This is a genomic window from Streptomyces piniterrae (genome assembly GCF_005048155.1).
Lineage (GTDB): Bacteria > Actinomycetota > Actinomycetes > Streptomycetales > Streptomycetaceae > Streptomyces > Streptomyces piniterrae.
The window spans coordinates 55,765-141,314 of the sequence record NZ_SUMB01000018.1; the positions used below are offsets into that span (position 1 = coordinate 55,765).

Annotated in this window: 78 protein-coding genes, 3 tRNA genes and 1 pseudogene (1 of these 82 running past the window's edge); 28 read left to right on the plus strand and 54 right to left on the minus strand. The window is 71.6% G+C overall.

Annotated features, from left to right (window positions below; translation table 11 throughout):
- Both FCH28_RS35875 and FCH28_RS35880 read left to right on the plus strand, forming a co-directional pair.
- A tRNA-Val gene (locus FCH28_RS35875) sits at window positions 1-50 on the plus strand; it begins 22 nt to the left of the window's first position.
- A 50-nt stretch (window positions 51-100) separates the two neighbouring features.
- Window positions 101-172: transfer RNA gene (locus FCH28_RS35880), tRNA-Val, on the plus strand.
- Window positions 173-271: 99 nt separating this feature from the next.
- Here the strand turns inward: FCH28_RS35880 and FCH28_RS35885 are convergent.
- The 3 genes from FCH28_RS35885 to FCH28_RS35895 all read right to left on the minus strand — a co-directional run bounded on the left by FCH28_RS35885 (window position 272) and on the right by FCH28_RS35895 (window position 2,129).
- Complete coding sequence (locus FCH28_RS35885) at window positions 272-550, minus strand: TFIIB-type zinc ribbon-containing protein (RefSeq protein ID WP_136744606.1); 279 nt, start codon at window positions 548-550, stop codon at window positions 272-274.
- Window positions 551-623: 73 nt separating this feature from the next.
- Window positions 624-1,640, minus strand: coding sequence for a phosphotransferase family protein (locus FCH28_RS35890; protein WP_136744607.1), 1,017 nt, complete (start codon window positions 1,638-1,640; stop codon window positions 624-626).
- A 279-nt stretch (window positions 1,641-1,919) separates the two neighbouring features.
- On the minus strand, window positions 1,920-2,129 hold the full coding sequence (locus tag FCH28_RS35895) for a hypothetical protein (RefSeq protein ID WP_136744608.1): 210 nt from the start codon (window positions 2,127-2,129) through the stop codon (window positions 1,920-1,922).
- A gap of 635 nt (window positions 2,130-2,764) precedes the next feature.
- Between FCH28_RS35895 and FCH28_RS35900 the strand changes: the two genes are divergently transcribed.
- Window positions 2,765-4,090, plus strand: a complete 1,326-nt coding sequence (locus tag FCH28_RS35900; protein ID WP_136744609.1) for a serine/threonine-protein kinase — start codon at window positions 2,765-2,767, stop codon at window positions 4,088-4,090.
- 257 nt (window positions 4,091-4,347) lie between these two features.
- On the opposite strand, the gene FCH28_RS35905 is transcribed toward FCH28_RS35900, so the two are convergent.
- From FCH28_RS35905 to FCH28_RS35945, 9 genes are all read right to left on the minus strand, one after another.
- Window positions 4,348-5,163, minus strand: a complete 816-nt coding sequence (locus FCH28_RS35905; RefSeq protein WP_136744610.1) for a TrmH family RNA methyltransferase — start codon at window positions 5,161-5,163, stop codon at window positions 4,348-4,350.
- A 192-nt stretch (window positions 5,164-5,355) separates the two neighbouring features.
- The gene (gene cobA, locus FCH28_RS35910) at window positions 5,356-6,588 is read right to left on the minus strand and encodes a uroporphyrinogen-III C-methyltransferase (RefSeq protein ID WP_136744611.1); all 1,233 of its coding nucleotides are present in this window, start codon (window positions 6,586-6,588) and stop codon (window positions 5,356-5,358) included.
- A 193-nt stretch (window positions 6,589-6,781) separates the two neighbouring features.
- Window positions 6,782-10,873 carry a nicotinate-nucleotide--dimethylbenzimidazole phosphoribosyltransferase gene (gene cobT / locus FCH28_RS35915; RefSeq protein ID WP_136744612.1) on the minus strand — a complete coding sequence of 1,364 codons (4,092 nt, stop codon included), beginning with the start codon at window positions 10,871-10,873 and terminating at the stop codon, window positions 6,782-6,784.
- A gap of 236 nt (window positions 10,874-11,109) precedes the next feature.
- Window positions 11,110-12,339, minus strand: coding sequence for a precorrin-6y C5,15-methyltransferase (decarboxylating) subunit CbiE (cbiE, locus tag FCH28_RS35920; RefSeq protein ID WP_136744613.1), 1,230 nt, complete (start codon window positions 12,337-12,339; stop codon window positions 11,110-11,112).
- Between the two features lie 151 nt (window positions 12,340-12,490).
- Window positions 12,491-13,126, minus strand: coding sequence for a GNAT family N-acetyltransferase (locus FCH28_RS35925; RefSeq protein WP_136744614.1), 636 nt, complete (start codon window positions 13,124-13,126; stop codon window positions 12,491-12,493).
- A 219-nt stretch (window positions 13,127-13,345) separates the two neighbouring features.
- Complete coding sequence (locus FCH28_RS35930) at window positions 13,346-14,224, minus strand: MetQ/NlpA family ABC transporter substrate-binding protein (protein WP_246103489.1); 879 nt, start codon at window positions 14,222-14,224, stop codon at window positions 13,346-13,348.
- Between the two features lie 74 nt (window positions 14,225-14,298).
- Window positions 14,299-15,036 (minus strand): methionine ABC transporter permease, encoded by a 738-nt coding sequence (locus tag FCH28_RS35935; protein WP_136744615.1) that lies wholly within the window; start codon window positions 15,034-15,036, stop codon window positions 14,299-14,301.
- The gene (locus FCH28_RS35940) at window positions 15,033-16,100 is read right to left on the minus strand and encodes a methionine ABC transporter ATP-binding protein (protein ID WP_136744616.1); all 1,068 of its coding nucleotides are present in this window, start codon (window positions 16,098-16,100) and stop codon (window positions 15,033-15,035) included. Before FCH28_RS35940 ends, FCH28_RS35935 begins: the two co-directional genes overlap by 4 nt.
- Window positions 16,101-16,473: 373 nt before the next feature.
- Window positions 16,474-17,121 carry an HAD family hydrolase gene (locus FCH28_RS35945; RefSeq protein ID WP_136744617.1) on the minus strand — a complete coding sequence of 216 codons (648 nt, stop codon included), beginning with the start codon at window positions 17,119-17,121 and terminating at the stop codon, window positions 16,474-16,476.
- A 117-nt stretch (window positions 17,122-17,238) separates the two neighbouring features.
- On the opposite strand from FCH28_RS35945, the gene FCH28_RS35950 reads away from it, so the two are divergent.
- Both FCH28_RS35950 and FCH28_RS35955 read left to right on the plus strand, forming a co-directional pair.
- Window positions 17,239-17,607, plus strand: coding sequence for a hypothetical protein (locus tag FCH28_RS35950; RefSeq protein WP_136744618.1), 369 nt, complete (start codon window positions 17,239-17,241; stop codon window positions 17,605-17,607).
- Window positions 17,600-18,046 carry a hypothetical protein gene (locus FCH28_RS35955; protein ID WP_136744619.1) on the plus strand — a complete coding sequence of 149 codons (447 nt, stop codon included), beginning with the start codon at window positions 17,600-17,602 and terminating at the stop codon, window positions 18,044-18,046. Before FCH28_RS35950 ends, FCH28_RS35955 begins: the two co-directional genes overlap by 8 nt.
- Before the next feature lie 69 nt (window positions 18,047-18,115).
- Here the strand turns inward: FCH28_RS35955 and FCH28_RS35960 are convergent, their stop codons facing one another.
- Together FCH28_RS35960 and FCH28_RS35965 are read right to left on the minus strand one after the other, a co-directional pair.
- A complete protein-coding gene (locus FCH28_RS35960) occupies window positions 18,116-18,649 on the minus strand; it encodes a GNAT family N-acetyltransferase (protein WP_136744620.1) in 534 nt (177 codons plus the stop codon).
- Window positions 18,650-18,852: 203 nt separating this feature from the next.
- The gene (locus tag FCH28_RS35965; protein ID WP_136744621.1) at window positions 18,853-20,007 is read right to left on the minus strand and encodes a glycerophosphodiester phosphodiesterase; all 1,155 of its coding nucleotides are present in this window, start codon (window positions 20,005-20,007) and stop codon (window positions 18,853-18,855) included.
- Between the two features lie 368 nt (window positions 20,008-20,375).
- On the opposite strand from FCH28_RS35965, the gene FCH28_RS35970 reads away from it, so the two are divergent.
- On the plus strand, window positions 20,376-21,044 hold the full coding sequence (locus tag FCH28_RS35970; protein WP_136744680.1) for a lysophospholipid acyltransferase family protein: 669 nt from the start codon (window positions 20,376-20,378) through the stop codon (window positions 21,042-21,044).
- Between the two features lie 66 nt (window positions 21,045-21,110).
- Here FCH28_RS35970 and FCH28_RS35975 read toward each other — a convergent pair whose 3' ends face one another.
- The 6 genes from FCH28_RS35975 to FCH28_RS36000 form a co-directional block, all read right to left on the minus strand.
- Window positions 21,111-23,081 carry a bifunctional metallophosphatase/5'-nucleotidase gene (locus tag FCH28_RS35975; RefSeq protein ID WP_136744622.1) on the minus strand — a complete coding sequence of 657 codons (1,971 nt, stop codon included), beginning with the start codon at window positions 23,079-23,081 and terminating at the stop codon, window positions 21,111-21,113.
- 300 nt (window positions 23,082-23,381) lie between these two features.
- Complete coding sequence (locus FCH28_RS35980; RefSeq protein WP_136744681.1) at window positions 23,382-24,968, minus strand: MFS transporter; 1,587 nt, start codon at window positions 24,966-24,968, stop codon at window positions 23,382-23,384.
- A 14-nt stretch (window positions 24,969-24,982) separates the two neighbouring features.
- Window positions 24,983-25,534: a TetR/AcrR family transcriptional regulator gene (locus tag FCH28_RS35985; RefSeq protein WP_136744623.1), complete on the minus strand. Its 552-nt coding sequence runs from the start codon at window positions 25,532-25,534 to the stop codon at window positions 24,983-24,985.
- A gap of 123 nt (window positions 25,535-25,657) precedes the next feature.
- The gene (gene argH, locus FCH28_RS35990; RefSeq protein ID WP_136744624.1) at window positions 25,658-27,094 is read right to left on the minus strand and encodes an argininosuccinate lyase; all 1,437 of its coding nucleotides are present in this window, start codon (window positions 27,092-27,094) and stop codon (window positions 25,658-25,660) included.
- A gap of 87 nt (window positions 27,095-27,181) precedes the next feature.
- On the minus strand, window positions 27,182-28,375 hold the full coding sequence (locus FCH28_RS35995) for an argininosuccinate synthase (RefSeq protein WP_136744625.1): 1,194 nt from the start codon (window positions 28,373-28,375) through the stop codon (window positions 27,182-27,184).
- A 117-nt stretch (window positions 28,376-28,492) separates the two neighbouring features.
- A complete protein-coding gene (locus tag FCH28_RS36000) occupies window positions 28,493-28,879 on the minus strand; it encodes a DUF488 domain-containing protein (RefSeq protein ID WP_136744626.1) in 387 nt (128 codons plus the stop codon).
- A 243-nt stretch (window positions 28,880-29,122) separates the two neighbouring features.
- Here FCH28_RS36000 and FCH28_RS36005 point away from each other — a divergent pair.
- A tRNA-Pro gene (locus FCH28_RS36005) sits at window positions 29,123-29,196 on the plus strand.
- 102 nt (window positions 29,197-29,298) lie between these two features.
- Here FCH28_RS36005 and FCH28_RS36010 read toward each other — a convergent pair.
- Entirely contained in the window at window positions 29,299-29,928 is a 630-nt protein-coding gene (locus FCH28_RS36010) for a Pycsar system effector family protein (RefSeq protein ID WP_222852481.1), read from the minus strand.
- A gap of 58 nt (window positions 29,929-29,986) precedes the next feature.
- Here FCH28_RS36010 and FCH28_RS36015 point away from each other — a divergent pair, with 58 nt between their 5' ends.
- The 7 genes from FCH28_RS36015 to FCH28_RS36045 all read left to right on the plus strand — a co-directional run bounded on the left by FCH28_RS36015 (window position 29,987) and on the right by FCH28_RS36045 (window position 38,672).
- Complete coding sequence (locus FCH28_RS36015; protein ID WP_187364006.1) at window positions 29,987-30,697, plus strand: Crp/Fnr family transcriptional regulator; 711 nt, start codon at window positions 29,987-29,989, stop codon at window positions 30,695-30,697.
- 143 nt (window positions 30,698-30,840) lie between these two features.
- Window positions 30,841-31,722: a hypothetical protein gene (locus FCH28_RS36020; RefSeq protein WP_136744627.1), complete on the plus strand. Its 882-nt coding sequence runs from the start codon at window positions 30,841-30,843 to the stop codon at window positions 31,720-31,722.
- Window positions 31,719-33,911 (plus strand): hypothetical protein, encoded by a 2,193-nt coding sequence (locus FCH28_RS36025; RefSeq protein WP_136744628.1) that lies wholly within the window; start codon window positions 31,719-31,721, stop codon window positions 33,909-33,911. Before FCH28_RS36020 ends, FCH28_RS36025 begins: the two co-directional genes overlap by 4 nt.
- Complete coding sequence (locus tag FCH28_RS36030; protein ID WP_136744629.1) at window positions 33,908-35,107, plus strand: hypothetical protein; 1,200 nt, start codon at window positions 33,908-33,910, stop codon at window positions 35,105-35,107. Before FCH28_RS36025 ends, FCH28_RS36030 begins: the two co-directional genes overlap by 4 nt.
- Window positions 35,104-36,516 (plus strand): protein phosphatase 2C domain-containing protein, encoded by a 1,413-nt coding sequence (locus FCH28_RS36035; RefSeq protein WP_136744630.1) that lies wholly within the window; start codon window positions 35,104-35,106, stop codon window positions 36,514-36,516. The genes FCH28_RS36030 and FCH28_RS36035 overlap by 4 nt, the downstream gene beginning before the upstream one ends.
- Window positions 36,513-37,892, plus strand: a complete 1,380-nt coding sequence (locus tag FCH28_RS38430; protein WP_169314341.1) for a hypothetical protein — start codon at window positions 36,513-36,515, stop codon at window positions 37,890-37,892. Before FCH28_RS36035 ends, FCH28_RS38430 begins: the two co-directional genes overlap by 4 nt.
- An 81-nt stretch (window positions 37,893-37,973) precedes the next feature.
- A complete protein-coding gene (locus tag FCH28_RS36045; RefSeq protein ID WP_136744631.1) occupies window positions 37,974-38,672 on the plus strand; it encodes a vWA domain-containing protein in 699 nt (232 codons plus the stop codon).
- Between the two features lie 66 nt (window positions 38,673-38,738).
- Here the strand turns inward: FCH28_RS36045 and FCH28_RS36050 are convergent, their stop codons facing one another.
- The 5 genes from FCH28_RS36050 to argC all read right to left on the minus strand — a co-directional run bounded on the left by FCH28_RS36050 (window position 38,739) and on the right by argC (window position 43,769).
- Window positions 38,739-39,281 carry an arginine repressor gene (locus tag FCH28_RS36050; RefSeq protein ID WP_136744632.1) on the minus strand — a complete coding sequence of 181 codons (543 nt, stop codon included), beginning with the start codon at window positions 39,279-39,281 and terminating at the stop codon, window positions 38,739-38,741.
- A gap of 7 nt (window positions 39,282-39,288) precedes the next feature.
- The gene (locus FCH28_RS36055; RefSeq protein ID WP_136744633.1) at window positions 39,289-40,533 is read right to left on the minus strand and encodes an acetylornithine transaminase; all 1,245 of its coding nucleotides are present in this window, start codon (window positions 40,531-40,533) and stop codon (window positions 39,289-39,291) included.
- Window positions 40,530-41,471 (minus strand): acetylglutamate kinase, encoded by a 942-nt coding sequence (argB, locus tag FCH28_RS36060; protein WP_136744634.1) that lies wholly within the window; start codon window positions 41,469-41,471, stop codon window positions 40,530-40,532. Before argB ends, FCH28_RS36055 begins: the two co-directional genes overlap by 4 nt.
- A gap of 73 nt (window positions 41,472-41,544) precedes the next feature.
- Window positions 41,545-42,744 (minus strand): bifunctional glutamate N-acetyltransferase/amino-acid acetyltransferase ArgJ, encoded by a 1,200-nt coding sequence (gene argJ / locus FCH28_RS36065; protein ID WP_136744635.1) that lies wholly within the window; start codon window positions 42,742-42,744, stop codon window positions 41,545-41,547.
- Complete coding sequence (gene argC / locus FCH28_RS36070; protein ID WP_136744636.1) at window positions 42,741-43,769, minus strand: N-acetyl-gamma-glutamyl-phosphate reductase; 1,029 nt, start codon at window positions 43,767-43,769, stop codon at window positions 42,741-42,743. Before argC ends, argJ begins: the two co-directional genes overlap by 4 nt.
- Before the next feature lie 101 nt (window positions 43,770-43,870).
- Here argC and FCH28_RS36075 point away from each other — a divergent pair, with 101 nt between their 5' ends.
- Window positions 43,871-44,092 carry a hypothetical protein gene (locus FCH28_RS36075; RefSeq protein ID WP_136744637.1) on the plus strand — a complete coding sequence of 74 codons (222 nt, stop codon included), beginning with the start codon at window positions 43,871-43,873 and terminating at the stop codon, window positions 44,090-44,092.
- 93 nt (window positions 44,093-44,185) lie between these two features.
- Here FCH28_RS36075 and FCH28_RS36080 read toward each other — a convergent pair whose 3' ends face one another.
- Together FCH28_RS36080 and FCH28_RS36085 are read right to left on the minus strand one after the other, a co-directional pair.
- A complete protein-coding gene (locus tag FCH28_RS36080) occupies window positions 44,186-44,377 on the minus strand; it encodes a DUF1059 domain-containing protein (RefSeq protein ID WP_136744638.1) in 192 nt (63 codons plus the stop codon).
- A 183-nt stretch (window positions 44,378-44,560) separates the two neighbouring features.
- Window positions 44,561-45,106: a PadR family transcriptional regulator gene (locus FCH28_RS36085; RefSeq protein ID WP_169314342.1), complete on the minus strand. Its 546-nt coding sequence runs from the start codon at window positions 45,104-45,106 to the stop codon at window positions 44,561-44,563.
- Window positions 45,107-45,210: 104 nt separating this feature from the next.
- Between FCH28_RS36085 and FCH28_RS36090 the strand changes: the two genes are divergently transcribed.
- A complete protein-coding gene (locus FCH28_RS36090; RefSeq protein ID WP_136744640.1) occupies window positions 45,211-46,218 on the plus strand; it encodes an alpha/beta hydrolase in 1,008 nt (335 codons plus the stop codon).
- A gap of 131 nt (window positions 46,219-46,349) precedes the next feature.
- On the opposite strand, the gene FCH28_RS36095 is transcribed toward FCH28_RS36090, so the two are convergent.
- The 5 genes from FCH28_RS36095 to FCH28_RS36115 all read right to left on the minus strand — a co-directional run bounded on the left by FCH28_RS36095 (window position 46,350) and on the right by FCH28_RS36115 (window position 50,585).
- The gene (locus FCH28_RS36095) at window positions 46,350-46,706 is read right to left on the minus strand and encodes an integrase (RefSeq protein WP_136744641.1); all 357 of its coding nucleotides are present in this window, start codon (window positions 46,704-46,706) and stop codon (window positions 46,350-46,352) included.
- A gap of 150 nt (window positions 46,707-46,856) precedes the next feature.
- A complete protein-coding gene (locus FCH28_RS36100; protein WP_136744642.1) occupies window positions 46,857-47,654 on the minus strand; it encodes a hypothetical protein in 798 nt (265 codons plus the stop codon).
- Window positions 47,655-47,749: 95 nt separating this feature from the next.
- Window positions 47,750-48,319 (minus strand): histidine phosphatase family protein, encoded by a 570-nt coding sequence (locus FCH28_RS36105; RefSeq protein ID WP_136744643.1) that lies wholly within the window; start codon window positions 48,317-48,319, stop codon window positions 47,750-47,752.
- Between the two features lie 98 nt (window positions 48,320-48,417).
- Complete coding sequence (locus FCH28_RS36110) at window positions 48,418-48,870, minus strand: GNAT family N-acetyltransferase (RefSeq protein WP_136744644.1); 453 nt, start codon at window positions 48,868-48,870, stop codon at window positions 48,418-48,420.
- Window positions 48,871-49,112: 242 nt separating this feature from the next.
- Entirely contained in the window at window positions 49,113-50,585 is a 1,473-nt protein-coding gene (locus tag FCH28_RS36115; protein ID WP_136744645.1) for an aminotransferase-like domain-containing protein, read from the minus strand.
- On the opposite strand from FCH28_RS36115, the gene FCH28_RS36120 reads away from it, so the two are divergent.
- Window positions 50,584-51,621 (plus strand): DMT family transporter, encoded by a 1,038-nt coding sequence (locus tag FCH28_RS36120; RefSeq protein ID WP_136744646.1) that lies wholly within the window; start codon window positions 50,584-50,586, stop codon window positions 51,619-51,621. The genes FCH28_RS36115 and FCH28_RS36120 overlap by 2 nt on opposite strands.
- A 215-nt stretch (window positions 51,622-51,836) precedes the next feature.
- A complete protein-coding gene (locus FCH28_RS36125) occupies window positions 51,837-52,043 on the plus strand; it encodes a DUF1918 domain-containing protein (RefSeq protein ID WP_136744647.1) in 207 nt (68 codons plus the stop codon).
- 119 nt (window positions 52,044-52,162) lie between these two features.
- On the opposite strand, the gene FCH28_RS36130 is transcribed toward FCH28_RS36125, so the two are convergent.
- Entirely contained in the window at window positions 52,163-53,449 is a 1,287-nt protein-coding gene (locus tag FCH28_RS36130) for a glycoside hydrolase family 10-like protein (protein WP_136744648.1), read from the minus strand.
- A gap of 173 nt (window positions 53,450-53,622) precedes the next feature.
- On the opposite strand from FCH28_RS36130, the gene FCH28_RS36135 reads away from it, so the two are divergent.
- Complete coding sequence (locus tag FCH28_RS36135) at window positions 53,623-54,480, plus strand: 3-hydroxybutyryl-CoA dehydrogenase (protein ID WP_136744684.1); 858 nt, start codon at window positions 53,623-53,625, stop codon at window positions 54,478-54,480.
- A gap of 509 nt (window positions 54,481-54,989) precedes the next feature.
- Here the strand turns inward: FCH28_RS36135 and soxR are convergent.
- The gene (soxR, locus tag FCH28_RS36140; protein ID WP_136744649.1) at window positions 54,990-55,430 is read right to left on the minus strand and encodes a redox-sensitive transcriptional activator SoxR; all 441 of its coding nucleotides are present in this window, start codon (window positions 55,428-55,430) and stop codon (window positions 54,990-54,992) included.
- A 139-nt stretch (window positions 55,431-55,569) separates the two neighbouring features.
- On the opposite strand from soxR, the gene FCH28_RS36145 reads away from it, so the two are divergent.
- Together FCH28_RS36145 and FCH28_RS36150 are read left to right on the plus strand one after the other, a co-directional pair.
- On the plus strand, window positions 55,570-56,967 hold the full coding sequence (locus tag FCH28_RS36145; RefSeq protein ID WP_169314343.1) for an MFS transporter: 1,398 nt from the start codon (window positions 55,570-55,572) through the stop codon (window positions 56,965-56,967).
- Window positions 56,968-57,324: 357 nt separating this feature from the next.
- Window positions 57,325-58,929 (plus strand): carboxylesterase/lipase family protein, encoded by a 1,605-nt coding sequence (locus FCH28_RS36150; RefSeq protein WP_136744651.1) that lies wholly within the window; start codon window positions 57,325-57,327, stop codon window positions 58,927-58,929.
- A gap of 85 nt (window positions 58,930-59,014) precedes the next feature.
- Here FCH28_RS36150 and FCH28_RS39595 read toward each other — a convergent pair whose 3' ends face one another.
- Genes FCH28_RS39595 through FCH28_RS36170 form a run of 5 tightly spaced genes read right to left on the minus strand, consistent with a single transcriptional unit; the run spans window position 59,015 to window position 64,761 of the window.
- A complete protein-coding gene (locus tag FCH28_RS39595) occupies window positions 59,015-59,932 on the minus strand; it encodes a TauD/TfdA family dioxygenase (protein ID WP_169314344.1) in 918 nt (305 codons plus the stop codon).
- Window positions 59,933-59,975: 43 nt separating this feature from the next.
- Window positions 59,976-61,574: an AMP-binding protein gene (locus FCH28_RS39600; RefSeq protein ID WP_169314345.1), complete on the minus strand. Its 1,599-nt coding sequence runs from the start codon at window positions 61,572-61,574 to the stop codon at window positions 59,976-59,978.
- On the minus strand, window positions 61,561-62,199 hold the full coding sequence (locus tag FCH28_RS36160; protein ID WP_136744652.1) for a thermostable hemolysin: 639 nt from the start codon (window positions 62,197-62,199) through the stop codon (window positions 61,561-61,563). Before FCH28_RS36160 ends, FCH28_RS39600 begins: the two co-directional genes overlap by 14 nt.
- Before the next feature lie 16 nt (window positions 62,200-62,215).
- Entirely contained in the window at window positions 62,216-63,598 is a 1,383-nt protein-coding gene (locus tag FCH28_RS36165) for an aspartate aminotransferase family protein (RefSeq protein WP_136744653.1), read from the minus strand.
- The gene (locus tag FCH28_RS36170; protein ID WP_169314346.1) at window positions 63,595-64,761 is read right to left on the minus strand and encodes an aminotransferase class III-fold pyridoxal phosphate-dependent enzyme; all 1,167 of its coding nucleotides are present in this window, start codon (window positions 64,759-64,761) and stop codon (window positions 63,595-63,597) included. Before FCH28_RS36170 ends, FCH28_RS36165 begins: the two co-directional genes overlap by 4 nt.
- Window positions 64,762-66,153: 1,392 nt before the next feature.
- On the opposite strand from FCH28_RS36170, the gene FCH28_RS36175 reads away from it, so the two are divergent.
- The 6 genes and pseudogenes from FCH28_RS36175 to FCH28_RS36200 all read left to right on the plus strand — a co-directional run bounded on the left by FCH28_RS36175 (window position 66,154) and on the right by FCH28_RS36200 (window position 69,552).
- Complete coding sequence (locus FCH28_RS36175) at window positions 66,154-66,633, plus strand: helix-turn-helix domain-containing protein (protein ID WP_136744655.1); 480 nt, start codon at window positions 66,154-66,156, stop codon at window positions 66,631-66,633.
- Window positions 66,634-66,881: 248 nt separating this feature from the next.
- A complete protein-coding gene (locus tag FCH28_RS36180; protein ID WP_136744656.1) occupies window positions 66,882-67,247 on the plus strand; it encodes a hypothetical protein in 366 nt (121 codons plus the stop codon).
- Complete coding sequence (locus FCH28_RS36185) at window positions 67,232-68,371, plus strand: MAB_1171c family putative transporter (RefSeq protein WP_136744657.1); 1,140 nt, start codon at window positions 67,232-67,234, stop codon at window positions 68,369-68,371. The genes FCH28_RS36180 and FCH28_RS36185 overlap by 16 nt, the downstream gene beginning before the upstream one ends.
- 18 nt (window positions 68,372-68,389) lie before the next feature.
- A complete protein-coding gene (locus FCH28_RS36190; RefSeq protein ID WP_136744658.1) occupies window positions 68,390-68,713 on the plus strand; it encodes an MTH1187 family thiamine-binding protein in 324 nt (107 codons plus the stop codon).
- Between the two features lie 92 nt (window positions 68,714-68,805).
- A pseudogene (locus tag FCH28_RS36195) lies at window positions 68,806-68,925 on the plus strand (3-hydroxyacyl-CoA dehydrogenase family protein); the annotation flags it as partial.
- A 369-nt stretch (window positions 68,926-69,294) separates the two neighbouring features.
- Window positions 69,295-69,552: a hypothetical protein gene (locus FCH28_RS36200; RefSeq protein ID WP_136744659.1), complete on the plus strand. Its 258-nt coding sequence runs from the start codon at window positions 69,295-69,297 to the stop codon at window positions 69,550-69,552.
- Between the two features lie 30 nt (window positions 69,553-69,582).
- Here the strand turns inward: FCH28_RS36200 and FCH28_RS36205 are convergent, their stop codons facing one another.
- The 10 genes from FCH28_RS36205 to infC form a co-directional block, all read right to left on the minus strand.
- The gene (locus FCH28_RS36205) at window positions 69,583-70,113 is read right to left on the minus strand and encodes an NUDIX domain-containing protein (RefSeq protein WP_136744660.1); all 531 of its coding nucleotides are present in this window, start codon (window positions 70,111-70,113) and stop codon (window positions 69,583-69,585) included.
- A 48-nt stretch (window positions 70,114-70,161) separates the two neighbouring features.
- Window positions 70,162-71,499 carry an NsdA family TPR-like regulatory protein gene (locus tag FCH28_RS36210; RefSeq protein WP_136744661.1) on the minus strand — a complete coding sequence of 446 codons (1,338 nt, stop codon included), beginning with the start codon at window positions 71,497-71,499 and terminating at the stop codon, window positions 70,162-70,164.
- Window positions 71,500-71,698: 199 nt separating this feature from the next.
- The gene (locus FCH28_RS36215) at window positions 71,699-72,955 is read right to left on the minus strand and encodes a PP2C family protein-serine/threonine phosphatase (RefSeq protein WP_136744662.1); all 1,257 of its coding nucleotides are present in this window, start codon (window positions 72,953-72,955) and stop codon (window positions 71,699-71,701) included.
- Between the two features lie 289 nt (window positions 72,956-73,244).
- On the minus strand, window positions 73,245-75,770 hold the full coding sequence (gene pheT, locus FCH28_RS36220; RefSeq protein ID WP_136744663.1) for a phenylalanine--tRNA ligase subunit beta: 2,526 nt from the start codon (window positions 75,768-75,770) through the stop codon (window positions 73,245-73,247).
- Complete coding sequence (pheS, locus tag FCH28_RS36225) at window positions 75,770-76,894, minus strand: phenylalanine--tRNA ligase subunit alpha (RefSeq protein WP_136744664.1); 1,125 nt, start codon at window positions 76,892-76,894, stop codon at window positions 75,770-75,772. The genes pheT and pheS overlap by 1 nt, the downstream gene beginning before the upstream one ends.
- A 191-nt stretch (window positions 76,895-77,085) precedes the next feature.
- Window positions 77,086-78,267: a sensor histidine kinase gene (locus FCH28_RS36230; protein ID WP_136744665.1), complete on the minus strand. Its 1,182-nt coding sequence runs from the start codon at window positions 78,265-78,267 to the stop codon at window positions 77,086-77,088.
- Window positions 78,268-78,349: 82 nt separating this feature from the next.
- Entirely contained in the window at window positions 78,350-79,204 is an 855-nt protein-coding gene (locus tag FCH28_RS36235; protein ID WP_136744666.1) for a TrmH family RNA methyltransferase, read from the minus strand.
- Between the two features lie 105 nt (window positions 79,205-79,309).
- On the minus strand, window positions 79,310-79,693 hold the full coding sequence (gene rplT / locus FCH28_RS36240; RefSeq protein WP_052857680.1) for a 50S ribosomal protein L20: 384 nt from the start codon (window positions 79,691-79,693) through the stop codon (window positions 79,310-79,312).
- 103 nt (window positions 79,694-79,796) lie between these two features.
- The gene (gene rpmI, locus FCH28_RS36245) at window positions 79,797-79,991 is read right to left on the minus strand and encodes a 50S ribosomal protein L35 (RefSeq protein ID WP_136744667.1); all 195 of its coding nucleotides are present in this window, start codon (window positions 79,989-79,991) and stop codon (window positions 79,797-79,799) included.
- A 122-nt stretch (window positions 79,992-80,113) separates the two neighbouring features.
- Window positions 80,114-80,827: a translation initiation factor IF-3 gene (infC, locus tag FCH28_RS36250; RefSeq protein ID WP_187364007.1), complete on the minus strand. Its 714-nt coding sequence runs from the start codon at window positions 80,825-80,827 to the stop codon at window positions 80,114-80,116.
- 330 nt (window positions 80,828-81,157) lie between these two features.
- On the opposite strand from infC, the gene FCH28_RS36255 reads away from it, so the two are divergent.
- Complete coding sequence (locus FCH28_RS36255) at window positions 81,158-81,559, plus strand: DUF1844 domain-containing protein (protein WP_136744668.1); 402 nt, start codon at window positions 81,158-81,160, stop codon at window positions 81,557-81,559.
- A gap of 69 nt (window positions 81,560-81,628) precedes the next feature.
- On the opposite strand, the gene FCH28_RS36260 is transcribed toward FCH28_RS36255, so the two are convergent.
- The 4 genes from FCH28_RS36260 to FCH28_RS36275 all read right to left on the minus strand — a co-directional run.
- Window positions 81,629-82,405 (minus strand): MIP family channel protein, encoded by a 777-nt coding sequence (locus tag FCH28_RS36260; protein WP_136744669.1) that lies wholly within the window; start codon window positions 82,403-82,405, stop codon window positions 81,629-81,631.
- Window positions 82,406-82,516: 111 nt separating this feature from the next.
- Entirely contained in the window at window positions 82,517-83,251 is a 735-nt protein-coding gene (locus tag FCH28_RS36265) for an SseB family protein (RefSeq protein ID WP_136744670.1), read from the minus strand.
- A gap of 30 nt (window positions 83,252-83,281) precedes the next feature.
- The gene (gene mycP / locus FCH28_RS36270; protein WP_136744671.1) at window positions 83,282-84,454 is read right to left on the minus strand and encodes a type VII secretion-associated serine protease mycosin; all 1,173 of its coding nucleotides are present in this window, start codon (window positions 84,452-84,454) and stop codon (window positions 83,282-83,284) included.
- On the minus strand, window positions 84,451-85,550 hold a 1,100-nt coding region (locus FCH28_RS36275), incomplete at its 5' end, for a hypothetical protein (RefSeq protein ID WP_246103491.1). The genes FCH28_RS36275 and mycP, both read right to left, overlap by 4 nt.

The following is an 85,550-nucleotide window of genomic DNA, read 5'->3' on the forward strand; positions in this document are numbered from 1 at the left end:
GCGCTTCCCTGACACGGAAGAGGTCACTGGTTCAATCCCAGTATCGCGCACGCAGCACCACGGAGATCGTTGAGTTCCGCTCATCGGGTTCGTGACCCGAGGACGATTAGCTCAGCGGGAGAGCGCTTCCCTGACACGGAAGAGGTCACTGGTTCAATCCCAGTATCGTCCACACCTGAGGCCGAGGGCCGGAGCACATCGCTCCGACCCTCGGTCGTTTGCGTCCGGGTCTGTTCGTCCGGGTTGTTCGGGTCGTCCGGTTCTGCCCAGGTCAGGACGAGAAGAGCATGTGGCCGAAGCTGCGGTGATGGCCGTGGTGCCCATGGTGACCGTGGTGGCCCTGGTGCGGGGCGCCCCAGGCGGGAGCGGCGGGGTAGGCCTGCGGGGCGGGCGGCGGCGGGGCCTGCTGCGTCCACTGCGCCTCGAGGCGGGTCAGCGACTCCAGCTCGCCGTAGTCCAGGAAGATCCCCCGGCAGCCGGCGCACTGCTCGATCTGCACGCCATTGCGGTTGTATGTCTGCATCGGTGCATGACACTTGGGGCACTGCATCGTCGGCTCAACTCCTGTAATCCGTCGCTGCTCACTGCGGCACCGCCGGAACATCCGCCCGGCGATGAGGTGTTCACCCTACGTCGGAGGCGCCGGGCGCCAACTGCTGCGGCAGGGAAGTCATCCGGGCGCAGGCGTCGACGACGGCCGACTCGACCTCGTCCAGCGGGCGGGACGCGGCGTGGGCCTTGGCGACGGCCAGCGCGGCGGTCTGCACGGTCAGGGTGCGCGCGGGGATCTCCAGGTCGGGCCAGGGGTCGCCGTCGGGGGGCACGGCCGGGCCGCCGGCGGCGCGGTAGGCGGCCAGGAAGCGGGACCAGATGTCCGGGGCGAGCAGGCCGGTGGCGAACCAGGCGGCGGGGCGGGCCAGGTCCCAGGCGGGGTTGCCCAGGCCCAGGTCGTCGATGTCTATCAGCAGCCAGCGGCCGTCGGCGGGTGGGTGCCGGACGAGCTGGCCGAGGTGGAGGTCGCCGTGGCAGAGGTGGGCGCTGTGCGGCGGCGGGGCGGCGCCGCGGGCCCAGGGCGGCAGCGCGGCCCAGGCGCGCTCGATGGCGTCGGCGGCCGCGGAGAGGGGGCCGGGGCCCGGTCGCGGTGGGTGCGTCGTACGGGCGGTGCGCAGGCGGGTCAGGGCGCGGGCGGCCTTGGCGGGGCCGCGCATCGGCGGGACGGGCCCTGCCAGTTGGCGGGGGTCGACGGAGTGGAGCCGGGCGAGCAGGCGGGCGGCGTCCTCCCAGGGGGCGGCGTCCGGGTCGTCCGGCGATACGGGGCTGCCGTACGGCCAGCGGGTCAGCGGGCGGCCGTCCTCGGCGAGGGTGAGATGGCCGTCGGGGGCGGTGAGGGGAAGCGGGGGCAGCAGGATGCCGTGCAGCAGGGGGTGGGCGGCGACGGCCAGCCGGGCGGCCAGGTCGCGCGGGTCGCAGTCGGGGGCGTGGGCCTTGGCGACGGTGCGGCCGCTGCGGACGAGGGTGCCGTCGGGGCGGTCGGCGAGCACTTCGGGGGCGGTGCCGGACACCGGCCCGCTTTCCGGTGCGCCGCCCGGTACGGGGGCCGCCGACAGGGCCGCCAGTCGGCCGAGCAGTGGTGCGGTCATCGTCCCCCCGAGTCGTACGAGCCGTGCGCGCGCCGGACGTGGCCTCTCGGCGTTCCGGGCGCCACGAGTGGTGCGGGCGGCGCTCCTGCGGGCCGCCAGGCCTGGGATCGTACGCGCGGGGCGGGCGGGCCGTCTGCCGCGGCGGCCCGGGAAAGCTCGATGGCCGGGCATCTCCCCAGATGCCCGGCCACTCGTGCCGTCCGCCGCACCCCCGTCCCCACGGGGTATTCGGCCGGAGGTCCCCGTCCCGGGCCGCTCTCCCGAGGCCGGGGCCGCCTTTCAGCGCCCCAGCATTCCGGCCACGGACGACGCCTGTGTGATGACGGCTTCCCAGCCGCCGAAGACCACGGCCAGGAGGATCGCCAGCGGCAGCACCATGGCCACCGCGACCAGGGGATGGCGGGTACTGGAGGACTGGTGACCGCCCAGCGCCGAGGCCGCTCCGTGCCCCTGCGCCCGACGGGCCGTCCGCCCGGAGGTCTCCGCCATCGTCCCGCTCCTGTCGTGATCTGGGGCGGCGGGCGTCTGACCTCGGGGGACGAGTGCTGCGCCCGCCGCTTGAACACCACATTAGGCTCGGCTCGGCGGCCGGGCGTCATGCCGTCGTACCGATTGACGGGCCTCCGGGAGGATGACGCGAGGAGCGCCGGCGTACTCCTCTGGGTGGAGAGCCGGGGACCGGGACCTGGGGACATCCCCGAAAGGACGGGCCCGTACGAGGCGCGCGCCCTCCCCCCTTCGGCTACTGCCGGCCCCCTCCCAGGTGATCTCGCTCACTTCGGCCACTCCCCCGCGCACCGCCCTCCCGGCCCCCCGTCCCGCACCGCCCGCCACCCCCGCCTACGCCCCGGCCGCTTCCCCGGCATCCACGACCAACCAGCCCGGATCACCTTTCATCCCGTCAATCTTCCTTCTGGGATGGATCATTGGCCTCCCCCGCGAGAACTCCGCCCGCACGGCGGCCGATTCCCGTCCGCTCTTCGAGGGTGCCACCCGCCACTGACAATCCACTCGCCGACGCATGCGCGGCCTATCAGCACAGCGAGCCGTCAATCCGTAAGCTGTGCCACGTCAGACGGTTGGCAGCGGAGTGGGGCCTTGCCCACCGCAGGTAGGGGACGGACATGGCGATGATGCGGCTCCGGCGCGAGGACCCGCGTGTCGTCGGGTCCTTCCGGCTGCACCGCCGGCTCGGCGCCGGCGGGATGGGCGTGGTCTATCTCGGCTCGGACAAGCGCGGGCAGCGGGTGGCCCTGAAGGTGATCCGGCCGGATCTGGCGGAGGATCAGGAATTCCGTTCGCGGTTCGCCCGCGAGGTGTCGGCGGCCCGGCGGATCCGCGGCGGCTGTACGGCCCGGCTGGTCGCGGCCGATCTCGACGCGGACCGCCCGTGGTTCGCCACCCAGTACGTTCCCGGCCCCTCGTTGCACGACAAGGTCAACGACGAGGGGCCGTTGTCGCCGGCGCAGGTCGCCTCCATCGGTGCCGCGCTCTCCGAAGGGCTGCTGGCCGTCCATGACGCGGGCGTCGTCCACCGCGACCTGAAGCCGTCGAACATCCTGCTGTCCCCCAAGGGGCCGCGGATCATCGACTTCGGTATCGCCTGGGCCACCGGCGCCAGCACGCTGACGCATGTCGGTACGGCCGTCGGCTCGCCGGGCTTTCTCGCGCCGGAGCAGGTGCGCGGGGCCGCGGTGACGCCGGCGACGGACATCTTCGCGCTGGGCGCCACCCTGGCCTACACCTGCACCGCGGACTCGCCCTTCGGGCAGGGCAGTTCGGAGGTCATGCTCTACCGGGTGGTGCACGAGGAGGCGCAGCTGGCCGGAGTGCCGGACGCGCTGGCACCGCTGCTCGCGTCGTGTCTGGCCAAGGATCCGGCGGACCGCCCGAGCACCCTGTCGCTGTCCTTGCGGCTCAAGGAGATCGCGGCCCGTGAGGCGCACGGTCTGTCCGGCGGACCACTGGAGAACGGCGCGGACACCGGGGCCGGTTGGCGGCGCGGGGAGCGCCGTCCGGCGGACCGGCCGACCGGGCAGCGGGCCGAGGAGTACGCGCGGCAGCGCACCGAGCGCCGGCCTACGGGAACTCCGGTGCCGCGCCCTCAGCCGGCCCGGCCCTCGTCGTCCCGGGAGGCGACGTCACGGGCGGGCGGCCCCGCGTCGGCGCCGGGCACGAACTCACGGGCCGGCGGGCGCACTTCGCGGCGGGTCCCGGCGGCGCGGCCCGCCGGGCGGAACGGTTCACGCGCGCCGGTGCGTACGACGTCGGGCGGGCGCCGCCCCGGTCCCGACCGCCGGCTGCTGCGGCAGCGGGTCATCGTGTTCGTGGTGGTGACGCTGCTGGTGGCGCTGGGCATCGCGGCGGCCCAGGGCTGCCAGGGGCCGGCACGCGGGCTGGGCGCGGGACCGGCCGCGGTCGCGGCGTACGGGGGCGAGAGCGGGGCTTAGGGGGCGGGGCTTCGGGGGCGGGCTGGGGGGCCTTGGTGGACGGACCCCTAGGGGTCGTTCGAACAGATCCCCTAGGGGATGCGAGGACCCCCTGCGGGTCCACAACGTGGTGGGGCGAGGGGGTATTCCCGCCCGGGGGATCATTCCAGGGTGGGGGAATCATTCCCTGCCGGGGCATCTTCCCGGATCACGGCGGTAGGACCCGGGCCCGGCCATGATCCGCCGGCCACGACCCGTCGGACAGGCCGTGGTCGGGCTCAGGCGGGACGGCCCGCCGTTACGGCGTAGAAGGCGACCGCGGCGGCCGCGCCGACGTTGAGGGAGTCCACGCCGTGTGCCATCGGGATGCGGACCCATTCGTCGGCGGCCCGCAGTGCCCCGGTGGTCAGGCCGTCGCCCTCCGCGCCGAGCATCAGGGCGGCGCGCTCCAGGGTGTGCGGTGCGGCCTCGTCGATGGCGGTGGCCTGCTCGGCGGGGGTCAGGGCGAGCAGTCTGAAGCCCGCTTCCCGTACGGCCACCAGGTCCCTGGGCCAGCTCGCCAGGCGGGCGTACGGCACGGAGAACACCGCGCCCATGGAGACCTTCACCGAGCGGCGGTAGAGCGGATCGGCGCAGTCCGGGGAGAGCAGCACCGCGTCCATGCCGAGGGCCGCGGCGCTGCGGAAGATCGCCCCGATGTTGGTGTGGTCGTTGACCGCTTCCATGACGACGATGCGGCGGGCGGTGCCGAGCAGTTCGGTGACGTCCGGCAGCGGTTTGCGCTGCATGGAGGCCAGTGCGCCGCGGTGTACGTGATAGCCGGTCACCTTCTCGGCGAGGGCTGGGCTGACGGCGTAGACCGGTGCCGGGATCTCGTCGATGACATCGCGCATGACGTCGACCCACTTGGCCGAGAGCAGCATGGAGCGCATCTCGTATCCGGCGTGCCGGGCGCGCCGGATGACTTTCTCGCCCTCGGCGATGAAGAGCCCTTCGGCGGGCTCGCGGCGGCGCCGCAGCTCGACGTCGGTGAGGCCGGTGTAGTCGCTGAGGCGCGGGTCGTCCGGGTCATCGACGGTGATGATTTCTGCCACGGGGAGATAGTGCCTTGTCGGTGTCGAGGTTCCAATGCCGGGGCGGGAGCCGGTGCCGTATCGGGGGTTCCCATAGCAGGGTGGGTCCCATGGCGGGACGGGTCCCGTGCCGGGGCCGGGTCCGGTGCGGGTCGGGGCCTGGATGCGGGGGCGGGAGGCCCCGACGCCGCGTACGGGCCCTTTAGGACGGGCCTAGCCGTTCGTGGGGGCGGTGCCGACGCCGACGACGTCGCCGATGACGATGACCGCCGGGGGGCGGACGCCCTCGGCCCGTACGGTTTCGCCGAGGGTCGCCAGGGTGGCGTCGACGCGGCGCTGGGCCGCGGTGGTGCCTTCCTGGATGACGGCGGCGGGGGTGTCGGCGGGGCGGCCGTGCTCGATGAGCTTGGCGGCGATGGCGGCGCTGTTCTCGACGCCCATCAGGACGACGAGGGTGCCGCGCAGCTTGGCGAGGGACGGCCAGTCGACCAGGGAGCGCTCGTCGTCGGGGGCGACATGGCCGCTGACCACGGTGAACTCGTGGGCGACGCCACGGTGGGTGACGGGGATGCCGGCGGCGCCGGGGACGGAGATGGTGCTGGAGATGCCGGGAACGATGGTGCAGGGGATGCCGGCCTCGGCGAGCGCCTGTGCCTCTTCCATCCCGCGGCCGAAGACGAACGGGTCGCCGCCCTTGAGGCGGACCACGGCCTTACCCGCCTTGGCGTGCTCGATCAGCGCGTTGTTGATGGCTTCCTGGGCCATGAAGCGGCCGTAGGGGATCTTCGCGGCGTCGATGACCTCGACGTGCGGCGGGAGTTCGGCGAGCAGGTCGCGGGGGCCGAGCCGGTCGGCGATGACCACGTCGGCCTCGGCGAGCAGCCGGCGGCCGCGGACGGTGATCAGGTCGGGGTCGCCGGGGCCGCCGCCCACCAGGGACACGCCCTTGGCCCTGCTGCGGTGGTGCGGGGCGGCGATGCTGCCGTCGCGCAGGCCCTCGACGATGGCGTCGCGTACGGCGGCGGAGCGGCGCGGGTCGCGGCCGGTGAGCACGGCGACGGTGACGCCCTCGCTGTGGCCGGTGGCCGGGGTCCAGGCGGTGGCGGCCTCGGCGTCGTCGGAGCGTACGCACCACACCCGGCGGTCCTCGGCCTCCTGGGACGCGGCGGCGTTGGCTTCCGGGTCGTCGGTGGAGATCAGCGCGTACCAGGCGCCGTCGAGGTCGCCCGGCTGGTAGCGGCGGCGCTCCCAGCGGATCTCGCCGGTGTCGGCCATCGCCTCGACGGAGGGGGTGGCGGACGGGGAGATCAGCAGGACGTCGGCGCCGGCCGCGATGAGCGCGGGAAGCCGGCGCTGGGCGACCTGGCCCGCGCCGAGGACGACCACGCGGCGGCCGGACAGCCGCAGTCCGACGGGGTAGGCGGCGGGTTCGGCGTGCTCAGCCATGGTGGTACGGCTCCTTGTGCGGGTGGTGCGATGTCGGCGACAAGCTCAACCGCTGCGGCTCTGGAGCGGCTGGTGAAGTGGTACGGCCGGGACCCGTGATGCGGGGTTCATGGCCCCGACCCACAGCCTATGGGGCTGCGGGCCGGTGGTCATGCGGGGAGAGCCAGGTCAAGGCAGTCCCCGGTCGGCTCCGTCAGCTCTTCTCCGTCACTCCGGCGGAGTCGAAGGTGGCGACCTCGTGCATGGCGCGGGCGGCGCTCTGCACCACGGGGAGCGCGAGCAGCGCGCCGGTGCCCTCGCCGAGGCGCAGATCGAGGTCGACCAGCGGGCGCAGGCCCAGCTTGGTCAGTGCCGCGACATGGCCGGGCTCCGCGCTGCGGTGTCCTGCGATGCAGGCGGCCAGCGCCTCGGGGGCGATGGCGCGGGCCACCAGGGCGGCGGCGCCGGCGCTGACGCCGTCGAGGATGACCGGGGTGCGCAGTGAGGCGCCGCCGAGGATCAGGCCGACGAGCGCGGCGTGCTCCAGTCCGCCGACCGCGGCGAGCACGCCGACGGGGTCGGCCGGATCGGGCTGGTGGAGTTCCAGGGCGCGGCGCACGACATCGACCTTGCGGGCGTGCGTCTCGTCGTTGATGCCGGTGCCGCGGCCGGTGACCTCGGTCGGGTCGGCGCCGGTGTAGACGGCGATCAGGGCGGCCGAGGTGGTGGTGTTGGCGATCCCCATCTCGCCGGTGAGCAGCACCTTGTTACCGGCCGCGACCAGGTCACGGGCGGTTTCGATGCCGACCTCGATCGCCTTGAGCACGTCCTCCTGGGTCATCGCCGGGCCGGCGGTGAAGTCGTCGGTGCCGGCGCGTACCTTGCGCGGCAGCAGTCCCGGGGTGGCCGGGAGGTCGCCCGCCACGCCGACGTCCACGACGCAGACCTCGGCGCCGACCTGGTTGGCGAAGGCGTTGCAGACCGCGCCGCCGCCCAGGAAGTTGGCGACCATCTGGCCGGTGACCTCCTGGGGCCACGGGGTCACGCCCTGGGCGTGCACGCCGTGGTCGCCCGCGAAGATCGCGACGGCGGCCGGCTCCGGGATCGGCGGCGGGCACTTGCGGGACAGCCCGGACAGCTGCGCGGAGATGATCTCCAGCATGCCCAGGGCCCCGGCGGGCTTGGTCATCCGCTTCTGCCGCTCCCAGGCCTCGCCGAGCGCCTTGGCGTCCAGCGGACGGATGCCCTGGAGGGTCTCCTGGAGCAGGTCGTGCGGGTCCTCGCCGGGCAGCGCGCGGCGGCCGTAGGTCTCCTCGTGGACGACCCAGGACAGCGGACGGCGCTTGGACCAGCCGGCCTGCAGCAGCTCGGGCTCGTCGGGGAACTCGTCGACGTAGCCGACGCAGAGGTACGCCACGACCTCCAGGTGCTCGGGCAGGCCCAGCTCGCGGACCATTTCCCGCTCGTCGAAGAAGCTGACCCAGCCGACGCCCAGGCCCTCGGCGCGCGCGGCGAGCCAGAGGTTCTCGACCGCCAGCGCGGAGGAGTACGGGGCCATCTGGGGCTGGGTGTGGCGGCCGAGGGTGTGCCGGCCGCCGCGGGTGGAGTCGGCGGTGACGACGATGTTCACCGGCGTGTCGAGGATCGCCTCGATCTTCAGCTCGCGGAACTGCTTGGCGCGCGCCTTGGGCAGCGACTTGGCGTACGCCTCGCGCTGCTGCATGGCGAGCTGGTGCATCTTCTCGCGGGTCTCGGCCGAGCGGATGACGACGAAGTCCCACGGCTGGGAGTGGCCGACGCTGGGTGCGGTGTGCGCCGCCTCCAGGACGCGCAGCAGCACGTCGTTGGGGATGGGGTCGCCACGGAAGCCGTTGCGGATGTCGCGGCGCTCGCGCATCACACGGTGCACGGCGGCGCGCTCGGAGTCGTCGTATCCGGCGGCCGGGGCCTGCACCGGGATGCCGTCGGTGTGCGTGCCGTCGTCCGCCATCGGGCCGTCCTGGTGGGGCGCGGCCTCGGGGACGGGCTGGTCCGCGGCCTGGGGCTGGTGGTCTTCGCCGGTCGCGGCGGCTGCGTCGCCGTCGTGACCCTCGTGGCCCTCGCCGAGCTGGACGAGTTCGGCGCCGTCCTGGTGGGGTGCCGCTTCGGAGGCGGCGTCGTCCATGGAGGTGTCGTCGGCGGGGGCGGCGGGCGTCTCGGGCTGGTCGCCTTCGGCGGTCGGCTGCTCCTGGGCGGTGTCGTCCGAGGGCTGCTCGGTGCCCTCGGCCTCGGCCGGGGCGGGCACCTGCTGCGGTGCGGCGGCCGCTTCGGGGGCGACGGGCTCCGCGCTCTCGGCGGCCTGGGCGGTCTCGTCCGCTGCACCCGCGGGGAGGGGCTCGGCGGGGGCGTCGTCCGTGGTGGGGACGGTGCCGTCGGGTGCCACGTCCGCCGCGACGGGCGCGTCCTGGGGGGCGTCCGCCTCGTGGGTGTCGTGGGCGACAGGCGGTACGGGCTGCTGCTCGGCCGGGGTGTCCTGGTCCTGAGGAGCGGCCTCCGGGTTCGGGGCCTCGCCGTGCGCGACGGGCTGCGGCTGCCCGGCGTCGGGCAGCGGCGCCTCGGGCTGCTCTATGACGGCCTGTGCCTCGGCCGCGCCGGTCTTTGCCGGGGGCATCGCGATGGGGCCCTGGGGTGCGGCGGGCATCGGGATGGCCGCGCCCGCCGGGGCGCCCCCGGCGGCCTGGGCCACCGGCGGCTGCTGTCCTTCGACGGCCGCCACGGGCTGGGCGGGGGCGACGGTCTCGGCGCCGGCCCGGGGAGCGTCGGCGGGACCGGGCTGCGCCGGCTCGGCCGACGGAACGGCCTCGCCGACGGCCCCGACGACCTGCGGCGTCTGGTCCACGGTGGCCTGCTGCGGCTGCGCTTCCGCCGGAGCCTCGGCCGGCACCGCCGGATCCACCAGAGCCTGGGCGTCGGCAGGCTGCGCCGCCGCCTCGGCCTCGACGACGGCCTGGCCCGGGTCCGCGAGCTGCTGCGCCTCGGCGGGCGCCGCCGGCTGTTCGGCGGGGGCGGCGGCGTCCGGCGCCTCCTGAACCGCTTCCGGCGCGTCCGTGACCACGGCCTGTGGTGCCGCAACGGCCGCGGCGGCACCGGCGTCCGCGACGACGGCCACGCCCTCCGGCGCCTCCGGAGCGCCCGGGACCGGCACCGGCATCGGCTGCCCGGCGAGCGGCTGGGCGTCCTGCGGCACCTGCGGGACGGCCTCGCCGGCGGGGACGGCAGCCGCCTCCGCGGGCACTCCCGTCATCGCACCGGGGTCGACCGTTTCTGCGTGGGGAGCCGCCACCGCCTGCGCGGAGGCCTCGCCCCACGGCGGCACCTGCGACGGGATCTCGCCGAGCTGCGGGCCCGGCAGCGGGCCCTGGCCCGTGGCGCCGTAGGACTGCTCGGCGTACACCTGGCCGCCGTAGGTCTGCTCGCCGTACGGCGGCGCGGCGGGGGGCTGCTCGGCGTACGCCACGTCGGTGAAGTTCTGCTCGGGGTACGGCTGCTGAGCGGGCGCCGGCTGCGCGTCGAGCGGCTGGGCCTGGGCCGGCTGTGCTTCGACCGCCTGCGCCTGGGGGGGCTGGGGCTCGGCGGGCGGCGCGGCCACCGGCTGTTCGGCCGGGGCGGCCTGGGCTGTTGCGGGGCCCTCGGCCGGGGCGTCGAAGTACTCGGGTCCGCCGGCGTGCCGTGCGGGGGTCTGCGGGGGCGTGCCGGCCGGCCCGCGGTCGGCGAGCGAGCGGACCACGCCGCCGGTCGTGTCGGGCATGGGCGGGCCCATGTGCAGCGGACGGCGGGCGGGCCCGCCCGCCTGCTGCTGGGGTGCCGCGGGGTGCGGTGACGTGGGCTGCGGGATGCGGACGGCGCTGAGGTCGACCGCGCCGGAGTCCCGGCCGCCGCTCTCGTGGTCGCCGGCCTGCGCGGGCATCGGCTCGAACCCGGCGGTGCCGGGGGCGGCGTAGGGCGCGCCCTGTTCCGCCGCGCCCTGCTGTCGCTGCTGCTGGGCCGGGATCTGATGGTGGGTCTCGTGCGGCTGCGGGAGCGGCTGCTGGGGCTGCTGCTCGCTCCAGGCGCCCTGGGCGCCCGGCATCAGCAGCAGGTCGTCGTCCTCGGCGGCGCCGTCCGCCGGGTCGAGGTAGGGGTACGCGTCCGGAGCGGGGGGCGGGCCCGGCTGCTCCATCGGTCCGGCGTCGGCAGGGGAGGGAACGGCCGCCGGCTGCGGCTGCCCGGGATGTCCGCCTGCGTTCTCCGGCTGTCCCTCGCCCGGGACCTGGCCGGTGTCGGTCATGCGTACCCCTCGCCCATTGGTAGTGCTCCTTCCAACCGCTCGTGCGACGCGCTCGACCGGGGCGCGCCGACGCCCCGATAGCTAGAACGAGCGAGCACGCCTCGCGGCACGTCCGCTCTCCAGAGCTTCATTTTCGACCAAAACCACGGCATTTTCCGGATATTGGCGTACTAACCCGAGCGCGGAACGGCGGCGCAACGATCCGCCAGCCTACCCTCCGCGGGTTGCCGACCTGGTCAGGGGTGAGGAACGCGATAGCCACTGAGGAGAAAGACGACGGAACGTTCGCGTTCGACCCAGACCGAGGTGTCCAGGTCGACGGACTGGAGCAGCGCGCACTCGACTTCGTAGCCGCCGTCGGCCAGCGCCCTGCCCACCGCTTCGGCCTCGTCGCGGGTGGCGGCATGGGTGACGATCCGTTCCGGGCGGCGGGCCGCGACGGCGGTGACCACCGCCGCTCCCCCGTCGCCGATGCGCACCACGTCCGGCTCCGGCAGGTCTTCCAGGATCTGCGGCGCCCGCCCGTGCACGACCTGGAGTTGGACGCCGTGGCGGCGGGCGACCGCGACGGTGCGCCGGCAGGCTTCGGCGTCCGCGTCCACCGCGATGACCGCGGCGCCGAACCGCGCGGCCTCCACGGCGGCGGCGCCGCTGCCGCAGCCGATGTCCCAGACCAGGTCGCCCACCCGCGGCCCGAGGCGGGCCAGTTGGGCCGTCCGCAGCTGGACGGATTCGCCCTCGGTCGGGACGCCGCCGTAGGCGTGGGCCGGAAGTCCCCAGCCGCGCGGGCCGGTCGGGTGGCCCACCTCATGGGCGGCGATCCAGCCGGACCCCTGCGACTGGGCGATCGCGGCGCCGCCGGGCGAACCGCCCACGACAATCACGACATTGGGGTCGCGCCAGACATGGTCGGCGGCCTTGTCGGATGTGAGTACTGTCACCTCTTCCCGGTCGGTGCCGAGTTCCTCGCAGATGACGAAGGTGCGGTGGACGCCGCGCAGCATCAGGGCGAGTTCGGTGGGGCCCGCGCCGGGCGAGGTGAGGACGGCGACCTTGGTGTGGGCGCGGCAGACGTTCACCGCGCGGCGCAGATCGCGGCTGTGGGCGACGACGATCTGGGCGTCGTCCCAGGGCATGCCGGCCCGTGCGAAGGCGGCCGCGACGGCGGAGACGGCCGGCACCACTTCCACTTCGAGGCCGAATTCGGGGGCCCGGAGGGTGCGTACGACGCCGAAGAAGCCCGGGTCGCCGTCGGCGAGGACGACCGCGGTGCCGCGGTGCTGGGCGATGCGGCGGGCGGCGAGGGAGAGGCTGCCGAGCCGGACGCGTTCGGCGTGCGGCGGGATCTCGGGGAGCGCGAGGTGGTGGGCGGCGCCGGCCACGAGCGTCGCGGCGCCCAGTGCGGAGCGGGCGGCGGCGGTCAGCGGCGAGCCGTCCCATCCGATCACCGTCACCCGGTCGGCCATGCTCGTCAGTCTCCTGGGGCTGCTGTGGATACGCGGGCGGGGCGGTGGCTCCGCGGCGCTGTGGCGGGGGGTCCGCGCTGGTCGCGGAGGTGCACGCAGGCCGAGACTACCTCGGGGGGCGGGGCCTGGGAGCGGGCGTGAAGGAGTGGGATCAGTTCCACTCGGGGTAGCTGAAGCCGTTGGCGTCGGCCAGCCGGCCGGGGACCCCGTCGAGGTCCTCGGGCAGCAGGCTCCACACGATCAGATCGGTACGGATGTCCGTCCAGCCGCCGTCCTCGGTGCGGCTGCGGGCTATCCAGGCATTGCGCAGTACGCCCTCGCTGATGCAGCCGATCTTCTGGGCGACCTGCTGGGAGGCGGTGTTGTCGGCGGCGGTGCGCAGCTCGATACGTTCGAACTTCTGGTCCTGGAAGAGCCACTGCGCGACGGCGAGCACGGATTCGGAGGCATAGCCCTCGCCGCGCGCCCAGGGGGCGGTGACATAGCCGACCTCGGTGCTGAGCACCCGCCAGTCGGTGTGGTCGACGTGGATGGTGCCGACCAGGCGCTGGGTGAGGAACTCGGTGACGGCCAGGGCGATGCCGCGGCCTTCGGTGCGGACGGCGGCGGCCTTGCCGGTGGCCCAGGCGCGGGCGTCGGCGACGGTGTAGGGGTGCGGCAGGTCGGTCCAGGCGGTGACGAGCTCGTCGGTCATCATCTCGGCGAGGGCGGGCACGTCGGCCTCTTCGAAGGGGCGCAGCACCAGCCGGTCCGTGCTGATGGAGATGTCCGGAAAGGTGGATGTCATGCCGCTGCTCCAACGCCGTTGACCGTGGTGTTCCGGGACGTCACGGGCTGTTTCTCCGTGAGTGCGCGGGCCGTCCGGCCCGTCTTGAATGCACCAGCATGCAGCATCTACGTGCGGGTTCGCCACGCGATCTACGTGCGGGTTCGCACACGCGCGTGGGCCCCGGCCGCGCGGTACGCGGATCCGGGGCCCGGGTGCGGGGAGGCGTCGGACGGGTCGTCAGCTCTTTGCGGGGCCGAACGCGGGGATGACGGATCCGTCCTGGTACTTGTCCTCGATGAACTTCTTGACCTCGGGGGAGTTCAGGAGCTTGGCGAGCTTCTTGATCCGCGGGTCGTCCTCGTTGCCCTTCTTGACGGCGAGGAAGTTGGCGTAGGGGTTGCCCTCCGCCTTCTCCAGTGCCAGCGCGTCCTTGGAGGGCTTGAGCTTGGCGCCGATGGCGAAGTTGCCGTTGATGATCGCGGCGTCGACGTCGTCGATGCGCGGCGCGGTCTGCGCGGCCTCCAGCTCGGTGATCTTGATGCCCTTGTCGTCCTTGACGTCGGTCAGCTTGGCGTCGGAGCCGACGCCGGGCTTGAGGGTGATCACGCCGTTGTCGGCGAGCAGCTTGAGCGCCCGGCCCTCGTTGGACGGGTCGTTGGGGACCGAGACGGTGCTGCCGGACTTGAGGTCGGAGAGCTTGTCGAGCTTCTTGGAGTAGACGCCGAGCGGCTCGATGAGCACGTTCTGGACGGGCACGATGTGCGTGCCGTTCTCCTTGTTGAAGGTGTCGAGGAACGGCTTGTGCTGGAAGAAGTTGGCGTCGACCTGGCCGTCGTCGGTGACCTTGTTGGGGATCTTGTAGTCGTTGAACGGCTTGACGACCAGCTTCAGGCCGGCCTTGTCCGCCAGCTTGTTCTTGACGAAGTCGAGGATGGTGCCGTGCGGGGTGGGGCTGGCGGCGACGACGAGCGCGGCGTTCTTGTCGCCCTTGTCGCCGGCGGTGGTGTCGGACGGGGCGCTGCAGGCGCCGGCGCCGAGGGCGATGGCGGAGGCGGCGGCGACGGCCACGGAGGTCTTGACGGTGTTGCGCACGAAGAGTGCCTCTTTCTTGTTCACACGGGCCCGATGGCGCGTGGTCGTATGCCCGGCAAAGGGTCCGGGCTCTTTGGGGTGGTGGGGGTCTTGAGGGGTCAGGCGGCCTCGCCGGTGGCGACGGCCGGCTCCTCGGTCCGGGCGCGGCGCAGCCCGGTGCGTGCGGACGAGCCGCGGCTGCCACGGCCGGCGAGCCGGCGGACGACGAGGTCGCCGAGCAGCTGCACCAGCGTGACCAGGACGATCAGCTCCACCACGGTGGTGATCATCAGGGCGGTCTCGTACTGCTGGTAGCCGTAGGTGTAGGCGAGGTTGCCGAGGCCGCCGCCGCCGACCGCGCCGGCGATCGCGGAGTAGCCGATCAGCGTGATGACGGTGGTGGTGACGGCCGCGACCAGGGCGGGCAGCGCCTGCGGGAGCAGCACCTTGAAGACGATGGTCCAGGTGCCGCCGCCCATGGCCTGGGCGGCTTCCACCAGGCCGTGGTCGACCTCGCGCAGCGCGGCCTCCACGAGGCGGGCGAAGAACGGGATGGCGGCGATGGCGAGCGGGACCACCGCGCCGGTCGGTCCGATGGAGACGCCGACGACGAGCCGGGTGAAGGGGATCAGCACCACGATCAGGATCAGGAACGGGAAGGACCGTCCGATGTTCACGATCGCGCCGAGGACCTTGTTCACGACGACGTTCTGGAGCATGGCGCCGCGGTCGGTCAGATGCAGCAGCACGCCGACCGGGATGCCTATGAGTACCGCGTAGAACGCTGCCCACCACACCATGAAGAGGGTGTCGAGCGTGTTGTCGTACAGCAGCGGCTGCATCTCGGACCAGGTCACTTGGCACCTTCCTCGAGCAGCGCGGCGGCGGGCGCCGGGATGGCTGCGTCAGCTGTGTTCACCGTGTCCGCCACGTCGACCTGGAGTCCCTGCTCGCGCAGGAAGCCGATGGGCACCACGTTCTCCTCGAAACGGCCGGGGAGTTCGATCCGCATCCGGCCGATCTGCTTGCCGCCGACGGTGTCCATGGCGGCGCCGAGGATCGAGATGTCGACGTTGTAGGTGCGCGCCAGCTCGGAGATCACCGGGCGGGTGGCGGCCTCACCGTGGAAGGTGATGTCGACGACGGTGTGGTCGTCGGTCGAGGGCTCGCCGCCGACCGGGAAGAGCTCGCGGGCCAGTTCGGAGCCGGGGGTGGCCAGCAGTTCGGCGACGGTGCCCTGCTCGACGACGCGGCCGTTCTTCATCAGCGCGGCGGAGTCGCAGATCGTCTTGACGACGTCCATCTCGTGCGTGATGAGGACGATGGTCAGGCCCAGCTGGCGGTTGAGGTCGCGCAGCAGCTGGAGGATCGAGCGGGTGGTCTCCGGGTCCAGGGCGCTGGTGGCCTCGTCGGAGAGCAGCACCTTGGGGTCGCCGGCCAGTGCGCGGGCGATGCCGACGCGCTGCTTCTGGCCGCCGGAGAGCTGCGCCGGGTAGGCCTTGGCCTTGTCGGCGAGGCCGACCAGGTCCAGCAGCTCCAGGGCCTTGCGGGAGCGCTCGTTGCGGTCGACCTTGAGGATCTCCAGGGGCAGTTCGACGTTGTCCTGGACGGTGCGCGAGGACAGCAGGTTGAAGTGCTGGAAGACCATGCCGATATGGCTGCGGGCGGCCCGCAGGGCGGCGTTGGCGCGCTTCTGGTTGCCGGCCAGCGCCGTCAGGTCCTGGCCGGCGACGGTGACCGTGCCGGAGGTGGGGCGTTCCAGGAGGTTGAGGCAGCGGATCAAGGTGGATTTTCCGGCGCCGCTCTGGCCGATGACGCCGTACACCTCGCCCTCGCGGACGTGCAGATCGACGCCGTCCAGGGCGGTGACGTCGCGGCCGCCTGAACGGTAGACCTTGGTCAGGCCCGTTGTGGTGATCACAGGGAATTCCGTCACTGTCGAGTGCTCGGCGGCTCGCCCGCCGGGCACGGGGCATTCTTGCGAGTGCGGCAGAGGGGAACGCGGAGCGGCGGCGGGCGCGGGGCCCGGCTCCGGGTTCCGGTGACGCGGGGCGGCCGGCGCGGTCGGGAACGGCGCACGGCAGCAGGGCTCGCTTCGGGGCGCGAGGCTCAGGCGGGGGCCCTCAGCGGTCACACATTCGACACATGCAACGAGCACCGGGCGTCGTGTTCGCCTCGGTCGCAGGGGTGCGGCTGCTCGTCGTGGTCATGGCGGCAAGTAAACCAGACACGAGTGCGGGGCGATCAAGCGTGTCCGTATACCGGACATGGCTGACCGACCTGTGGACGGCGGTTCAGTCCGCGATGCTGATTTCCACGGTGCCGCCCGTGGCCTGCGCGGATATCGCCGACAGATCGGGGACGACGACGTCCGCGGCCAGTTCATCGGCGGGGTGCGTTGTGGTCAACGCCACGGTCGTCATTCCGGCCGCGCGGCCCGCGGTCAGCCCGGCCGGCGCGTCCTCGAACACGACACAGCGGGCCGGGTCCACCCCGAGCCGCGCGGCCGCCATCAGGAACGGCTCGGGGTCGGGCTTGCCGCGGCTGATGTCATCGGCGGATATCAGGTGTTTGGGGCGCACTCCGGCCTCGGCCAGCCGGGCCTCGGCCAGCCGGCGGGTGGCGGAGGTGACCACGGCCCACCGCTCGGCGGGCAGCCCCGCCAGCAGCGCATGGGTGCCGGGCAGCGCGACCGTCCCGCCCGCGACGTCCTCGACCTCCAGCTGCTCGATGCGGGCCAGCGCCTCGGGCACCAGGCCGGCGGGCAGCAGATCGGCCACGACCTCCACCGCCGGACGGCCGTGCAGCAGGATCCGCGCGAAGTCCTCCGCGGTGACGCCGTACTCCTTCGCCCAGCGGCCCCAGCAGCGCTCGACGGACGCTATGGAGGAGACGAGGGTGCCGTCATTGTCGAAAAGGAGCGCTTCGGCGGAGATCTTCATGGTTGACGAGCGTACGTGCCGTCGTGGGGCCGGGCGTAACCGCCCGCCCTCGGACGATTAGCATCGCCCCATGCTCGACAACCCCACGGCGCCCGGCCACGCCGCCCGGAGGTCCCGATGATCGACGCGCTGACGGTCGCGGTCGCGGTGGCCGCCCTCGCCCTGGCCGCCTGGTGCGGCTTCGCCGCCTACCGCGACCAGCCCACCAAGGACTGGCACTTCATCGGCATGGCCCTCGTGTCGCTGCTCGGCATCGTCCAACTGGTCATCGCCGTAGTGCAGTTGGCGCGGGGGCAGTCGCCGGAGCAGGGCACCGCCATCTTCGTGGCCTATCTGCTCGGCGCGGCCGTCTGCGTCCCCGGGACCGGCTTCATGTCGCTCTCCGAGCGGACCCGCTGGGGTTCGGCCACCGTCGCGGCGGGCGCCGTGGTGCTGGCGGTGCTGGAAGTGCGGCTGTTCGACATCTGGGGAGGCGGCAGTGCCTGAGACCCCGGCGACCACGGCGGCGGACGCCACCGCGGGCGCGACACCGGCGAAGCGGTCCCTGGGCAGCGGCCCCGGACGACTGCTGGTCACCCTCTACGGCGTGTTCACCGTCGCCGCCGCGTCCCGCTCCGCGTACCAGGTCATCGCGCAGTTCGACCTGGCACCGCTGGCGTACAGCCTCTCGGCGGTCTCCGCCGTCGTCTACGGCTTCATCACCTTCTCGCTGGTACGAGGCGGCGAGGGCGCCCGCAGGGCCGCGTTCGCCTGCTGTGCGCTGGAGCTTCTCGGGGTGCTGGGCATCGGCACCTGGACGCTGGTCGACAGGTCCGCGTTCCCCGACGCCACCGTCTGGTCGGACTACGGGATGGGCTATCTCTTCATCCCGATCCTGCTGCCCGTCACCGGGCTGATCTGGCTGCGCCGGGCGCGTACGACGTAAAGCCGGACGGGCGGAGCAGGGGGACCCCCATCCATCTCCCGAAGGAGCAGGGGCCCCCGTCCCGCTTCCCTACACCCCGGTGACCGCCGCCACGGCGGCCGCCTCCTTTTCGGGTACGGCCCCTTCGGGCACGGTCTTTTCGAGCGTGATCAGGCTCAGTCTGCGGGTGAGCTGCTCGGTCCCGATCTGCGCGTAGCCATGGCTGCGGTACAGCTGCAGATTGCCCTCGCTGCGGTGGCCGGTGAACAGGCGGAAGCGCCTGGCAGAGCGTTCGGCCGCGAGCCGTCCCTCGATCGCGTCGAGCAGCCGTCCGCCGAGGCCGTGCCGCTGCATCCGCGGGTGCACGATGAGCTTGGCGATGTCGGCGGTGCCGTCGGCGTCGACGGTGCCGCGCACGGCTCCGACCACCTCCTCGCCGAGCCTGGCCACCACGACGCAGCCCTCGCCCAGTTCGGCCCGCAGGGAGTCCAGGGTCTGGGTGAGCGGCTCGATGCCGTAGTCGTCGTACAGCGCGGCCTCCGTCTGGTAGCAGAGGTACTGGAGTTTGAGGATCTGCTCGGCGTCCTGGTCGGTCGCCGGAGAGATGGTCACGCTCGTGCCCATGCGCGTATGCCTCCCCTTTTCGGTTCGCTCGGTGCTTCCGGAGTCCCCGGAATTCGACGGCGGCAATCTCCGCGCCGAGCATTCTGCGCACGCATTCCGGACAACGGGAACGGACCGGCCCCAACCTCCTCTGTGACATTCCCAACTCGGATGAGCGGGCAGGGGGCTGGGGCCGGTCCGGACGTCTCGGCGACCGCGGGCGGTCAGGCCTTGCGGAACTCCGCCGCGGCGAGCAGCGCGGTGTCCGGGTTGTCGGAGAACAGACCGTCGATGCCGGTGTCGAAGTACGCCTTCAGGGCACCCAGGGCGTTGCCGTACCCGGCGGGGTCGTCGCCGACCCGGAAGTCCAGCGGCAGGAAGCTGTTCTCGTTGCGAAGCGTGTACGGGTGGACGACCAGCCCCGCGGCGTGCGCGTCGCGGACGAGGGTGGTGGGCTCGCCGAGCTTGCCCTTGTCGTCCTGCGCGATGACCTGCGGCAGCCAGGGGCCGATGCCCTGGGCGAAGCCGGCGGTCCACCGGAGCCCCTCGGGCTTGAGCAGGTCGGCCGTGGTGCGCGGGTCACCGGCCTCCACGAAGTCCCAGGGCTTCACGGACGGCTCGTCGAGCAGGAGGACCTTCGGGCACCGCAGGCCCAGCTTGCCGAGCCGCTGGAGGCTGCTGGGCTCGAAGGACTGGAGGAAGTTCGGGGAGCCCGCCCTGTCCCGGCCGTAGCGGCGCAGCAGTTTGGCGAGCGGCTCTTCGGTGCCCAGGCCCAGCTTGCGGAAGTAGGTGGGGTGCTTGGTCTCGATGTAGAGCCATATTCGGCGGCCGCGCCGGCGCCCCTCGCTCTCGGCCCACCGCAGGACCTCTTCGAAGGTGGGCACCTCCCAGCGGCCGTTGTAGAGGGTGTTGTGCTGGCGGACGTCCGGGATGCGCTCCTTGGCGCGCAGGGTCTTCAGCTCGGCGAGCGTGAAGTCCTCGGTGAACCAGCCGGTGAGCTTCTTGCCGTCGACGGTCTTGGTGGTCTTGCGGCCGGCGAACTCGGGGTGGTCGGCGACATCGGTGGTGGCGGTGATGTCGTTCTCGTGCCGGCAGACCAGATGCCCGTCCTTGGTGGGGACGACGTCCTGCTCGATGACGTCCGCGCCCATGTCGAGGGCGAGTTGGTACGAGCCGAAGGTGTGCTCGGGACGGTAGCCGCAGGCGCCGCGGTGGCCGACGACCAGCGGAACCGGCAGCTCCCGGCCCTCGGCGCCGTCCGCACCGGCGCCCGTCTGGCTCGCGCTCGCCTGGCCGGCGCCGCCGAGCACCGCCGCTCCCGCGCCGAGAGCCGCGGCTCCCAGCACCGTCCGCCGTCCCGGCCGCTGCCGCTTCTGCATATACCCGCGCTCCTTCTGCTGAGGGGTGGTCGTGAGGGGCTCGAACCGGGGTGCGTTCCGGCCGGTCCAGGACGTCCGCAGACAACCTGGATGTTCCGGACACACCCGTAAGTTCTCGCCATTTCCGGGTGGTCCCCGTGTGTCCCGCACCTGTCAACGGGACGCCTCGCATCGTATGCATGGCCGGGCGGTGCCGGGGAGACGACCGTCGACTTCGGAGGAAACACGGAAACAACGGGTGTCAACTCTGGGTATCGACCTCGTTAACCCGATGTGCGAGCCGGGGTGACCCACGAGTATGGTCCTGGGCTGCAGAGTTCTGCGCTCGCTCGATCCCGATGTTGATCAGCCACTACCCGGAGGGCCCGTTGTCCCGCATTGTGCTGAAGGCGATTCTCGGATTCGTCATGCGTGTCCTTTTCCGCCCGACGGTCGAGGGCATGGAGCGCATTCCCGGCAGCGGACCGGTGATCCTGGCCGGCAACCACGTCACCTTCATCGACTCGCTGTTCATGGTGCTGTCCGTCAAGCGCCAGGTCTTCTACATCGGCAAGGACGAGTACGTCACGGGCAAGGGCATCAAGGGCCGCCTGATGGCCTGGTTCTTCTCCACCGGCGGCATGATCCCCGTCGACCGCGACGGCGGGCACGGCGGCGTAGCGGCGCTGATGACCGGCCGCCGCGTCCTGGAGGAGGGCAAGGTCTTCGGCATCTACCCCGAGGGCACCCGCTCCCCCGACGGCCGGCTCTACCGCGGCCGCACCGGAGTCGCCCGCCTGGCCCTGATGACCGGCGCCCCCGTCGTCCCGTACGCGGTGATCGGCACCGACAAGGTCCAGCCGAACGGCAAGGGCATGCCGCGCATCGCCCCGGTCACCATCCGCTTCGGTGAGCCGCTGGACTTCTCCCGCTACGAGGGCATGGACCGCGACCGCTATGTCCTGCGGGCGGTCACCGACGAGGTGATGAGCGACGTCATGCGACTGTCCGGCCAGGAGTACGTCGACGTGTACGCAACGAAGGCACGGGCCGCATAGCCTCCGGCCTTCTGCAACGGGCCCCGTCCACTCCTCGGACGGGGCCCGTTGCGTTGTGCGCGCCCGTCAGCAGGGCACCCGGAAGCCCTTGTACGCGCGCTGCCCCTCGGGGCCGCTGGTGGATGCCGAACGCAGTGCCGCCTCGGGTCGTGGCATCGCGCTGCCGTCGGCCTGGAGCAGCTGTCGGCGTTCGGTGACGGAGCCGATCCGGGCGCCGGCCACCTCTGTGTTCTTGGCCGCCACCCGGTTCAGCGGCGCGGGCGTCAGCCGCTGCCGGTCACGGACGAAGGAGACAAAGCTCTCGAAGTCGCGGTCGTGCCGGACCGGTGCGCTGAATCCGGTGAAGGCGCTGTAGCCGTCCTGGTTGATGAGGGTGTACGAGGGCGCGGCGAGGCGGTAGCGGCGTTCCGGGTCGAGCGCGGTGCCGTTGATGAGGACGTCGGCGGGGTCGACGCGCCGGCCGACAGGGCCCGCCGCGTCGAAGGTATAGCGGACGTTGGCGGAGACGGCCAGCGGCGCGAAGCCCAGGCCGCCCCCGGAGGCCGGCGCCCACTGCTCCTCCAGCGCGTCGTGGATCTGTGCGCCGGTGACGGTGACCGTCAGGATCGGGTCGCCGAAGCCCACCGCGTTCCATGCCTGCCCGAGGGTCACGGTGCCGCCTGACGCCTCGTCACGAACCAGGTCACCGGCGATGATCGCCTGTCCGACGCGCGGTGCGACCGCGATGACGGCGAGTTCCGCGGGGCCGGCGGTGTCGCCGCCGGCGTCGTCCATGGGGCCGCGCGGCCGGCCCGCCGCCCACAGCGCCCAGTCGGCCACGAGGTCGCCCATGGTGCTCTCGCCGGCGGCGTTGCGCCGCCGGGTGAACGAGGCGGACTGCTGGCCGAGCGGGGTGCGGGCGCGCCGGGCGCTGTAGCCGGCCCAGTAGTCGGCGATCGACTTCAGCCCCGCGTGGGGCGTCACATCGCGGGTGTTGGGATGGTTGGTGGCGGTGGTCAGAGCGCGCACGACGGAGCCGGTGTCGCGGTCGAGCCGCAGATTGATCTCGTTGACGAGCTGCCCGTAGCAGCCGGCTTCGACGAACGGGCGGGGGTTGCCGTCGGGGTCCGGCAGCATCATCGTGAAGGCCCGGTGCCAGTGCCCGGTGACGATGGCGTCGATGTCAGGGGAGACGCGCAGCGCCAGGTCGTAGGCGGGTCCTGACGGGTTGCTGCCGCTGGAGAAGTCGCTGCCGGCCACCGCGCCGTCGTGCATGCTCAGCACGATCGCGTTGACGCCGCGTGACTTCAGTTCGGCGGCACAGCGGTTGGCGGTCTCCAGCTCTTCCAGGGTGCGCAGTCCCGGGTGGTAGGAGCCGGGGAAGGTCTCGGTGCCCATGGCCGTCAGATGGATGAACCCGATCGGCAGCCGGCGGCCGCGACCGGCGTCGACGTAGCTGATGTTGTACGGCGGCAGCACGGTCTTGCCGGACTGGTTCCACACCATGTTGGCGCTGTAGTAGGGGAAGCGGGCGCCGGGGAAGCGGCGGCCCGTGGAGTCGTCGAAGGCGTCGTCGCGGCCGATGGTGGGGAAGGGGTCGCCCTTTGCCATGTGCGAGGTGAGGAACTTCACCGACTTGTCGAATTCATGGTTGCCGGCCGAGGCGAAGTCCAGGCGCATGGCGTTGAGCGCCTCGATGGTGGGCTCGTCGGCGAAGGAGGACGCGTCGAACTCCCAGCCGGAGAAGAGGTCCCCGGGGGCGAAGAAGATCGAGTTGCGGTGGCCGGCGCGCAGCCGCTCCAGGTGCGCGGCCATGTAGGCGACACCGCCGACGGTGTACTTCTTGCCGCCGGCGCCGGTGATGACGGAGTTGCCGCCCGGGGCGCCCTGGAGGAAGCCGTGCAGGTCGGTGATGTTGAGCAGTTGCACATCGACGTACTCGTCGGCGGTGGCCGCGTCGCGGGCGTGGCCGGTGGCGTAGGCGTCACTGCCGATGGCGCTCGCGGTGGCCAGTGCCCCCGCCGCGGTGAAGAAGAACCGTCGTCCGATGTCGCGCACTGCGTCACTCTCCTGAGCGGGGCCGACCCCAGGGGACGACGGGAGAGCCAAACGTTCCCCCACGCCTGAACGGCGCGGGGGCCCACCGTGGGACAGCCGGCCGCCAGGGGGCGTACCGGGTGTGAACGGGCGAGGGGCAGTCGCCACCAAGGCGTGTCTTGTGGATCATGGCGGGTGGCGGCCGGGTCGATCGGCAGGACACGCCCTGACCGGCTCACCGGCCGGCCGCTGTCCCTCGTTCGCGCGCGGGCCCCCGCCGGTACGGGCTAAGGGGCCCCGCGGGCCGCGGACCCGTACGGGCTAGACGGTCCCCGACTCCGGCTCCCGTTCCGGCTCGGGCGCCGTCACCTGGGCCGGGCTGTACTCCAGCTCCTGGCCACGCAGCAGGACCCAGGCCGCCGCCGCGGCGGACAGCAGGATCGCCGCGGCGACACCGGCCGCGACATCCAGCCCGCGGACGAAGGAGTCCTGAGCGGCCTTCATCAGTGCCGCGCCCTGTTCTGCGGGGAGTTCTCCGGCCGCCTCGAAGGCGCCGCCCAGCGATTCGCGGGCGGCGTCGGCGACGTCGGCGGGCACGCCCGGTGGTGCCTGGAACCCCCGGTAGATGCCGGTGACGATGGAGCCGAGGAGGGCGATACCGAGGGCGGCGCCGAGTTCGTAGGCCGTCTCGGAGACCGCGGAGGCGGCGCCCGCCTCCTCCTTGGGGACGCTGGAGAGGATCACATCGGCGGTGACGGTGAACGAGAAGCCGGCGCCGATGCCGACGACGAACAGGATCACCGCCATCGCGGCGGTCCCGGTGTCGGCGTGCAGCGTCGTACAGCCGACCAGTGAGAGCCCGACCACGGCCAGGCCGCCGGCCACCACTATCCGTACGGACAGCCGCCGGGCGACGTACCCGGCGGCCAGGCCGGCCCCCACCGCGCCGACCGCGGCCGGAAGTTCGGTGAGCCCGGCGTTCAGCGACGAGCGCAGCTGCACCATCTGGAGGAACTGGGAGAGGAAGAAGACCAGCCCGGACAGTCCCAGGATGGTCAGCAGATCGGCCAGCACCGCCCCGGAGAAGCCGCGGTGGTGGAAGAGCTTCATGTTGAGCAGTGGCGAGTCGAGGGTGAGCTGGCGTCGGACGAACCAGATCAGCGTGAGCGCGCCGATGGCGGCCGCGAGCCCGATGTCCCAGCGGAAGCCGTGCACCGACGCTTCCTTGATGGCGTAGACGACACCGACGATGCCCACCAGGGACAGCAGCACGCTGGGGATGTCCCAGGGACCGGGATCCGGATTGCGGGACTCCGGGATCACCTTGGCTCCGATGACCACCAGCAGCGCCATCACCGGCAGATTGATCAGGAAGACCGAGCCCCACCAGAAGTGGCCCAGCAGAAAGCCGCCGAGGACCGGTCCCACGGCCATGCCCGCCGAGGCCATCGCGCCCCACACACCCACGGCCAGACTGCGTTCCTGGGGGTCGTGGAAGAGGTTGCGGATGAGTGCGAGGGTGGACGGCATCAGCGTCGCACCCGCCACGCCGAGCAGCGCGCGGGCCGCGATCATCATCTCCGGGCTGGTGGCGTACGCGCACAGCGCCGACATCGCACCGAACGCGACGGAGCCGATCAGCAGGAGTTTCTTGCGGCCGATCCGGTCGCCGAGGCTGCCCATGGAGACCAGCAGCCCGGCGATGACGAAGGAGTAGATGTCACCGATCCACAGGAGCTGGGTGCCCGACGGTTCCAGATCCTCGCTGAGGAAGGGGGTGGCGAGGCCGAGGACGGTGGCGTCGACGCCGACCAGCAGCACGGCGAGCACGAGGATGGAGAGCGCGAGCCAGCGGCCGGGGCGGGGCTGGTCGTCCACGTGGGCCGAACCGGCCGGTCCCGACGCCATGCCTATGGTCTCGGTCATTTCTCCATGCTCCGACGGATGCCGCCGAGCAGCAGCTCGGCGATCGAGTGGTTGAGGTCGTTGCGGGCGACCCGCCCTTCGTGCACGGCCCAGGCGCCGGCGCCGATCAGGCCGTAGAACGCCTCGGTGAGCCAGGCGGAGCTGAGGTCGATACGGAAGTCGCCCTGCTCCTGGCCGCGGCGGAAGAGCGCGGTGATCCGGTCGTCGAGCAGGGCCCAGCCGGCGTTGATCTCGCCGCTCTCGAAGAGCTGGTTCTCGGTGAAGAGGAACGCCAGCACACCGGCGACCGGTTCGGCCTCGGCGATCAGCCTGCGAAGCGCGTCGGCGGCGTTCCCCTCGTCCAGCCGGGCCGCGTCCATCGCCTGGGTGAACTGCTCGATACCCAGGTCTTCCAGGGCCCGGATCAGGGCGTCGCGTCCCGCGAAGTGCCGGTGCAGCGTCGCCCGGCTGATGCCGGCGGCGCGGGCGATCTCGTCCATCGGCGTCGTCGCGCGGCGGGTCAGCAGCGCGGCGGCTTGCTTGAGTACGTGTTGACGATCCACAGCCATGAGACAGAGATTAACCGAATGAGACATCATTGTCTCATTGGTTTCCGCTCCCCTCCACCGCCGGGCACACGAAGAACGGCCTCCACCCCGCCCGGGGTGGAGGCCGTACGTCCGTACTCCGCGCTACTTCTTGCTGCCCTTGGCCGCCGCCCACTCCTGCTGCGCGGCCAGGTCGGTCCGCACCTCGGCGAGCTGGACCGCCACCGCCGAGGGCGCCGTACCGCCGCGGCCGCTGCGCGAGGCCAGCGCGCCGGGCACATTGAGGACCGTACGGACCTCGGGCGTCAGATGCGGCGAGATCTTGGCGAACTGGTCATCGGTGAGCTGGTCCAGCTCGATGCCGTGCGCCTCGCACTCCTTGACGCACTCCCCCGCGACCTCGTGCGCCACCCGGAACGGCACCCCCTGCTTGACCAGCCACTCCGCGATGTCGGTGGCCAGCGAGAAGCCGGCCGGGGCCAGTTCCTCCATGCGCTCGCGGTTGACGGTCAGCGTGGCCATCATCCCGGTGAACGCCGGAAGCAGGACCTCCAGTTGGTCGCAGGAGTCGAAGACCGGCTCCTTGTCCTCCTGGAGGTCGCGGTTGTACGCGAGGGGCAGCGCCTTGAGCGTCGCCATCAGCCCCGTCAGATTGCCGATGAGACGCCCCGACTTGCCCCGCGCCAGTTCCGCGATGTCCGGGTTCTTCTTCTGCGGCATGATCGACGAGCCGGTGGAGAAGGCGTCGTGCAGGGTCACGAAGGAGAACTCCTTCGTGTTCCAGATGATGACCTCTTCGGCGATACGGGAGAGGTTCACACCGATCATCGCGGTGATGAAGGCGAACTCCGCGACGAAGTCACGGGAGGCCGTGCCGTCGATGGAGTTGCCCGAGCTGCCGTGCTCGAAGCCGAGGTCGGCGGCGACCGCCTCCGGGTCGAGGCCGAGGCTGCTGCCGGCCAGCGCGCCCGAGCCGTACGGCGAGACGGCGGTGCGCTCGTCCCACTGCCGCAGCCGCTCCGCGTCCCGCGACAGCGACTGCGCATGCGCCAGCACATGGTGGGCGAAGAGCACCGGCTGCGCGTGCTGGAGGTGGGTGCGGCCGGGCATCGCGACGTCCGGGTGCGTCTCGGCGAGGCCGACCAGCGCCTCCTGGAGGTCGGCGATCAGCCCGCCGATGATCCGCGCGTGGTCCCGCAGATACATCCGGAAGAGGGTGGCGACCTGGTCGTTGCGGGACCGCCCTGCCCGCAGCTTGCCGCCGAGGTCCGGGCCGAGCCGCTCCAGCAGACCGCGCTCCAGGGCGGTGTGCACGTCCTCGTCGGCGATGGTGCCGGTGAACGAGCCGTCGGCGACATCGGCCTCCAGCTGGTCCAGCCCGGCGAGCATCCGCTCCAGCTCGTCGGTGGTCAGCAGAGCCGCCTTGTGGAGCACACGGGCGTGGGCACGGGAGCCGGCGATGTCGTACGGGGCCAGCCGCCAGTCGAAGTGGACGGATGCCGACAGCTGGGCCAGGGCGTCCGCTGGTCCGGCGGCGAAACGGCCGCCCCAGAGCCGGACGTCACCGCTGTTGCTGCTCACTGCTGCTCCTCGGAGGGGTGGGGATGTGCGGCACCGCCTCCTCGCCACGAGGGCGAGGAGGCGGCTGTCGTACGTAACGAGAGGGGCTCAGGCCAGGTCGCGCTTCGCGGCGATCTTCGACGACATCCCGAAGAGCTCGATGAAGCCCTTCGACAGCGACTGGTCGAACGTGTCACCGGTGTCGTACGTCGCCAGGTTGAAGTCGTACAGCGACTGGTCCGACTTCCGCCCCGTCACGACCGCACGGCCACCGTGCAGCGTCATCCGGATGTCGCCGGACACCGCCTGGTTGGCCTCGTTGATGAAGCCGTCCAGGGCCCGCTTCAGCGGCGAGAACCACAGGCCGTCGTAGACCAGCTCGCCCCAGCGCTGCTCGACCTGCCGCTTGTAGCGGGCCAGTTCGCGCTCGACGGTGACGTTCTCCAGCTCCTGGTGCGCGGTGATGAGCGCGATCGCGCCCGGCGCCTCGTACACCTCACGGGACTTGATGCCGACGAGCCGGTCCTCGACCATGTCGATCCGGCCGATGCCCTGGGCGCCGGCCCGCTCGTTGAGCTGCTGGATGGCCTGCAGGACGGTGACCGGCTTGCCGTCGATGGCGACCGGGACACCCTCCTTGAAGGTGATGATGACCTCGTCGGCCTCGCGCTGGGTGGCCGGGTTCTCGGTGTACTCGTAGACGTCCTCGATCGGCGCGTTCCAGATGTCCTCCAGGAAGCCGGTCTCCACGGCCCGCCCGAAGACGTTCTGGTCGATGGAGTACGGCGACTTCTTGGTGGTCGCGATCGGGAGGTTCTTGTCCTCGCAGAAGGCGATCGCCTTGTCCCGGGTCATGGCGTAGTCACGGACCGGGGCGATGCACTTCAGGTCGGGCGCGAGGGAGGAGATACCGGCCTCGAACCGGACCTGGTCGTTGCCCTTGCCGGTGCAGCCGTGGGCGACCGTCGTGGCGCCGTGCTTCTTGGCGGCGGCGACCAGGTGCTTGACGATGGTCGGCCGGGAGAGCGCGGAGACCAGCGGGTAGCGGTCCATGTACAGCGCATTGGCCTTGATCGCCGGGAGGCAGTACTCGTCGGCGAACTCGTTCTTGGCGTCGGCGACCTCGGCCTCGACGGCGCCGCAGGCGAGCGCGCGCTTGCGGATGACGTCCAGGTCCTCGCCGCCCTGGCCGACGTCCACGGCAACGGCGATGACCTCGGCGCCCGTCTCCTCGGCGATCCAGCCGATACAGACAGAGGTGTCCAGGCCGCCCGAGTAGGCGAGTACGACGCGCTCGGTCACGGGTTTCTCCTTACGGTGCATACGCTGTTGGGTATAAGTATGCACTCCACCGTATGTTTCGTCAACGCCTCATCGAAAGCGCAGGTCAGGGGCGGTTCAACCCGGCGAGCCAGGGCCTCAGGGCGCCTCACGGAGGACATCGACCAGCACCGCCACATGCCCGTGCGCCACATCCTTGGTCGCGGTGAGCAGCGTCAGCGGCCCCGCCGCGGCCAGCTCCCGCAGATGCTCCAGCGCGGGCTGCGCCGCGTCCTGCGCCAGCTCGTCCCGGTAGCGCTCCTCGAACCGCTCGAACCGCTCGCCCTCGTGGCGGTACCAGCGGCGCAGCTCGGACGAGGGGGCGGCGTCCTTGCACCATTCGGTGAGCCGCGCGTCCTCCTTGGACACGCCCCGCGGCCACAGCCGGTCGACCAGCACCCTGGCACCGTCCGACGGCTCCGGCGGGTCGTACACCCGGCGGATCTGGATACCGTCACTCGCAGACTTCGCGGACTTCGCAGCCATGACTTCATCGAAGCACGGAAGGACGCGGGCCGCCGGAGGGCCGGGACCGGGCGGGATCCGGCTCGGAGACGGGCCGGGGGCGGGCCGGGGACGGGCCGGAAGGCAGCCCGGAATACGGCCCGGGATGCCCCCGAAATACGGCCCGGGTACCGTCCGCGGGACCCCGCTTTGGATTCAGGGGCCAGGACAGGGTATTTTTTCTTCTGCACGCCCGGCCGGGAAGTTTCCGGCCGGTAGTCGCACCGGGACGTGGCGCAGCTTGGTAGCGCACTTGACTGGGGGTCAAGGGGTCGCAGGTTCAAATCCTGTCGTCCCGACGGTGTTGACCAGCGGGTTTGCCGAATGAGGCAGACCCGCTGGTCTTTTTTGTGGCTGCGCGGCTTTGCGGCCGTGTGCGATGCGGCAGGCCGGTGCGCGGGTCAGCCGATGATCCGGGCGGTGCACGCCGTCGCCGCCCCCGCCGTGGCGGCGACCAGCGACATCTGGACCAGGCGGTGCTTGCGCCAGGAGATCCGCGACATGTCGATCACCTGCCGGCACAGCACCGGCACCGGGTCCTGGCCCCGTAACGCCTCGGTGAGCTGGGCCGGTGCCCAGTGCCGCAGATGGCCGAAGTAGACGAACCCGGCCCGCGGGTCCGCCTTGGCCGCGGCGCCGTCCAGCCGGGGCATCACCACGACGACGGCCATCACGATCGCCGCCATGAGCAGTCCCACGCCGGTCCAGTAGAGGGCGACCACGGCCCACCGGCCACGGCCGAACGACGCGTCGACGACATCGCCGGAGAACGCGGCGAGGGCGGTCACCGCCGCCGACTCCAGGCTCAGCGCGAAGGACGCCTTGGTGTCCACCTTGCCGGTCCAGTCCATGAGGGCGGTGTGGATCCGCCAGGCGGTGTCCGCCGCGTCACGTCGGGGTTCCGGCTGTCCGTTCATCATCCGCTCCTTGAGGCGAGGCGTGCCCTGAGGCGAGGCGTACGGCAGCCGCCCGAGGCGGCTCCCGGTCCCAGGTTCGCGGAACCGGGCGACCGGGTCTGCCGCAACTGACACACTCCAACTCCCTTTGGTTCTAGACTTGTTGACGAGGCAACAGGCCGCAGGAGGGCATGTGGCACGTGATGCTGTCGGTGTTCCTGAGGCGGACATACCGCCCGAGCCATTACGGCCGTTACGACCGTTCTCGCCGGACGAGACGCGGCTGATCCGCGCCGCGGGGAGGACGAGGACCTGGCAGCAGGGCGTCGTCCTCTTCCTCGAAGGCGATCCGCCCGACAGCGTGGCGCTGATCGAGGAGGGCCTGGTCAAGATCACGGCGGATTCCGACAACGGCTACACCAGCCTTCTGGCCATCCGCGGACCGGGCGAACTCATCGGCGAGATGGCCTGCCTCGACGGCCGCACCCGCTCGGCGACGGTCACCGCCATGCAGACCGTCCGGGGCACCGTCGTCACCTCCGAACGTTTCCTGGCCCTGCTGGAGGAGCACGGCCCGCTCGCCCTCTCCGTCATCCGCAGCATCACCGCCCGGCTGCGGGACTCCGACGGTCTGCGGGCGGACCAGGGCGCGCTGCCCGCCGGGGTGCGGGTCGCCCGGGTGCTGCTCGGGCTCGCGCTGCGGCACGGCACCGCACCACCAGGGCAGCCCGGCAGCCGCGCGCTGTCGGTGAACCAGCAGGAGCTCGCGGGAGCCGCCGGCACCTCCCGGGAGTCGGTGGTACGGACGCTGCGCCGGCTCCAGGACCACGGCCTGGTGACCACTTCACGGGGACGCACCCTCGTCCTCGATCTGCGCACCCTCGCCCGCTGGGCCAGCGGCTGACGAGGGCGGAACGCGCTCGGCGCTGTGCGTCATCTGACGCTGTTCGCGGCGGCCGGCGGGCTTATCCATGACGGGAGGCGTCCGGGCCGCGCCGAGGGGGCGGTGCGGTTCCGGGCGCCGAATGGGGACTAGGCGGAGATGCGATGAGAGCCAGACCAGTCAAAGCAGCCACAGCGGTCACAGCAGTCAGAGCCGTCAAAACGCAGCACTACGCGATTCTCGTGGTCGACATAGAGAAGTTCGGCAGTCGTCCCAACCCGGTGCAGGCATGGCTGCGGGAGCGGCTGTACGAACTGCTGGAGGGGGCACTCGACGAGGCGGGCATCGACCACCGGGCGGAACCGCGCCCGTCCGACCGGGGCGACGGTGTGTTCTGGCTGCTGCCGGGCTCCGTGCCGAAGATCGACCTCACGGGGCGCTTCATCGATCTGCTCCAGGCGGGGCTGCGGGCGCACGCCCGTACCAGCAACGCCGACGGGGCCCTTCGGCTGCGGGTCGCCCTGCACTTCGGGGAGGTCGCCTGGGACGGGCGCGGCTGGGTGGGCGAGGACCTCAACACGGCCTGCCGGATCGTCGATCTCCAGCCGCTGCGGGAGGCGCTGGGCGCCGGGCAGCGGTCGGGTCTGGCGCTGGCCGTGTCCGACGAGTGGTACCGCGGAGTCATCCGGCACGAGTATCCGGAGGCCGATTCCGGCGCGTACCGGGCGGTCCGGTTCGACGCCAAGGAGATCCAGGGCGCCAGGGTCTGGATCCGGGTTCCGGGATACGGCACGCCGCCGGGCATCGAGGGATGGAGCGCGGACGGCGGTGCGGACGGCTCGGGGGACACGCCCGGTGCGGGGGACACGCCCGCTGCGGGGGACCCACCCGGTGCGGCGCCGGTGCGCGAGGGCTCCGGTGGCGGCGGGTCGTTCGCCGGAGCGGACGTCCATGCGCAGCAGGTCTTCGGCGGCGACCAGATCGTGCACGGCTCGCTGAACTTCGGCGGCGTCCCCGAGTCGCGGAACACCGAGGGGAACCGATGATGGCCCCCTCGGACAACCAGGACGGGGAGGGGGCCGGCGGCCGGCCGGAGCCCGAGCCCCCGGGCGGAGAGCCGTCCACGGCCGATGAGCCGGACGTCTTCGGCATGAAGGAGCTGCGGCACGCGCTGTCCGGCCCCCCGGGCGACACCGGTGAGCGACTGGACGCCGAGCGCGAGGCGCTGGCCGGGCTGAAGGTGCGGGCCCAGCAGGTCTTCGGGGGCAGTCAGTACGTCTTCTCCGCGGGTGGCGACGACTCCGTCCGGGTGGCCGAGATGCCGTCCGAGGAGCTCGACGAGACCACGCAGACGTACGTCAGGGCGCCGGACCACGCGGCGCTGGCGCACACGGTGGCGGCCGGATCCCGCGTCGTCCTGCTGCGCGGCGCGGAGGGCATCGGCAAGTACGCCATGGCGCGGGCGGTACTCGTCGAATCAAGTTGCCGGCGTCTGTACCGGCTGGATCCGACGGCCGACCTCAAGCGGTTCGACGCGCAGACGGTGCCGACCGGAGCGGGCTTTGTGCTGGAGAACCTCACGCAGTCGGCCGCCGACCGCCTCACCCCGTTCGACCTGCGCAGTCTCGACGCGGCGCTCCGCAAGCGGGACGGGCGGCTGGTCCTGACGATGTCGTCGAAGGTGCGGTTGCCGGACGCGGACCTGGAGCGCATGGTCACCGAGGTGACGGTGCGGCCGGATGCCTGCGAAGTGGTCCGTACGCATCTGCTGTGGCGGTCGGGGCCGGGGCAGGCGGCGCGGGCCCGCCGGCTCCTCGGCCGTCCCGAGGTCGCGGATCTGATCGAGGGCATGGCCCAGGCCCCGGCGCTGAGCCGGGCGGCGGAGGCCGGCCGGCTGCTCGCGGAGCTCACCGGCCCTGACGAGGACCTCGCCCGGCGGGTCGCCGAGCGGCTGGAGCGACTGGACCTCTGCGACGCCCGGTCCATCGTCCCGTGGCTGGAGGAACTGCCGGACCTCGCCACGCAGTGCCTGGCGGTGAGCACCGCGGTCTTCGGCGGGGAGGCGTACGAGACGGTCGCCTCCCTTGCCGAGCGGCTGCGTGAGCTGTTGCAGCCGCCCGAGACCGCGGAACACCCGGACCGGCCGCGCAACCAGCCCTTCACCTCCAGCGGCAGTCAGCGGCTCAAGGCGATCCACGCGACGCTCATCGACTCCGAGGTGGCGACCCGCCATGGCGGGGCCCGCGGCCGGGTGGTGCGTTTCCAGGATCCCGATACGGCGCTGCGGGTGCTGGAGGTGGTGTGGGCGGAGTACGACGCCCTGCGGGAAGTGCTGCCGGTGTGGCTGCGGCGGTGCGCGGCGCACCAGTTGCCGACGGTGGGCGTACGGGCCGCCGTCGCGGCCGGGGTGCTGGCACAGCGCGCCTTCGAGGCGATCCGGGCGCAGGTGCTGATGCCGTGGGCGATGGACCGGGAGCCGCGGCTGTGGCATGCCGCGGCCACCGCGCTGTATGTCGCCGCGGAGGACGCGGTGCACACCGAGGCGGTGCGCAACCTCGTCACCGCCTGGAGCGGAGCCGGCGCGGAGTCCCGGCTGCGGGCCGTCGCCGCGCGGTCCTGGCGCATCCTCTTCGAGAAGGAGGGCGCCGAGCAGGCGTGGGCGCTGCTGCATGCCCTGGCCGGGGCCGAGGAACTCGACGTGGTCGACGCCGTGTGCACCAGCGTGACGGAGTACCTGGCGCTGGAGGACGGGCGGTACCAGCGCGAGGCGCTCGACCTCGTCGACCAGTGGGTGGTGTCCGGGAATTACGGGCCCAACCGGCGTTTCGTGGGCCAGCTCTCCTTCCTGTACGCGGCGAACGACCTGCTGGGTCCGGGGTTCGCCGACGAGCACGGGAGCGCCGTTCAGCTGTGGCCGGAGCTGCTGCGGGCCGCGGCGAGCGATCCCGTGCGGCAGCGGGAGATCGCCGTGCTGTGGGAGGCGGTGCTCAACTCCGCCGAGGTCTTCGAATCGGCCCAGCAAATCCTGGCCAACTGGGCCCGGCTGGTCGAACCCGACAACCGGGGACGCCGGGCGCTGGCCCGTCTGCTCGCCGCCGGTGTCTCCACTCCGCGCACCGAACGGATCATCCGTCACCAGGCCGCGGCCTGGACCCAGGCCGGCACGGGGCGAGGAGCGCCGCTCACCGCCCGCGAGGTACTGGCGTGCCTTGACAGAAGGAGCATTTCACGGTGAACGCCCAGAACAACGTCAACGACCTTCTGATCACCGGGCCGCACCCGGTGAGCATGGGCAACCGCGGCCCGGCCGTGCTCCCCCACCAGGCCCTGGTCTTCTCCGCCGAGGACGGGGACCCGGTGCACCTGCCGGGCCGGCCGGGCGCGTTCGCGGCCCGGAAGTTCCGCTACCGCTACGACGTGGACACCAGCGAGCATGCCGTCGAGTGGACGGAGGCGTTGCCCAGCGGCACCGGCGGTTTCAGTTTCCAGGCCGCGCTGGAGGCCCGGTGGAAGGTGACCGATCCCTCGGCGGTGGTGAAGGGGAACATCGGCACCGTCGGTTCGGGCCAGGGCATCGTCCGCGTGGGCGTACGCGATCTGCTGTGGCCGCACACCGGCTCCTTCGCGCTGGAGGAGTGCGCGGCGGCGGAGGGCTTCCTGCGGTCCACGTTCGGCGGCCGGGAGCATCAGCTGTCCACGGGTCTGACCGTGCTCAGCCTCGTCATCAGGCTCTATCTCGACCAGGACGCCGCCGAGCATCTGCGGGAGCTGAAGAAGCAGAAGTGGGGCATCGAGCTCGTCGCGGGCGAGTCGCAGAAGAAGCGCGCCGAGCAGCAGAGCGAAGCGGAGCTGCTCGCGGAGCGGGAGCGCGCCATCCTGAACGCGGCGCGCAGCGAGGGCGGCCTGATCACCTATCTGATCGCGCAGGATCCGAGCCGTCTGCGGGAGATCATGGCGGACATCACGGCGCGCCACGACATCACCGTCGAGCAGAAGTCGCGGCTGCTCAGGGATCTCGTCGACGCGAAGCTCATCCAGCCGGCCGAGGCGCAGGAGTTCTACTCCTCGATCCATCACACGGAACCGCTGTTCGCGGGCGGCTCCGGGATCGCCCCGGGGATCGGCCCCGGGCAGGGCGCGCAGGCACCGACGATCCCGGGGTCCGTCGTTCCGCCGCCGTCGGACGCACCGCCGCGGCCGCGTCCGGGACGGGGAGCGGGCGGGCCGGCCGGTCGGTCGCCGGAGCCCGAGTCCGATCACGGCCGTTCGCCGGCGGACGACGGCGGGCCCGCCGACAACGAGGCGGCGGCGGACGGGAACACCGCACCGGCACCCGGCCCGAAGCCGTCCGGCGCTCCGTCCTCGTCGAATGTCACCGGCGCGACGCCGGTCGGCAAGCGGCGGCACCCGCACGGCCGAGGCCGGGCGTGAGCCACCGGGCACCGCACGGCGGCCGGGCGCGGGCGGCGAGCCGGCTGGCGGCCACCGCCGCGGCGATCGCGGCCCTACTGCTCTGGGGAGGAAGCATGGTGTCGGGCGGCAGGTTCCTGCCGGTGGCGGCGGCCGCCGCCGTGGGGGTGACGGGGCTGGCCTGGCTGCGCGTCAACAAGCTGCTGGGCAGGAAGGACGCGCCGGCCGAGGCCGCGGCCGAGTCGGCCGAGTCGGGGTCGCAGGCGGTGGCGGAGGGCCGGGCCGATGGTGAGCACGAGTCCGCACGGGATTCGACTGGGGACTCGAATCGGGACTCCGCTCAGGACGCCGTTCGCGAGTCCACTGGCGGTTCCGTTCGGGAGTCCGTGGTCGACGGGGCGGCGGAGGCAACGGCCGTCGTTCCGCCGCGCCCCGGCCCTTCGGGGACGTCGGAAGGACCTGCCGGCGAGGACGAGGCTGTCATGGCGGTGAGTGTCCCCGGGCCGCCCGTAGACCCGCCGGCCACCCCGGCCGCCCCGCCCGCCGAGCCCGACGGCGGCTCCGACGGCTGTTTCCCCGTCCTGCACACCCCCTCACGGGCCGCCGGCGCGCCCTGGCTGCTGCCGAGCGACACGGCCACACACGGTGTCGTCGCGGACCAGGCGCTCCTCGGCGAGCTGCACATCCGTGCCGCCTCGGTCGTCGGTCCTGGACACCGCGCGCAGGGCACCGCCCGGCAGGACGCCTACCGGCTCGCCCAGGACCGGCACGGCCGGTATCTGATCGTCGTGGTGGCCGACGGCATGTCCGACAGCAGGCATGCCGATGTGGGGGCGAGCGCCGCGGTCACCGCCATGGCAGCGGCGCTGCGGGAGGCGCTGGACGGCGCGGCGCGGCCCGCGGAGATCGACCCGCGGGAGATCTTCCTGGCCGCGGCGGCGCGGATGTACCGCACGGCCGAGTCGCGGCACTGGGATCCCGATGACATGCGGGCGGTCGCGGTGGCCGCCGTGGTGCCGGTGCAGGCGGAGCTCTCCGGCGTCCGCGAGGTCTGGCTGGCGTCCATGGGCGACGCCAGTGCCTGGCGGTTGCACGACGGGACCTGGCAGCGGCTCATCGGGGATGGCAAGGGCAGCTCCGAAACGGGGCTGGTCAACGGTGCGGTGGAGAACTTCCTGCCGTTCGAGGTGGAGCGGTTCGCCTGCCGGCGCGCACTGCTCACCCCGGACGACGTCCTGGCGGTGCTGACGGACGGCGTCGCGGACGCCCTGGATCAGGTCCCGGAGGCCGGCGCGTGGTTCGCCGGGCGGTGGCGGCAGCCGCCCCCGGTGGGCGCGTTCCTGCTGGACGTCGGCTTCCAGCAGACACAGCTGCAGGACGACCGGACGGCGGTCGCGGTCTGGTGCGGAAAGGAGGAAAGAGCGAGGTGACCACACAGAGCGCGGTGAACACCTGGACCGGCTGGACCTCCGGCACCGTCGTCAGGCTGCCCGAGGTGCCCGAGGGAGCGACCTTGGCCGAGGCCAAGGGCGAGTCCCGGAAGGTGTACGAGATCGACGGACGCCCCGGCTGGCTCGCCAAGCTCTACCGGCAGCCGCTCACCGCCCCCGAGGAGGACCGGCTGGAGGCGCTGATCGCGCTTCCGAGCGGTATGCCGGAGACGGACGTGGCGCTGCTCGACCGGCAGACCGCGTGGCCGGTGGCGCGGATCGTCGACGCCGGCCGGACCGTCGGGGTGGTGATGGCCAGGGCGCCGGGGAAGTTCTTCGCGACGATACGGAAGCGGTTCAGCGGCGACTCGTCCGGACCCGAACCGCTGCCCCTCGACTGGCTGATAGCGACGAACGAGAGCATCGCCAAACGCGGTCTGCGGGCGCCCGACGCGGCGACCAGGACCCGGGCCGGGTGGGAACTGCTGCGTATCGGGGCGCTGTTCGAGCGCCACCACGTCGTCTACGCCGACTGGTCGTACAGCAACGCCTTCTGGGACCAGGACACCGGCGAGGTGTTCGTCATCGACATGGACACCTGCGGCATCCACCGGCGGGAGTGGATCGAGTCGCCCGGCGGCGAGGACCCGCTGTTCCAGGACAACAGCCGCCCGCTCACGGCGTACAGCGACCGCTACAAGGTCGCGCTGCTGGCCGTCCGCTGCCTGACCGGGCACCGGGACGATCCGCATGCGGCCTACGGCCGGCTGGATCCCTCGGTGCGGGAATCGGGCTTCGGCACGGAGCTGCACCGGATGCTGACCGCCACCGACCCCACCGACCGCCCCGGGCTGGGTGAACTGCTCACCGCCTTCGAGGTGTGCCATGTCCCGCAGCGGCGGCGGGCGGCGGACGGGTCCAACGTCACCGGCGAAGTACGGGTGCGGGGGCGGGCCTCCCGGGGCGGGGGCCGGGTGGACGAGCCGCGGGAGGACGCGCCGGGGGTGGAGGAGCCGCGGGGCGGCGAACGGGACGACGGCGGCGGCGCCGCGAGCGCTCCCCCGGGGGCGGCGAACGTCACGGGGTGGGTGCCGCTGCGCGGCAGGGCCAGGCGCTCGTCCGGGACGCCGCCGGCCGCCGGTGCCCGCCCCCAGGAGCCCATCGGCGACCAACCGCGGGAGACCGCCCCGCCCCGCCCCGATCCCAGGGCGAGGCCGAGGCCGGCCCCCGCTCCCCCGCCGGACTGGCCCCCGGTGTCCGTCACCCGGCCCCGCGCCCCCGCCCGCCGGTGGCGCCTTCGCCGGGTGGCCGCCCCGGTGGCCGCGGGCCTGGTAGCGGCCTATCTCATCGCGCACCACCTGCTCGGATGGGTCTGAGGACATGGCCCGACGACCCGGCCTCGAAGAAGAGGCCCGAAGAAGGACCCGTCAGGCAACGGCTCTGAAGAAGGAGAAACCTTGACCGAGAACCCCAGCCCCGGAACCGCCTTCAAGCGCAAGGCGCTTCCGGCCTACCTGGTCCTCGACACCTCGGGCTCCATGGAGCCGTACGAGGCGCTGCTCAACAAGACCCTGCTCAGCATCTACGACACGCTCTACGTCAGCCCGCAGGTGTCCGAGTTCGTCCACCTGTCCGTGCTCTCGTTCAGCACGATGCCGCATCTGGTGACGCCCATGACGGACATCGAGGACCTGGAGAGCCTGCCGAGCGTCTCGTGCAGCGGACTCACCAACTTCGGGCCGATGTTCGATCTGCTGCGCGAGCGGATCGAGTCCGATCTGCTCATGCTGCGGGACGCCGGCGCGCAGGTGGTGCGGCCCGTCGTCTTCCTGCTGACCGACGGAATCCCCACCGACGAGCCGGACGACGCCTGGCTGACCGACTATCAGGAGCTGCGGGATCCGTCGTGGAAGCCCCGGCCGCAGTTCATCACCTACGGTTTCGGTCAGGCCAGCGAGGCGGTGCTCAAGCGCATCTCCACCGCCGCCGCCTACTTGGCGGAGGACGCCTCGGAGGAAGCCACGGCGGCGGCCCTCACGGGCGCCCTGACCAGCATGCTCAACTCCCTGGTGGCATCGGCCAAGTCGCGGCGGCTGGAGATTCCGCAGGCCGTCAAGGGATATCGGTCGGTGCCGCTGGACGATGTCGAGTTCTGACCGGCCGCCGGCTGTCGCGGCGGTGGCGCGCGGCGGAGCCGATGCGCCGCCGCGCGCGTCAGTGCCTCAGTGCGGCTTCTGCGCCAGCCGCAGCAGATGATCGGCCAGCGCCTGACCGCCCGACGGATCGCGGCTGATCAGCATCAACGTGTCATCGCCCGCGATGGTGCCGAGGATGTCGTGCAGCTCGGCCTGGTCGATGGCCGAGGCGAGGAACTGGGCGGCGCCGGGCGGGGTGCGCAGGACAACGAGGTTGGCGGACGCCTCGGCGGAGATGAGGAGTTCGCCGGAGAGACGGCGCATCCGCTCCTCCTTGGCCGACTCGCCCAGCGGCGCGCGCGGCTTGCGGTCGCCGCCCTCGCTGGGCACCGCGTAGATCAGCTCGCCGCCGACATTGCGGATCTTCACCGCGCCCAGCTCGTCCAGGTCCCGGGACAGCGTCGCCTGGGTGACGGACAGCCCGTCGTCGGCGAGCAGCTTCGCGAGCTGGCTCTGGGAGCGGACCGGCTTCCGGTTGAGGATGTCCACGATCCGGCGGTGGCGTGCGGTGCGCGTCTGCGGCACGGCCTGGCCGCCGTTCACCGACTCGTTGTCCTGCGCCTCGGTCATCGTCTCGTCAGTCTCCGGATCTCTGTTCCCCGTGGGCCCCTTCGAGGGCCGAGTGGAGGACGGCGGGGAGCCTCCGGAGGAACGTGTCCGCCTCGTCGTCCGAGACGATCAGCGGCGGGGCGAGCCGGATGACATCCGGCGCGACCGCGTTCACCAGGAGACCCGCGTCCTGAGCCGCCTGCTGCACCTTCGGCGCGAGGGGCTCGGTCAAGACGATACCCAGGAGCAGCCCGGCACCGCGGACCTGGCCGACCAACGGGTGTCCCAGTGCCTCGATCCCGGCGCGCAGCCGCTCGCCGACCTGCTTGACGTGGTCGAGGATGCCGTCCGCCTCGATGGTGTCGAGGACGGCGAGGGCGCCGGCGCAGACGACCGGGTTGCCGCTGAACGTCGAGCCGTGCGCACCGGGGGTGAGGAGGTCGGCGGCCGGGCCGAAGGCGAGGGTGGCGCCGATGGGCAGGCCGCCGCCGAGGCCCTTGGCGAGGGTGATGATGTCGGCCTCGACGCCCTGCGCCAGGGACTCCAGCCAGTGCCCGGTCCGGCCGATGCCGGTCTGGATCTCGTCCAGGACGAGCAGCGTGCCGGTGGCGGCGGTGATCTCACGGGCCGCCTGGAGATAGCCGGGCGGCGGCACGACGACGCCGTTCTCCCCCTGGACGGGCTCCAGGATGACGAGGGCGGTGTCGGTGGTGACGGCCGCGCGGAGGGCTTCGGCGTCACCGTAGGGGACGTGGTCGACGTCGCCGGGCAGCGGGGCGAAGGGTGCTTGTTTGGCGGGCTGTCCGGTGAGGGCGAGGGCGCCCATGGTGCGGCCGTGGAAGCCGCCGGCCGTGGCGACCATGTGGGTGCGCCCGGTCAGCCGGCCGATCTTGAAGGCGGCCTCGTTGGCCTCGGCACCGGAGTTGGAGAAGTAGACCCGCCCGTGACGCCCGGCCAGCGCGAGCAGCCGCTCGGCCAGGGCCACGGTGGGCTCGGCGACGAAGAAGTTGGAGACATGACCGAGGGTGGCGACCTGGTCGGAGACGGCGCGGACGATCGCGGGGTGCGCGTGGCCGAGCGAGTTGACCGCGATGCCGCCGAGGAAGTCCAGGTACTCCTTGCCGTCGGCGTCCCAGACCTTGGTGCCCTCGCCGCGTACGAGCGGGATGCGGGGGGTGCCGAAGTTGTTCATCATGGCGCCCTGCCAGCGCCGGGTGAGGCCCGCGTTGTCCGCCGGTCCGTGATGCTCGATCCCCTTGCTGCGCTCGCTCATGTCGCCCCCTCGATCGTGTTCGTGTCGGGCACGACCATCGTGCCGATTCCCTCGTCGGTGAAGATCTCCAGCAGGATCGAGTGCTGGACCCGCCCGTCGATCACCCGGGCGGTGTGCACGCCGTTGCGTACGGCGTGCAGACAGCCCTGCATCTTGGGGACCATGCCGCTGGCCAGGTCGGGCAGCAGCCTCTCCAGTTGGCTGGCGGTGAGGCGGGAGATCACCTCGTCGCTGTTGGGCCAGTCCTCGTAGAGGCCCTCGACGTCGGTGAGCACCATCAGCGTCTCGGCACCGAGCGCGGCGGCCAGCGCGGCGGCGGCCGTGTCGGCGTTGACGTTGAAGACGCCCGATGCGCCGGACGCACCGGCCTCCAGGTCTTCCTCGTCGCTGCTGCGGGCGATGGAGGAGATGACCGGGATCCGGCCGTCGTCCAGCAGCGCCTGGACCGCGCCGGGGTCGATCGCGGTGATCTCGCCGACCCGGCCGATGTCCACCCGCTCGCCGTCTATCTGGGCGTAGTGCTTGGTCGCGGTCATCAGATGGGCGTCCTCGCCGGTCATGCCGACGGCGAGCGGGCCGTGCTCGTTGAGCAGTCCGACGAGCTCCCGCTGCACCTGCCCTGCCAGCACCATCCGTACGACGTTCATCGCCTCGGGCGTGGTGACCCGCAGGCCGCCCTTGAACTCCGACTCCAGGCCGAGCAGATCCAGCTGGGCGCTGATCTGCGGGCCGCCGCCGTGCACGACGACCGGGCGCAGTCCGGCGTGCCGCAGGAAGACCACGTCCTGGGCGAAGGCGCGCTTGAGCCCCTCGTCGACCATGGCGTTGCCGCCGAACTTGATGACGACGGTCTTGCCGTGATGGCGGGTCAGCCAGGGCAGCGCCTCGATGAGGGTGCGGGCCTTGGGCAGCGCGGTGTGCTTTCGCGTAGTGCTCATGCGCCGGCCTCGCTTCGCTCGGCGGGCTGTGAGCACAGCGCGCACCTTTGAATGATTCGCTCGCGTTGCTCACTCATGAGGAGTACGCGCTGTTCTCGTGGACGTAGTCGGCGGTGAGGTCGTTGGCCCAGATGACCGCGGACTCGGTGCCGGCGGCGAGGTCGGCGGTGATCCGCACCTCCCGGTAGCGCATGTCGACCAGGTCGCGGTCCTCCCCCACGGAGCCGTTCTTGCAGACCCAGACGTCGTTGATGGCGACATTGAGCTGGTCGGGCTCGAAGACCGCGGAGGTGGTGCCGATCGCGGACAGCACCCGGCCCCAGTTGGGGTCCTCGCCGTGGATGGCGCACTTGAGGAGGTTGTTCCGGGCGATGGAACGGCCGACCTCGACGGCGTCGTCCTCGCTCGCGGCGTTGATCACCTCGATGCGGATGTCCTTGCTGGCGCCCTCGGCGTCGCCGATCAGCTGCCGGGCGAGATCGTCGCAGACCGTGCGGACGGCCTCGGCGAAGGCGTCCTTCTCCGGTACGACGCCGGAGGCACCGGAGGCGAGCAGCAGCACGGTGTCGTTGGTGGACATGCAGCCGTCCGAGTCGACCCGGTCGAAGGTGGTACGGGTAGCGGCCCGCAGCGCCGTGTCGAGGTCGGCGGACGGCAGATCCGCGTCGGTGGTGAGCACCACCAGCATGGTGGCCAGGCCCGGTGCGAGCATGCCGGCGCCCTTGGCCATCCCGCCGACGGTCCAGGCTCCCCCAGCCTCCGGCCGGGCGGTGCCCCCAACGGTGACCTGCGCCGTCTTGTGCACGCTGTCGGTGGTCTTGATGGCGATGGCGGCCTTCTCGCCGCCGTGGTCGGTGAGTTCGGCGGCCGCCTGCTCAACTCCCGGCAGCAGCTTGTCCATCGGGAGCCGGAGGCCGATCAGCCCGGTGGAGGCGACCGCGACCTCGCCGGCGCTGTGACCGTCGAGCACCTCGGCGACCTTCTCCGCGGTGGCGTGGGTGTCCTGGAAGCCGAGCGGTCCCGTACAGGCGTTGGCGCCACCGGAGTTGAGGATCACCGCGGAGACCCGGCCGCCCTTGAGGACCTGCTCGGACCAGACGACCGGTGCGGCCTTGACGCGGTTGGAGGTGAAGACACCGGCGGCGGCCAGACGAGGCCCGTTGTTGACCACGAGGGCCAGGTCCGGGTTGCCGCCGCTCCCATTGGCAAGAGGGGCCTTGATCCCGGCGGCGATACCCGCCGCCGTGAATCCCTTTGCTGCCGTCACACTCACGGCGCGACTCCTGTCGTGGAAAGTCCGGTCGCCTCATCGAGACCGAGGGCGATGTTCATGCTCTGCACCGCGCCGCCGGCGGTGCCTTTGGTGAGGTTGTCGATGGCGCTGATCGCGATGACGCGGCCGGCCGCCTCGTCGTACGCCACCTGGATCTGCGCGGCGTTCGATCCGTAGACGGCGGCGGTCGCGGGCCACTGCCCCTCGGGCAGGAGGTGCGCAAACGGTTCGTCGGCCAGCGCCTTCTCGTACGCGGCGCGGACGTCCGCCGCGGTCGTGCCCGGCTTCGCCTTCGCGCTGCATGTGGCGAGGATGCCGCGCGACATGGGCGCGAGGGTCGGCGTGAAGGAGACCGTCACCCGCTCGCCGGCCACCGCGCTCAGGTTCTGGATCATCTCGGGGGTGTGCCGGTGCCCGCCGCCGACGCCGTACGGGCTCATCGAGCCCATGACCTCGGAGCCCAGCAGATGCGGCTTGAGCGCCTTGCCCGCGCCGGAGGTGCCGGTGGCCGCGACGATCACGGCCTCGGGCTCGGCCAGGCCCGCCGCGTACGCGGGGAAGAGCGCGAGCGAGACGGCGGTCGGGTAGCAGCCGGGGACGGCGATACGCCGGGACCCGTGCAGCGCGGCACGGGCGCCGGGCAGCTCCGGGAGGCCGTAGGGCCAGGTGCCCGCGTGGGCCGAGCCGTAGAACGCCTCCCAGTCCGCGGCGTCCTGGAGCCGGAAGTCGGCGCCGCAGTCGACCACGAGCACATCGGGGCCGAGCTCTTCGGCGACGGCCGCGGACTGTCCGTGCGGCAGCGCGAGAAAGACGACGTCATGCCCGGCCAGGACCTCGGCCGAGGTGGGCTGGAGCTCCCGGTCGGCCAGCGGGAGCAGATGCGGCTGCAGTGCGCCCAGGCGCTGTCCGGCATTGGAGTGCCCGGTCAGCGCGCCGATCTCCACCTCCGGATGCCCCAGGAGCAGACGCAGCACTTCACCCCCCGCGTACCCGCTCGCACCGGCCACTGCTGCTCGTACCGTCATGGACCCTCCTCCTCGATGGCATGACTATACGGAATACGGCAGTTTTATGCAACGCTCAAGGTTGGACCGCCGACCGGCCGCATGGGCGCATACTGGCGCCAATGACAAAGCGAGCGGTTTCCAGACGCCATCTGCCCACCAGCCCCTTCAAGAGTCCGGCCGCGCCACCGCACAAGCACTTCACCGTAGGAAGCCGGGTCTCCCACGACGTGTACGGACTCGGCCGGGTCACCGCCGTCGAGGAAGGGATCGCGGTCGTCGTCGACTTCGGTTCCATGCAGCAGCGGATCACGACCCCGTACAGCAAGATGACCAGCCTCTAGAGCACCGGTCTCCACAGACCGCGCACGGACTTCCGGGGTCCGCACCCGCCGCCCCCACCGCGGCTGCGGGCCCCGCGTCCGCTGGCGCGCGGCTCACGCGTGCTGCGGGACCTCGTCCTTCATCGCGCTCTTGATCTGCTCCCGCAGCTCCGGGCCCGCCGTGTGCCCGTGCACGGAAACGGCGTGCTCCATGGCGGCGCGGATCAGTTCCTCTTCCTCACCCGCGATGACGAGGCTGCAATTCATCTCGCTCGGGTAGTCCCGGCAGTCGATCATCTTGCGCATGACGGACCTCCTCGCGTCCGGGTACTTCAAGTGTCGGACGGGTCGCGCCGGGCGTCTAATACGTCGAGCGCGTGGAGTACGTCGAGCGCGCCAGGTGCGTCGGATACGTCGCATGCGGGGAAATCCTGCACGGCGGCGACCACGCTCAGGCTCAGGCCACCCGCCGCTCACCCTGCCGCCACCTCAGTCGTCGAGCCGCCCCGGGTCGGCGGCCAGCGATTCCCAGAAGTCGACATGGGCCTGCTCATGCAGCACGCCGAGTCGCAGCAGTCGCGCACGGGCCGACTGCCGTGAGTCCTTGGACGGTTCGAGCTCGGCGCGCAGCGACTCGTAGTGGCTGAGCCATTTGCGGTGCTGGGCGGCCTGCCGGGTGGCCAGGGCGACGATGTCCGCGGGGGCGCCGAGATCGGCGAAGAACAGTTTCACCTGAGCCGGGTCGCGGGTTTCCGGTTCGCCCGTGTCCGGCTCGGCGATCCAGCGCTCCAGGGCCGCGCGGCCGTTGTCGGTGAGGTGGAAGATCCGTCGGCGGCGGCCCGTCGTTTCGGCCTCTTCCCGGAGGAGGCCGGCCTGCGCCAGCCCCGGCGGGATCCGATAGAGCTGCGCATGCGGGATCGGCCAGAAGGGCTCGATGTCGTCCTGGATCCGGGCCTTCAGCTCGTACGGCGTCATCGGGCCGTGCCGGGCGATCAGACCGAGCACGGCATACCCGGCAGGGCTGCACTCCGCCATGCTTCGCCCCTCCCTCCCCTTGACACCATCCCAATGAGACCATAGCTTCCATCTCATCGAGACCGTATCAATGAGATGATTCTCGTAGGGAGATTCAGAGGGGGATGGTGGAGAGCGTGTTCACGCAGGAGAAGGCTCATCAGGATTTTCGGGATTCGGAGGAATTGCGGGCGTTGAGGGTGCATCCGGAACTGGCCGGGACCCTGGCCGCGCTGCCGGAGCGGCCCGCGAACCCGTACCTCGACATCGAGGCGACGCGCGCCGGCTTCAAGGCGTTTCTGGGGTCGCGCGTCCCCGACAACGACCCGCGGCTCACCGTCCGCCATATGACGATCCCCGGGCCTGACGGCAACACGATCGACGTGCAGGTGCTGCGTCCGGCCGGGGCCGAGGGCCCACTGCCGGGCGTGCTCTATATCCACGGGGGCGGTTTCGCGTACGGGGAGCTGGACGGGCCCAGCCCGATGGCACGCGACGCCTGCGTGGCGGCCGGTGCGGTGGTGGTCAATGTGCACTACCGGCTGGCCCCCGAGCACCGGTATCCGGCAGGCGTCGAGGACTGCTACGCCGCGTTGCGGTGGATGGCCGCGACGGCGGGTGAGCTCGGCATCGACGCCGGGCGGATCGCGGTCACCGGGGCGTCGGCGGGCGGCTGCCTGAGCGCCGCCGTGTGCCTGATGGCCCGCGACCGCCAGGGACCGCCGATCGCCTTCCAGGGACTCCTGATCCCGTGCCTCGACGACCGGGCACGGACCGCCTCGATGCGGCGGATAGCGGACCCGCGGATCACGAACGGCGTCGGGGTCCGGCACATGTGGGACACCTATCTGGGCGCCGACCGGGGTCCGGACGTCCCCGCGTACGCGGCGCCCGCGCGCGCCACCGACCTCTCCGGCCTCCCGCCCGCGTACGTCCTCACCTGCGGACTCGACCCGCTGCGCGACGAAGGACTCGACTACGCCCGCCGGTTGACGGAGGCCGATGTACCGGTCGAGGTCAAGGACGTCCCCGGCGCCTGGCACCTCTTCGAGGCGTTCGCGCCCGACACGGAGCCAGCGCGGCGCACCACCGAGCACTGGCTGGCGGCACTCCGCGTCGCGCTGAGGGGGTGACCCATGGGTTCGGCGCGGGCGGGGTGATGGCGTGACGGGGTGACGGGGTGATGGCGAGGGGCCCCGCTCGCCACTCGCCTCGGACGCCACGCAGCTGCACGTCCCGCCCGCGGGCCCCGCCACAGGCCCGGCTACAGCGTGAAGTCGGTGAGACCTATCGGCTCGGACTCGCCCTCGCCACCGGGTCCGAGGGTGAAGGTGCCGCCGCGGGCGGCTGGGTCCCAGCCTCGCGCGAGCGCGTACTCGATCACCGTCCGCACATCGCGCGGCGTGGGGTAGACGTTGTCCGTACACGCGCCCCACGGTCCCTGCGGGCCCGCCGACACCAGCGCGACGTCGAGCACCTGGCCGGTCCTGCCGGCGCTGCCCCACACCCGGAGCTGGACATACCGCCTGCAGTCCGACTCGTCATGCCGGATGCCGATCGCCCCGGTCCACCGGAATTCCTGTGCGTCGAAACGGATGGTTCGGACACGGCGCTTCCCCACGGACGCCACCCCCCTGGTTCCCGCTGGCTCCCCTGACTGTCTGTGAACAAAGCTAGCGGACGCCTCTGACAACGGCCTCGGCCGTCGGGCCGGGCCGGTCCGTGGCACGGCCACCGGCTCCGGGCATCGGCACGGCCACCGCCTCCGGCGTCAGCCCCGGCCGCCGCGAGTACGGCGGCGGTGGAGGACGACTCCCCAGCCCACCGCGCCGGCCAGCAGTGCGCTGCCGACCGCCGTGATGCCGGTGTTCAGACCGGAGCCGGAACCGCCGCCGAGGCCGGTGTTCGACCCGCCACCGGGGATGCCCTGTTCAGACGCGTCCGGCCCACCCGACTCGCCCGCGCCCGAGCCCGAGAGGGAGCCCGAGACGGTCAGGGTGCCGGTGAACTTCCGCCGGCCTCCCCCATCGCCCTGTTCCCTGTCCCTTTCCTTGTCCTCACCCTGCGCCGCGCCTTGCTCGGCGCCTGGCTCGGCGCCTGGCTCCGCACCCTGTTCAGCGCCCAGTTGGTCGCCGTATGCGGTGTCGCCCTCGACGGCCGGAGCCTCGCCGTGCTGCTCTGGTCCATCGGCGCCGCACGTCACGGTGACCGTGTAGGTGCCCGGCCTGGTGGTCTCCGGCACCGTGCCGGTTCCGCCGAACTCGTTGTTCCGCATGGACAGGGGCAGCTTCGGGATGCCCCCGCCCTCGAAGCTGGCCTCGCCGGTCCCGCCGGTGCAGTTGCCGCCGTCGGAGAGGGAGAACTCGCCGCCCGGCGCCACCGGATCGGGCTGGACGACCACCTGCTTCGGGTCACCGGGGTCGGCCGCGGCGGCGCCGGACACCGCGCCGTACAGCGTGCCGGCGACCGCCAGGACTCCGGCCACCGAGGCGTGGCGCACCGCCGAGGCGTAGTGACGGGCGGCGTGGTGACGGGCCCGGCTCTTCTGCATCGCGTGGCGTATATGCATATCCCGAGCGAAACGCCCGCGCCCGGCACTCGCACGTTCGGCTGGGCTTTCCGGGTGGCGGACCGGCGGACGCCGGCCCGCGCCCGGAGCCGCGCTCACCCGTCCAGCAGGAGACCCCAGGTGCCCGACCGCCGGACCAGGGTGGTCACGGACAGTGGCTGGACGTCGATCCGCCAGTACGTGTGCGGCGGCGCCTGGAGGGCGTAGACCAGGGCCGCGCGGACGACCCCGGGCTCGGCGACCGCCAGCAGTCCGGCGCCGTCATCGGCGGGCCGGGTGTCCATCCAGCCGCCGACCCGGCTGATGAAGGCCAGCAGTGACTCGCCGCCGTGCGGTGCGGAGCGGGGGTCGGCGAGCCAGGCGTCCACCGCCCGGGGCTCGGCGGCGGTCACCTCGCCCAGTGTCCGGCCGCGCCAGCGGCCCATGTCGCAGTCCCGCAGCGCCGGCTGGGCGAGCGGGGTGAGACCCAGGGCGTCGCCGGTCTCCCGGCAGCGTGCGGACGGGGAGCGGTAGCGCAGTTCGGCGGCGGCGAGCCGGCACAGTACCGGGGCGGCGCGCTCGGCCTCGTGCCATCCGGCGGCGTCGAGCGGGCGGTCGTCGTCGAACCGCGTCTCGAGCAGCGAGGAGCTGCGGGCGGCGGCGAGCAGCTTGAGGCGAACGTTCATTCGCTGATGGTAAGAGGAGGGCCCCTCGGATCAACCCCCCTCATCGGATGTGGAAGGAACGGAGGGAAGGGCCGCAATGACGGAATGACGTGGACAGCTCAGATGTCGATGGGCCCCGGGTCGATCAGCCCCAAGGTCATCCACTGCTCCGGGGACACCAGACTCCGGAAGCCGATCTTCTCGTAGACGCCGTGGGCGTCCTGGGTGGCGAGCGTGATGCGGCTCAGCCCGCAGGGCGTCATATGGTCCGCGACGGCTTCGACGAGGGCGGTGCCCAGGCCCTTGCCGCGGTCGTCGCGGGCGACATAGACATCGCAGAGCCAGGCGAAGGTGGCATGGTCGGTGACCACCCGGGCGTAGGCGGCCTGGCGTCCCGAACCGGTCGCGTACAGGCCGAAGTTGAGGGAGCCCGCGACGGCGCGGTCATGGAGTTCACGGGGGCGGCCGAGGGCCCAGTAGGCGTCGGTGGACAGCCAGTGGTGGACGAGGTCGGCGTCCAGGCGGGCCGGGTCGGTGGAGATCTCGTAGCCGTCGAGGGCGTGATCGTTCATGCCGGGAGGTTGGCAGAAGCGCGGCGGCGGCGTCGAACCGGTGGGCGGGTGAGGGGCGGCCGACGGGTGGCGCGCGCCGGGGCCGGGGCGGTCCTGGGAGGCCGGCCCGCCCCGTCGAAACGACCAGCGCGGTGGGCACCCAAGTCCGTAGGAAACGTCAGCCCCAGAGATCCACGGTGGACAGGGAAACCCCAGACAGAGAGGCCCCCGCGGTTGGGGGAACCCTCATCCCTCGAACCCCCTCACCCCGTCGGAACCCCCAACTCGTCGCACGCCGCCCGCAGCCTGCGCACGCCCTCCGTGACCTCACCGGTGCCGGCCGCGGCCGCGAAGCTCAGCCGCAGATGCGGGGCGGGCGGCTCGGCCGGGAAGTAGGGGCGGCCGGCCGCGACCACGACGCCCGCGCGCAGCGCGGCGCCGGTCAGCGCCTCCTCGTCGGTACCGTCGGGCAGCCGCAGCCAGAGGTGGTAGCCGCCCGGCGGGACGAAGAGCCCGCCGCCCCGGGCCGGCTCGACGAGTGCGGGCAGCTGCCGGTGCAGGGCGGCGACCAGGGCGTCTCTGCGTACCGTCAACTCGGCGGAGATCGCCCGCAGATGGCGGGTCCAGGCGGGCGAGCCGACGAGTTCCAGCGCGGTTTCCTGGAGCGGTCCCGGCACGAAGAAGCTGTCGACGACCTGGATGGCGCGCAGCCGGTCGCGGACCGGGCCCCGGGCGGCCAGTGCGCCCACCCGCAGGCTGGGCGAGGTGGCCTTGGTCAGGGAGCAGACGTGCACGACCGTGCCGTCCTGGTCGTCGGCCATCAGGGTCGGCGGGAGCGCGGGCGCGTCGTCGTGGACCAGCCGCCGGGCGAAGTCGTCCTCGACGACGAACGCCCCGGCCGCGCGGGCCACCCGCAGCACCTCGCGCCGCCGCTCCACGGCGAGCACCGCGCCCGTCGGGTTCTGGAACAGGGGCTGACTCACGAAGACCCGCGCGCCGCTGGCCCGGAAGGCGTCGGCGAGCAGATCGGTGCGGACGCCGTCCGCGTCGATCGGTACGGGTACCGGGCGCAGGCCGGAGGCGCGGGCGGCGGCCAGCATGCCCGGGTAGGTCGGGGACTCCACGAGGAGCGGCGCGCCGGGCGGGGCCAGCGCGCGCAGTGCGGCGGTGAGCGCGCTCTGGCCGCCGGCGGTGACGAGGACGTCGCTGGCGGCGAGCCCGCCCCCGGGGCCGCCGATCTCCCGCGCGAACCAGGCGCGCAGCTCCGGCACGCCTTCGACCGGGGGCCGGTTCCAGGCGCCCGGCCGTCGTCCGGCGCGGGCCAGCGCGGCGGCGAGGGCGCGTTCGGGCTGTAGATCGGGGTGCAGATAGCCGCCGCTGAGTTCGATGACTCCGGGGGCGGGGACGGCGAGCGTGGCCAGTACGCCCGAGGCGTCGACGCTGCGCGGCACCTGGTCGGCGGCGGATTCGGCGCTGAGCGCGATCTCCTGCCAGGAGGTGTCGACCGGCCGGGGCGTCTCGCCGCGCGGCTCGGCCCGGAAGGCCCCGGCGCCCGGCCGGGTGACGACCAGGCCCTCGGCGGCCAGCGCGGCGAGCGCCCGGGAGACCGTCACCGGGCTGACCCGGTGGCGCTCCACGAGGGCACGACTCGACGGCAGCTTCTCTCCGGGTGAGTAGCGATTGAGCTCCGTACGGAGATTGGCGGCCAGTTCGGCGACACTGCTACGCTCATGCATGAGAGACAACGATAGCGCTACCGACTCCGCCGCGATAGCGGTGATCACCCCGGAGAGGGGCAGCCCCCGGGACGCCGGCCCGGCGACCAGCACCGCTGCCACCGCTGCCACCGCTGCCACCGCTGCCGCCCACGGAACCACCACCGCCTCCCAGACCACCCCGGCCGCCCGCAGCGCGGGCTTCGGCCGTGGCGCACTCCTCGCCGCGCTCGCCGTCGCCACGTTCTCGCTGACCTTCCCCGGGACCGCTCTGGCCCTGGAGGGCATGGGCCCCTGGACGGTGGTGGCGCTCCGCGAACTGCTGGCCGCCGCGCTCGCCGGCGCCTGCCTGGCGGCGTTCCGGGTGCGGGTCCCCGAGCGGCGCCACTGGGCGGGGATCGCGGTGGTGACGGGCGGTGTCGTCCTCGGCTTCCCGCTGCTGACCACGTTCGCCCTGCAGACCTCCACCACCTCGCACGCGGCCGTCGTGATCGGCCTGCTGCCGCTGACGACCGCCGCCTTCTCGGCCCTGCGGACCGGCGCCCGCCCGTCCCGCACCTTCTGGATCGCCTCGCTGACCGGCGCCGTCGTCGTCATCGGCTTCGCCGTGCAGCAGAGCGGCGGGACGCCGAGCACCGGCGATCTGTTCCTGTTCGCCTCGCTGCTGGTGTGCGCGGCCGGCTACGCGGAGGGCGGCCGGCTGGCCCGCCATATGCCGGGCTGGCAGGTGATCGGCTGGGCGCTGGTGCTGGCCCTGCCGCTGGCGGTGGTGGGCACGGCCGTCGCGCTGTCCATTGAGCCGCTGCACCTCACGGGACGCTCGGTCGCCGGTCTGCTGTGGCTGGCGGTCGGCTCGACGTTCCTCGGCATGGTCGCCTGGTACCGGGGGATGGCCACGATCGGCGTCGCCAAGGCCAGCCAGCTGCAGCTCGCCCAGCCGCTGCTGACCTTGGTGTGGTCGGTGCTGCTGCTCGGCGAGCGGCTGCCGCCGGCGGCTCCCGTGGCGGCGCTGGCGGTGCTGGTGTGCATCGCGGTCACCCAGCGGACACGCGGCTGACCGGCGGCTGACGGGCGGCTGACGGGCGGGGGCCCCGGCCGGTCCGCTCCGCACCGGATGCGACACCGGCCCCCGGACGTAAACTTGCCGCGATGGCATGTATGGCCGTCCGGGCCGTCCCACTGGTCCGCAATCCGTTGGCCGTTCAACCGCTCGGCCGCCGCGCTGTCGGCCGTCCCGGTGCCACGGCCGCCCGAAGCGGGAGGACACCCCTGATGCACGCAAGCAAGGGCGACCGGCTCGTGGTGCACGGCAGGACCGTCGGGCACAAGGACCACTCCGTCGAGATCGTCGAGGTCCTGGGAGAGCACGGCGACCCGCCGTACCGCGTCCGCTCAGAGGACGGGCACGAGACGATCATGTCTCCCGGCCCCGACTCGGTCGTTCAGCACATCAAGTCCGGTAAGCGCTCGCCCCAGTAGCGGAACCCTCCGTCGCAGCGGGACCCGCGGTCATGGCGGGACCCGCCGCCATGACGGACCCGCCACACCTCACAGCGGGTTCCCCGGCACCGATACGGGCCCGCCGGCCCTCCGCGCCACTACGGCCGCGCCCCGCCGCCGTAGTGGTCGCGCACGACTCGGGCCATCGCACCCGACCGGTCCTCGGCGACCTCCTTCGCCGAGAAGAAGACATGCCCGCCGACCTGCGGGAAGTCGCGGGCGAAGGTCAGATGGCGGGAGAGTTCGGCCGGGTCCTGCCAGGCAGGCGGCTGCGCCGGGTCGCCCGCCTTGTAGAGCGCCTCTCCGATGTGGAGATCCACGCCGGTGCCCGACACGGTCCGCGACCACCAGGGAACCAGCTCGGCGTAGTCGGCGGCCGCGAAGCCGAGGTGCCAGTAGACCTGCGGCACGATGTAGTCGAGCCAGCCCTCGCGCACCCAGCGCCGGGTGTCGGCGTACAGATCGTCGTAGGTCTGCACCCCGGCCCGGGTGTCGGAGCCCCGCGGGTCGGTGGCGCGGTTGCGCCAGACGGCGAACGGGCTGACGCCGAACCGCACCCGGCGCCCGAGGGCGGCAACCCGCCGCCGCGTCTCCCGGATCAGCAGGTTGACGTTGTGCCGCCGCCAGTCGCCGCGGTCGGGGAAGTCCGCACCGTACGCCGCATAGGCCGCATCGTCGTCGAAGGTCCGGCCCGCGACGGGATACGGATAGAAGTAGTCGTCGAAGTGCAGCCCGTCGACGGGATAGCGCCGCACCGCGTCCAGCATCGCGTCCTGGACGAAGCGACGGACCTCCGGCAGCCCGGGGTTGTAGTAGAGCTTGCCGCCGTACGGGAGAACCCACTCGGGGTGCCGGCGTGCCGGGTGGTACGGCACGAGTCGGGTGGGGTCGGTGTGGTTGGCCACCCGGTAGGGGTTGCACCAGGCGTGCAGTGCGAGACCGCGCCGGTGCGCCTCACGGACCGCGAAGCCGAGCGGGTCCCAGCCGGGGTGCTTGCCCTGCTCACCGGTGAGGTACTGCGCCCAGGGCTCGTACGGGGAGGGCCACAGGGCGTCGGCGGTGGGCCGTACCTGGAAGAACACCGTGTTCAGCCGGCGCTCGGCGGCGGTGTCGAGGTGGGCCAGCAGTTCGTCCTGCTGCCGGGCGGGGTCCAGGCCCGGGGCGGAGGGCCAGTCGCGGTTGGCGACCGTCGCCAGCCACATGCCCCGCAGCCCGCACCCCCTCCGGTGCCGCTCACCCACCCGGCCCCCGTCCCCTTCCGCCTCCCCTTCCCCTTGCCCGGCGCCCGCCGGGCCGCCTTCGCCCGCCGCCGCGCCCGTTCCGAGCAGCGACGAGGCCGCGCCGAGCGCGACCACCGAGAACCCACGTCGTGTGATCCGGCTCATCAAAGCCCCCAACTTGTCCGCTTCATCCCGTCCTGAGGGCTCAGGATGCCCGCCCCGGCGCCCGGAGCACAGCACCGTGCGGAGTAACGTCGGGGCCGAGGCGGGCGCCGGACCCTTACGGCGTCACCCGCCGAGTCCCGAAGATCAGCGAAAGGCACGAGGTGACGGACACAATCACCGACATCGCACGCGTCGGCGTGGTGGGCTGCGGCCAGATGGGCGCGGGCATCGCCGAGGTGTGCGCGCGCGCCGGACTGGACGTCATGGTCGCCGAGACCACCGGCGAAGCCCTGGAGCTGGGCCGTACCCGCTTGACGAACTCTCTCGGCAAGGCCGCCGAACGCGGCAAGATCACTGCTGCGGAACGGGACACGACGCTCGGCCGGCTCAGCTTCACCACCGACCTCGGGGAGTTCGCCGACCGCGATCTCGTCATAGAGGCCGTCGTGGAGAACGAGCAGGTCAAGACCGAGATCTTCCAGGTCCTCGACCAGGTGATCACCCGCCCGGACGCGATCCTGGCGTCCAACACCTCCTCCATCCCCCTGGTGAAGCTGGCGGTCGCCACCTCCCGCCCCGACCAGGTCATCGGCATCCACTTCTTCAACCCGGCCCCGGTGCAGAAGCTGGTCGAGCTGATCCCCGCGCTGACCACCGGCGAGGAGACCGTCAAGCGCTCCGAGGCGCTGGTGCAGGATGTGCTGGGCAAGCACGCGATCCGCGCCCAGGACCGCTCGGGATTCGTGGTCAACGCGCTGCTCATCCCGTACCTGCTCTCCGCGATCCGGATGTTCGAGTCGGGCATGGCCAGCCGCGAGGACATCGACAACGGCATGGAGCTGGGCTGCGCCCACCCGATGGGCCCGCTCAAGCTGTCCGACCTGATCGGCCTGGACACCGTCGCCTCGGTCGCCGCCTCGATGTACGAGGAGTACAAGGAGCCGCTGTACGCCGCTCCCCCGCTGCTCCAGCGGATGGTGGATGCGGGGCGGCTGGGCCGGAAGTCGGGGTCGGGTTTCTACTCGTACTGACGCGTGCGGCGACGCCGCCAACTGGCGCTGTTCAAGGGGGAACAGCGCCTACGGCGGCGCCGTCGTCGAGTGGTTCGCGCGGCGCCTACAAGGCACCTCGCCCGCGCATCCTCGCCCGGCCACCACGGTCCGCCCGAGACACAACTCGGCGAGCTCATCAGTTGGTAAGGAAACAGCCCTGACCTGGCACTTTGCGCCTTTCGGAGCTGCCTGGGCCTTCCCTCCCACTCAGCGAAAAGTCCCTGAAATCCCTGGGACAGAGCTGAAAGTCCCTCAACAATCCCTGGGAAGTAGCTGGTCGGAGCGGCCCGACCAGGGCGGTCGAGCCTGCATCGGAAGATGCATTGCTGCGTAGGTCTGCTTGAGCCATCTGCCGCGACGAGTGGCACCGGCCCTGGCCGTGGTGTCCGAGCCCGCGCAGGCCAACCGTCGTGGCCATGGAGCGTGCCCTCCCCGGACCGCCGCGTCGGCGAGGCGTTTGACACGATCTCCTCCGGCCTCACCGGAGGTCAGCCGGCCTCACTCGCCTTTGGAGGTGGCGGGGCGAGCTTGTCGTTCGGGTTGACGATGGAGCACCGGCTCATCGACAGGCAGCCGCAGCCGATGCACTCGATGAACTGACTGCGCATCTGCTGCAGGGTGTCGATGCGTTCTTCGATGGCATCGCGCCACAGGCCCGTGAGGTGTTCCCACTCAGCCCGGTTGGGTGCCCGGTCCTCGGGGAGTTCGCGCATGGCCTCGCGGATGTCGGACAGGGGAATGCCGACGCTGGAGGCCATGCGGATCAGGGCGATGCGGCGCAGCATGTGGCGCGGGTAGCGGCGCTGGTTTCCCGAAGTGCGCTGCGGGGACAGCAGGCCAAGCTCCTCGTAGTGATGCAGTGCAGCGACGGTTGCTCCGCTGCGGTAAGCAGCCTCCCCGACGGTGAGCAACGTGTTCGCATTCGACATGACCCAAACGATACGGCATTGACCTCAGGCGCACCTGAGGTTCTATGTTCGACGCATGTCCAGTGACTCTGATCTCCACGGGAAAGAACCCGCTGCCCAAGGAAGTTGGCGCGACTTACTCGGGGGCAGGCACCGCCGTGTGGCCGTCGTGCTCGCCGGCGGCGTCGGCCTGTACGCGACGAACGTGTTCCTTACGACGAGTCTGCTGCCGGCCGCCGTGGATGACATCGGCGGCGACAGGTTCTACGCCTGGGTGACCACCGTCTTCCTGCTCGCCTCGGTGATCTCCTCGACGTTGGTGAGCTGGGTGCTGCCGCGGCTCGGTGCCCGCAACACCTACTTCGTGGCCCTCGGCTCCTTCGCCCTCGGCACCGTGGTCTGCGCGGCCGCCCCGGCCATGGAAGTCCTGCTGACCGGACGTTTCGTCCAGGGCTTGGGAGGCGGCCTGCTGTGCGGGCTGGGGTACGCGCTGATCCGCTCGCTGCTGCCGGAGGGCCTGTGGTCCCTCGGCACCGCGCTCGTGTCCGGCATGTGGGGAGTGGGCACCTTCCTGGGCCCGGCGGTCGGCGGCGCCTTCGCGCAGTACGGCATGTGGCGCGGGGCGATGGTGGCGCTGCTGGTCGCGGCGGCGGTGGTGACGATGCTCGTGCCGCTCGCCGTACCCGCGACGCGAGGCGGTGACGTACCTCCCGTCGCCTCCCCGCTCACCGTTGGCCTACTGCTGAGCGCTGTGCTGCTGGTCAGCATCGGCAACATCGTGGGTTCCGCCGGCGTGCTCGCTGCGCTACTGCTGGCGGCCCTGCTCGGGCTGGGCCTGGCGTTCGCCCACGACAAACGGCGTGGCGGGCGGATCCTGCCCCGGTCGACCTTTTCCCTCTCCTCACCGCTTCCCTGGTGCTACGGCGCTATCGCGCTGCTGTCCATCGCCTCACAGATCGAGGCGTTCATCCCGCTGTTTGGGCAGCGTCTGGCCGGACTGGCCCCGCTGGTGGCAGGTTTCGCCGGTGCCGCGATCGCGCTGGGCTGGACCCTGGGAGAGATGCCCAGCGCGGGCGTCTCCGGGCTGCGCGCCAAGAGCCGGGTGGCGTCGGCGGGACCGCTGCTGGTCACGATCGGGTTCGTGACCGCGGGACTGCTGGTGACAGAGGCGATGGGCAGCGGGGTGACGGTGGCCTGGGTCGCGGCGCTCCTGGTGGGCGGCGCCGGTGTGGGCATCGCCTGGCCTCACGTGGCCACCCGCGTCATGGGCGGCGTCCGGTTCGACGACGAGGGCGACACCGCTGCCGCCGCGATCAACACCGTGCAGCTGATCTCCAACGCCATCGGGTCCGCTGTCGCCGGTGTGCTGGTCCACCTCGGCGGTCCCGCCCCCGTGGACCAGGCGCGGCTGGCACTCTGCGGCATCGGCCTGACGGGTCTCCTGGGCGCGTGGTGCGTGTGGCTGGGCACATCGGCCTGGCGTCGGAAGGGCACCTTCGACAGCGCTGCCGAGGCCACCGGGAGTCGGCCGAAGCAGGCTTCACCGGCCGAGCGCTAGGAACGCCCGCGGCAACGGGGACCGCACGAAGCGCCAAAAGAACGGCAGAAACGCGGCGGTGGCCGGAAGCGGCAAGGAGTTCGCCCAGTGCGATGCCTGGCTGCATCCCGCCGTCGTCGAGTCGGCGCACATCCCGACGCTGACGCGTGCCACCACTTTCCGTCGGCCGCCTCCAACAGGGCCTGGACCCAGCGGCCAGGACACGCAGACCGGGGCGCTCTTGCGGTTCCGCTCTCCCCTCGTACGGCACGCCGTTTACGACACACTCCTCGGCCCCGTGCACCAGGCCCTGCATGTCGAGACGCGGCTGGTCCCGGACCGGGCCGGCCAAGTGACAGCAAAGGAAGACCCACCATCATGGCAGTGAACACAGATACCGTCGATGTACAGGTGTCGGAAGGTCTTGTCCGCGGCCGACGGGAGGGGCCGGGCATGAGCGTGGCTGCCTTCCGTGGGGTGCCCTATGCCGCACCGCCCCTGGCCGAGCGGCGATTCGCGGTGCCGCTTCCGCCGCTTGGCCGGCGGGAAATCCTGCGGGCCGACGGCCCCGTGGGCACCGCACCGCTCCAGCTCCCCTCCGCCGTCGGCACGTTGATGAACGACCCCAAGCCGGCGGAGACCGAATCCTGCCTGACGGTGAACGTCTGGTCGCCGTCGCTTCGCCAGGGACCGCGCCCTGTCTTGGTGTGGCTCCCGGGTGGCAGCTTCCTGACCGGGGGTGCGGACCTTGCGCGCTATGACGGGGCAGAGCTGGCAGCGCAGGAGCAGATCGTGGTCGTCCTGGTCAATTACCGGCTGGGGGCCCTGGGATTCCTCGCTCCCGAGTGGGCGGAACCCGCGCGGATCGAGGGCTCGGGAACAGAGCTGACCTTTCGGACGCCGTCGGAGGCCGGCTGGACGACCAATGCCGGACTTCTGGACCAGATCGCCGCGTTGCGCTGGATCAAGAAAGAGATCGGCGCGTTCGGAGGCGACCCGGATCAGATAGCAGTGGCCGGGCAGTCCGCCGGCGGACAGAGCCTGGCAGCCCTGCTGGCCCTGCCGCAGGTCCGGCCGCTTTTCCGTCGCGCCCTGCTGCACAGTGCGCCGCTGGGCATGGCGCCGATGCCGCGCGCAGAAGCCGCCGAGACCGCCGAGATCTTCCGGAAGGCTCTCGGCGCCGAGGGGGCCGAGGACCTGCGCCAAGCCACTCTCGGCCAACTCCGCAGGGCACAGCAGCACGTTCTGACCCGGCCGCGGCCCGCAGGGGACGTACGTCCGCCTTTCCGGCTCGTCGAGGACGGCCCCGTCGTCGCTCCGGACACAGCCCAGGCGCTGCGGGCTTCCCCGGAACTCGCCGGTACGGAGATCATGCTGGGCACGACCCGGCACGAGTGCGCCCTCTGGTTCGCCCGGCAGTCGGCACCGGTGAGCAACGCAGGCCGGGACGGCGTGACGGCGGAGTTCGCCAGGGCATTCGGCTCCCGCGCGGACGAGGCGCTGGAGACGTACGCCGCCGCGGTCTCGCCGCCGTACAACGCGCTGTCGACGGCCTTCGAGGAGTTCAAGACGGACGCCTTCTTCGCCGCGCCGACACACGCCTTCGCGGACATCCTGCACCGGCACGGGGCACGCACCCGGATGTTCCGTTTCGACTGGCAGGTACCGGGCCGTTACAGCGCGCTCCGGGCCTGTCACTGCGTCGACATCCCGTTTCTGCTGGGCCGTGAGGAGGCCCGTCACGCCCCGCTGTTCGCCGACGCCGACCAGGGCGGCATGCAGCGACTGCGCCACAGCGTCCGCAGAATGTGGGGGGCCTTCGTACGGACCGGATCCCCCTCCCCCACCTGGGCCGAGCACACTCCCGAGCGCCCCGTAGTCCGGGCGGTGGGTGGAGAATTCGCGGGTACCACGCTGGGTTCGCTGGTGGAGCCGGAGCGGCGTGCGCTCTGGCCCGCCAGCGCCCTGATCTCACCGCAGTGACGGTGTGGCCGCTGGGCCGGGCCGGCGGTGTGCCGGCCCGGCCCAGCGGCCGGCGGATCCCAGCGAACCATGGGCGCAGTGGCGGTCAGGCGGCCAGCAGCTCGGTGTCCATGTCGCTCTGCGCGTTGAAAATGGTGCGCCGTGCGTCGACGATCGGACGACGGCCATGCATCACCCGGGTGTTGTCGATCAGTGCGATGTCACCGTCCACCCAGTCGAGCTGCTCGGTCTGGGCATCCGTCACCTTCTCCAACTCCGCAAGGACGGAAGCCGGGATATCGTTCCCGTCGGTGAAGGTGATACGGGGCTTCTCATAGTGGTTCGACGGCCCCAGGATGCTGTTGGCGAACGCAGGGCGGGCGCCGAACAGGGTGCCGTGCACGGCGGGTATGCGGTACGCATAGCGGACCGCGCCGTCCTCGACGGGCTCGATCACGGTCTTACCCTCGCCCCGCGCCAGGTCGCGCAGCTGCTCGACGGTGACAGAGTCCGCGTCCGCGGTGCCGAGGTGGAAGGCGGCGAAGCCCTTCCACTTGGCCTCCTCCACCCGCCGGGTATAGACGATGTCCTGACTGGCGAAGAGCGAACGCGTTCCCTCGCTGAGTGCGTCCCAGACCCGGTAACCGTCGCAGACTGTGGTCTGCGATCCCTCAGCGGCCGCCTTCTGGCAGTAGAACCAGGTGAGCGTGGGGGCAAACGGGCTGTTGCCGTTCTCCAAGTGCAGGCCCACCGCGTCGTATCCCGCGTCGACCTTCTGCGCGGTGGATCCTCCGTGGAAGGATCGGGCTGGGTCCAGGGTGACGCGCTCGGAGTGGGACTCGACGAATGCCGAGAACTCCTCCAGGCCGGAGTCGAACCCCCTGAAGAGCAGGAACCCAGCCTCACCCAGCGCACGGACGACCTCGACGGGACTCAGAACCGACAGGTCCCTCTCGGTGCCCCGGGGCTGGACCAGCAGCCCCGTACCGGAGCCGTAGGGCGACACGACGACGTTTTCGATCACGGGTACTCTCCTTCGATGCGGAATGCGAGTTGCTGGTGAACGGTCAGGCAAGACGGCCCGACGTCACCGCTTTCTGGATCACGGAGCGGCGGGGCCTGCCGGTCACCGTGAAGAATTCGGAGTGCAGGTCCTCGTCGGCGGACAGCAGGTGGAGCACTTCGACCTGTTCCACCCGGGAGAGCCGTGCTCGGGCGACGGCTTCGAGCTGCCCGCGCACGTCCTCGGCGTCCGCCTCCGGGTCGATCAGGAAGAGCCCGTGGAGCGCCGGCATACCGTCGCCCACGACGGCGACGGCCCGTACCGCGGGGACGGAGCGGTACTGTGCCTCGACCCACTCCGGGGCCACGTTGCGCCCCGCCGACGTGATGATGACGCTCTTCTTGCGGCCCTTGATCCGGATGAATCCGTCCTCGATCTCGGCGAGATCACCGGTGTGCAGCCAGCCGTCGGCGTCGACCTGGCACCCGGATGGGTCGTCGCCACCCTTGTAGCCGGCGAATAACGACGTGCTCCGGACCAGGAGTTCACCGTCATGGGCGGTCCGCACCTGCACATGCGCGAGGGGGCGGCCAACAGTGCCGACCCGGCGGGCGCCAGGCGTGTTCCAGCTGACCACCGAGCTGTTCTCGCTCAACCCGTACCCCTCGTACACGGGTACGCCGTGGCCATCCAGTTTCTCCAGCGTGAGCGGATCCACCGGGGCGCCCCCGCAGCACACCAACGGGGCGTCCGGGCCGCCGAAGAGCTCCTCGACCAGGCTCCGGCCACCGGCGAGAGCCGAGCCGGCACGGTCGACCATGGCTTCGGCCAGCGCTGGTGTGGCCACCAGTGCCGTGGGCCGGGCGGCGCGGGTGTAGGGAAGTACGGCCCGGGGCGCAAACGAGGAGGTGCCGACGAGCGGTGCCTCGGGAGGAAGCAGGACGACGGTGCCGCCGTCGCAGATCACGAGATAGATGCCTGTTACCTGCTCGATGAGCAGGCTGAACGGCACCAGCGAGAGGTAACGGCGGTAGGCGTGCTCGGGCATCGCCCCGCGCAGGGAGGAGATCAGCGCGTCCAGACCGCCGCCGCGGATGCAGACCCCTTTGGGGCGCGACGTGGTGCCGGAGGTGTGGATCACCTTGCAGATCCGGTCCTGCGGACCCGCTCCGTCCCTGAAGAGCGGTGCGGCCGTGGCCTGTTGCGCCGCGAGGCGGTCGATGTCCACCACTTCCAGCGCCGCGGCCTGCGGCAGTACGTCTTCCCGTCCCCATGCGGCCAGCTGAGCGCGACCCTCCTCGTCGACCAGACAGATGTCGACGTCCTGCAGCATCGAGGCGGCCTGATCGGCGTTGAACGCCAGTGGCACGGGGATCTCTGCCGCGCCGGCGCCGAGAGCGGCGAGGTCAGCCACCACGAACTCCGGGCTGTTGCCCATGACCACACCCACGTGCAACTGCGCGGGGTCGGTGGGGTCGTCGGCCGGGCGCAGCGACCGGTCCCGTACCGGGTGCTCGCGCAGCACACCGGCGAGCACCGCGGCCGCTCCGACGATGTGCCGGTAGGCGATCGAACGGGCCAAGGAGCCGTCGGCCGCCAGCAGCTGGATCATCGGACGGGCGTCGTCGGCCAGGTGTGTCAGCGCCTGCTCAAGCGTGCGCACTGGTCACCGCCTCGGGAAGCGGGACGGGAGTCTGTACGACGAGGTCCGAGAAGCTGTACCGGCCGGTCGAGGCGTTGATCAGCTGGCCGATATCGTCGAGTGGCACCGCTCCCGTGGTCGGAGAATGGTCGTAGTACGTTCCCCAGGCCGTCTTCGTCGCCTCGTCCATCCAGTCAGGGGTGGCTGGCTTCAGCGGGATGAACGGGACGTGGAGCCGTGCCATGAGGCCTGCGACCCGGTCGGTGACGGTGGCCAGGATGAAGCGTTTCCCCTGGCACCACGCGATAATGGGCAGCAGCCGGACCAGTTCGCCGCCCGCTCCGCCCGAACCGGCCAGCGGGCCGACCTCCACGATCTCACTGCGCTGCACCGCAGTGGCCGAGACCGGGGCAAGGGCGCTCTGCGCCGGCTGGCCGAGGTAGCCTTCCGAAAAGAATGTGCCCCTGTCAGCGTTGCTCAGGCCGGCACAGGCAATCACGGCACTGTCCACCGACTCCCGCACGGTGACGAAAATGTCCGGTGCCGGCGCGGTCTGCGCGCCGTACATGGTCCGGTAGTTGTGTTGAGCGAACTCTCTCGCCTCGTACCACTGTGGTGAGAAAGCTGCGGTGATGGATATCTCCATGTCTCCCCGTCCTGATTTACCAGTTCACCTTGAGGTTGGAGTGCATGAGCTTGAGGACCAACGGTGGCGGCAGCTGGTACTGACGCCGCAGCAGCCAGGTGATGCGGCGCATCAGCCAGGCGGGCCGCCTGTCCAGCCATTGAAGGGATTCGTCCAGCGCCTGGAGCACCCGCTGGATCTGTTCGGACCTGACCGTGAGCGGCGGATAGAAGCGCAGCACGGGCTGGTCCATCTGTTCGTTCAGCGAATGACCCAGGTGGATTCCGCGGGCTGACATCTGCATCGAAATCAGGTTCTCCACCGCGGGGTTGCGGGTACGCAGCCCCGTCATCATGCCGATGCCCGGGGCGTCGACGAGGTGCCTGGGATGCTTCCGGACGGCCGCCCGGAGCCCGTCCCGCAGGGCGGCGCCGACGCGTTCGGCTCGCTCGGGAAGGCCCAGTCGCCGCACTTCCCGGATCGTGGCCGTCGCCGCCGCCATGGACAGCGCCGACGGCGTCGTCCCTTCCAGCACACCAGGATGCCACTGGGGGGACCGGCGTGCCGCTGAGGCCACCTCGTGCGTCATGGCCGCCACCGCGACCGGAACGAATCCGCCGGTCAGGGCCTTCGACAGCAGGATGATGTCGGGCACGACCCCGAAGTGCTCGACCGCGAACATCCTGCCCGTGCGCCCGAAGCCGGTCTGGATCTCGTCCGCGACGAGCAGCGTGTCGGTCTCGGCGCAGGCCCGGGACACCTCCGGCAGGAAGTCTGCCGGAGGAACCCGCAGATAGGCACCACCGAGAACGGGCTCGACAAACACGGCGGCGACGTCCCGGGAAGACACCGCCCTGCGTACCGAAGCTGCGTCACCGGGTGGAACGACCACCAGGTCGCTGCCGCCCGGCAGGAAGTCTCGCCGGTGCTCCTCCTGCCCGAGCACGGTCAACGCGCCGAGCGTCTTTCCGTGGTACCCGCCCGCGACGATGACGATCCTGTGCCTACCGGGGCGAGCCAAGTACGCGGCACGCAGGGCGGCTTCGGAGACCTCAGCGCCTGAGCAGCCCAATGTGAACCGATCCAGTCCCGGCGGAAGGATCTCAAGGAGGAGGGAAAAGAGCTCCGCCATGGCGGGATGCGTCGCCCCCGGCGGTATGGCGGGAGCCCGCTCCAGTTCATGTAGGACGGCCTCGCGGACCGCATCATTCTGGTGGCCGACGAGGAAGACCCCGTAGCTGCCGGCGAAGTCGAGGGAACAGGATCCGTCTTCGCCGAAGACCTCGGAGCCATGGGCATGCGATTCCACCTGCCGCTCTGTGGCGGCCATCATGAGGGCGGCGGTGGGATTCCAGTGTCTGCCCAGTGCGGTGAGGATCTGCTGCCGGTCCAGGGAGGAGGCGGAGGCTTTGCCGGTCATCGGGTGTTCTCCTGGGTTTCTGCCGCGCCCACGGCTTTCAGTCCGTCGAAGAGGCGTTGCAGGATCTGGTCGGTGTCCGCCCGCTCGGCGGTGAGCGGCGGGGCGAGCGTGAGCAAGTCGCCCTCCGGCGGGCGTATCAGCACCTTGCGCCGGGCGAGTTCGCAGGCCAGCTCTCGGGCGGCGGCCTGGTCCCGTGTCCGTATCCACAGCAGCGAGCCGTCGGCGTGCAGCGTGCAGGCGGGGGCGGGAAGACCGGAGAGTTCTTCGCGCCGCCTGGCCACTGCGGCGGCGAAGTCGCGCTGCCGGGCTGCCAGTTGGTCGGTGACCACGGCATTGAGTACCGCCGAGACCGCGGTGGCGGAGAGCGGATTGGCGCCGAAGGTGGAACCATGCAGGCTGGGGTTGCGGCGCCCGTAGACCCGCTGATACGCGGTGGCGGTCATGACGGCGGCGCCGACCGGCACCGCATCCGCGCCCAATGTCTCCCCCAGCAACAGGACGTCAGGGAAGATCCCCAGGGCGCCCGTGCCCAGATCGTGCCCGAGGCGGGCCGGGCCGGTCTGCCGCTCGTCGAGCACCAGCAGTGAGCCCGTCCGGTTGCAGCGCTCGCGGAGCTCGACCCACCAGGCACGGGGCAGCCGGCCCAGGGGGCGGCCGGGAGCGGCCGGGGCTATCACCACAGCCGCCACGGAGGTGTCCACCCCATCCAGCAGCGCCTCCGGCTCGTCGGCTGGGACACCGAGGGGCCGCAGCGGCGCTCTGGGGAATACCGAGCGCCCCTGTCGCAGAGACTGGCCGTGGCTCAGCGTGCCGTAAGACTCGCCCCGGATACCGAGCACATGGGGCCGGCCCGGGTGCGTCCCCTTGGCCAGCTTGAGCGAGGAGTCGAGGGCTTCGTTTCCGCTGTTGCACAGATACGAGACGGACAGGGGGCCGGGGCAGAACTCGGCGAGCGCCGCCACGGCTCCGGCGAGCGGGCGGCTGATGAGGATGCGGCTGGAGAGCGCGGTACGCAGCGCCTGGTCCGCGATGGCCGACGTGACTGCCGGGTGGGCGCTGCCGAAGCCGCCGCTGGAGGCGTCGAGCCACAGGCTCCCGTCGCGGGCCGTCAACTGCGCGCCGATCTGGCGTTCGATCACCGGCGCCGGCACGTCTTGGGACATGTGAGGCACAAGGTGGCGTCGTACGACGGCAGCCGGGGCCGTGGGGTCTTTGTCGTTTGTCGTGGTGGGGGTGCTTGAGCGATCTGCGGTACCCGGAGTATTCATCGTCTCTTTCCGTTGGTGGACAGCAGCGCCGACGGACACTCGGCCCCAGCGCGGGTCGGCATCAAAGTGAGGGCATGCCTCAAGGACTGCCGGCAGGTTCAGAAGTGCCGACAGGTGAAGAGGAAGGAGAGGGGGCCGTGACGAGCTGAGGGCCGGATTCAGTTCACCGTTGTGGCAGGTCGGAGCCGCGCGAGGCCGCGGGTCCGGCGTACGACGTGACGTCGTTGGCGCATGGGCCGAAGTTCGACAGAAGCCGGTGACCTTTGCTGGCGGTGATGCACCCGGCAGACATCGCAAAGTTCTCTTCTCGCAGGGCGAGATGTGTGCGCCAGTTGGACGAGTGCCCGAAGAGGGCGATTTCCCAACTGGGAGGCTCCCGCGTCCCGGTGCCTTCGCCTTCAGCCCTTCGGCTGAAATGACTGATGATTGCCCCTAAAGACTCCAAGTGCTCTCCCTGGGTTCTCGTTTGCCTCTCTGATCCGGTCGTTCACACGCTTGATCCCTACGGATGTCGGCATGTTGCACTCTCCCAGTTCGGGAGCAGTGAGAAACGCTTCCACCGGGGGCTTGCCGGCCCCGAACACTGACGCTGGCTATGCGCAACTTGCATTGCGGCCAAGCGAGTTGGACGCTCCGCTACGCCGTGGAAGCTATCGGCGGCCAGGCACAACCGTCAACTGGTGCGACATCATGAACCAGCCATCTGTTCACGCTAGTTGTCGCAGGCGGATGGGGAGCCGCCGTTGCCGCCGGCCGGCCCTTCGCCTCGGGAAATACATGGCGGTTGCAACACCGTCGATCGCCAGACCTGCCGGAACAGAAGCCGCTGGACAACTCCGAGGACATGGACGCCCTCTGACGCTCGAAATATCATCAGCAATGGCGTCGCAGGGGCGGCCGGTCCGTGACGATGACGAGATTGCGGTGATCCGGCGGCTGGCGCGGGCGCGGAAGGCCCCGCGGGATCTGGCGTTGCGGGCGCGGATGGTCGAGCTGAGCCGGTCTGCGGGGTGCCTGCGACTGCGGACGAGTTGGCCTGCGGGCAACGACACGGCATCGCCGGCCGCACCGCTCTCAACAGCCTCTCTTCGCACGACGGCCCGGTCCACCCGGACATGGCTGGCGTCTCCGCGAACAGGCAGGATGCCACCCTCCCGTGCAGACAAGACTGCGAGTCAGCAACTAAGGTGAGTGACCCGGAGGACGTAGTGCCACTTCCAGCTGATGGCAGCTTCGGGCACGATGTAGGCAGCCTCAACACAGTTGCCATGCATAGGGAGTTATGCGATGAGTGGCGAGGAGGGCATCACGCCCGGACGGCAGTTGACAGTTGCGCAGAAGCTGGACCACTTGCTCAAGCTACGCGCCAAGCCAGGCGATGATGACAAACCGTCCTACAAGACGATGGCAGCGGAAATTGCCGCGCAGTCCGGCGAGACGTTCTCCGGTGCGTACTTGTGGCAACTGCATCGCGGAGAGCGCACCAACCCGACCTTGCGACATCTCACTGCTCTGGCCAAGTACTTTGGCGTGCCTGTGTCTTACTTCACTGATGATGATGTAGCCCGAAGGGTGATCGACGAGGAAGACCTGGCCCGCCGTGAGTTGGACAGATCCATGGCCGAGGCAGGAGTGAGTGCGGTATATCTGCGCGGCGACCTCACCGCCTTGTCCCCTGAGGGGAAACGGATGGCTGCTGACATGATCCGTCAGATTCGCGCTCTGGAGCAAGGCACGAAAAGGCCTCCGTGCCCGCCATGCACATGAGCCCGCCCGGCGACAGGATGCGGCTCAGCTACAAGGTCGTATGCCCTCCTGCACCGACGAGCCCTGGAGATTCGACTGAGATGCGCTGGAGGCGTCTGCATCGCCGTTGCCGGAAGGTGATCAACGGTATCCCCCTGCCCGAGCCTTTCTCCGCAGAGGAATTATGTAGCCGACTCGCGAGGGAACGAGACCGGCCGCTGCATCTGCTCCCGTTACCGACTCCAACGGTCCCCGGCACCCCATCAGGCATGTGGCTGGTCGCCGAGCGCGGGGATTACGTTTTTTACGACTCGCAGACCAGCCTTCTGCATCAAGAGCACATCATCGTGCACGAGGTCGGACACATGGTGTGCGGCCACCGGTCAGCGGGTGATGACCAGCAGCTGTACCGGATGATCGACATCGCGGACCCAGAGTCCATCCGGCAAGCGCTACCCCGCATCCGGTATTCCGATGAGCAGGAACAGGAAGCGGAGATGATGGCCAGCCTCATCCTGGAGGCTGCCGGTCGTGTGCCCGCCCCGACTCTGCTCTCCGGAATGCTGGGCGGGCTTGAGTCCGCCATGGGACTGCGGGCAGCCCGGCATGCAGGAATATCATGCCGCCGTGGATAGAGACCGCCGGTATATCCGCGCTGTGGGTCGTAGCGGTTGCCCGCGCACCACAAGCCATCCGCGACCGGGAGCAACGGCCCTTATGGTTCGCAATCATCATGATTGCTCTCGCGATGTCGACGCACCTCGAACCCGCCACCACTGCGCTGGCACACGTGGTCCCAGACGCGCACTGGGTCGACATGACCACGCACATCTTCGCCATCGTTGACGCAGCCGCAGTGCTGTGGTTCGTCTGCGGAGCCGCAGGACGGCACCGTCACACCGCCCTGGTGTTCGGCGCCGCGATCGCGTTCATCGTCATTCTCGTGATTCTGGACGGAAAGGCTCCACCACACGCCCGTAACGTGATCACTCCCTCATCGACGACCCCGGGCATTCCGGATGTCTACTGGTGGTTCTTCTTCTCCTTTCACCTGGTCGCGGACAGTATCTGCGGGTTCGTGTGCTGGAGTTACGGGCGCCCCGGCACTCCGCGGCTATTGCGCTATGGATTACGCCTGTTCGGCACCGGCATGCTTCTGGCGGACTTGCTGTGGGTTCTCAAACTTGCGTACCTGCAGACGCACTCGGCAGCCTTCGCCCCGCTGTTCTCGCCCGTCACCGGCGTCGAGGCTCTGTTCATGGCAGTGGGGGTGGCGCTTCCCGTCGTGGCGCAGGCACGCGACCGCTGGCGCGATGGGAGGTCGTACCAAAAACTTGCCCCTTTGTGGCTGAGCCTCACCACAGCAGCTCCCGACGTCATCCTTGGACCGAACCAGCGCTTCCAGGGCATGGCGATCCCTCTCCAGCTCCGCCTTTACCGGAGAGTGATCGAGATCAGGGACGCGATGATCGTGCTGCGGAACTATGCCACTCCGACTGCCCTCGATCTGGCACACCAGCACATCACTGACCAAACCGTCCCCTCGCACTTGCGCGATGCTCACGTAACCGCCTGCTGGCTCACCGCCGCCCTGCAAGCGAAGGACAACGGCATGGCTCCTCAGTCCCAGAAGGCTAACCTCGCCGGCCCCAGCACGAACGATCTCACCGACGAAATCAACCACCTACTTCAGATCGCAGAAGCCTACAAGTCACCAGAAGTCCATGCTTATAAAGAGTCACTCATCGGCGCGATCTGACGAGAGCGAGAGATAACTATGCTTGTTGCCTTTTCTCTAACCCCCATGGGCGTGGAAGCAGGCGTCGCCGATTACATCGCTGACGCCGTGAAAATCATTCGTGAATCCGGCCTCCCGAACCGGTCGGACTCCATGTACACGATGATCGAGGGCGAATGGGACGAAGTCATGAATGTGATCAAGCAGGCAACGGATGCCGTCACCCCCAAAGCGCCCCGCGTCCAGCTCATCATCAAAGCGGACCTCTGGCCCGACATGCCCAACCCTCTTGACGGAAAGATCGGATTCCTCGAACAACGAATCGCGGACGTCGCCTCAGCCTCACCCACTGAGTTGAGCTGACCCCGGCTTCGCGGAGTCCCTGAGAGGTCCCTGGGCGCCCCGCAGGCCACGAACGACCCCTGAATCCGCAGGTCAGCGCTGAAGCCGCGCCCACTGACGCCATGTACGAGGAGTACAAGGAGCCCCTGTACGCCGCTCCCCCGCTGCTCCAGCGGATGGTGGACGCGGGGCGTCTGGGGCGGAAGAGCGGCTCGGGGTTCTACCCGTACTGAGCGCCCTCTTGGCGCACGGCTGTCGCGCCGGGGTGGTCCGCCCGCCGCTCGGGGGAAAATCCGGCGGGCGGACACCAAGCCGGCGGGCGCCCGTCCGCCGGCGTCGGGGCCCCCGTGGCACCAGACGAGTCAACTCCTGTGCGGGCCGCGGCGGCAGCGTGTGAACCGGCCCGATTGGGGTGTCCGGTTCACACCCCGTGCGAACGGCCGCGTGCTCCCCTCCCGGCCGTCACCCGGAGTCACTTCACACGGGGTGTGTTTCGGTGACCCGCATATTCCTCCCGCACACCTCCCGCCTTTCGCCGCAGGGCAGTTGACTGATGCGGGTACGGACAACGAAGTCGTTGGCAAAGGAATGAGGAGCGGAACGTGACCGCCCACCCTGGAACCGAACCGGTGACCGCCGACTTAGCGGAGCTGAGGCGCTGCCTCGATGTACGCACCGCCCGGGTCGACGGACAGCTCGCGCTGCTGGCCCAGCGCTCCGAGCAGCAAGCGCGTGACGCGGACGAACTACAGGCCCGCGTCACGCGGTTGGAGAGCTCCCGCTGGCCGCTGCCCTCCATCGCCGCGCTCACGGGGCTCGCGGCGTTGGTGGTGGCGCTGTGGCAGGCCATGGGCCGCTGACACCGGGCGGCCCGTGGGGCGCGACTCCGGTCAGCCCAGCCGGATGTGATGCAGCATCAGCAGTGCGGCGGCCATGTTGGCGGCGGGCACCTCCCCTCGCGCCACCATGTCCGGCACCAGTTTGAGGGACACCCACTCCCGCCGGTCCGACTCGAAGGCGTCCTGCGGCTCGCCGACATAGTGGCCCCGGTCGGACCAGTAGATGTGGTGCCGGGCGTCGGTGAGGCCGTTGGACGGCTCCACCGACAGCAGATGCCGGAGGGGGCCGGGTCGCCACCCGGTCTCCTCCTCCATCTCGCGGGCGGCCGCGGCCGCGAGGTCCTCGCCGTCCTCGACGACACCGGCCGCGAGCTCCCAGCCCCAGGTGTCCGTGATGAACCGGTGCCGCCACAACAGCAGCACCTCATTGGCCTCGTTGACCACTGTGGCCACGGCGACCGGGCGCATACGGATCAGATAGTGATCCAGATGCCGGCCGTCGGGGAGTTCCACATCGGCGAGATTGACCCGGAACCAGGGGTTCGCGTAAACGGGCTTTTCGCTGAGATTGTTCCAACGCACGTAACTGCCACCTTCCGCTGTTGAGCCGGCGAGGTGACACGAGCCCGGTCACAGCGGAACGCGCAGCACCTCGTCGATGAGATCGGCAGCCTCGTCCGTCGCGGAGCTCCCGGTCTCCGCCAGATGCTCGCGCACCGCCCGCAGCCGGTCCCGCAGCCGATGCGACTCCATGCCTCGGGCCCGCTCGGTCATCTGCGCGGCATTGGCCACCGCCCGGTCCGCATCACCTTGACGCAGCTCGATATGGGTGAGCATGGCCAGCCGGTGGACCCGGCCGCGGTCGTGTGCGGGATTGTCGACGGCGGCGTCCGCCTGCTCCCGTGCGGCCCGCAGATCACCGAGGCTCAGCAGCGCCTCGGCGACCTGGACGTTCACCAGACCGGGCTGGACGTAGTCCGTCTCGGCGGGCTCCAGGCCGGGCCGGATGCGCTCCGCGGCCGCCTCCGCGCGCCGGATGCAGGCCAGCGCGCCGGTGCCGTCGCCGAGCCGGGCGTAGGCCTTGGCCTGCATCGCGTAGAGGTCGGCGGAGAGCGCCGGGGTGATCTGCGGTCCGGCGGCCCGCAGCGCCGCCTCCGCGAAGGCGACCGCCTGGCGGTATTCCCTTACGAAGAGGGACTGGTTGACCAGCAGCGCGATCACATAGGCGCCGAGGCCGCGGTCCCCGCTGGCCTTGGCCAGCCGCAGCGCCTGATGGAAGTAGCGCTGGGCCAGCCCGAGAGCGTCCGAGTCGTACGCGCAGATTCCGGCGACGGCGACCAGCCCGCCGGTGGCCCGGTGGAGCTGACGTCCCGTCGCGTCGCTGTAGCTGCCCCGCAGCAGCGGCGCCGCCTCGGTGTTGAGGAATCCCACGATGCGTGTTCTGGTCGCGATACCACCCGCCTTCCGGTACATCTGCTCGTAGTGCGACCGTGCCGCGCGCAGCATCTCGATGTCGGCCATGCCGACGCGGGTCAGCCCGTCGCGCGAGACGTCACAGTCCTCGGGAGGGTTCTCCCACTCCCATACGGGCATGACGGCCGAGGTGCCGGTGAGCGCGGGCGCGGTAAGGACATGCGGCCGCTGCTGTTCGTCGGACCGCCACAGGGCGGTGGCGCGCTCGACGAAGCCGGAGAGCGGGGTGTCGGGGGCGCGGCGCAGGCCGGGGCGGCTCAGCCCGATGTCGTCGAGTCCGACGGCACGGTGCAGCCGCTGGGCGAGGATCTCGCAGATCAGGTCGGGCACCTGGCCACGCGGTCGCTGGCCCTTCAGCCAGCGGGCCACCGCGGTGTGTTCGTACCGCAGGGCGAGGCCGCGGCGGCGGCCGAGCTGGTTGATGCGCGCGGCGAGCCCGGCGTGCGAGATACCGGCTTCGTCGAGGATCGCGTCGAGCAGGGTGTTGGGCTCCATGCCGGCCTCCCGGTGAGCCGGGCCCGTCCGCGGGCCGGCGGCTCATGGCCTGTGTCGACTTACTGACTCCGTGAGATGCACCGCCCCCGTGAGTTCAGCGTAATGAACGGCGGTTCACACGGGGTGTGAAGGGAGGGCGCGAACGGGCCTGTGCCGTAAGGCGGTTGAGGGAATGGGGTCGGGGCTCGTGGTCGTCGGGCTACTCCGCCCGGCCCGCCTCCACCCGGCCCGTTCCGGCCGTCCGGCCCGGTTCGGCGTGCCGGCCCGGTGACGGCTGGGCGGGCACCCGCAGCCGGTCGTTGCACAGCATCAGCAGCGCGACATCGTCGGTCAGCCGCCCGCCGGCATGCCGCAGCAGCGCCTCCCGTACGTCCCCGACCACCCCGGACGGCGAGGGGCCGAGCCGGGCCGCGGGCGCCTCGACGCTGCTGCGGAGCTCCTGGGTCAGCGGGAAGAACTCCCCCGCCGCGTCCCGGGCGTCGGCCGCGCCGTCGGTGTGCAGGAACAGTCCCTCGCCGGGGCCCAGCCGGCCACAGCAGACCGCGGTCAGGTCGTCGGGCAGCGGGAAGAGCCCGAGCGGCGGCAGCGGTTCCGCGGGGGCGACCGGGTCGACCGCCCGGCCGCCGATGCGGTACGGCCACGGGTGTCCGCAGTTGAGGGCCGTGACGGAGCCGTCCCCGGCGACCTCCAGCAGCAGCACCGTCACAAACTCCTCGGCGAGCGGGCTCAACGGGCCGAAGGCCTCCCCGCCACCGGCCACCGGCTGCTCCGCCCGCTCCCGCAGATGCCGCTGGTGCGAACGCTCCAACCGCCTCAGCACACCGCCCAGTTCGGGCTCGTCGTGAGCCACCTCGCGAAAGCTGCCGAGCACCGCAGCCACCGTGCCTATGGCCTCCAGGCCGTGGCCGCGCACATCGCCGATCAGCGCCCGTACGCCGTGCCGGGTCCCGACGACCTCGTAGAGGTCACCGCCGACCGCGGCGCCCTCGCTGGCGGAGAGGTGGTCGGCGGCCAGCACCACCCCGTCGATACGCGGCGGCAGCGGCCGCAGCACGACCCGCTGCGCGGCGGCGGCGACCTCGCGGGTACGTTCCAGCTCCCGGACCAGCCGCAGCCGCCGGCCGGCCGTCAGATAGCTGGCGCCGATCACCGCGAGGATCGCGCCGCAGGTCATCGCCCGGGTGGCGGCCCCCGCGTCCGGCTCCGCCGCGCCGAGCGGCACCAGCGCGAGCAGCGCGCACACGCCGCCGAGCAGCACGCACTGGCGGCGCCCGGTGCCCGCGCAGGCGATGGCGGGCGCGGCGGCGAGGAGTTGCAGCAGCTGTCCGCTGGTCGGGCGGCACAGTTCCCAGGTCACCACTCCGAGCACCCAGAGGCCGGGCAGGACGAAGACGAAGGCTCTCCGGGCGCGTCCGGCGCCCGCGCGTCGTCCGCCCCTCGCCCAGGTTCGGATCATGCCGATGGCCCCCCTAGCCGGTGGTCCCCCAATGGGGCATTGGGCGGTCGGCCCGGCCCTTCCCGCGGTCAACAGGGCCGTGTCGACCGCAACGATTCTTACGATGTAAGGGTGTCCGAGTCGCTCCGATGCGTGCCTTACCACCCGATTGAGTGATGGCGCATCGGGGGCGACGGTCTCCGGCCCGGGGCCGGCGGCTCATCGGGGGCGCGCCGAAAGGGGTGAGGGCGCGGACGACTCATGTGCCGTCCGCGCCCTCACCCCTCAAACGGGCTCTCCGTACCGGGGCCTAGCCGCGCAGTGCCGCTCCGGTACGCTCCACCGCCGCCGCGACCGCCGCGTCACGGGCGGCCGTGGCGTCCTCGGCGGTCAGCGTGCGGTCGGGTGCGCGGAAACGCAGCGCGTAGGCCAGCGACTTCTTGCCGGCGCCGATCTGCTCGCCGGTGAAGACGTCGAACAGGCGCAGCGATTCGAGGAGTTCACCCGCGCCGTCGCGCAGCGCGCCCTCGACGTCGGCGGCCGGGACCGCGGCGTCGACGATCAGCGCGACGTCCTGGGTGGCGACCGGGAAGGTCGAGATCCGGGGCGCGCGCCGCGGTCCGGTGGCGGCCCGCTCGATGCGGTCCAGGTCGATCTCCATCGCGCAGGTGCGCTCCGGCAGGCCGAGCGTCTTGATGACGCGCGGGTGCAGCTCACCGGCGTTGCCGACGAGCACCTCCTCGCCGTCGACGAGGGCGAGCAGCGCCGCGCACCGGCCCGGGTGGAACGGCGCGTGCTGGTCCTGACGGACGATCAGCTCGACGCCTGCCTCGCGGGCGACCCTACGGCCGGCCTCGATGGCGTCCGCCCAGGTCGCGGGCCGTCCGGCACCCCACCAGCCGGCCTGCTCGCGGGCGCCCGCGAGCACCACGGCGGCACGCTGCGGCTGCTGCGGCAGCGAGGCGTCCAACGAGGCGATCTCGTCGTCGGTCGGCCGGTGGTTGACGACCAGCCGGCTGGCCGGCTTCTCGTCGCCGGTCGCCCGGAACACCGGGCCTGTCTCGAAGAGCGCGAGGTCGTGCGAGCCGCGGCCGTCGTTGCGGCGCAGCGCGTTCAGCAGCCCCGGGATCAGCGTGGTGCGGAGGTCGGGCTCCTCGTCGTTGAGCGGGTTGACGAGGGTGACCGCCGCGCGGCGCGGGTCGTCCGGCTCGATGCCGAGCTGGTCGAGCACATGCGAGCCGGTGAACGGGTAGTTCAGCGCCTCGACATAGCCGGCCCCGGCGAGCGCGCGGCCGACCCTGCGGTGCAGCCGCTGACGCTCGGTCAGGCCGCGCCCGGCCGGCGGCAGCGGGAGGGTGGAGGGCAGGTTCTCGTAGCCCTCCAGCCGGATGACCTCTTCGGCCAGGTCGTTCGGGTCGCTCAGGTCGGGGCGCCAGGACGGCACCGTGACGACCAGTTCGTCCTGCCCGTAGACGTCGCAGCCGACCTGCTGGAGGCGGCGGACGACGGTCTCCCGGCCGTAGCCGACACCGGCGACCTTGTCCGGGTGGTCGGCGGCGAAGGTGATGGTGCGCGGCCCGCGGGGCGAGACGACCTCGGTGACGCCCTCCTCGGCGGTGCCGCCGCCGAGGAGCACCAGCAGGTCGACGGTCCGCTGGGCGGCGGCGGACGCGGCCTCCGGGTCCACCCCGCGCTCGAAGCGCTTGGCGGCCTCCGAGGACAGCTTGTGCCGGCGGGCCGTGCGGGCGATGGCCAGCGCGTCGAAGTGCGCGGCCTCCACCACGATGTCGGTGGTGCCGTGGTGCCGGCCGGTCTCCGGGTCCGCGACCGCCGCCGCGATCTCGGTGTTGGCGCCGCCCATGACACCCGCGAGGCCGATGGGGCCGCGGTTGTCGGTGATGACCAGGTCGGCCGGGTCCAGGACGCGCTTGGTGCCGTCCAGGGTGGTCAGCTTCTCGCCGGCGGTGGCGCGGCGGACGCCGATCGGGCCGTCGACGGAGGTGCGGTCGTAGGCGTGCAGCGGCTGGCCGAGCTCCAGCATCACGTAGTTGGTGATGTCGACGGGCAGCGACACCGCGCGCATCCCGGCCTTCTGCAGCCGTCGCGTCAGCCAGATCGGGGAGCGCGCCTCGGGGTTGAGGCCGGTGACCGTACGGGCCGTGAAGCGGTCGCAGCCGATCGGGTCGGCGACCTCGACCGGGTAGCCGTTGGAGTTCGGCGGCGGCACGTCCAGCAGCGCCGGGTCGCGCAGCGGCAGACCGTAGGCGATGGCGGTCTCACGGGCGACGCCGCGGATCGACAGGCAGTAGCCGCGGTCCGGCGTCACGGCGATGTCCAGCACCTCGTCGACGAGCTGCAGCAGCTCGATGGCGTCGGCGCCGACCTCGTACTCGGGCGGCAGCACGATGATGCCGTGCGAGCCGTCGTCGCCCATCCCGAGCTCGTCGCCGGAGCAGATCATGCCGTGCGACGTCCTGCCGTAGGTCTTCCGCGCGGCGATCTTGAAGTCGCCGGGCAGCACGGCGCCCGGGAGCACCACGACGACCTTGTCGCCGACGGAGAAGTTGCGCGCACCGCAGACGATCTCCTGCGGCTCGCCGGTGCCGTTGGCCTGGCCGACGTCCACCGTGCAGAAGCGGATCGGCTTCTTGAAGCCCTCCAGCTCCTCGATGGTCAGCACCTGGCCGACGACCAGCGGGCCCTTGAGGCCCTCGCCCAGCCGCTCGACGGTCTCGACCTCAAGGCCGACCGCGATGAGCTTTTCCTGTACGTCACGGCCGGATTCCGTCGCCGGCAGGTCGACGTACTCCCGCAGCCAAGAAAGCGGGACCCGCATCAGATCTCCATCCCGAACGGCCGGGTGAACCGGACGTCGCCCTCGAACATGTCGCGCATGTCTTCCACGTTGTGCCGGAACATCAGCATCCGGTCGATGCCGAACCCGAAGGCGAACCCGCTGTACTTCTCGGGGTCGACGCCACAGGCGATGAGCACCTTGGGGTTGACCATTCCGCAGCCGCCCAGCTCGATCCAGCCCTCGCTGGAGCAGGTGCGGCAGGGGCGGTCGGGGTTGCCCACGGACTCGCCACGGCAGACGTAGCAGACCATGTCCATCTCGGCGGACGGCTCGGTGAACGGGAAGTAGTTCGGCCGCAGCCGGGTCTTCATGTCCGGGCCGAACAGCGCCCTGACCATGTGGTCCAGGGTGCCCTTGAGGTCGGCCATGGTCAGGCCCTCGTCGACGGCCAGCAGCTCGATCTGGTGGAAGACCGGGGAGTGCGTCGCGTCCAGCTCGTCGGTGCGGTAGACCCGCCCCGGGCAGACGACGTAGACGGGCGGCTCGCGGTCGACCAGCGTACGGGCCTGGACCGGCGAGGTGTGGGTGCGCAGCACGACGCCGGACTCATCGTCCTTGGCGCCGTTGCCCCGGACGAAGAAGGTGTCCTGCATCTGGCGCGCCGGGTGGTCCGGCACGAAGTTGAGGGCGTCGAAGTTGAACCACTCCGCCTCGACCTCGGGGCCCTCGGCGACTTCGTAGCCCATCGCGACGAAGACGTCGGCGACCCGCTCCATGAAGGTGGTCAGCGGGTGCCGCGCGCCGGCCGGTACCCGGTCGTACGGCAGCGTGACATCCACCGCCTCCTCGACCAGCACGCGGGCGTCGCGCTCCGCCTCCAGCTCTTCCTGGCGGGCCTTGAGCGCCTGGTTCACCCGGCCGCGGGCCTGGCCGACGCGCTTGCCGGCGTCCGCCTTGGCGTGCGGGGGCAGGGCGCCGATCTCCCGGTTGGCGAGCGCGAGCGGCGAGCGGTCGCCGGTGTGCGCGACCTTCACCTCGCGCAGCTCCTCCAGATCGGCCGCGGCGGCGACGGCGGCCAGCGCCTCGTCGGTCCGTCGGGTGATCTCTTCCGGTTTGAGGGCTTCGACCTCGACAGGGTCGTACGACTTATTGGGTGCGGACATCTCTTCCCGTGCTTCCGGTGGACTGGCTTGGCCTGGTTCGCTTCGCCTCGGCTCTTCGATCACAACTCCGGATCCCGAGCCCGCGCAGTGCCCGCGATGCTTGTGCGCCAAAGGTGCCAAAGGTCAAGTCTAAGGGGGACCGGCGCCACGACAGGCGCTCGCCCCTGCTGGGGACGCCCGCCGCTGCTCCCTCAGACCATGAAGGCCGGGGTCGCGACGGGCAGGCTAAATCGGAATTCCGCGCCGCCGGCGGGGGCCCGGCCGACGGTGATCGTGCCGCCGTGCGCCTCGACGATGCCCTTGACGATATAGAGCCCCAGGCCCGTGCCACCGCGCTTGCTGCCCCGCCAGAAGCGGGTGAAGACGCGGCTCATCGATTCCTCCGGGATACCTGGGCCCTCGTCGCTCACGGTGACGGTCGTCCCGGTACATCCCCGCTCGGGCGGGGTGGGCGAGGAGGGCGCGACCTCGATGGTGACAGTTCCCTCTCCGTGACGCACCGCATTTTCCAGCAGGTTGCCCAGGACCTGATCGACCTTGTCGGGATCCGCCCACAGGTCGGGCAGCGGCTCCAGCATCCGGATCAGAAAGCGGTCGGGCTGCTGCCCCGCGGTGGTCTGCGCCTGCACGTGCCGGCGGACCGCGGCGGTCATGTCGACCCGCTGCCGGCGCACCTCCAGTCGCCCGGAGTCGATACGGGAGATGTCGAGGAGCTCGGCGATCAGGCGGGTGACGCGGTTGGCGTCGGCGTCGACGGTCTCCAGCATCAGCCGCTTCTGGTCGTCGGTGAAGCGCTCCCACTTCTGGAGGAGGGTGGCGGTGAAGCCCTTGACGGAGGTCAGCGGGGAGCGGAGTTCATGGGCGACGGTGGCGATCAGCTCGGCGTGGCTGAGCTCCGTACGGCGCCGGGCCTCGGTGCCGCGCAGTGCGACGACCAGCCGGTGCAGAGGGCCGGTGGGCCGGCTGCGGATGTAGCGCGCGGAGACCAGCACCTCCCGGCCGCCGAGCAGCAGATTGCGCTCGGGCTGGCCGCGGCGGATGGCGAGCCCGCCGTACGGGTCGGTGAGCCGCCACCAGCGGCGGCCCTCGATGTCCTGGAGCGGCAGGGCCTGCTCCAGGGGACGGCCGAGGGCGTCCTGGGCGGCGATGTCGGTGATCCTGGCGGCCGCGGCGTTGAAGCAGATCACCCGGCCGTGCTCGTCGGCGACGACCAGGCCGTCGGGAAGATCGTCGGGGTCGAGCCCGATGCCGGTTCCGGGGACGGCACGGGGCGCGTCCGGCCCCGGCCCCGTGGCGGGCGGCGTCCCGTGGCCGGGTCCGCCGGACGGGCAGCTGTCAGCGGCGACTGTGATGCCTGAAGTCCTCACACTCATCCCCGTTACCCCCTCCCGGGCCCCGAGCACGCCACACTACTAGCTCGGGTCGGATGTACCGCCGGGATCCGGGGGACGCCCCTCAGGCGGGTGACGCGGAGCGGCATCCTCCGGTGGTGCGCTGGGCGCGGGCGGAGGCGTAGAGGCAGACCGCCGCGGCCGTCGCCAGGTTCAGGCTCTCGGCCTTGCCGTGGATGGGCACCCGTACGACGGCGTCCGCCAGCGCGCGGGTCTCCTCCGGGAGTCCCCAGGCCTCGTTGCCGAAGACCCAGGCGGTGGGCCCGCCCATGGAGCCGGCGTCCAGCTCGGCGTCCAGGTCGCGGTCGCCGGCGCCGTCCGCGGCGAGGATCCGCACCCCGGCGCCCTGGAGCCCGGACACGACCCGCTCGACCGGTACGCCGACGGCGACCGGGAGGTGGAACAGCGAGCCGACCGAGGCGCGTACCGACTTGGGGTTGTAGAGGTCCACGGAGGCGTCGGTCAGCACCACGGCGTCCGCGCCCGCGGCGTCCGCGCAGCGCAGGACCGTACCGGCGTTCCCGGGGTCGCGGACGTGCGCGAGGACCGCGATCAGCTGGGGGCGGGCGGCGAGGATCTCCTCGAACGGCGAGTCCAGGAACCGGCAGACGCCGAGCAGGCCCTGCGGGGTGACGGTCTGCGAGATGTCGGCGACGGTCCGGTCGTCGGCGAGGTGCACCCGTACGCCGTTGGCCTGGGCGGCCTCGACGATCTCGGCATGGCGCTCGGCCGCCTCGACGGTCGCGAACAGCTCGATGAGCGTGGGCTCGCCGTCGGCGCGGTGCGCGATGGCCTCCCGTACGGCCTGCGGGCCCTCGGCGATGAACCGGCGCTCCTTGCCGCGGAAGGCGCGGCGGGCCAGCCGCCGGGCGGCGGAGACGCGCGGGGATCGCGGGGAGATCAGCTCGGGGGTGCCCATGGGCGGCGGCTCGCTTCTGTGTGTCTCGTGGGCGGTGCTGCAAAAGCGGCGGACCCGCAGGCCGGGGCCTGCGGGTCCGCTTCGCAACGTTCGTCAGGCCGGGGTTCAGGCAGCCTTCGGGGCGTTGACGTCGCTCGGAAGCGCCTTCTGGGCGACCTCGACGAGCGCGGCGAACGCGTTGGCGTCCGTCACCGCGAGGTCGGCCAGGATCTTGCGGTCCACCTCGACGTTGGCGGCCTTCAGACCCTGGATGAAGCGGTTGTACGTCATGCCGTTGGCGCGGGCAGCGGCGTTGATGCGCTGGATCCACAGCTGACGGAAGTCGCCCTTGCGCTTCTTGCGGTCGTTGTAGTTGTAGACGAGGGAGTGGGTGACCTGCTCCTTCGCCTTGCGGTACAGGCGGGAGCGCTGGCCACGGTAGCCGCTGGCCTGCTCGAGGATCGCCCGGCGCTTCTTGTGGGCGTTGACCGCCCGCTTGACGCGTGCCACTTTTTAACTCCTTGTAGCGGGGCCGCGGTTGTCGTCACGCGGCCCGGTTCGATTGGGTCCCGGTCTCGGTCCAGCGCCCCGGCCGTCGGCGGGGCGCCCGGACTCACTTGCCGAGAAGCTTCTTGATCTTCTTGGCGTCGCCCGGGGCCATCTCGGCGTTGCCGCTGAGGCGACGCGTCAGACGGGACGACTTGTGCTCGAGCAGGTGGCGCTTGCCTGCGCGCTCGCGCAGCACCTTGCCGGAGCCAGTGACCTTGAAGCGCTTGCTGGCACCGCTGTGCGTCTTGTTCTTCGGCATGCGCCGTACTCTCCTCGTCAGTGGCGCCCCCACCGGCACGGACCGGCACGCGGGAGCGTCAGATGTATCGGTTGGTGTCCGGGGCGGGTGCCCCGGAGTGATCCGGGGCTCTCGCCCATGAATCACGCCTCGGCGTGCTCCTCGGCAGGCTCCTCCACGGACTGCTCCGCGGGAGCTCCACCCTGGCGCTCCGCCTTGCGGGCGGCCTGCGCCTCACGGGCCTCGGCCATCGCCTCGGTCTTCTTCTTGTGCGGACCGAGGACCATGATCATGTTCCGGCCGTCCTGCTTGGGGTTCGACTCGATGAAGCCGAGCTCCTGGACGTCCTCCGCGAGGCGCTGCAGCAGTCGGAAGCCCAGTTCGGGCCGGGACTGCTCGCGACCACGGAACATGATCGTGATCTTGACCTTGTCACCCTGCTTGAGGAACCGGACGACGTGACCCTTCTTGGTGTCATAGTCGTGCGGGTCGATCTTCGGCCGGAGCTTCATCTCCTTGATGACCGTGTGCGCCTGGTTCTTGCGCGCCTCACGGGCCTTCATGGCCGACTCGTACTTGAACTTTCCGTAGTCCATGAGCTTGCAGACCGGCGGACGGGCGTTCGCCGCCACCTCGACCAGGTCGAGGTCGTACTCCTGCGCAAGCTCCAGGGCCTTGGCAAGCGGCACGATGCCGACCTGCTCGCCACTGGGACCGACGAGTCGCACCTCAGGGACGCGAATCCGGTCGTTGATGCGGGGCTCGGCGCTGATGGATCCTCCTCGGTAGCACCACGCGACGGCCTGGCGGACTGCCGCGTAACGTCTGTTTCGGTGTGACCAACCGCGCCGGTACATGCAAAACGCCCCGGACGGGACACAGGCGGGGCTCCACGTGGATCAGGAGCACCGCCGCGAAATCTCCGCGGGGCGCAGCCAGACCGTTGACCCGCCAACCTGAGGTCGGCCGGGTGGGAGATCGGAGCCTCCACTTGTGGGCCGGTCACATGCGTGTCCGGCCGGTCGGAACACCAGAATACACGAGTCAAGGGGGAGTACCCACTCGTGTGCTGACGCCGGCCGCCGGTACCCCGCCCGCCGCGCGGCCGCCCCGGCCCGGGGAAGCGCGCGTCGGGGCGGGCCATAAGGTGGACACGATCCCCTCAGCAGGAAGTGAAGCCCCAAGACATGAGCGACCAGACCCCGCAGCAGCCGGAACGGCAGTCCGACGCGTCGGAGCCGGCAGACCGGCCGAACGCCGACTTCGACGCCATGACCCGTGATATCGCGGAGGTGCCGGCGGTCGAGGTGATCACCACGGTGGCGGTGCACCTGATGAGCTCGGCGGCGGTCAACCTCGGGCTCGCCGAGGAGGGCGAGGCCCACAAGGACCTGGACGAGGCACGCAAGCTCATCCAGGCGCTGGCCGGACTGGTCACCGCCAGCGCCACGGAGATCGGCTCGTACCACGCCGCGCCGCTGCGCGACGGGCTGAAGTCGCTGCAGCTGGCCTTCCGCGAGGCGTCGCTCGTCCCGGACGAGCCGGGCCAGGGCCCCGGCGAGAAGTTCACCGGGCCGGTGTACGGCTGACCCGGTAGCACCCGCGCGCACGACGAGCCCCGGCCGCCATGGCCGGGGCTCGTCGTGTGTCCGGGCCGGTCAGCCCTCGGCGCCGCTCACCGGGCGGCGCTCCACCCGGGGGCGTTCCGCGGTGGGCGACACGTCGTCGGCGACGATGAGCCGCTCCTGGGGCGGATGGGTGACCTGGTGGACCACGGCGGCCAGGGCACCGCCGATCAGCGGCGCGACGATGAACAGCCAGAGCTGGGTGATGGCAGCGCCGCCCGCGAACAGGGCGGGGCCGATGCTCCGGGCCGGGTTCACGGAGGTGCCGGTCAGGGGGATGCCGATGAGGTGGACGGTGGCCAGCGCGAAGCCGATCGGCAGGCCGTCGAAGCCGATCACCGCGACCTTGTGGGTGACCGCGAGGACGACGAAGACGAACACGAAGGTCATCACGACCTCGGCGAGGAACGCGCCGCCGAGGTTGATGTGCACCGCCGAGCGGTCGCCCCAGCCGTTCGTGCCGAACGCCTCGTCGGTCTTCAGGCCCGGCACCTGCTTGGTGACCAGGAACAGCAGGGCGGCGCCGGCGATGGCGCCCAGCACCTGGCAGATCCAGTACTCGGCGGCCGTACGGAGGGTGATGCGGCGGGCCAGCAGCATGCCGAGCGTGACCGCGGGGTTGATGTGGCAGCCCGAGATCGGGCCGAGGGCGTAGGCAAGGCCCAGCATGGTGAAGCCGAAGGCCAGCGCGATGCCGAAGGTGCCGATGTACTCACCCGCCAGCACTGCCGCGCCGACGGCGAAGAACACCAGGAGCAGCGTGCCGAGGAATTCGGATACGACCGTGCGGGTCTCCGTGGTCTCCAACATGGGGCTCTCCTCGCGTGATCTTGAGGTCTCCTCGAAATTGTGCGGCCGCGGGGACGAACGCGCCCGTTGGCGAGGAGGCCCGGCGGGAGGCCGGATGCCGGTTCGCTGAGGTCAGCGGCTGAAGAGGGGCTCTCCGGGCGTGGCCGCACCGGGTGGGAGAAGGGCCAGGTCCAGGCCGCGTACGAGCCGGCCGCGGAGCACCTCGTCGGTGGCGAGGGCCCGTGCGAGGCGCTGGGCGACCTCGGTGGCGGGGGCGTCGGGGGCGAGGCCGAGGGCGAGGGTGCCGTCGGTCTCGTCGGACGGTGCGAGATGGGCGGTGCGGACGCCGGGCTCGGCGGCGAGCAGGGCGCGCAGCGCTTCGGTGACGGCCGGGTCGGTGAGCGGGTCGGCGCTCGTACGGCCTTCGGCGAGGGCGCGCAGGGCGGGGCCGGCGAGCTGGTAGGTGACCGGTCCCGCCAGGTCGAGGACGAGGGTGTCGGCCTTCTCGTGCGAGGCGGCGAGCAGCGCCTGCCGGAGCGGTACCGCCACCGGGCGGGCGTCCGCGCGCCAGCGGCGCAGGGTGTCCATGGACGTGAAGGCGGGCAGCGCGCGGCGGCCGTCCGGGGCCTGGAGGGTGGGCACGGCCATGTCGCTGGTCTTCTCGCGGCGCAGCCCGTCCGGGCCTGTCTCGGTCTCGCCGAGGAGGGCGACGACGGGTACCAGGAGGCGGGCGCCGGCCAGGGCGGCCAGCAGCCGGGGCTCGGCGGTCCGGTCGGCCCCGTACGCCGCCAGGGCGGCGGCCAGTGCCGGGTCTGCGGAGCCGTCGTCGTCGGAGAAACCGGGGTCCGGGATGTTCTTCTGCGCCACGTCGTGAGCCTATCGGCTCGGATGTGCCGGTCAGTGGCGGGTGGGGCGGCCGCGCCAGAGGAGGAAGGCCGTGGCCATGAGGGCCAGGCCGGCGGCGCCGGCGGTCCAGGGGAGCCAGCCGACGGAGTCCTCGACGGGGGCCTCGTCGGTGGGTCCTGGGCCGAAGTAGCGGTCGGCGTAGGCGACCGGGACCGGCTTCTGGCGGGCCGGCTTGAGGTCGGCGGCGGCCTCGACGGCGGCGCCCGCGTCGACCAGGCCGGCACCGAAGATGTCGTCCCTGCCGCCCTCGGGGCGGTCCTGCGCGGTGTCGGCGAGGAGCCGCTTGATCTGGGCCGGGCTCAGGTCGGGGTACGCGGAGCGGACCAGCGCGACGGTGGCGGAGACGACGGCGGCGGCGGGGCTGGTGCCCCAGCCGTTGTAGTAGGTGGTGCGTTGGGGGTGGGACATCACGACGTGCTCGCCGGGTGCGCAGACCGTCGCGTACCAGTGGCGGGTGGAGAACGTGGTGCGGTTGCCCAGGTGGTCGATGGCGGTGACCGCGATGACGCCCGGGTAGGCGGCGGGGTAGGAGACGTGGTCGCCCTTCTCGCCGTCGTTGCCGGCGGAGGCGACGACGGGGATGCCCTTGCTGAGGGCGTACTGGATGGCGGCGTCCTCGCGCGGCTCGGGGTGCGCGGATTCGCTGTCGTCGCCCAGCGACATGTTGATCACGTCGGCGCCGTGGTCGGCGGCCCAGCGGATGCCGTCGGCGAGCGCGCCGGCCTTCTCGTTGCGGGCCTGCTGGCGCTGCGGGTCGTCGTCTTCGAGGATCACCCTGACGGGCAGGATCCTGGCTTCGGGGGCGATGCCGAGCACTCCGTCCTCGCGCCCGGGGCCATGGCCGTGACCTGCGATGATGCTGGACATTCCGGTGCCGTGCACGGCCCAGGACGGATCGCCCTGCTCGGCTCCGAGACCGACCAGGTCCTTCCCGGTGAGCACCTGGCCCTTGAGGTCGGGGTGGTCGGCGTCCACGCCGGTGTCCAGGACGGCGACGGTGACGCCCGCGCCCTTGGTGGTCTTCCATGCCTGCTGGGCGTGGACGGCTTCCGGGGCCCATTCCTGGATGCGGATGCTGTCGGCCTGTGCGGGCACGGCGGGCAGTACGGCAAGCGCGGCGGAGACCAGCGCGACGGCGGTGCCGCGCAGCAGGGACTTGGTCATGGCGCCTCCTGCGAGGTCTGCGTGGGGCTGCCGGCGGCCTTGCGGAAGGCGGTCTGGACGAGGTCCGCGACGTTCTTGGCGTCGTGGCCGAGGCCGGACTCGCCGGGGGCGGTGGTGGTGCCGGGCCGGGCCGCGGCCTCGGCGGGCTGCGGGTCGGTGACGGTGCGGCCGTCGGCGAAGCCGGAGACGGCGAAGACGACGACGGGGATGTCGGTGAGCACCCGTACGGTCCAGCTCGCCCGCTGGCCGGACCCGAAGTCGGCGGCCGGGGTGCCCTTGGCGGCGTACGGCAGCGGCATCAGGTCCTTGCGGTTGGCCAGGTCCTTGGTGCTGAAGCGGGAGTTGAGGTTCAGCATGGCGGCCGCGTCGCCCTTGGTGACCAGGGCGCCGACCGTGATGAGGCTGGAGTGGGTGGCGTCGACGTAGGTGGCGCGCAGCACGCGGAGGCAGCCGGCCGCGGAGAGCTCCTTGGCCAGCCGGGGGCCGAAGGCTTCCGTGCAGCCGCCCGCGGGGGCGACGGCGACCCTGGTCCAGGTGCGGTCGGCGCCCCCGGGGCCGAGGCCGAGGCCGTGCAGCGTGCGCGGAAAGAGGGTGTCGACGGGGGTGCTGTGCCAGACGTCGCGGCCCTTGGCGAAGGCGGCCTGGGGGCTGGGGTGGGTGTCGGAGTCCTCGGTGAGCCAACTCCCGGCGGCCGCACCGCCGATGAGGCCGATGCCGAGGACGAGGCAGACCGCGGCGGCGGCCACCCGTCCGCTGGGGCGGCGGACGGCGGACGGCCGGCGCGGGGCCGCGGCCGGCATGCCGGGGGCGTACCCGACTCCCTGCTGCGGGAGGGGGGTTCGGGGCCAGGCCGAAGAGGGCGGGCGCTCCGCGGCCGGGGTGGGCGGCTCGCTGCCGGGGACGGCGGACGGAGTCGCGGACGCGGGCTTGCGGGCCTGCTGCTGGGTGCCCTGACCGCCGGCGCCCTCGCTCCAGAGGGCCTGGCTGTTGGCCAGGTGGAAGGCGGCGGTGTCCCGGAAGGAGACGGGGGGCGGGCCGGCGGGTGCGGCCGGCGCGGCCGGGGGCGCGGCGGGCGGCGGGCCGTCGGGTGCGCGGC

Excerpts from the sequence above, each read along its gene's own strand:
- FCH28_RS35900 (WP_136744609.1), top strand. The coding sequence starts at position 2,765 with ATGGCGATGATGCGGCTCCGGCGCGAGGACCCGCGTGTCGTCGGGTCC.
- pheT (WP_136744663.1), bottom strand. The coding sequence starts at position 75,770 with ATGCGGGTCCCGCTTTCTTGGCTGCGGGAGTACGTCGACCTGCCGGCG.
- FCH28_RS36190 (WP_136744658.1), top strand. The coding sequence starts at position 68,390 with ATGCTTGTTGCCTTTTCTCTAACCCCCATGGGCGTGGAAGCAGGCGTC.
- cobA (WP_136744611.1), bottom strand. The coding sequence starts at position 6,588 with ATGGCTGAGCACGCCGAACCCGCCGCCTACCCCGTCGGACTGCGGCTG.
- FCH28_RS36130 (WP_136744648.1), bottom strand. The coding sequence starts at position 53,449 with ATGAGCCGGATCACACGACGTGGGTTCTCGGTGGTCGCGCTCGGCGCG.
- FCH28_RS36175 (WP_136744655.1), top strand. The coding sequence starts at position 66,154 with ATGAGTGGCGAGGAGGGCATCACGCCCGGACGGCAGTTGACAGTTGCG.
- soxR (WP_136744649.1), bottom strand. The coding sequence starts at position 55,430 with ATGTCGAATGCGAACACGTTGCTCACCGTCGGGGAGGCTGCTTACCGC.
- FCH28_RS36085 (WP_169314342.1), bottom strand. The coding sequence starts at position 45,106 with ATGGCGGAGTGCAGCCCTGCCGGGTATGCCGTGCTCGGTCTGATCGCC.
- FCH28_RS36150 (WP_136744651.1), top strand. The coding sequence starts at position 57,325 with ATGGCAGTGAACACAGATACCGTCGATGTACAGGTGTCGGAAGGTCTT.
- FCH28_RS36215 (WP_136744662.1), bottom strand. The coding sequence starts at position 72,955 with ATGATCCGAACCTGGGCGAGGGGCGGACGACGCGCGGGCGCCGGACGC.
- FCH28_RS36090 (WP_136744640.1), top strand. The coding sequence starts at position 45,211 with ATGGTGGAGAGCGTGTTCACGCAGGAGAAGGCTCATCAGGATTTTCGG.
- argB (WP_136744634.1), bottom strand. The coding sequence starts at position 41,471 with ATGAGCACTACGCGAAAGCACACCGCGCTGCCCAAGGCCCGCACCCTC.
- FCH28_RS36230 (WP_136744665.1), bottom strand. The coding sequence starts at position 78,267 with ATGAGTGTGAGGACTTCAGGCATCACAGTCGCCGCTGACAGCTGCCCG.
- FCH28_RS36235 (WP_136744666.1), bottom strand. The coding sequence starts at position 79,204 with ATGGGCACCCCCGAGCTGATCTCCCCGCGATCCCCGCGCGTCTCCGCC.
- cobT (WP_136744612.1), bottom strand. The coding sequence starts at position 10,873 with ATGACCGACACCGGCCAGGTCCCGGGCGAGGGACAGCCGGAGAACGCA.
- FCH28_RS36255 (WP_136744668.1), top strand. The coding sequence starts at position 81,158 with ATGAGCGACCAGACCCCGCAGCAGCCGGAACGGCAGTCCGACGCGTCG.
- FCH28_RS35885 (WP_136744606.1), bottom strand. The coding sequence starts at position 550 with ATGCAGTGCCCCAAGTGTCATGCACCGATGCAGACATACAACCGCAAT.
- FCH28_RS36075 (WP_136744637.1), top strand. The coding sequence starts at position 43,871 with ATGACAAAGCGAGCGGTTTCCAGACGCCATCTGCCCACCAGCCCCTTC.
- mycP (WP_136744671.1), bottom strand. The coding sequence starts at position 84,454 with ATGACCAAGTCCCTGCTGCGCGGCACCGCCGTCGCGCTGGTCTCCGCC.
- FCH28_RS35985 (WP_136744623.1), bottom strand. The coding sequence starts at position 25,534 with ATGGCTGTGGATCGTCAACACGTACTCAAGCAAGCCGCCGCGCTGCTG.
- FCH28_RS36100 (WP_136744642.1), bottom strand. The coding sequence starts at position 47,654 with ATGCATATACGCCACGCGATGCAGAAGAGCCGGGCCCGTCACCACGCC.
- argC (WP_136744636.1), bottom strand. The coding sequence starts at position 43,769 with ATGACGGTACGAGCAGCAGTGGCCGGTGCGAGCGGGTACGCGGGGGGT.
- FCH28_RS36185 (WP_136744657.1), top strand. The coding sequence starts at position 67,232 with ATGCCGCCGTGGATAGAGACCGCCGGTATATCCGCGCTGTGGGTCGTA.
- FCH28_RS36170 (WP_169314346.1), bottom strand. The coding sequence starts at position 64,761 with ATGTCCCAAGACGTGCCGGCGCCGGTGATCGAACGCCAGATCGGCGCG.
- FCH28_RS35925 (WP_136744614.1), bottom strand. The coding sequence starts at position 13,126 with ATGACATCCACCTTTCCGGACATCTCCATCAGCACGGACCGGCTGGTG.
- rpmI (WP_136744667.1), bottom strand. The coding sequence starts at position 79,991 with ATGCCGAAGAACAAGACGCACAGCGGTGCCAGCAAGCGCTTCAAGGTC.
- infC (WP_187364007.1), bottom strand. The coding sequence starts at position 80,827 with ATGTACCGGCGCGGTTGGTCACACCGAAACAGACGTTACGCGGCAGTC.
- FCH28_RS36260 (WP_136744669.1), bottom strand. The coding sequence starts at position 82,405 with ATGTTGGAGACCACGGAGACCCGCACGGTCGTATCCGAATTCCTCGGC.
- FCH28_RS36115 (WP_136744645.1), bottom strand. The coding sequence starts at position 50,585 with ATGCATGAGCGTAGCAGTGTCGCCGAACTGGCCGCCAATCTCCGTACG.
- FCH28_RS36080 (WP_136744638.1), bottom strand. The coding sequence starts at position 44,377 with ATGCGCAAGATGATCGACTGCCGGGACTACCCGAGCGAGATGAATTGC.
- FCH28_RS36180 (WP_136744656.1), top strand. The coding sequence starts at position 66,882 with ATGTGGCTGGTCGCCGAGCGCGGGGATTACGTTTTTTACGACTCGCAG.
- FCH28_RS36000 (WP_136744626.1), bottom strand. The coding sequence starts at position 28,879 with ATGGCTGCGAAGTCCGCGAAGTCTGCGAGTGACGGTATCCAGATCCGC.
- FCH28_RS35945 (WP_136744617.1), bottom strand. The coding sequence starts at position 17,121 with ATGAAGATCTCCGCCGAAGCGCTCCTTTTCGACAATGACGGCACCCTC.
- FCH28_RS35895 (WP_136744608.1), bottom strand. The coding sequence starts at position 2,129 with ATGGCGGAGACCTCCGGGCGGACGGCCCGTCGGGCGCAGGGGCACGGA.
- FCH28_RS36210 (WP_136744661.1), bottom strand. The coding sequence starts at position 71,499 with ATGGAGCCCAACACCCTGCTCGACGCGATCCTCGACGAAGCCGGTATC.
- FCH28_RS36125 (WP_136744647.1), top strand. The coding sequence starts at position 51,837 with ATGCACGCAAGCAAGGGCGACCGGCTCGTGGTGCACGGCAGGACCGTC.
- FCH28_RS35965 (WP_136744621.1), bottom strand. The coding sequence starts at position 20,007 with ATGCAGAAGCGGCAGCGGCCGGGACGGCGGACGGTGCTGGGAGCCGCG.
- FCH28_RS35890 (WP_136744607.1), bottom strand. The coding sequence starts at position 1,640 with ATGACCGCACCACTGCTCGGCCGACTGGCGGCCCTGTCGGCGGCCCCC.
- FCH28_RS36050 (WP_136744632.1), bottom strand. The coding sequence starts at position 39,281 with ATGACCGAGGCGCAGGACAACGAGTCGGTGAACGGCGGCCAGGCCGTG.
- pheS (WP_136744664.1), bottom strand. The coding sequence starts at position 76,894 with ATGTCCGCACCCAATAAGTCGTACGACCCTGTCGAGGTCGAAGCCCTC.
- FCH28_RS36160 (WP_136744652.1), bottom strand. The coding sequence starts at position 62,199 with ATGGAGATATCCATCACCGCAGCTTTCTCACCACAGTGGTACGAGGCG.
- FCH28_RS36120 (WP_136744646.1), top strand. The coding sequence starts at position 50,584 with ATGAGAGACAACGATAGCGCTACCGACTCCGCCGCGATAGCGGTGATC.
- FCH28_RS35960 (WP_136744620.1), bottom strand. The coding sequence starts at position 18,649 with ATGGGCACGAGCGTGACCATCTCTCCGGCGACCGACCAGGACGCCGAG.
- FCH28_RS36165 (WP_136744653.1), bottom strand. The coding sequence starts at position 63,598 with ATGACCGGCAAAGCCTCCGCCTCCTCCCTGGACCGGCAGCAGATCCTC.
- FCH28_RS36110 (WP_136744644.1), bottom strand. The coding sequence starts at position 48,870 with ATGAACGATCACGCCCTCGACGGCTACGAGATCTCCACCGACCCGGCC.
- FCH28_RS36020 (WP_136744627.1), top strand. The coding sequence starts at position 30,841 with ATGAGAGCCAGACCAGTCAAAGCAGCCACAGCGGTCACAGCAGTCAGA.
- FCH28_RS35950 (WP_136744618.1), top strand. The coding sequence starts at position 17,239 with ATGATCGACGCGCTGACGGTCGCGGTCGCGGTGGCCGCCCTCGCCCTG.
- FCH28_RS36105 (WP_136744643.1), bottom strand. The coding sequence starts at position 48,319 with ATGAACGTTCGCCTCAAGCTGCTCGCCGCCGCCCGCAGCTCCTCGCTG.
- FCH28_RS36025 (WP_136744628.1), top strand. The coding sequence starts at position 31,719 with ATGATGGCCCCCTCGGACAACCAGGACGGGGAGGGGGCCGGCGGCCGG.
- FCH28_RS36055 (WP_136744633.1), bottom strand. The coding sequence starts at position 40,533 with ATGAGCGAGCGCAGCAAGGGGATCGAGCATCACGGACCGGCGGACAAC.
- FCH28_RS35980 (WP_136744681.1), bottom strand. The coding sequence starts at position 24,968 with ATGGCGTCGGGACCGGCCGGTTCGGCCCACGTGGACGACCAGCCCCGC.
- cbiE (WP_136744613.1), bottom strand. The coding sequence starts at position 12,339 with ATGGCCGACCGGGTGACGGTGATCGGATGGGACGGCTCGCCGCTGACC.